At 46.3% G+C, this 115,343-nt stretch carries 100 protein-coding genes, 7 tRNA genes and 1 riboswitch (1 of these 108 running past the window's edge); of the genes, 47 read left to right on the top strand and 60 right to left on the bottom strand.

The window, feature by feature from the left end:
- A protein-coding gene (locus tag ABWW54_RS11995; protein WP_353412521.1) for a cell surface protein crosses the window boundary here: on the bottom strand, nucleotides 1-302 show its 5' portion. The gene continues 868 nt to the left of window position 1, outside the view; only the first 302 of its 1,170 coding nucleotides appear in the window; its start codon is at nucleotides 300-302; the stop codon falls past the left edge of the window.
- Nucleotides 303-815: 513 nt separating this feature from the next.
- Here ABWW54_RS11995 and ABWW54_RS11990 point away from each other — a divergent pair.
- A complete protein-coding gene (locus tag ABWW54_RS11990; protein ID WP_353412520.1) occupies nucleotides 816-1,313 on the top strand; it encodes an RDD family protein in 498 nt (165 codons plus the stop codon).
- Between the two features lie 73 nt (nucleotides 1,314-1,386).
- On the opposite strand, the gene lptG is transcribed toward ABWW54_RS11990, so the two are convergent.
- Complete coding sequence (lptG, locus tag ABWW54_RS11985; protein WP_353412519.1) at nucleotides 1,387-2,457, bottom strand: LPS export ABC transporter permease LptG; 1,071 nt, start codon at nucleotides 2,455-2,457, stop codon at nucleotides 1,387-1,389.
- Nucleotide 2,458: 1 nt separating this feature from the next.
- Complete coding sequence (gene lptF / locus ABWW54_RS11980) at nucleotides 2,459-3,571, bottom strand: LPS export ABC transporter permease LptF (protein WP_353412518.1); 1,113 nt, start codon at nucleotides 3,569-3,571, stop codon at nucleotides 2,459-2,461.
- Nucleotides 3,572-3,736: 165 nt separating this feature from the next.
- On the opposite strand from lptF, the gene ABWW54_RS11975 reads away from it, so the two are divergent.
- The 6 genes from ABWW54_RS11975 (at nucleotide 3,737) to ABWW54_RS11950 (ending at nucleotide 10,692) form a co-directional block, all read left to right on the top strand.
- Nucleotides 3,737-5,224 carry a leucyl aminopeptidase gene (locus tag ABWW54_RS11975; protein ID WP_353412517.1) on the top strand — a complete coding sequence of 496 codons (1,488 nt, stop codon included), beginning with the start codon at nucleotides 3,737-3,739 and terminating at the stop codon, nucleotides 5,222-5,224.
- Between the two features lie 18 nt (nucleotides 5,225-5,242).
- Complete coding sequence (locus ABWW54_RS11970) at nucleotides 5,243-5,686, top strand: DNA polymerase III subunit chi (RefSeq protein ID WP_353412516.1); 444 nt, start codon at nucleotides 5,243-5,245, stop codon at nucleotides 5,684-5,686.
- Nucleotides 5,687-5,905: 219 nt separating this feature from the next.
- Nucleotides 5,906-8,689, top strand: coding sequence for a valine--tRNA ligase (locus ABWW54_RS11965; protein WP_353412514.1), 2,784 nt, complete (start codon nucleotides 5,906-5,908; stop codon nucleotides 8,687-8,689).
- A 270-nt stretch (nucleotides 8,690-8,959) separates the two neighbouring features.
- Nucleotides 8,960-9,856 carry a DMT family transporter gene (locus tag ABWW54_RS11960; RefSeq protein WP_353412512.1) on the top strand — a complete coding sequence of 299 codons (897 nt, stop codon included), beginning with the start codon at nucleotides 8,960-8,962 and terminating at the stop codon, nucleotides 9,854-9,856.
- Nucleotides 9,857-9,883: 27 nt separating this feature from the next.
- Nucleotides 9,884-10,357: a flavodoxin family protein gene (locus ABWW54_RS11955; RefSeq protein WP_353412510.1), complete on the top strand. Its 474-nt coding sequence runs from the start codon at nucleotides 9,884-9,886 to the stop codon at nucleotides 10,355-10,357.
- A gap of 38 nt (nucleotides 10,358-10,395) precedes the next feature.
- Nucleotides 10,396-10,692 (top strand): DUF1244 domain-containing protein, encoded by a 297-nt coding sequence (locus ABWW54_RS11950; protein WP_353412509.1) that lies wholly within the window; start codon nucleotides 10,396-10,398, stop codon nucleotides 10,690-10,692.
- 22 nt (nucleotides 10,693-10,714) lie between these two features.
- Here the strand turns inward: ABWW54_RS11950 and ABWW54_RS11945 are convergent, their stop codons facing one another.
- From ABWW54_RS11945 to ABWW54_RS11905, 9 genes are all read right to left on the bottom strand, one after another.
- On the bottom strand, nucleotides 10,715-11,164 hold the full coding sequence (locus ABWW54_RS11945; protein ID WP_353412508.1) for a YHS domain-containing (seleno)protein: 450 nt from the start codon (nucleotides 11,162-11,164) through the stop codon (nucleotides 10,715-10,717).
- Nucleotides 11,165-11,230: 66 nt separating this feature from the next.
- Nucleotides 11,231-12,013, bottom strand: coding sequence for a lysophospholipid acyltransferase family protein (locus ABWW54_RS11940; RefSeq protein WP_353412507.1), 783 nt, complete (start codon nucleotides 12,011-12,013; stop codon nucleotides 11,231-11,233).
- Nucleotides 12,014-12,179: 166 nt separating this feature from the next.
- The gene (locus tag ABWW54_RS11935) at nucleotides 12,180-12,995 is read right to left on the bottom strand and encodes a GNAT family N-acetyltransferase (protein WP_353412506.1); all 816 of its coding nucleotides are present in this window, start codon (nucleotides 12,993-12,995) and stop codon (nucleotides 12,180-12,182) included.
- Between the two features lie 100 nt (nucleotides 12,996-13,095).
- Entirely contained in the window at nucleotides 13,096-13,866 is a 771-nt protein-coding gene (locus ABWW54_RS11930; protein WP_353412505.1) for an NRDE family protein, read from the bottom strand.
- Nucleotides 13,854-14,417 carry a DinB family protein gene (locus tag ABWW54_RS11925; RefSeq protein WP_353412504.1) on the bottom strand — a complete coding sequence of 188 codons (564 nt, stop codon included), beginning with the start codon at nucleotides 14,415-14,417 and terminating at the stop codon, nucleotides 13,854-13,856. The genes ABWW54_RS11930 and ABWW54_RS11925 overlap by 13 nt, the downstream gene beginning before the upstream one ends.
- Nucleotides 14,418-14,598: 181 nt before the next feature.
- Entirely contained in the window at nucleotides 14,599-15,300 is a 702-nt protein-coding gene (locus tag ABWW54_RS11920; protein ID WP_353412502.1) for an RsmE family RNA methyltransferase, read from the bottom strand.
- 9 nt (nucleotides 15,301-15,309) lie between these two features.
- Nucleotides 15,310-16,116 carry a class I SAM-dependent methyltransferase gene (locus ABWW54_RS11915; protein ID WP_353412500.1) on the bottom strand — a complete coding sequence of 269 codons (807 nt, stop codon included), beginning with the start codon at nucleotides 16,114-16,116 and terminating at the stop codon, nucleotides 15,310-15,312.
- Between the two features lie 21 nt (nucleotides 16,117-16,137).
- Nucleotides 16,138-17,331 (bottom strand): enoyl-ACP reductase FabV, encoded by a 1,194-nt coding sequence (gene fabV, locus ABWW54_RS11910; protein ID WP_353412499.1) that lies wholly within the window; start codon nucleotides 17,329-17,331, stop codon nucleotides 16,138-16,140.
- Nucleotides 17,332-17,428: 97 nt separating this feature from the next.
- Nucleotides 17,429-19,327 (bottom strand): peptidylprolyl isomerase, encoded by a 1,899-nt coding sequence (locus tag ABWW54_RS11905; protein ID WP_353412498.1) that lies wholly within the window; start codon nucleotides 19,325-19,327, stop codon nucleotides 17,429-17,431.
- A 411-nt stretch (nucleotides 19,328-19,738) separates the two neighbouring features.
- Here ABWW54_RS11905 and ABWW54_RS11900 point away from each other — a divergent pair, with 411 nt between their 5' ends.
- A complete protein-coding gene (locus ABWW54_RS11900) occupies nucleotides 19,739-22,462 on the top strand; it encodes a M16 family metallopeptidase (RefSeq protein WP_353412497.1) in 2,724 nt (907 codons plus the stop codon).
- Between the two features lie 166 nt (nucleotides 22,463-22,628).
- On the opposite strand, the gene ABWW54_RS11895 is transcribed toward ABWW54_RS11900, so the two are convergent.
- The 12 genes from ABWW54_RS11895 to ABWW54_RS11840 form a co-directional block, all read right to left on the bottom strand.
- Nucleotides 22,629-22,705: transfer RNA gene (locus ABWW54_RS11895), tRNA-Asp, on the bottom strand.
- 168 nt (nucleotides 22,706-22,873) lie between these two features.
- Nucleotides 22,874-22,950: transfer RNA gene (locus ABWW54_RS11890), tRNA-Asp, on the bottom strand.
- A gap of 101 nt (nucleotides 22,951-23,051) precedes the next feature.
- Nucleotides 23,052-23,127 (bottom strand) — tRNA-Val (locus tag ABWW54_RS11885).
- A 131-nt stretch (nucleotides 23,128-23,258) separates the two neighbouring features.
- On the bottom strand, nucleotides 23,259-23,531 hold the full coding sequence (locus ABWW54_RS11880; protein WP_353412496.1) for an HU family DNA-binding protein: 273 nt from the start codon (nucleotides 23,529-23,531) through the stop codon (nucleotides 23,259-23,261).
- Between the two features lie 513 nt (nucleotides 23,532-24,044).
- Entirely contained in the window at nucleotides 24,045-26,462 is a 2,418-nt protein-coding gene (gene lon / locus ABWW54_RS11875; protein WP_353412495.1) for an endopeptidase La, read from the bottom strand.
- Nucleotides 26,463-26,879: 417 nt separating this feature from the next.
- The gene (clpX, locus tag ABWW54_RS11870; protein ID WP_353412493.1) at nucleotides 26,880-28,151 is read right to left on the bottom strand and encodes an ATP-dependent Clp protease ATP-binding subunit ClpX; all 1,272 of its coding nucleotides are present in this window, start codon (nucleotides 28,149-28,151) and stop codon (nucleotides 26,880-26,882) included.
- 326 nt (nucleotides 28,152-28,477) lie between these two features.
- The gene (clpP, locus tag ABWW54_RS11865; RefSeq protein ID WP_353412492.1) at nucleotides 28,478-29,140 is read right to left on the bottom strand and encodes an ATP-dependent Clp endopeptidase proteolytic subunit ClpP; all 663 of its coding nucleotides are present in this window, start codon (nucleotides 29,138-29,140) and stop codon (nucleotides 28,478-28,480) included.
- Nucleotides 29,141-29,332: 192 nt separating this feature from the next.
- Nucleotides 29,333-30,643, bottom strand: a complete 1,311-nt coding sequence (gene tig, locus ABWW54_RS11860) for a trigger factor (protein WP_353412491.1) — start codon at nucleotides 30,641-30,643, stop codon at nucleotides 29,333-29,335.
- Between the two features lie 314 nt (nucleotides 30,644-30,957).
- A tRNA-Leu gene (locus ABWW54_RS11855) sits at nucleotides 30,958-31,042 on the bottom strand.
- A gap of 62 nt (nucleotides 31,043-31,104) precedes the next feature.
- Nucleotides 31,105-31,180: transfer RNA gene (locus ABWW54_RS11850), tRNA-His, on the bottom strand.
- Between the two features lie 130 nt (nucleotides 31,181-31,310).
- Nucleotides 31,311-31,387: transfer RNA gene (locus tag ABWW54_RS11845), tRNA-Arg, on the bottom strand.
- A gap of 129 nt (nucleotides 31,388-31,516) precedes the next feature.
- Nucleotides 31,517-31,593, bottom strand: a tRNA-Pro gene (locus tag ABWW54_RS11840).
- Between the two features lie 272 nt (nucleotides 31,594-31,865).
- On the opposite strand from ABWW54_RS11840, the gene htpG reads away from it, so the two are divergent.
- Nucleotides 31,866-33,737: a molecular chaperone HtpG gene (gene htpG / locus ABWW54_RS11835; RefSeq protein ID WP_353412490.1), complete on the top strand. Its 1,872-nt coding sequence runs from the start codon at nucleotides 31,866-31,868 to the stop codon at nucleotides 33,735-33,737.
- 91 nt (nucleotides 33,738-33,828) lie between these two features.
- Here htpG and ABWW54_RS11830 read toward each other — a convergent pair whose 3' ends face one another.
- A complete protein-coding gene (locus ABWW54_RS11830) occupies nucleotides 33,829-34,314 on the bottom strand; it encodes an asparaginase domain-containing protein (RefSeq protein ID WP_353412488.1) in 486 nt (161 codons plus the stop codon).
- A 132-nt stretch (nucleotides 34,315-34,446) separates the two neighbouring features.
- Here ABWW54_RS11830 and ABWW54_RS11825 point away from each other — a divergent pair, with 132 nt between their 5' ends.
- Nucleotides 34,447-35,028, top strand: coding sequence for a hypothetical protein (locus tag ABWW54_RS11825; protein ID WP_353412487.1), 582 nt, complete (start codon nucleotides 34,447-34,449; stop codon nucleotides 35,026-35,028).
- Between the two features lie 76 nt (nucleotides 35,029-35,104).
- On the opposite strand, the gene htpX is transcribed toward ABWW54_RS11825, so the two are convergent.
- Nucleotides 35,105-35,932, bottom strand: coding sequence for a protease HtpX (htpX, locus tag ABWW54_RS11820; protein WP_353412486.1), 828 nt, complete (start codon nucleotides 35,930-35,932; stop codon nucleotides 35,105-35,107).
- Nucleotides 35,933-36,099: 167 nt separating this feature from the next.
- On the opposite strand from htpX, the gene ABWW54_RS11815 reads away from it, so the two are divergent.
- The 11 genes from ABWW54_RS11815 (at nucleotide 36,100) to ABWW54_RS11765 (ending at nucleotide 47,754) form a co-directional block, all read left to right on the top strand.
- Nucleotides 36,100-36,555: a tellurite resistance TerB family protein gene (locus ABWW54_RS11815; protein WP_353412484.1), complete on the top strand. Its 456-nt coding sequence runs from the start codon at nucleotides 36,100-36,102 to the stop codon at nucleotides 36,553-36,555.
- Nucleotides 36,556-36,676: 121 nt separating this feature from the next.
- Complete coding sequence (locus tag ABWW54_RS11810) at nucleotides 36,677-37,822, top strand: TRAP transporter substrate-binding protein (protein WP_353412483.1); 1,146 nt, start codon at nucleotides 36,677-36,679, stop codon at nucleotides 37,820-37,822.
- A gap of 25 nt (nucleotides 37,823-37,847) precedes the next feature.
- Nucleotides 37,848-38,417 carry a TRAP transporter small permease subunit gene (locus ABWW54_RS11805; RefSeq protein ID WP_353412482.1) on the top strand — a complete coding sequence of 190 codons (570 nt, stop codon included), beginning with the start codon at nucleotides 37,848-37,850 and terminating at the stop codon, nucleotides 38,415-38,417.
- A complete protein-coding gene (locus tag ABWW54_RS11800) occupies nucleotides 38,414-39,736 on the top strand; it encodes a TRAP transporter large permease (RefSeq protein WP_353412481.1) in 1,323 nt (440 codons plus the stop codon). Before ABWW54_RS11805 ends, ABWW54_RS11800 begins: the two co-directional genes overlap by 4 nt.
- 113 nt (nucleotides 39,737-39,849) lie before the next feature.
- The gene (mfd, locus tag ABWW54_RS11795; RefSeq protein WP_353412479.1) at nucleotides 39,850-43,320 is read left to right on the top strand and encodes a transcription-repair coupling factor; all 3,471 of its coding nucleotides are present in this window, start codon (nucleotides 39,850-39,852) and stop codon (nucleotides 43,318-43,320) included.
- 39 nt (nucleotides 43,321-43,359) lie between these two features.
- Complete coding sequence (locus tag ABWW54_RS11790) at nucleotides 43,360-44,076, top strand: M48 family metallopeptidase (RefSeq protein WP_353412478.1); 717 nt, start codon at nucleotides 43,360-43,362, stop codon at nucleotides 44,074-44,076.
- A gap of 139 nt (nucleotides 44,077-44,215) precedes the next feature.
- Entirely contained in the window at nucleotides 44,216-44,692 is a 477-nt protein-coding gene (locus ABWW54_RS11785) for a TlpA family protein disulfide reductase (protein WP_353412476.1), read from the top strand.
- A 68-nt stretch (nucleotides 44,693-44,760) separates the two neighbouring features.
- Nucleotides 44,761-45,834: an aromatic ring-hydroxylating oxygenase subunit alpha gene (locus tag ABWW54_RS11780; protein ID WP_353412475.1), complete on the top strand. Its 1,074-nt coding sequence runs from the start codon at nucleotides 44,761-44,763 to the stop codon at nucleotides 45,832-45,834.
- Nucleotides 45,835-45,960: 126 nt separating this feature from the next.
- Nucleotides 45,961-46,191 carry a ParD-like family protein gene (locus tag ABWW54_RS11775; RefSeq protein ID WP_353412474.1) on the top strand — a complete coding sequence of 77 codons (231 nt, stop codon included), beginning with the start codon at nucleotides 45,961-45,963 and terminating at the stop codon, nucleotides 46,189-46,191.
- Nucleotides 46,192-46,198: 7 nt separating this feature from the next.
- The gene (gene map / locus ABWW54_RS11770) at nucleotides 46,199-46,981 is read left to right on the top strand and encodes a type I methionyl aminopeptidase (protein ID WP_353412473.1); all 783 of its coding nucleotides are present in this window, start codon (nucleotides 46,199-46,201) and stop codon (nucleotides 46,979-46,981) included.
- Between the two features lie 92 nt (nucleotides 46,982-47,073).
- Entirely contained in the window at nucleotides 47,074-47,754 is a 681-nt protein-coding gene (locus tag ABWW54_RS11765; protein ID WP_353412471.1) for a glutathione S-transferase family protein, read from the top strand.
- A 1-nt stretch (nucleotide 47,755) separates the two neighbouring features.
- Here ABWW54_RS11765 and ABWW54_RS11760 read toward each other — a convergent pair whose 3' ends face one another.
- Nucleotides 47,756-48,229, bottom strand: a complete 474-nt coding sequence (locus ABWW54_RS11760) for an Lrp/AsnC family transcriptional regulator (RefSeq protein ID WP_353412470.1) — start codon at nucleotides 48,227-48,229, stop codon at nucleotides 47,756-47,758.
- Nucleotides 48,230-48,302: 73 nt separating this feature from the next.
- Between ABWW54_RS11760 and ABWW54_RS11755 the strand changes: the two genes are divergently transcribed.
- The 6 genes from ABWW54_RS11755 to ABWW54_RS11730 all read left to right on the top strand — a co-directional run bounded on the left by ABWW54_RS11755 (nucleotide 48,303) and on the right by ABWW54_RS11730 (nucleotide 51,887).
- Nucleotides 48,303-48,923: a LysE family translocator gene (locus ABWW54_RS11755; protein WP_353412468.1), complete on the top strand. Its 621-nt coding sequence runs from the start codon at nucleotides 48,303-48,305 to the stop codon at nucleotides 48,921-48,923.
- Between the two features lie 231 nt (nucleotides 48,924-49,154).
- Nucleotides 49,155-49,607, top strand: a complete 453-nt coding sequence (locus ABWW54_RS11750; RefSeq protein WP_353412467.1) for a GNAT family N-acetyltransferase — start codon at nucleotides 49,155-49,157, stop codon at nucleotides 49,605-49,607.
- An 85-nt stretch (nucleotides 49,608-49,692) separates the two neighbouring features.
- Nucleotides 49,693-49,983, top strand: coding sequence for a TfoX/Sxy family DNA transformation protein (locus ABWW54_RS11745; RefSeq protein ID WP_353412466.1), 291 nt, complete (start codon nucleotides 49,693-49,695; stop codon nucleotides 49,981-49,983).
- Between the two features lie 91 nt (nucleotides 49,984-50,074).
- Nucleotides 50,075-50,416 carry a hypothetical protein gene (locus tag ABWW54_RS11740; protein WP_353412465.1) on the top strand — a complete coding sequence of 114 codons (342 nt, stop codon included), beginning with the start codon at nucleotides 50,075-50,077 and terminating at the stop codon, nucleotides 50,414-50,416.
- A 94-nt stretch (nucleotides 50,417-50,510) separates the two neighbouring features.
- Nucleotides 50,511-50,969, top strand: coding sequence for an MAPEG family protein (locus tag ABWW54_RS11735; protein WP_353412464.1), 459 nt, complete (start codon nucleotides 50,511-50,513; stop codon nucleotides 50,967-50,969).
- A 72-nt stretch (nucleotides 50,970-51,041) separates the two neighbouring features.
- Entirely contained in the window at nucleotides 51,042-51,887 is an 846-nt protein-coding gene (locus ABWW54_RS11730; RefSeq protein ID WP_353412463.1) for a TylF/MycF family methyltransferase, read from the top strand.
- A gap of 16 nt (nucleotides 51,888-51,903) precedes the next feature.
- On the opposite strand, the gene ABWW54_RS11725 is transcribed toward ABWW54_RS11730, so the two are convergent.
- The 9 genes from ABWW54_RS11725 to ABWW54_RS11685 all read right to left on the bottom strand — a co-directional run bounded on the left by ABWW54_RS11725 (nucleotide 51,904) and on the right by ABWW54_RS11685 (nucleotide 61,077).
- Nucleotides 51,904-52,770 (bottom strand): hypothetical protein, encoded by an 867-nt coding sequence (locus ABWW54_RS11725; protein WP_353412462.1) that lies wholly within the window; start codon nucleotides 52,768-52,770, stop codon nucleotides 51,904-51,906.
- 258 nt (nucleotides 52,771-53,028) lie between these two features.
- On the bottom strand, nucleotides 53,029-53,832 hold the full coding sequence (gene thiD / locus ABWW54_RS11720; RefSeq protein ID WP_353412460.1) for a bifunctional hydroxymethylpyrimidine kinase/phosphomethylpyrimidine kinase: 804 nt from the start codon (nucleotides 53,830-53,832) through the stop codon (nucleotides 53,029-53,031).
- Entirely contained in the window at nucleotides 53,829-54,806 is a 978-nt protein-coding gene (locus ABWW54_RS11715) for a ThiF family adenylyltransferase (RefSeq protein WP_353412459.1), read from the bottom strand. The genes thiD and ABWW54_RS11715 overlap by 4 nt, the downstream gene beginning before the upstream one ends.
- Before the next feature lie 101 nt (nucleotides 54,807-54,907).
- The gene (locus tag ABWW54_RS11710) at nucleotides 54,908-55,531 is read right to left on the bottom strand and encodes a thiamine phosphate synthase (RefSeq protein WP_353412458.1); all 624 of its coding nucleotides are present in this window, start codon (nucleotides 55,529-55,531) and stop codon (nucleotides 54,908-54,910) included.
- A gap of 68 nt (nucleotides 55,532-55,599) precedes the next feature.
- Complete coding sequence (locus ABWW54_RS11705; protein WP_353412457.1) at nucleotides 55,600-56,421, bottom strand: thiazole synthase; 822 nt, start codon at nucleotides 56,419-56,421, stop codon at nucleotides 55,600-55,602.
- Between the two features lie 7 nt (nucleotides 56,422-56,428).
- Entirely contained in the window at nucleotides 56,429-56,626 is a 198-nt protein-coding gene (gene thiS, locus ABWW54_RS11700; RefSeq protein WP_353412456.1) for a sulfur carrier protein ThiS, read from the bottom strand.
- A gap of 21 nt (nucleotides 56,627-56,647) precedes the next feature.
- Nucleotides 56,648-57,679, bottom strand: coding sequence for an FAD-dependent oxidoreductase (locus ABWW54_RS11695; protein ID WP_353412455.1), 1,032 nt, complete (start codon nucleotides 57,677-57,679; stop codon nucleotides 56,648-56,650).
- 45 nt (nucleotides 57,680-57,724) lie between these two features.
- Entirely contained in the window at nucleotides 57,725-59,731 is a 2,007-nt protein-coding gene (gene thiC, locus ABWW54_RS11690; RefSeq protein ID WP_353412454.1) for a phosphomethylpyrimidine synthase ThiC, read from the bottom strand.
- A gap of 165 nt (nucleotides 59,732-59,896) precedes the next feature.
- A riboswitch (TPP riboswitch) is annotated at nucleotides 59,897-59,994 on the bottom strand.
- A 57-nt stretch (nucleotides 59,995-60,051) separates the two neighbouring features.
- Nucleotides 60,052-61,077: a YheT family hydrolase gene (locus ABWW54_RS11685; RefSeq protein ID WP_353412452.1), complete on the bottom strand. Its 1,026-nt coding sequence runs from the start codon at nucleotides 61,075-61,077 to the stop codon at nucleotides 60,052-60,054.
- Between the two features lie 56 nt (nucleotides 61,078-61,133).
- On the opposite strand from ABWW54_RS11685, the gene ABWW54_RS11680 reads away from it, so the two are divergent.
- On the top strand, nucleotides 61,134-61,718 hold the full coding sequence (locus ABWW54_RS11680) for a CsiV family protein (RefSeq protein ID WP_353412451.1): 585 nt from the start codon (nucleotides 61,134-61,136) through the stop codon (nucleotides 61,716-61,718).
- 80 nt (nucleotides 61,719-61,798) lie between these two features.
- On the opposite strand, the gene ABWW54_RS11675 is transcribed toward ABWW54_RS11680, so the two are convergent.
- Nucleotides 61,799-62,131 (bottom strand): YciI family protein, encoded by a 333-nt coding sequence (locus ABWW54_RS11675; protein ID WP_353412450.1) that lies wholly within the window; start codon nucleotides 62,129-62,131, stop codon nucleotides 61,799-61,801.
- A gap of 23 nt (nucleotides 62,132-62,154) precedes the next feature.
- Entirely contained in the window at nucleotides 62,155-62,394 is a 240-nt protein-coding gene (locus tag ABWW54_RS11670; RefSeq protein ID WP_353412449.1) for a hypothetical protein, read from the bottom strand.
- A gap of 102 nt (nucleotides 62,395-62,496) precedes the next feature.
- On the opposite strand from ABWW54_RS11670, the gene ABWW54_RS11665 reads away from it, so the two are divergent.
- From ABWW54_RS11665 to ABWW54_RS11655, 3 genes are read left to right on the top strand one after another with little or no spacing between them, the layout of a single operon-like run.
- Nucleotides 62,497-63,405 carry an MBL fold metallo-hydrolase gene (locus ABWW54_RS11665; protein ID WP_353412448.1) on the top strand — a complete coding sequence of 303 codons (909 nt, stop codon included), beginning with the start codon at nucleotides 62,497-62,499 and terminating at the stop codon, nucleotides 63,403-63,405.
- A gap of 51 nt (nucleotides 63,406-63,456) precedes the next feature.
- Nucleotides 63,457-64,188, top strand: coding sequence for an HAD family hydrolase (locus tag ABWW54_RS11660; RefSeq protein ID WP_353412447.1), 732 nt, complete (start codon nucleotides 63,457-63,459; stop codon nucleotides 64,186-64,188).
- 29 nt (nucleotides 64,189-64,217) lie between these two features.
- Nucleotides 64,218-64,670: a MarR family winged helix-turn-helix transcriptional regulator gene (locus tag ABWW54_RS11655; RefSeq protein ID WP_353412445.1), complete on the top strand. Its 453-nt coding sequence runs from the start codon at nucleotides 64,218-64,220 to the stop codon at nucleotides 64,668-64,670.
- Nucleotides 64,671-64,673: 3 nt separating this feature from the next.
- Here ABWW54_RS11655 and ABWW54_RS11650 read toward each other — a convergent pair whose 3' ends face one another.
- A complete protein-coding gene (locus ABWW54_RS11650; protein ID WP_353412443.1) occupies nucleotides 64,674-65,138 on the bottom strand; it encodes a YkvA family protein in 465 nt (154 codons plus the stop codon).
- Nucleotides 65,139-65,183: 45 nt separating this feature from the next.
- Entirely contained in the window at nucleotides 65,184-66,044 is an 861-nt protein-coding gene (gene argB, locus ABWW54_RS11645) for an acetylglutamate kinase (RefSeq protein WP_353412442.1), read from the bottom strand.
- Nucleotides 66,045-66,407: 363 nt separating this feature from the next.
- Here argB (ABWW54_RS11645) and ABWW54_RS11640 point away from each other — a divergent pair, with 363 nt between their 5' ends.
- Genes ABWW54_RS11640 through ABWW54_RS11625 form a run of 4 tightly spaced genes read left to right on the top strand, consistent with a single transcriptional unit; the run spans nucleotide 66,408 to nucleotide 75,949 of the window.
- Entirely contained in the window at nucleotides 66,408-67,967 is a 1,560-nt protein-coding gene (locus tag ABWW54_RS11640; RefSeq protein WP_353412441.1) for an efflux transporter outer membrane subunit, read from the top strand.
- A 51-nt stretch (nucleotides 67,968-68,018) separates the two neighbouring features.
- Complete coding sequence (locus ABWW54_RS11635; protein WP_353412440.1) at nucleotides 68,019-69,587, top strand: efflux RND transporter periplasmic adaptor subunit; 1,569 nt, start codon at nucleotides 68,019-68,021, stop codon at nucleotides 69,585-69,587.
- 36 nt (nucleotides 69,588-69,623) lie between these two features.
- Nucleotides 69,624-72,794 (top strand): efflux RND transporter permease subunit, encoded by a 3,171-nt coding sequence (locus ABWW54_RS11630; protein ID WP_353412438.1) that lies wholly within the window; start codon nucleotides 69,624-69,626, stop codon nucleotides 72,792-72,794.
- On the top strand, nucleotides 72,791-75,949 hold the full coding sequence (locus ABWW54_RS11625) for an efflux RND transporter permease subunit (protein ID WP_353412437.1): 3,159 nt from the start codon (nucleotides 72,791-72,793) through the stop codon (nucleotides 75,947-75,949). The genes ABWW54_RS11630 and ABWW54_RS11625 overlap by 4 nt, the downstream gene beginning before the upstream one ends.
- A 40-nt stretch (nucleotides 75,950-75,989) precedes the next feature.
- Here the strand turns inward: ABWW54_RS11625 and ABWW54_RS11620 are convergent, their stop codons facing one another.
- Complete coding sequence (locus ABWW54_RS11620) at nucleotides 75,990-76,766, bottom strand: class I SAM-dependent methyltransferase (RefSeq protein WP_353412436.1); 777 nt, start codon at nucleotides 76,764-76,766, stop codon at nucleotides 75,990-75,992.
- A 93-nt stretch (nucleotides 76,767-76,859) separates the two neighbouring features.
- Here ABWW54_RS11620 and ABWW54_RS11615 point away from each other — a divergent pair, with 93 nt between their 5' ends.
- The gene (locus ABWW54_RS11615; RefSeq protein ID WP_353412435.1) at nucleotides 76,860-77,990 is read left to right on the top strand and encodes a citrate/2-methylcitrate synthase; all 1,131 of its coding nucleotides are present in this window, start codon (nucleotides 76,860-76,862) and stop codon (nucleotides 77,988-77,990) included.
- 267 nt (nucleotides 77,991-78,257) lie between these two features.
- On the opposite strand, the gene katG is transcribed toward ABWW54_RS11615, so the two are convergent.
- The 4 genes from katG to ABWW54_RS11595 form a co-directional block, all read right to left on the bottom strand.
- Entirely contained in the window at nucleotides 78,258-80,519 is a 2,262-nt protein-coding gene (gene katG, locus ABWW54_RS11610; protein WP_353412434.1) for a catalase/peroxidase HPI, read from the bottom strand.
- Nucleotides 80,520-80,859: 340 nt separating this feature from the next.
- Nucleotides 80,860-81,858, bottom strand: a complete 999-nt coding sequence (locus tag ABWW54_RS11605; protein ID WP_353412432.1) for an NAD(P)H-dependent glycerol-3-phosphate dehydrogenase — start codon at nucleotides 81,856-81,858, stop codon at nucleotides 80,860-80,862.
- A gap of 26 nt (nucleotides 81,859-81,884) precedes the next feature.
- Entirely contained in the window at nucleotides 81,885-84,191 is a 2,307-nt protein-coding gene (locus ABWW54_RS11600; RefSeq protein WP_353412431.1) for a glycerol-3-phosphate 1-O-acyltransferase, read from the bottom strand.
- A gap of 62 nt (nucleotides 84,192-84,253) precedes the next feature.
- On the bottom strand, nucleotides 84,254-86,113 hold the full coding sequence (locus tag ABWW54_RS11595) for an HAD-IB family hydrolase (protein WP_353412429.1): 1,860 nt from the start codon (nucleotides 86,111-86,113) through the stop codon (nucleotides 84,254-84,256).
- A 371-nt stretch (nucleotides 86,114-86,484) separates the two neighbouring features.
- Between ABWW54_RS11595 and ABWW54_RS11590 the strand changes: the two genes are divergently transcribed.
- The 8 genes from ABWW54_RS11590 to ABWW54_RS11555 all read left to right on the top strand — a co-directional run bounded on the left by ABWW54_RS11590 (nucleotide 86,485) and on the right by ABWW54_RS11555 (nucleotide 96,012).
- Nucleotides 86,485-88,065, top strand: a complete 1,581-nt coding sequence (locus ABWW54_RS11590) for a WS/DGAT/MGAT family O-acyltransferase (RefSeq protein ID WP_353412428.1) — start codon at nucleotides 86,485-86,487, stop codon at nucleotides 88,063-88,065.
- Between the two features lie 23 nt (nucleotides 88,066-88,088).
- Nucleotides 88,089-89,810, top strand: coding sequence for a M28 family metallopeptidase (locus ABWW54_RS11585; RefSeq protein WP_353412427.1), 1,722 nt, complete (start codon nucleotides 88,089-88,091; stop codon nucleotides 89,808-89,810).
- Nucleotides 89,811-90,051: 241 nt separating this feature from the next.
- The gene (locus ABWW54_RS11580; RefSeq protein ID WP_353412426.1) at nucleotides 90,052-90,471 is read left to right on the top strand and encodes a MerC domain-containing protein; all 420 of its coding nucleotides are present in this window, start codon (nucleotides 90,052-90,054) and stop codon (nucleotides 90,469-90,471) included.
- Nucleotides 90,472-90,516: 45 nt separating this feature from the next.
- Nucleotides 90,517-91,656, top strand: coding sequence for a serine hydrolase domain-containing protein (locus tag ABWW54_RS11575; RefSeq protein ID WP_353412425.1), 1,140 nt, complete (start codon nucleotides 90,517-90,519; stop codon nucleotides 91,654-91,656).
- Nucleotides 91,657-91,789: 133 nt separating this feature from the next.
- On the top strand, nucleotides 91,790-93,562 hold the full coding sequence (locus ABWW54_RS11570) for an amidohydrolase (protein WP_353412424.1): 1,773 nt from the start codon (nucleotides 91,790-91,792) through the stop codon (nucleotides 93,560-93,562).
- Nucleotides 93,563-93,688: 126 nt separating this feature from the next.
- Nucleotides 93,689-94,336, top strand: coding sequence for a LexA family protein (locus ABWW54_RS11565; protein WP_353412423.1), 648 nt, complete (start codon nucleotides 93,689-93,691; stop codon nucleotides 94,334-94,336).
- A gap of 72 nt (nucleotides 94,337-94,408) precedes the next feature.
- Nucleotides 94,409-94,654 carry a type II toxin-antitoxin system Phd/YefM family antitoxin gene (locus ABWW54_RS11560; RefSeq protein ID WP_353412422.1) on the top strand — a complete coding sequence of 82 codons (246 nt, stop codon included), beginning with the start codon at nucleotides 94,409-94,411 and terminating at the stop codon, nucleotides 94,652-94,654.
- A gap of 308 nt (nucleotides 94,655-94,962) precedes the next feature.
- The gene (locus ABWW54_RS11555) at nucleotides 94,963-96,012 is read left to right on the top strand and encodes a hypothetical protein (RefSeq protein WP_353412421.1); all 1,050 of its coding nucleotides are present in this window, start codon (nucleotides 94,963-94,965) and stop codon (nucleotides 96,010-96,012) included.
- An 80-nt stretch (nucleotides 96,013-96,092) separates the two neighbouring features.
- On the opposite strand, the gene argB (ABWW54_RS11550) is transcribed toward ABWW54_RS11555, so the two are convergent.
- From argB (ABWW54_RS11550) to ABWW54_RS11505, 10 genes are all read right to left on the bottom strand, one after another.
- Nucleotides 96,093-96,923, bottom strand: a complete 831-nt coding sequence (argB, locus tag ABWW54_RS11550; RefSeq protein ID WP_353412419.1) for an acetylglutamate kinase — start codon at nucleotides 96,921-96,923, stop codon at nucleotides 96,093-96,095.
- A 2-nt stretch (nucleotides 96,924-96,925) separates the two neighbouring features.
- Entirely contained in the window at nucleotides 96,926-97,984 is a 1,059-nt protein-coding gene (argC, locus tag ABWW54_RS11545; RefSeq protein ID WP_353412418.1) for an N-acetyl-gamma-glutamyl-phosphate reductase, read from the bottom strand.
- Nucleotides 97,985-97,993: 9 nt separating this feature from the next.
- On the bottom strand, nucleotides 97,994-98,971 hold the full coding sequence (gene astE, locus ABWW54_RS11540; RefSeq protein ID WP_353412417.1) for a succinylglutamate desuccinylase: 978 nt from the start codon (nucleotides 98,969-98,971) through the stop codon (nucleotides 97,994-97,996).
- A gap of 87 nt (nucleotides 98,972-99,058) precedes the next feature.
- The gene (gene astB / locus ABWW54_RS11535) at nucleotides 99,059-100,393 is read right to left on the bottom strand and encodes an N-succinylarginine dihydrolase (RefSeq protein ID WP_353412415.1); all 1,335 of its coding nucleotides are present in this window, start codon (nucleotides 100,391-100,393) and stop codon (nucleotides 99,059-99,061) included.
- A gap of 4 nt (nucleotides 100,394-100,397) precedes the next feature.
- The gene (locus ABWW54_RS11530; RefSeq protein ID WP_353412414.1) at nucleotides 100,398-101,423 is read right to left on the bottom strand and encodes an arginine N-succinyltransferase; all 1,026 of its coding nucleotides are present in this window, start codon (nucleotides 101,421-101,423) and stop codon (nucleotides 100,398-100,400) included.
- A 120-nt stretch (nucleotides 101,424-101,543) separates the two neighbouring features.
- Nucleotides 101,544-102,254, bottom strand: coding sequence for a LytR/AlgR family response regulator transcription factor (locus ABWW54_RS11525; RefSeq protein WP_353412413.1), 711 nt, complete (start codon nucleotides 102,252-102,254; stop codon nucleotides 101,544-101,546).
- A 13-nt stretch (nucleotides 102,255-102,267) separates the two neighbouring features.
- Nucleotides 102,268-103,365, bottom strand: a complete 1,098-nt coding sequence (locus ABWW54_RS11520) for a sensor histidine kinase (protein WP_353412411.1) — start codon at nucleotides 103,363-103,365, stop codon at nucleotides 102,268-102,270.
- A 40-nt stretch (nucleotides 103,366-103,405) separates the two neighbouring features.
- Nucleotides 103,406-103,723 carry a hypothetical protein gene (locus ABWW54_RS11515; protein WP_353412410.1) on the bottom strand — a complete coding sequence of 106 codons (318 nt, stop codon included), beginning with the start codon at nucleotides 103,721-103,723 and terminating at the stop codon, nucleotides 103,406-103,408.
- A gap of 230 nt (nucleotides 103,724-103,953) precedes the next feature.
- Nucleotides 103,954-104,814, bottom strand: coding sequence for a helix-turn-helix domain-containing protein (locus ABWW54_RS11510; RefSeq protein WP_353412409.1), 861 nt, complete (start codon nucleotides 104,812-104,814; stop codon nucleotides 103,954-103,956).
- A gap of 359 nt (nucleotides 104,815-105,173) precedes the next feature.
- The gene (locus tag ABWW54_RS11505; RefSeq protein WP_353412407.1) at nucleotides 105,174-105,662 is read right to left on the bottom strand and encodes an Lrp/AsnC family transcriptional regulator; all 489 of its coding nucleotides are present in this window, start codon (nucleotides 105,660-105,662) and stop codon (nucleotides 105,174-105,176) included.
- Between the two features lie 215 nt (nucleotides 105,663-105,877).
- On the opposite strand from ABWW54_RS11505, the gene ABWW54_RS11500 reads away from it, so the two are divergent.
- On the top strand, nucleotides 105,878-107,251 hold the full coding sequence (locus tag ABWW54_RS11500; protein WP_353412406.1) for an aminotransferase: 1,374 nt from the start codon (nucleotides 105,878-105,880) through the stop codon (nucleotides 107,249-107,251).
- A gap of 63 nt (nucleotides 107,252-107,314) precedes the next feature.
- Here ABWW54_RS11500 and ABWW54_RS11495 read toward each other — a convergent pair whose 3' ends face one another.
- The 5 genes from ABWW54_RS11495 to ABWW54_RS11475 all read right to left on the bottom strand — a co-directional run bounded on the left by ABWW54_RS11495 (nucleotide 107,315) and on the right by ABWW54_RS11475 (nucleotide 114,109).
- On the bottom strand, nucleotides 107,315-107,890 hold the full coding sequence (locus ABWW54_RS11495) for a nitroreductase family protein (RefSeq protein WP_353412405.1): 576 nt from the start codon (nucleotides 107,888-107,890) through the stop codon (nucleotides 107,315-107,317).
- 289 nt (nucleotides 107,891-108,179) lie between these two features.
- Nucleotides 108,180-111,311 carry an efflux RND transporter permease subunit gene (locus tag ABWW54_RS11490; RefSeq protein ID WP_353412404.1) on the bottom strand — a complete coding sequence of 1,044 codons (3,132 nt, stop codon included), beginning with the start codon at nucleotides 111,309-111,311 and terminating at the stop codon, nucleotides 108,180-108,182.
- Nucleotides 111,312-111,346: 35 nt separating this feature from the next.
- On the bottom strand, nucleotides 111,347-112,831 hold the full coding sequence (locus ABWW54_RS11485; RefSeq protein ID WP_353412403.1) for an efflux RND transporter periplasmic adaptor subunit: 1,485 nt from the start codon (nucleotides 112,829-112,831) through the stop codon (nucleotides 111,347-111,349).
- 270 nt (nucleotides 112,832-113,101) lie between these two features.
- The gene (locus ABWW54_RS11480; RefSeq protein WP_353412730.1) at nucleotides 113,102-113,818 is read right to left on the bottom strand and encodes a tyrosine-type recombinase/integrase; all 717 of its coding nucleotides are present in this window, start codon (nucleotides 113,816-113,818) and stop codon (nucleotides 113,102-113,104) included.
- Between the two features lie 15 nt (nucleotides 113,819-113,833).
- Nucleotides 113,834-114,109, bottom strand: coding sequence for a site-specific integrase (locus tag ABWW54_RS11475; protein ID WP_353412402.1), 276 nt, complete (start codon nucleotides 114,107-114,109; stop codon nucleotides 113,834-113,836).
- 296 nt (nucleotides 114,110-114,405) lie between these two features.
- Between ABWW54_RS11475 and ABWW54_RS11470 the strand changes: the two genes are divergently transcribed.
- Together ABWW54_RS11470 and ABWW54_RS11465 are read left to right on the top strand one after the other, a co-directional pair.
- On the top strand, nucleotides 114,406-114,744 hold the full coding sequence (locus ABWW54_RS11470) for a hypothetical protein (protein WP_353412401.1): 339 nt from the start codon (nucleotides 114,406-114,408) through the stop codon (nucleotides 114,742-114,744).
- Nucleotides 114,704-115,258 (top strand): hypothetical protein, encoded by a 555-nt coding sequence (locus tag ABWW54_RS11465; protein ID WP_353412400.1) that lies wholly within the window; start codon nucleotides 114,704-114,706, stop codon nucleotides 115,256-115,258. Before ABWW54_RS11470 ends, ABWW54_RS11465 begins: the two co-directional genes overlap by 41 nt.
- Nucleotides 115,259-115,343 lie beyond the last annotated feature (85 nt).

Genomic DNA, 115,343 nt, shown 5'->3' with positions numbered 1-115,343 from the left:
ACTTTTCCATCTTCAACCTGATCCACCATGCGCTTAGCGTCATCACGTATCGAGTTAAATGACTCAGTAATCACTTCGTAACGCTCACCCACTCGCATTTCCGACACCTGCTCGCGAACAATATCGTTAAATACCGATGCTTGAGTTAGAGTTCTAGCAATCGCAACGACTTTTGGTTCATCTAAGTCAGTCAATTTCTGCAAAAGCGACACGACGGGAGCTTCATCCACTTTATCAGGCATCAAACCTAAATCTCGTATCTGTGAAAGCGCCTTATCTAGGTAATGAAAAGTGGTGGCCATGTATTCCCCGTTCTTGAATGTTGATTTGAATGAAGCTAGGTTAAATCTAAATTTGAGAACTATGCAGTCGTAAGCATTGTGCTCAACTTCAACGTGTGAACAACTGTAACCAAGCCAGCGAGTTTTATCAACCAAGCGTCGCCAGTCCCTTTTTGATTTAGCTCTTGTTAACAATCGGGTATAGTCACCGCCAAGTCGCAGGTTCTATTGAGAATCGCCCAAATAATATGTTTATCCACACAAGCTGTGGATAACTTTGTGTACAACTATCCTGAGGCATTGTAAATTCAACTCCGGAGGCAAATTGCTTATTTTTTAGGCGCTTTTTATTTCAAAGCAATATCAAACACTTAGCGTTTAATACCTTAACCAAGGGCGTAAACACTGGTTTGTTTTACTCGATACAGGACAACTGTGTACAACTCTGAATTACGTACCAGAAAAACGACTCATTTTATTGAAGACCAGCGATCCAAAACCTACATTGAAAAACCTTCCAGATAGGATACTTGCATGAAACGTATCGGATTAATTAAACGCCTGCTCGTGATAATTTACGATGGCCTATTATTGTTCAGCATTTTGTTTTTCACATCAGCTCTCTGGATGTTACTTTTCAACTTAGTTGCCCCAGATAGCTTTTATGTTGATGTCAGTCAACTTCAGGCTCATAAGCTCGCCTCATTTACCAATCAAGCAAAGGCAATCTCATTTAGTCTTGTTGCAATTAATGTTGTCGTTGTCAGTTTTTTCTTCTACGGGTGGTTTTGGACTCACGGCGGCCAAACACTAGGAATGAGGGCATGGAAATTGTATCTGACAAAGCCTGATGGAAAGTTCATCGATTGGCCTCTCGCGGCAAAACGCTACCTTTTAGCCTTAGTGTCTTGGGGATGCGGTGGCTTAGGGTTCATCTGGGTGCTAGTGCACCCACAAAAAAAGGCATGGCATGACTCGCTCACCAACACTCAAATCATTTTCCACCAAGGCGAATCTAACAATAAGCCCTAACTCAGCTCCCGATGCATAGAGCGAATGCCAGCCATTTAAACTAGCTGTGCTGCAAACTTTCGTTGCAATACAGCTAGATAATTCGCCGAATTAGGATTATCGACAACAAACTCACAATGAGCGTTGGCAGAGCGGCTCCAAGCATAGGTGGAATACTAAACAGAGCTACGAAATACCCAAATGCTTTATTCATAATGAAGAAACTCAAGCCGATCATGATTCCGAAAAACAAGCTGCGTCCTAAATTACCCGAACGTGACTCTTTGAACACAAATGGAACGGCGAGTATTAACATCACGATGGTAGCGAAAGGCGTAATTACCTTAGACCAAAACACCAATTCGTAGCTTCGAGTGTCCTGCTTGTTTGAGCCAAGATGGTCGATATACTTGTCGAGCTGCCACAGAGACAACTGTTCTGGATCAATTTGAAAAACACGCAAAATGTTTGGGTCTACGCCAGTGGTCCAATACGCCGCACTGACTTCATCAGCGGCTGAGCTATTGTCATCAATCATGGTGCGACTCAAGCCTTTTAATAACCAACGTCGTTTATCCAGCTGATACTCACCCTCTTCGGCGGTAGACAAAAATCGTAAAAAGTTTCTTTCGTCAAATTCGAATATTTTGATATTCAACAGCGTAAGGTTAGGTAACACTTCACCAATATTGACGTATGTATTTTCATCACGCATCCACACGCCAAAGTCATCTTTCTGCCGGATGTTAGATTGAATCGCCCCCAACTTAACCTGCTCGGCTTTAGTTTGTGTGTACGGAGAGACCACTTCCCCCAAAATCATCGCGACAAAAGCCATGATAATTCCTACCTTAACGACTGACAGCACAATCCGCAGTATAGAGACACCCGCGGCTCGCATAACGATCAACTCTGAATCGCGCGCAAGCGTCGACAACCCCAGAATAGATCCAATAAGCGCAGCCATCGGAAATACTTCGTACAAGGTTTTGGGGATTAACAATAAAACATATTGAAAGACTTCAAGAATCCCATACGATCCTTTATCCAAATTGCTAAGCTCGTCAATAAAGCTTACAAACGTAAAAAGCCCAAGCAATACCATAATCGTCACAACGATGTGGCGAACTAATATTTTTCCTATGTAAAAGTCTAGAATCCGCACGCTAAGCCACCGCTCCGACATTCTTCTTAGGCAACTTTATACTCGGCAACATAGGGAGATTGTAATTTCGTCGGTACAAGCAGTAGCAGGCCAATAGAAAATACACTCCATGCACTATCCAAATAGGCATGCCATCATCTGACAGTCCCTTCCTAATGAGAGCAACGGTGTACCCGATCAATTGAAAATAAGTAAGAAAAACAGCAAAGGCCATCACCATGCCCGATGATTTTCCTTTGCGCGAATCAACATGGCAAAGAGCTAAGGCAAACAAGGCAAGAACAGGCAATGTGAATACTTTTGCGATGCGCCAGTACCATTCGCTGCGGAGTCTAGGGTCTGACGATTCTCGAACATCAGTGTTACTCAATGCTCGGATTGGATAACTTAGTTTTTTTCTTGTTTTCGGCTCAATTCTCAGCGCATAAGTTTCAAAATCAACAACGCGGTAATCAGGCGACCCTGGATTCCCTTCATAACGCGAGCCATTTTTTAACACCAAAAATTGATCCTGTGTTTTCTCATCTTCGGTTCGGTATGCGGTTTTCGAGACCACCACTCCTTCTCGCTCGAATGAGGCGCGGTAAACAAATACATTTTCATAATTACCGCTTTCTCGGTTATATCCTTGAACAAAGTAGACGCCATTACCGTCTTTACCTTCCACAAACCGGCCCGTAATCACGCCTGAAACTTCGCTACTTTGGCGGTATTCCTGCTCTAGGGCATAGCCCGTAGCATGGGACATCGGGGTAATGTAAAAAGAGAAAAAGACCACCACGCCAGTCAACACTAGAGACAGCAACCCTAATGGCTTAAGGAAGTGCATTATCCCGACGCCAGCACTGGCTAAGACAGCCATCTCTCGATCGGAATACCAACGATTAATGACCATAATCAATGATATAAAAAACATCAGTGGCATCATGACATCAAGGTAACCGACCATCTTCAAGCCAACCAGACTTAATACTGCCTCTACAGGGATCTCACCTTGCGCAGCTTGGCGCAGAAACTGCATGACTCGCGTGACCAAAAATATGCTGATGATCACAAAAGTGACCGCAGCAGTCGTTCTCAAGACTTCGCTAATAAAGGATCTGTTTATTATCACAGGACGAAAATTACGATTGAGTTATAAATGATTACAGTGATTAAAACCGCATGTGTTCGTAGACCGCGCAAAGCGCTATAATCTACCCAAGCCGCGCATTGTAGCAAGCATTAGCATCGATGGGCGAAAGACTAAACAAATATATAGGAGCATTTGTAGATCACCATGAAAATTCTGATCAAAAGCAGCCTAAACCTGACACTAAAAACAGATTGTCTTGTTGTAGCCATAAAACCTGCAAAAAAATTAGGCACTCAACAAGGCGAACTAAATAGCGCTACCGGCGGCCTGATAAACCGACTACAAGACGGCGATCAGTTTAGCGCTGATAAAAGCGAGATTATTGCCGCTCCAGCTCCGGAAGGCATCGGAGCGAAGCGTTTGTTGCTTCTTGGTGTTGGCGCCGACAAAAAGCTTGACGCCGAATCAATTAAAGACGTTACATCCAAACTGGCGAAACACCTTTCTGGCACGGGGATCAGGGATGTTACATTTGAACTAAACGCGTTAATAGCAAAGAGCGACGTTGAGACGGTAGTGCGCCACCTTGTCGAATCCATTGGTGACACGGAGTACAAGTACATCATGCAGCCCAAATCTGCTCGAGGTGCCAAAGCAAGCAAGGAAATTAAGCTTACGATCAGCTGCGCAGACCGTGCTCAAGCTAACGCGGCAAAAAAAGCGGCGTCTGTTGGACAAGCCATCAGCAACGGAAAAACTCTGGCTAAGGACCTAGGCAATATGCCTGGCAATGTTTGTACGCCCACCTACCTAGCAAATCAAGCCAAGAAAATGGCTAAATCTCATGGCTTGAAAGTAAAGATACTGAACGAAAAAGAAATGGGGGAGCTCGGAATGGGTTCTCTACTTTCGGTCAGTAAAGGCAGTCGAGAACCAGCCAAGCTGATTGTTATGGAGTACAAAGGAGCAAAGAATAAGAAAGAAGCTCCTCACGCCTTGGTTGGAAAAGGGCTGACGTTTGATGCTGGAGGAATATCTCTCAAACCATCGCCCAAGATGGACGAAATGAAGTACGACATGTGCGGTGCGGCAAGCGTCTTCGGAGCGATATTGGCGGCGGCTGAACTGGAACTCCCCATTAACGTTGTCGCCGTGGTTCCTAGTTCAGAAAACCTACCCGATGGCATCGCTAACAAACCTGGCGATGTGGTCACAAGCATGTCAGGGCAAACCATTGAAATACTTAACACGGATGCAGAAGGCCGTTTAATTCTATGTGATGCTCTGACTTACACTGAACGCTTTAAGCCGCAATCGGTTATTGATATAGCCACGTTAACTGGCGCAGTTATTGTTGCACTCGGCCATCAGACCGCTGGTGTTATGGGCAATGATCAAGAATTGGTAGACGATATCTTATCAGCCGGTGAAACCAGCTTAGATCATGCCTGGCAGCTGCCGATAAAAGAAACGTATAAGAAACAACTTAAAAGTGATTTTGCAGACTTAGCTAACATTGGCGGGCCCAGTGCCGGCACCATTACGGCGGCGTGTTTTCTTTCCTACTTCACTGAAAAGTTTCGATGGGCACACTTAGACATTGCTGGGACGGCATGGGGAGGCAGCGCCGGAAAACTAGCAAGTGGCCGCGCGGTGCCCATTTTAACTCAATACTTGATGGATCGCTGTTAATCATCTCAAGGAACAAGCATGAAACAAGTAGACTTTTACTTGATAAACAATCAAGTAAATAACGCGAAGTACAAGTTAGCCAGTCGTCTGGCTAACAAACTCCAGCGCTCGGATTTGAGAGCGCTGGTGGTGACTGATTCGTCCGAGCAAACGAACACCCTTGACCAAACAATGTGGTCATTTAACGACACCAGCTTCTTAGCGCACGACGACTTGAGCGACCAAAACCCCGCTTCAAATGTTCATATCGGCGCACACAACACGGTCAGCCAAGCCGTGCTTTCCCGTGACTACGATGTACTTATTAACCTAGCTTCAGACATTCCGATGTTTAATCATCACTTTGAAAGGGTTGCCGAAATAGTTGAAGCAGATGAAAGCTCAAAATCCGCTGGCCGCGCACGCTATAAGAGCTACAAAACCGAGGGCTTCGAGATCAAAATGCATAAAATTGAGCTCTAGCCCCAAAGATCCTCTTTCGTTTTCTTTCACCAAAGATTGCTCCCAAATGGTTTCCCTCGGAGTCTTTTCATATTACCAAGGGATACTCACCCTTCGAGAGTGAGCTCGTAGTCAAATAAACACTCTTTACTGCTGCTTCACACCTCTAAACCACTTATAATCGAGGGTCGAATGTGTGCCTACCAGCATATAGAACCATAAATAACCGTAGCCGTTAGCATGTCAAACGCATTAGATAATCAATATCAACCGTCTATAATAGAACAGGCAATCTATCAATCATGGGAAGCCAATAATGCGTTTGCCGCGCGTGAAGCGGAATCCGCGTATTGCATTGTGATTCCACCACCTAACGTCACCGGCAGCCTGCATATGGGACATGCTTTTCAAGATACCGTCATGGATCTATTGACGCGTTATCATCGAATGAAAGGAGACCAAACTCTTTGGCAGGTAGGAACTGACCATGCGGGAATAGCGACTCAAATGGTGGTAGAGCGCAGGCTCGCGGCCGACAACATTTCCAGACATGATCTGGGCAGAGAAAAGTTCATAGAAAAAATTTGGGAATGGAAAGCAGAATCGGGTGGCACAATTACTCGACAGCTTCGCCGCATGGGAGCTGCCATTGATTGGAACCGAGAAAGGTTCACGATGGATGATGGTCTATCAGAAGCGGTTGAAGAAGTCTTTGTTCGCCTCTATGAAGATGGACTCATCTATCGAGGTAAGCGACTGGTAAATTGGGATCCAGTTCTTCACACAGCCGTTTCTGATTTAGAAGTCGAATCACTGGAGGAAAATGGGTCGCTCTGGCATTTGAGATACCCTCTTAGCGATGATCCGTCCTCCCATCTCATTGTCGCAACCACTCGACCAGAAACTCTTTTAGGCGATGCCGCCGTTGCGGTAAATCCAGACGATGAGCGCTACAGGCATTTGATAGGAAAAACCGTAGACCTTCCTCTCACAGGTCGAAAGATCCCGATCGTTGGGGACGAGCACGCTGACCCCGAGTTTGGCTCTGGGTGCGTTAAGATCACACCCGCTCATGATTTCAATGACTATGAGGTTGGCAAACGCCAAGGGCTTGATTTAATAAATGTGTTGGATATAAACGCCTGCATCGATCTAGATGGCTCGCCCTACCATGGAATGGATCGATTTGCTGCACGCAAAAAAATAGTTTCCGACTTAGATCAAGCCGGACTACTTGACTCAATTAAAGATCATAAGTTAATGGTTCCACGGGGTGATCGCACCGGCTCAGTGATCGAACCGTATTTAACTGATCAGTGGTATGTGAAGGTAGAGCCCTTAGCTAAAGAAGCAATCAAAGTTGTGGAAGACGGCGACATTAAATTTGTGCCCGAGAACTGGAGTAATACCTATTTCAATTGGATGAACGACATTCAAGACTGGTGCATATCACGCCAGATATGGTGGGGGCATCGAATACCAGCATGGTATGACCAACATGGGAATGTGTTCGTCGCTCGGACTGCCGAAGAAGCACAATCCAAGGCTGGACCCGACGCCATACTCGAACAAGATGAGGACGTATTAGATACTTGGTTTTCATCTGCCTTGTGGCCTTTTTCAACTCTCGGCTGGCCAGAAAAGACTCCTGAGTTCGATAAGTACTACCCAACCAATGTACTAGTAACTGGATTCGACATCATCTTTTTCTGGGTAGCACGAATGATCATGTTCGGATTAAAGTTTACCGGGCAGGTACCGTTTAAAGAGGTATACATACACGGATTAGTGAGAGACTTGGAAGGCGACAAAATGTCGAAATCCAAAGGCAACGTACTGGACCCCATTGACCTTATTGACGGCATAGAATTAGAAGCTTTGGTAGAAAAAAGAACCAAAGGCCTAATGCAACCCAAAATGGCGGCGAAGATTGAAAAACAAACTCGCAAGCAATTTCCAAACGGAATAGAGGCTTATGGAACCGACGCTTTACGGTTCACGTTTGCCAGTCAAGCAACCTTAGGCCGTGACATAAGATTCGACCTAACACGTGTCGAAAGCTACCGTAATTTTTGCAACAAACTTTGGAATGCTTCACGCTATGTTCTTATGAACACAGAAGGCAAAGATTGCGGTCAAGTCGAAGCAACAGTCAAACTGAGTTTAGCCGACAAATGGATCATCTCTCGATTACAACAGGTTGAAAAAGAGGCCGTAGAACAAATTGAAAATTATCGTTTTGATCAGCTAGCGCAATCACTTTATAGCTTTGTCTGGGATGAATATTGCAGTTGGTATGTTGAGCTTACTAAAATCGTGCTGAATGATGAAAATGCTACTGATGCGCAACTTCGCGGCACACGACGTACGCTGGTTCGGGTTCTAGAAAGTACGTTGCGTTTACTGCACCCGATCATGCCATTCATCACTGAAGCTCTGTGGCAGGAGGTTAAGCCTTTAGCCGCTGTTGAAGGGGATACGATAATGAACTGCGTTTACCCTTTATATGATGAAAGCAAAATTGACCAACAAGCAATCGAGGACATGACGTGGGTTCAGTCCGTGATCACCAGCGTAAGAAACATTCGTGGAGAAATGAACATCAGTCCGGGTAAGGCTCTGCCGATACTTGTTCAGGGTGCCAGCCCAAAAGAGGCTTCAAATATAGAACTCCACAGCGATTATCTAACCAAGTTTGGCCGCTTTGAGTCTATGTCTATGTTAACAGATTCTGATCAAGCCCCCGAGTCAGCCACGGCGCTGGTTGGGGATATGCGACTGCTTATCCCTCTCGGCTCATTCATCGACGCAAATGCAGAGATATCTCGATTATCAAAAGAGCTGGAGAAGGCTGAGCGTGACATAGCGGGTGTTTCCGGCCGCTTAAGTAACAAAGCGTTTGTCGATAAAGCGCCTGAAGCAGTTATTGCTAAGGCCCAACAACAACTTGATGACGCTGAGTCGGCTAAGTTCACATTGCTAGAGCAAATAGAGCGAATGCAAGCCTTTTTAGAAAACGACTGAATGATGATTGACAAGAACCACTCATTTAACCGACACTCGAATGATGCTTAAATTAATCACACAATCATCAGCTCTAAACAGCCGAATTGGCGTTGAGATCAAACCCACTTGGGTTAGCAAGCTCTGCGTGCGCACGATGGTTATTTGCCGCCCGCCTCCTTGCGCGTTTTGATTTTAAGCTACAACTTTTTTGAAAAACCGCAAACCAAATTGGAATGCGGTTTTTTTTTGTTCTCAGTACACTCATCACATCAATTAGGAACTCACAGAATGAACTTTGAAAAGCTTAGCATCCCTCTCGCCTTCCTAACGGTGCTGCTTGTGTGGACAACGACGCCACTCGCCATACAGTGGAGTTCAGAAGGGGCCCCCATGACCAGCGCGTTCTACCGAATGACAATTGGCATGGTTTTCTGCGTGACCGTCATGTTAATTACGCAAGGGAGGCTTCCTTTATCAAGAGAAAGCCGCCGCATCTATTTGGTCGGCGGAATATCCATCTTTTTAGGAACGGCGCTGTTCTATTCTTCGGCGCAGCTCATACCCAGCGGTTGGGTGGCGGTTGTTTTCGGACTATCTCCACTGATTACAGGTGTCTTCTCTGCCATCGTTGAACCCGAGGCAAAATTAACTCCATCTAGAGTGTTTGGTCTATTGTTGGGCTTATCTGGGCTAGCTTTGGTGTTTTCAGCGGGCTTACGTTTTGAGGATGCATCGATACTTGGTCTGGCCTATTCCGCCGTGGCGGTAACCATAACCTCTGCCGCGTCGGTGTATTCACGTCAGTTAGTAAAAGATCAATCCATTACTGGTCTGCAGATTACAGCCGGCAGCCTAATTGTCGCCCTGCCGCTTTTTATGGTCACGGCATACCTCGTAAAGCCAGGGCTGTCTGCCACATTCTCTAGTTCTGCTGCCTATGGGGTACTCTACCTAGGTCTAATGGGGAGCGGTGTAGGTTTTACGCTCTACTATTTTTTACTTAAGCGAGTAAGCGCCAGTAAAATATCGCTGGTAGGCTTAGTGACACCAATTACGGCGCTGACGTTAGGTGCCGTCCTAAACAATGAGCCCGTTATTGCAAATGTTTATTATGGGGCTATATTGGTTTGCACTGGGCTTATATTCTATGAATTCAAGCCAAGATTAGGACTTCGCAGAATGTAAGTCACTTGGAACTATACATTTATCCTCATGCCAAATAAATTACTGATCATTGCTCACTGCCCGTCGCCAAATACCCAGTTGATGGCGAACGGCATACTGGAGGGCGCCAGGTCCATCGCCGAAAGCGAGCGTTCCGCTGTACTTAAGTCACCCTTTGCGTGTCACGCTGAAGATGTACTCCAAGCAAGCGCAGTAATATTATTTACAACCGAGAATTTTGGCTACATGAATGGCGCCCTGAAAGATTTGTTTGAGAGAATCTACTATCCTTGCCTTGAGGATCAAAACCGAAACCAAGCTAAGCCATATTCCTTAATCATTAAAGCAGGAATGGACGGCACCGGTGCGGATACCTCAGTTAACAAAATAGTCACGGGACTAAAGTGGCGAAAGATTCAGGAGACATTACTTTGCAAAGGCGATTTTAACGATGCCTTCGTGAGCGATTGCCGCACCATGGGAAAAACGATGCAAGCCATGGTCGACTCTCAATTGATTTAAAATCGTTACCCACCAATACACAAAAATACCGTTACACCATGTCAAAACACATCACAGATAAAAAAACACAGATTGAAGCAGACGTTTTTAGAAAACTCCTTGCTCATTTGGACAACCACAAAGAAGTACAAAATATTGACTTGATGATTTTGGCCGACTTTTGTCGAAATTGTCTCGCCAAATGGTACTCCGCCAGTGCGCAAGATCATGGAGAATCCGTAGATCTTGAACAAGCACGAGAAATAGTTTACGGAATGCCCTATTCAGAATGGAAAGAAAACCACCAAACCAAAGCGACTGACGAACAACTCGCTGCCCTAGAGGCAAGAAAGTGAACGCGCCGCATCAGTCAACCATCTAATTTGCCAGGAGCGAAGGCCAGTTCTCATCAGCCGTTTTGATATACTCAGTTTTATCTTTAAGCCATTTAGAGTTAATAGATTTACTGTAGTTGAGGTACAACTTACCGCCTTCTATGGTAAACAGCTCTGGTTTGATCGAGGCCGTTTGGTTTTGTGAAACCGCATACGCGCAGTAGCCGCCATATTGAGGTTCATACTTTTCAGGTGCCGCTTTGAATAGGTCTAAATTTTCTTGTGAAGAAAAAAGCCAGTTGGCCCCCTTATACTTGTGGGAATATTCAGCGCTTCCTTCGACTGGTTTTCCTTCCGTAAAATACGCAACCGTGTCATAGCCCTTGATAGCGTCATTAGAGAAAAAAGAGGTATAAATCGGCTCTATCGCAAAAGAGGCAAAGCTAACGGTGAAGCTGAGTACAGCAAGTAGACTACCGACTATTTTTTTCATGATGTATCTCCGGTTTATGCGCTGGCGGATCTAATGTAGAAACCCCAACTATTTATCTAGGCAGCTTCATTCCCCTCGCACCAATGCATCAAGGCGATCAGCAACCAGTTTTTGACAGTGCTGGGCACACTCTTTACGAGTTTCAAACTCGTCTAAATAACAGACCGGATGAAAATGAATTTTCGCGCTAACCTTTTTTCTTGGCATCAGGCCTAAAAAGTGCGGCAGAAACGGCATTCTCGCATACCACGCATAATGGTCTCGTGTTTGTTGGTCTACAATCAGCTCTCCATCATAGTGAGTATATGCCACCGTCACAGGCTGAATGGCGACACGAGGACCATCAGGTAAATTTGCCGATTCCAATAATGTAGACTTGAAAGGTTCTACATGCGTACCATTAGTACTTGTTCCTTCGGGAAAGAGAGTCAAACTATTCGATTGCTCTAAGTGGTTTTGTAATACTTTGAGCTGTTGTTTTGCGCGTCCGGCTTTACGTTCGATAAACAAGGTATTCTGGAACTGCGCTAGTGTTCCCAAGACTGGCCAAGAAGCTACTTCAGCCTTAGCGATAAAGTAGGCCGGAAGTTGTCCGAGAACAAATATATCAACATAGGACACATGATTACTCAGATAAAGAGTTGGGCGGCGTTCACTCATACTGCCAGAACAGCTCACTTGTATACCCAGGATCTTACATACGCCCGCATGAAATACATGCGGCAACTGAGTGTATTTAGGAACTCGTACTAGACGAGCCACCATATAAATGAGCGGCATCGTAACTATCCACAAGACTATGAGGACAATGCGAATAAATCCGATAAAGTAATTATTTTTATTAGGCATGTTCAACTTCAGAATCAAATGCTCTGACCAAAACAGAAAGAGAAGATCGCGCTGCTGTAGAATACATGACTGTCGCAGAACCGTGAATTAACTTCTCGACTTTAACTGTACGCGCCCTGTTGTTACACGAATTACAAATCACACATTGCTGCCGTAAACAGTCGAGTTAATGGTCAATCGATTTGTTTACTAACGCATGGTTAGTACCAAACATTTCCTGAGCATCAACGTAAATGGCGACAAAGGTGGTATTAAAAATAGGATCAATAATGGCATGCTCACTAATTTTGGCACCAATTTTTAAGTAACCTCGTAACATGGTTGGTACCTTACCGCGTTCTTTACCTTTGCCGGGCTGCTTGCGAAAATCGGCTATATTGACACTATCAACCTGGATCTTAGGTTTTGGCATAAGCGCCTCAGAAGCTAGGTGCTTATCGTACAAATACGACAATATTTCTGTATGCTGTTGATAATCAACACCTTTAAAGCTCGCACACCCGAACAAGACTTCGTACTGATTATGCTCAATGAATTGCATCGTAAACTTCCAAATAAGCATCAGGATTGCGCCACCTCGTCCTTCTGGAGAAACACAGGCACGGCTTAGCTCCAATACCTTACCGTAGTTGTTTCGCAGCCCAGTCAAGTCAAACGCGTGTTCAGTGTAAAACTCTTGTCCACCGACTAGCGCTCGATTACTCACCAACCTTACGGTGCCAACGACTTTGTCTTCAGCCTTTTTATCGATAACGACGACGTGATAGGCCACATCATCCCACTCATCTTCCTCACGCTCGTTATTAAGCATTTCCGGCGTGATCTTTCCACCACTTTCTCTAAACAATACTTCGTAGCGAAGTTTCTGTGCCGCGCGAATTTCCTTCTCAGTCTGGGCCAATCTAACGTCATACCGTCCAGCAGACATACTGCCAGCGATAAGCTTCGTCATTTGTTTAAATACTTTTGGATTTATAGCCATAATAAGAACCGCGCATCAATACGTAGATCAAAATAATTGAGGGATTAAAACAAACCTAGGTTACAAACGTGAGACACATTAGACATCACGTTTTAGGCACCTATGAGGAGCAACTGACGGCTGCCAGCGACAAGGAATCCCGCGAGCGTAATGCTAACGTCATCGGTTTAGACAGAGCCACCTCACACGGCGAGCCATCGGCATAACAGAAATTCACTGAATGCCGGTCTACTTTCACATAACTGAGACTCACAGTTTGCGCGTCCTCGCGATGCATACACACGGAATCCTTTGAACGACTGGGTTCATGACTTGAGTGAAAGCGTATGTAGTCTTGCGCTGATCTTGAGTTTTCTAACCCCATTTCAGCAAACAGCTGTCTGCGCAGAGCTTTAACATTTTGAGCGTCCACCGAGGACGAAGACTTAGGTTTGGTAACATCCGACTCAATTCGCGCAGCATGCCCATCCCAGACCATCAACCGGTTCGCGCCATTCGGCTCAATAATAAACATTCGAAACGCGCGATAATCTTCTAAATTCATCCCATCAAACAATTGATCCGCTTCATGAAGCTGCAAAATACTCGAAAAACGTCTGACTATTTCCCCTCGGCTTATCCATTTCTTATACGTTTCAATTTGCTCAAATTGATAGTGATTTAGTAGGCAAACCGTCACACCATATTCATTGGTTGCAATCCAAGTTCCGCCCGCATCAGCGTCGGTAGGAGATATGTAAAGAGTCCGATCGTCTTGAAGGTCGTGTTTTTGAATGGCCGGCAAAGATGCTCGCCGTCGAGTTAGTCTCTCATCTCGATTGAAAAAGAGTTCGTAGCCGTCCTCATTAACAAACCATGTCATTGTGCACATGATGCACCTTTAACAATAGTGGGGGTCGTTTCCACACTTTTCTCATTGTGAACTCTGGTCGCTATAGCTACCCCAAAATCTTCATCAGGTTGATTTCCAAAGGCTCGGGTCATTGCACCAATAATGGCATAATGATGCACCGTATGCGATTGCAGAAACAACAACTCTCGATTCACATTCGTTTCAATGAGGCCATTGGTCTGCTCATCTTCTATAAAAAATTTCACGGGCTGACAAGGCAAAGAGTCCAGACGAAGTCCGATTAAGATATCGTCGATGGTCTTTAGCGCGTAACTTGAATCACACTCTAGAAGCTGATCTCTCTCCCGTTTATCATAACAAAATACTCCGTCAGGAAGTTGCGCTAGGAAACAGCGGTAATGCTCTAAAATATGGCGGAAGTGTGCGCCAATGGTGCTTTGAAATGCAGGCTTGAAACCTTGCGTATATTGATCAACGTTTAGAAGGCCGATAAGTTCTGCACCTTCCTCCAAGGTTTTAATGTTGCTCTTTAGCAATTGTTGATCCAATTCTGATGCGTCTATCGACAAAACAATTTCTCTATCTAAACCGCCATACTACTGGCATTTCTCTTGGGTCACTCTAACGACCTAACTGTCATTTGGGTTTATGCACTTACTGCTAAGCTTATAGACCCAGAGTAGGCACAAGCGCTTGCACGTTGCCTTAAATTAATAGAACGAAAAGCCTTTCTCAAACAAGCATTATAAATCAACCATCATCATTCGACATAAAAACAGAGGCTAATGCAATTGCCGCCGTCTCAGTCCTTAGTATATGCTGACCCACCGAGATTGAGGCGATCTCATTTTTTTCAAATTCATCGACCTCCGACTCTGAAAACCCTCCCTCCGGCCCAATCAATACCGTGACAGGCCCCTCGATATTCTTATATTCAGAAATGGAATCCCCACCTTGGTTTGCGTAATAGGCCGCAGCGGCTTGATCAAGCACTGCGGCAATTGAACTAGGGTGCGCTATTTCCGTGAACCATGGATTTTGTGATTGTTTACAAGCCTCGATCACCAACCGCTGCAATTTTTTAATCTGAGCTTCCTTAACGTTTGTTACCGAATACCGAGAAACAAGAGGAATGATTGTCGTAACCCCCAGTTGCGTAAGCATGTCCACCATCACCTTCTGTCGATCACCCTTGGGCATGGCCACTGCAATCGTGAGCCCTGGCTCAGATCTCACGTGTGAGGTTACCGATTCAACCTGAACCGTCACCAAACGCTTAGTTGTTTTGATGATTTCTGCCTGTCCTGTCAAGCCACGTCCATTAATCAAGTTGATACGCGCGCCGCTCTTTAACCGCCTAGACTGAAGCGCATGCGCACTTTCAGTCTCTGGCAGATCGACACGGACTCCATCACACTCTAGTTCGGGAAGATAAAAGCAAGGAATAGCCAAAACAGAGACCTATTTATTCAAATACACATCATAGTGCACTAGTTTGCTTGAAAATTGTTGTTCAGGTTTCTTCAATAGAGGAACCGCATAACTTGGCCTTTTTACCGCTACGCGAGTAATCCCTGCGTCTATTACTGAAGCCAGCAAGTCACTCGCATCTGAGTCCTCGCCAATCAGCCATTGCAACAATTGCATTTTCTTATTTACCGCGGCAGACTTTTTCCGTTTTGGCGGAAACATCGGGTCGACATAGGCGCAATCTATATCTTCAGTGTAGCTGGAAACGGCCGAAATAGAGTCAGCCAAAATCACAGTCGGAATCTTCAATTGAATTCCAGACCTCAATACAAACGCGTGTGCTCGAGCAAAGGCTTCATGCATCATCAGAGCCATAAGAGGATTGCGTTCAATGACGGTTACCCGATACCCTTGGGTAGCCATCAACATCGCATCTCCGCCCCAGCCTCCAGTCACATCAAGAATTACTTTAGATTTTCTTCCAAGAGCCTGATTAAACGCACCTTGCTTTGGAGCGGGGAAAGACTGAATCGAGCTAATTGTCTGAGAGTAATCCACTGCAAAACTCACCGGTTTTTTCTGGCCATCCTTAAACCACGCTAACTCAATTAGCCGATCATGATAGCCCACTCCTTGTAAACCTTCATGGACTGTCAACACCAACGAAGGCTGCCGACACTCGACAGCCTTTAAAGACGCCAGCAAAGGTTGCGCTGGAGGATAATGCTCGTAGACTTCGTTAGAAACGAATAGCTCGACTTCATTAAGCAAGTACGACTGACCTTCCTCCAACACCATTTACCTCAGAGTAAAATCAGTCTACAGAAAGTCAACGTCAACCTTAGGGCTAACGTCTGCTGAATAATCAACCCCAGCGATACCAAAGCCAAACAGTCTCATGAATTCTGATTTATACGCGCCAAAATCGGTTAACTCGTTTAAATTTTCGGACGTTACTTCAGGCCAAATCGCTTCAACTCTCGCTTGCATCTCAGGCAATAGCTCAAGCTCGTCTACCCGATACCGATTTGTATCATCCAATCTTGGGTCATCACTGTAAATACACTCTTTGTAAAGACGCCCAAGCTGTTCGATGCAGCCTTCATGAGTACCCTCAGCATTCATTTCTTTAAACAATATTGAAAGATACAAAGGCATCACAGGAATGGCCGAACTCGCTTGTGTTACAACCGCTTTAAGTACAGAGACGTGTGCGTCCACATCCAAGTCAGTGTTCAATTGAGCCGCAGTCACATCTAAGTGCTCCTTCGCCTTCCCAATACTGGCGTGACCGTATATCGGTTTTGTGAGCTTGTCTCCAATGTAGGTATAGGCCACAGTCTTGCACCCGGGCGCCAACACTCCCGCTTCACTGAGTGCGTTGATCCATAACGCCCAATCTTCACCACCCATAACTTTAACCGTATCAGCGATCTCTTGATCTGAAGCTGGATCTATCGTGACTTCACCAATTTGCTGAGTATCAGTATTAAGGTTTTTCGCTGTATAAGATTCACCGATAGGCTTTAAAACAGAAGAGTAAGTAACTCCATCCGTCGGATCAGTTCGCCTGGGCGAGGCGAGACTGTACACGACCAAATCGACCTTACCCATATCTTCTTTAATAAGCTCAATCGCCTGAGACTTAACTTCGTTAGAAAAAGCATCACCATTTATACTCTTAGAGTATAGTCCGTCTGCTTTCGCTTGAGCTTCAAATGCCGCAGAGTTGTAGAAACCTGCGGAAGCCGTACGCTTTTCGGTGGGCGGCTTTTCGAAAAACAACCCTAATGTCTTAGCACCATAGCCGTAGGCCGCTGTTATTCTGGAAGCCAAGCCGTAACCTGTTGATGCGCCGATAACCAGTACATTCTTCGGCGTTCCGGTTACGCCAGAATTTAATGTTTCTCTTTGACTCTTTATGTACTCAATCTGCTCATCAACGTTCGTTGCGCATCCTACCGGGTGGGCGTTTGTACATATGAATCCACGAACCTTCGGGTTAATAACCATTTGTCAGTATTCCTATCGTAAAAAGATGATTAAAAAAAACCGCAGGGGAGCATCTGCGGTTTTTTTCGATAATCAGTAAAAATCAGGCAGCCCTATTTTAGAGCAGCTCTTCATTAATCACTGGTTTTACAGTTTCTTGTAGGCCCTTTAAATAAGCCCCAAATAAACTTTGGCCGTTGCGTTGCTCAAGCATTCGTCGCGTTGCGTCTTTTACCTGCTGGCTGATTTGCGTCAGATCACCGGGGGCGATCTGGCTCAAACGCACAATATTAAAGTCCCCACTGATTCCGGTAAACGAATGTAACTCGGTAGCGGTGTCTCTTAGTTGCATTTTCATGACCTCACGAATCACCTCCGGAGAAGCCTTGCGCTCAGTATCAATCAGCGACACCGTGAACGATTGCGTTTCTACTGATTCGTCCTTCGCAAGTTCGTTCCAATTTTGCTCAGCACGCTGGAGTAGATTAGCACCTGCTTCCTCAGCCGCCTTGCTTGCTTTATCAGCAACCAATTTGGTTTTGATTTGATCTGAAACAGTGTCTAATGGTTTCGGAGAGGAAGGTTTAAATTCTTTCAGCCTTACAGCAACATATAAGCCATTCCCCAACTCAATCAAGTCGGAATTCAGATTTTGACTCGCCACTTGATCACTGAAAGCAGCCGCTCGTATTGCTTCATTAGATGCTATTCCAGTACCCAAAGACCGAGTAAATAGCGATGTGGTTTTAATTTCGGTTTGCAAAGAGGCCGCAGCTCCTTCAAGAGTGTCTGGTTGTTCAAACAATAAATTTCGCAACTCTTCTGCTTTTTCTATCGCTTGGTCTTCAGCCTTTGTCAGTTTGATATCTTCAGTTAAATCAAACTTCATTTGCGCCAGGTCTTTTGCTTGCGTAGCATTCACGCTTTCAACTTGAATAATATGATAGCCAAACTGCGTTTTAACAGGATCGGTGATCGCGCCGATTTCAGCAGCAAAAGTGGCCTTTTCAAACTCAGGCACCATGGCGCCTTTTTCAACTTCTCCGAGGGACCCTCCATCAGCCGCAGAGCCTGGATCATCGGAATGTTCTTGCGCTAGTGCAGCGAAGTCACCGCCATTCCTCAATTGTTCAACTAAACTATTAGCTTTTTCCAATTGCTCATCATCACCCTTGTCTCCAGAAGTGCTAAGCAGTATATGGCGGGTATTTCTAGTTTCGTCTTCGGCAAAGCTTGCAACGTAATCTTCATAAGCAGACTGAACTTCTTCATCAGTCGCTTGTTGGTCTTCTGCGAGTGAGGACGTATCAAGCTCTACATATTCAATGGAACGCCGATCCTCGTCCATGTAGTCCGCGGTATTGTCAGCGTAGTATGTTTGAATTTCGCTATCGTTGACCTCAACCTTATCATTGAAGTCAGCTTTATTGACCGTAATCAGATCAAACGTACGTTTCTCTGATTGAATCTCAAGCATGGCTCTTATTTCATCAGGCAAAACCAAGCTCGATTCTTGATAACCAGCGGCCACCTGAGAAATTCGCGAATTTTCTCGAATACTATTTTCAAATTGAGTCTTGGAAAACAATCCCGAACTGTTCAAATAGTTTTGATACAACTCAGGATCAAACTTCCCTTCAGTTTGAAATACTGGGTCTTCCTTAATCAGTGTGGCTAATTGCTCATCCCCAATCTGATAATTTTGCTCGGCTGCGACGTGATTCACCAGCGCGCGATCAATCAAGTTCTGCAGGACTCGACGTTTATAAGAGTCGCTCGAGAAAAAATCAGAGTTTGCTAAAGCAGGATTAGCCTGCGTAGCTTGCTGCTGACGATTGACTAACTGTTGTTGAAACTCTTGTTGATAAATCTTTTGCTCACCAACTTCGGCTAAAACGGGGCGTGCTTCTGTACTGGCATACTCTTGAACTCCCCAGAAAGCCATTGGGATAATAATGAGAGCGGCAATAATCCACGCAAACCAACCTGATGAGCGGTCACGAATTTCAGTTAACATAGTGATTCCTTATAGGAGTTCTTATTAAATTTCAGCGCGCCATTATAGTCGACTGTTGTAGTACAAAAAAGGAAATTAAATGCACAGACAGGGGTAATAAATTGGTTTTATCTAAAAGCACACACCATTTAGCTTGCTGAAGAGGCTAATTTCTTGAAAAAAGCGCCTGAGACGAGCAATCCTGAATTTTTTGTAATGGTGATAATCACAAAAACCAGCTCTTATTAAGAGGCAAGTTGTATTGACAATTGCCAATTAGCTAATTAGACGTATATTGCACATACAGACTTTACAATAACATCGAAGCTTACGCACATTATTGGCAACCAGTCTAAATAATATTACGCTCAACATAATGCACGATTAACGGTGACAAAGCTCACGCAACAAAACATGGAATTTAAACACATTATGAACAAAATTCTCATCGGTTTCCTACTAACCTTATCAGCCATGTTTGCGGTAAACGCACAGACATCTGAAATAGACATACCGTATACGAAGTCAACACTCAAAAATGGATTGACTCTCGTTGTTCACGAAGATAAAAAAGCCCCTGTGGTGGCCGTTAATGTCTGGTATCACGTCGGCTCCAAGGATGAGAAAGAAGGCAGAACCGGTTTTGCTCATCTGTTCGAGCATTTAATGTTTAATGGCTCGGAAAATTATAACGACGACTGGTTCAAGCCGTTCGATCGCGTTGGCGCTACCGGCATGAACGGTACGACCAATCAAGACCGTACAAACTACTATCAGGTGGTGCCGAAGAATGCATTAGAAATGGCTTTGTGGATGGAATCAGATCGAATGGGCCACTTACTGGGCGCTATCGATCAAGCCAAACTCGATGAGCAGCGAGGCGTGGTTAAAAACGAAAAACGACAAGGAGAAAACCAACCTTATGGTCGAGTTTTTAGCACGATCTTGGAAAATGTCTACCCCAAAGGTCATCCATATTCCTGGAGTGTTATCGGCTCGATGGAAGACCTAAATGCCGCTACAGTAGAAGACGTGCATGAATGGTTCAAAACCAAATATGGAGCGGCTAACGCGACACTCGTCATCGCTGGTGACGTAGACACCACCGAAGTGCAGGCGCTGGTTGAAAAGTACTTTGGGCATATTGAAGCCGGCCCTCCATTGACCAAGCAAGGCAGCTGGATAGCCAAACGACAAGGCAAACATGAACAAGTTATGTACGACCGCGTACCTCAAGCACGGCTTTATAAGATATGGAATGTGCCTGAGCGCGGTACAGAGCAAGCGGAATGGCTGAACCTTGCATCTGGAGTGCTCTCTAGCGATAAAAAATCAAGACTCTACAACCGGCTCGTATACAAAGATAAAAAAGCGACCGACATTTCAGCCTTCTCGTTTAACTCCGAAATTTCCGGCCTGTTTGGCGTCATCGCCACTGCAGCGAATGTCGATGACCTGGATTATATAAATAATGCGATCGATGAAGAACTTGCGATTTTCATGTCCAAAGGACCAACTAAGGACGAGTTAAATCGGGTTAAAACATCCAGTCGGGCTGGATTTATCAGGGGACTTGAGAGAATTGGCAGCAAAGCAGACCTTTTGGCCCAAAATCAAGTATTTAATGGCAGTCCTGACTTCTTCAAAACGTCGATTGAACGCTTCCAAAGCGCTTCTGCGAAAGACGTGATGACAGCGACAAGAGACTGGCTGAGCGATGGAGAATATACCTTGCGCGTGCTGCCATACGCCCAACATAGCTCATCCTCTAGCACAGTGGACCGAAGCAAAGGAATTCCCTCTATTGGCGATGCACCCGAAGTAAGTTTCGATCGTTTGGAGCGCGCCACACTCGATAACGGGTTAAAAATACTTTTAGCCAAAAGAGATGCCGTGCCGGTAGTACGAATGCAGCTATTGGTCGATGCTGGATTTGCAGCAGACCAAAACGTCAAACCAGGAACCGCCAACATAACGATGTCGATGCTGGACGAAGGCACGAAATCGATGGATGCGTTAGAAATCAGCTCACGACTGGCTGAAATGGGAACCAACATGAGTAGCGGCGCTAGCCTTGACTCATCCAGCGTTTCTATCAATACGATGAAAGAACATTTAGCCGATTCAGTCAAAATATTCTCTGATGTTATTTTGAATCCCAGCTTTCCTGATGAGGAGCTAGAACGTTTACGCCAACAACAACTGGCCGCCATTAAGCAAGAAAAATCAACCCCATTTGGCGCTGGTTTACGATTGTTGCCAAAAATACTCTATGGCGAAGGACATGCTTATTCCGCCCCATTTTCAGGCTCAGGCACTGAAGAAAGCGTCAAAAGCATCAGCGTTGCTGATCTTAAAGACTACCATCAAACTTGGTTCAAGGCCGAAAATGCCACTTTAATCGTGACCGGCGATATCAGTATGAAGGAAGTAATGGAGTTAACTGAAAAAGGGTTAGCCAAATTACCCAGCGGGGACTCGCCCGAAAAAAACATCAGCGACATAGAACCGCTTGAGAAATCGACCGTCTACTTGATAGACCGCCCTGGGTCTGAACAATCCGTCATTTTAGGCACGAAGATGCTGCCTAAGTTTGGTTTTGAAGGCGAACAATCATTGCAGTTGATGAACGAAGTACTTGGTGCGAGCTTTAACTCTCGAATCAACATGAACTTGCGGGAAGACAAAGGCTGGTCCTATGGTGCTAGAAGCGTTATTAGCGGCACTCAATCTCAACGACCGTTCATCACTTACGCGCCAGTGCAAACAGACAAAACTGCAGAGTCACTTGCTGAACTCTACAATGAAGTGCGAGCAATACAAGATGACAAACCAGCAACACAGGAAGAACTGGCGAGATCACTCGATAAGAAAATACTGACGCTGCCAGGCCGCTGGGAAACTGCCGGCGCAGTCCACAGCGATATTTCAACCCTTGTCCGCTACGGACTGGACGAAAGTTATTGGGATGGATACGTTAAAGATCTTCGAGAGATAAACCTGGAGCAAGTTAATGCTGCGGCGAAGGAACACATGACGCCAGATAACATGATCTGGATTGTGGTTGGAGATCGTGTTCGGATCGAAGAAAGCGTACGAGCCACAGGAGTCGGAAATGTGCTTATAGTCGATAGCGAGGGCGCCGCTGTTGAGTAGCGTTAATACCTAGCTAGAACACCAACCGAAGCCGCAGATAACACTGCGGCTTTTTTACGACTTGGGCACAGACAATTGACGGACATCGATTAAGCGTCGACCAGCCCTAGAAAAAGGACATCGAGTCCTTGAATGAAAAGAGAATTGATTCTTTGAATCAAAAAGTTGGCGGAGCGGACGGGACTCGAACCCGCGACCCCCGGCGTGACAGGCCGGTATTCTAACCAACTGAACTACCGCTCCAGCTGCATGACATCCATATCATCTAAAAAACATCAAATCATGTGCAACGTATCATACTCCTGAGATACAACACGATAATAATGCGAACATAAACATAACGAAATTCATGCTTTAAAAGAAAAAGCCTTCAACATCGTTGAAGGCTTCTCTATTCGAAAACTTGAAAAATGGCGGAGCGGACGGGACTCGAACCCGCGACCCCCGGCGTGACAGGCCGGTATTCTAACCAACTGAACTACCGCTCCGCATTTCCAAATTTTAAACTCTTTACAAAATCTTCTAGAACCTAATCTATTGACTCTGAACCTTTGACTGAAACTTAACTATTTCAATCAAGCTTTAAGAGTGGTGGGCGTTAGTGGACTTGAACCACTGACCCTCGCCTTGTAAGGGCGATGCTCTACCAACTGAGCTAAACGCCCGAATCTCGTCGAATCGGAGGCGCATAATAGCAGAACTTTCGTCGCTTGCAAGTAAGTTTTGAAGTTTTTTTAAACTCTTTCAAAACCTTCTTCAAACTCAATTGTTCTTTGCTCTGACCTCCGAAGCGGCGCTAGTTTAATGCATCTTTTAATGCTTTACCAGCTTTAAATTTAGCTTGGTTAGAAGCAGCGATTTTGATCGTTTCACCTGTACGTGGGTTACGGCCATCACGAGCTTCACGACGACTTACAGAGAATGTACCAAAACCAACAAAAGTAACGCTATCGCCTTCTTTCAAAGCGCCAGTGATTCCTTCAAGCACTGCGTCAAGCGCATCGCCAGCAGCTGATTTTGAGATATCTGCTTTAGCAGCTACTAGGTCGATTAATTCAGATTTGTTCACGATTATTTCCTCATTAGGTAAATATGGTTTTATTAGCTTTCAAGTGGGTATTAACCACTAGGCAAGCTCTCATCTAAACAGGCATTAAGTCAAAGCCGCTCGTTAAATGTTGAGAACTTGATTTATTGCCAGAAAATCCTCCAATAATGCGGACATCAATCTAATCTATCCAAATAATACTCATGGGCTATAACTGACCCTTTTAACAGGCAAACCTGTTGAGCCTACTCTGAGTACATTCTGGAGATTGATGCCAGCCCCCTATTTGATTTAACTGGCATTTGGATCAGCGAAAAGAATTTTAGTCTTGTTCTTGGGTGCGCTTCACCAATGCCGCAATAATGACGGCATTGGTGAGAAAAAACAATATTGACTTACACTTTTTTTTAGTCTTAAGCCTAGGTTTTATGCGGGTTTCAAGGATTTTTTCAGCAGAGCAGTCTAAACTGACCACTCAATAATGGTACAGATCATATTGATTTATAAGGGTAGTTTAGAAAATATGTCCAAGCCTTAATGTCTTGCCTCACTTTCCTTAGCCTTTTTTGACTTAGATGAAGAAACTGTAGTTTTTTCATCTGACTTGTTTTTTTTGCCCACTGGCACCTCAACTAGCGCTATTTCTAACACTTCATCGATCCATTTAACGGGAGTAATTGTTAAATCTTGTTTCACTTCGTCTGAAATTTCGACCAGATCCTTCTCATTTTCGTGAGGAATTATGACGTGTTTAATTCCACCTCGGTGTGCGGCCAATAGTTTTTCCTTCAAACCACCAATCGGCAGCACTTCTCCGCGCAAAGTAATCTCTCCGGTCATCGCGACATCCGCACGTACTGGGATGTCAGTTATTGCTGAAATTAGTGCGGTACACATTCCAATGCCCGCGCTCGGACCATCTTTGGGCGTAGCACCTTCAGGCACATGAATATGGAAGTCTCGCTCACTAAACAAACTCTTTTTAATGCCGAAGCCTTCGGCTCGAGAACGAATAACTGTAATCGCGGCTTGAATAGACTCTTGCATCACGTCGCCGAGCTTACCTGTCGATGTCTGCTTACCCTTGCCAGGGACGACCGCTGACTCAATCGTGAGCAACTCCCCGCCCACAGAGGTCCATGCTAAGCCTGTCACTTGGCCAACGCGGTTTTCATCCTCCGCTAAACCAAAACTGAATTTTCTCACGCCTAAGAATTCACTTAGATTATCAGCATTCACAATTACCTTGCTAAGCTTTCCGTCGAGCAACAACTTTTTGGTTACTTTACGGCAAATCTTAGCCATCTCTCGCTCCAACCCACGAACGCCGGCCTCTCGAGTATAGTATCGAATAGTGTCGGTGATCGCCGACTCCGCTATTTCGATTTCAGATTCTCGCAAGCCATTGTTAGTTTTCTGCTTCTTAACAAGATAACGCTGCGCAATATTGAGCTTTTCCGCTTCGGTATAGCCTTCCAATCGAATTACTTCCATTCGATCCAAAAGTGGCCCAGGAATATTCAAACTATTCGACGTTGCAACAAACATCACCTCAGAAAGATCATAGTCGACCTCTAAATAATGATCGGCAAATGTGCTGTTTTGCTCCGGATCTAACACTTCCAACATGGCAGAGGCTGGGTCACCGCGAAAATCGGCCGCCATTTTATCTATTTCATCCAGCAAAAACAGAGGGTTTTTGGTCTTGATCTTAGACATGTTTTGCACGATTTTACCCGGCATGGAGCCAATGTAAGTTCGCCTATGCCCACGTATTTCAGCTTCATCACGAACACCACCTAATGACATTCGGATGAATTTACGGTTGGTGGCTTTTGCTATTGATTTACCCAAAGACGTCTTACCAACGCCAGGAGGGCCAACCAGACACAATATCGGGCCTTTCATCTTTTTCAGGCGCTGCTGAACGGCCAAATACTCGAGTATGCGTTCCTTGACCTTTTCAAGGCCATAGTGATCCTCATCAAGAATCTCCTGAGCAGCGTGAATGTCACTTCGGACTCGCGAACGCTTTTTCCAAGGAACTTGAACTATCCAATCAATGTAGTTTCGAACAACCGCCGCTTCTGCTGACATGGGCGACATCATTCTCAACTTCTTCACTTCCGCATCAACTTTTTCGCGAGCTTCCTTGCTCATTCCAGACTGTTCTATCTTCTCCTGGATTTCGTCTAACTCACTTTGACCATCTTCGGATTCACCTAACTCATTCTGAATCGCCTTCATTTGCTCATTCAGGTAGTATTCTCGCTGGCTCTTCTCCATCTGTTTCTTAACTCGGCCGCGGATCTTTTTCTCGACCCGATGCATATCGAGCTCAGACTCCATGAACGACAAAACATGATCCAAGCGTTCATTTAAATCATGGGCTTCTAACAAATGCTGCTTATCATCTAATTTGAGGTCTAAAAACCCACCAATGGTGTCCACTAGCCGATCCAAATCATCAATTGACTTTAATTGGCCCAACGCCTCTGGGGCAACCTTAGAATTAATTTTGGCATAGCTTTCAAATTCAGAAACCAAGGTTCTGATAGCCACCTTCTCCTCTGCTGGGTCAGCCTCGACTGTCTCCATGGGCTCAGCTATAACTCGAAAACAATCGTCCTCTGTTACTTCAGACAAGCGAATTCTTTGCATGCCTTCGACCAATACTTTGACGGTACCATCGGGAAGCTTTAACATTTGTAGAATATTAGCCAGCACACCAACTTCATAGACATCTTCTGTTGAAGGCTCTTCTTTAGCGGCATCTAACTGCGCAACAAGCGCAATTAGTTTGCCATTATCCATTGCGTGCTCTAAAGCCAGTATCGATTTTTCGCGACCGACAAACAACGGGATCACCATGTGAGGAAACACCACCACATCACGCAAAGGTAAGAGTGGAAAAGGAGCTTGATAATCAATAACCGGAGGTTGCTCTGACATAATATACTTATCTCTTTTTTGCGCTTTCAGCTGATATTACGTAGCCGCGCTTTAAATTTATTTAACGGATTAAGAGTGGGGCTAAATTCCGCTTTTAAAAGGCATTTATTACAAAAGACCAAGAAAAACTTTAGCCACAGTCAGCCCTTACCAATAAAGTAAGCTCGCGGCTATAACTCACTCTGATCGAGAAACTGAATAGCTAACGCCCAATATAAAGCCCAATAAATGAGCACATCAGGCGTGCCGATAAAGGCTCAATAAAACACGCCGAATTTAGCCGCCATCGAACGAACCACTGATAAGCTGCCAATTCAACGTAATTCTAAAGGAACAGCGACTATGAGTACTCTACCGTCGTGACCGCAAAGCTTCGCCACACCAATGCGTCGAGCCGTTAAAAATAAACGTGCTCGTTCAAGCGCTCTTCTCACTATCTTGCTCTTCGTAAATAAACAACGGTCGAGCTCCCTCGCTTATGGTGCTTGCATCAACCGATACCTTTTGAACGCCTTCTTTCGATGGTAGCTCGTACATCGTTTCAAGAAGCGCATTCTCAAGAATGGACCTCAATCCGCGAGCACCAGTCTTTCGATCCATTGCTTTTTTAGCGACCGCCAGCAATGCATCTTCTCTGATTTCAAGTTCGACTCCGTCGAGCTTAAATAAACGTTGGTATTGCTTCACTAGGGCATTCTTAGGCTGAGTCAAAATGGTCATCAACGCATCTTCATCCAACTCTTCCAAGGTAGCAAGAATTGGTAGCCTTCCAATAAATTCAGGAATCAAACCGTATCGAACCAAATCTTCCGGCTCAAGCTTTTTCAGGTGTTCTGTGATGAAAGGGTTCTCTGACTTTGAATGAATTTGGGCGCCGAAACCTATACCACTTTTCTCCGAACGCTCTCTGATAATATGATCCAAGCCAGCGAATGCACCACCACAGATAAATAATATGTTGCGGGTGTCAACTTGAAGAAACTCTTGTTGAGGGTGCTTACGACCACCTTGTGGAGGCACTGAGGCTGTTGTCCCCTCGATCAACTTAAGTAATGCTTGCTGAACGCCCTCTCCCGATACATCTCGAGTGATTGACGGATTGTCAGACTTCCGAGAAATCTTATCTATTTCATCGATATAGACAATACCTATCTGAGCTTTTTCTACGTCGTATTCGCATTTTTGTAGCAATTTTTGAATGATGTTTTCGACATCTTCACCAACGTAACCTGCCTCAGTCAATGTCGTGGCGTCCGCGATAGTAAAAGGCACATTCAATTGTTTTGCCAAGGTTTCGGCCAACAAGGTCTTACCAGAGCCCGTTGGGCCGATAAGTAGAATATTACTCTTTGCTATATCAACTTCTGGATCGGCCTCTTGACTACGAATACGCTTATAATGATTGTATACGGCAACCGAAAGTACTTTTTTCGCAGCTTCCTGTGAAATGACGTAGTCATTCAAGCCGTCGTGAATTTCCTGAGGCGTAGGGAAAACCTCAGCTTCTTCACTGTTTGCGATATCATCGATTGCTTCTTCGCGAATAATGTCTTCACATAAATCCACACATTCATCGCAAATAAACACTGACGGGCCCGCAATCAGTTTGCGAACTTCGTGCTGGCTTTTGCCACAAAAAGAACAATAAAGTAGCTTGTTGTCTTCGTTACTTTTATTGTCGTCGGTCATAAATTCCCCTACTAAAATTCTCATATGGACTGCGATTAGGTGGCATAAACAACCTGCCTTGACACAGCTCTAAGAGTGATAAACCGATGGACTCACCCATCATTTACACACAATTATTTAAAGTGTAACTCATTAATAGACCACAATAAAATGCAAATTTGCTCAGACAGAACACTCAAACATGCAATTAATGGGTCCAATGTGCAGCGGCCAATAGAGTATTGGGTCGTTAAATACTCGCGCAAATCGCTAGCAGCGCAACGCGACCACTAACGAAGAATGTATTTCAAGCGCCCATTAAACGTTAAGCCACAACGTAGATATCTCTATACCGGTCGCTGCTCTAAAACCTCGTCGATTAACCCGTATTCCTTCGCTTCTTCTGCGCTCAAAAAGTTATCGCGCTCAGTATCTTTAGCAATTTTGTCGAACTCTTGCCCTGTATGCTTCGCCATAATTTGGTTCATCTCTTCACGAATTCGCAATATCTCTTGAGCGTGGATATCGATGTCCGTTGCCTGCCCTTGATATCCGCCTAGAGGCTGATGGATCATTACACGAGCATGCGGTAGCGCAAATCGATTACCCGCAGCTCCGGCCGTAAGCAATAGCGCCCCCATGCTTGCGGCCTGCCCAATGCAAACGGTATTCACGTTAGGTTTAATAAATTGCATGGTGTCGTAGATGGCCATCCCAGCGGTCACTGATCCACCCGGACTATTGATGTAGAGATTGATATCCTTATCTGGGTTTTCAGACTCAAGAAACAACAGTTGAGCCACAATAAGGTTTGCCATGTAATCCTCAACCTGACCCACCAAGAAAACAACTCGTTCCTTCAGCAAGCGGGAGTAAATGTCGTAGGCGCGCTCTCCGCGCCCCGAACTCTCGACAACCATAGGAACCAAACCACCAGCCGCCTGTGGGGACTCTGGAGCTTGATTGGTTGGAAATGGCGACTGAATAACAGAATTTGGATAGTTGTTCATATTGCTTTAATTATTAGGTTGGTTGCGCCCGATTCGGTAATGGGCCCGTCATATGATCACAGTATAGCGCGACTTGTTTAGTTTTTATGTAGAGACGTTTTTCATTCGCTCAAGGGGCAAAGCATAAACAAACAAAAAAAAACCGACTACGAAAAACATCGCAGCCGGCCTTCTTTATTAAATACTTTCAGTTTATTGCATATTCAGCAACTCGGATGCCACAACTTCTTCCTTTTCGACATCGGCTTTTGCCAATAAAAGGTCCACTACCTGCTCTTCAAGAACCAACGATTGCACTTGAGCCAAGGCCTGTTGATTCGACTTATAATAGTTTACAAATTCTGATGGGTCTTCATAAGATGACGCCATTTTTTCGATACGAGCATTCACCCGATCTTCATCTGGCTTCAAGCCTTCCTTATTGATGACTTCCATCATCAATAAGCCTAACGCTACGCGCTTTTCAGCTTGTGGCTTCAGTGTTTCAAATTCTGGCGCAGGAAAATTTTCCAACAACTTAGCATCAATCCCTTGCTGGAGCATTTGATTCTTTTGCTCTTCAACCATTCGCCCAGCCTCTTCACGAACCATTTTCTCAGGGATCTCAGCGCTATTTTGCTCAAGCAATGCGTCGAAGGTTCTTTGACGAATAGTGGAACTTAGCTGACCTTCCAAGTTCGTCTCTAAGTTTGACTTAACCTCTGCCCGAAGGTCGGCTACGTCGCCGCTGTCAATGCCGAAACCCTTAACAAAGTCCTCATCAATTTCTGGCAACTTACCTTCAGACACTGACTTAACGTCGATTTTAAATACCGCTGTCTTGCCGCCCAATTCTTCGTTGTAATCTTCAGGAAACACCACATCGATGTCCTTAGATTCTCCGCCTTTCATTCCCTTAACGCCTTTTTCAAAGTCTGGGAGCATTTGGCCTTCGCCCAACACAATGGCGTAATCGTCAGCCTTACCACCAGCAAACTCCTCACCATCAACGGTACCGACGAAATCCAGCATGACCCGATCGCCGTTTTTACACTTACGCTTGCGCTCTACCCAAGTGAGCTGCTGCTTAGCCATATTCTCTATGACTTTATCGATGTCCGTTTCAGCCACTTCGCTTTCAGGCTTAACAATTTTAACGCCTTCCAAGTTAAGTTTTTCAAATTCAGGATACACGTCGAAAGTGGCTGTGTACTTAAAATCTGCTCCTTTCTCAAGCTGCTCAGGAAGGATGTCAGGTTGCACGGCTGGAACAATTTTTTGTTCTTCCAACGCCTCAGCCAAACTATTTTGGATGATGTCACCCAAAACTTCATTGGTCGCAGTCCCACGATACTGCTGATCAACAATTTTCATAGGCACTTTACCGGGACGAAAGCCCTGGATTTTCACGCGCTTAGAAAGTTGCTTTAGGCGATTTTGTACGGCTGTTTCAATTTTTTCAGCAGGTACAACAACGCTCACTTTACGGCCAATGGCACTGGTTTTTTCAACTGACGCTTGCATTTATAACTCGTTATCGTTACTTAAATTAAACTTCTATTCTTAATCTTTTCTTGTGCTGCTCAATGCTGAACAAACCAGCAGGCGCACAAACAGGGGCCGGATTCTACCACTAAGGCATTGAAAGAGAAAATGGCTAATGACGTAAAAAATCGACGAATATGAAGATTCTCAGCAGATTTTGCATGAGCCACACTCAGCGGAAACTTTTTATACCTAAAAGAGTACGCTGGACCACAAAATCAACCTTGATGTAAACATGTTCCAAAGCTCGCAGAGCGCAAGCTCGAAAGGGCACTATAAAACGACTTCTTAAATGGTGCGAGAGGAGAGACTCGAACTCTCACGCCGCAAGACACTGGAACCTAAATCCAGCGCGTCTACCAATTCCGCCACTCTCGCACAACACGATTTAAGACGTCGTTAAACACTACCTGCCAATTTTCACTGCACACAGCTTAAACTGGGGTGACTGATGGGGCTCGAACCCACGACCACCGGAATCACAATCCGGGGCTCTACCAACTGAGCTACAATCACCAGATAGTTCAAAATGGTTGCTTGATTCTAAACAGTTTAAAACCAAACACAACAACATGCAAAGAGCCTTACTGAGTTGCATACCAAAAGTCATCATACAACTTTTAGCCTAACAACCAATTAAGGTTAATGGCGCGCCCGACAGGACTCGAACCTGTAACCTACGGCTTAGAAGGCCGTTGCTCTATCCGGTTGAGCTACGGGCGCTCAACCATAAACTTCATCGCGCTTGTGGCGCTTCCTCTTTAGTGGGCCATGAACTCGATGTCGATAACGTAAGTTAACAATATCCGCACTCATAACACCTAAAACTACAACGCTACTAAAACGACGAAATGGTCGGGGTGGAGGGATTCGAACCCCCGACCCTCTGGTCCCAAACCAGATGCGCTACCAGGCTGCGCTACACCCCGACGGTGTGGTAATTTTTGACCTCTTCCCAATATTTCCGCTCATTTTCTAAGTAATAATCCTCAAAAAACTTCGTTTCGATACTGTGGGAGTGAAAGAGAAATCACCCTGCAAATCGTTGAGGCGCGACTATACTCACATGATGGTAGGTCGTCAACGAAAAAGTAAAAAAAAAGATAAAAATTGTATGCTTGATTTTTTTCCTGCCTATCCCCATTAAGTCGAGATCAGTAATAACCAGAAATAGCCGCTTACAGGGCAAATATTTTAGATTATGAGCAACACACAAACTCACGTATTTCAGACTGAAATATCTCAGCTGTTAGATTTAATGATCAACTCGTTATATAGCCAGAAAGAGATTTTTCTCCGAGAGCTAATTTCTAACAGTTCGGACGCAATAGATAAGCGTCGATTCGAAGCGCTAACCGACGCCACACTGTTAAGTGATGATGAAGAGCTTGCAGTGACCATCACCACCGACAAAGAAGCCAACACAATCACTATCAGTGATAATGGCATCGGCATGGGCCACGATGAAATAATCGAAAATATCGGAACCATCGCACGCTCGGGCACAAAGAAGTTCATGCAAGCGCTTAAATCTGAAAGCGATAGCAACGGCGACGTGAGCTTGATAGGTCAATTTGGCGTTGGCTTCTACTCCGTCTTTATGGTCGCTGATAAAGTAACGCTTATCACCCGAAGAGCCGGAGCTGAGCAAGCTTACCAGTGGGAATCAGATGGAAAGGGGGAATTCACCATAGCCGATACTCAACGCGAAGACGCTGGCACGTCAATTACTTTGCATTTGCGCGATGAGGAAAGCGAGTATCTCGAAGATTTCCGCTTAAAACACATCATCAACAAATACTCTGAACACATTTCACTACCAATAAAAATGTTGGGATCTGCTCCGCTCGATGATGAGGGGAATCCGAAAGAGGGAGAAGAGGCTGAATTTGAAACCGTTAATAAGGGCACGGCGCTTTGGGCACGACCCAAGAGCGAGGTCTCTGATGAGGAGTATCAAAGCTTTTACCAGTCACTGAGCTATGACATGGAGCCCCCCTTATCCACCCTTCACCATAAGGTTGAAGGCAATCTAGAATACACCTCCCTGCTTTTCATCCCTAAGAAGGCTCCTTACGATCTGTGGAACAGAGAAGACAAAAAAGGAATTAAGTTATACGTGCGTCGCATATTCATTACTGACGACGCTGAAAACCTGATGCCAAACTATCTAAGGTTCATCAAGGGGGTGATAGATTCATCTGACCTCCCATTAAACGTATCCCGGGAGATACTTCAAAGTGACCGAGATATTAAGAAAATTAAGGGTCGTGCTGTCAAACGCGTCTTAGATGAGCTCAAACGAATAGCAAAAGACGAGCCAAACACCTACCAAGAATTTTGGAAAGAGTTCGGCCAGGTAATCAAAGAAGGCGTCGTAGAAGACATGGCCAACAAGGACAACATCACACCTCTTCTGCGCTTTGCCAGCACCGAGAGTGATGAGCAAACGGTGTCTCTAGAAGAGTATGCAGGGCGAATGAAAGAAGACCAAGACGCCATTTACTACATTACCGCCGAAAGTCACAAAGCGGCCAAAGGGTCTCCGCACCTTGAGATGTTTGCGAAAAAAGGCATCGAAGTTTTGTTGATGAGCGACCCAGTTGATGAGTGGCTTGCAAACAGCTTACCCGAGTTCAATGAAAAGCCACTGAAGTCGGTAACCAAGGGCGATTTAGAGCTCAGTGACGATGAAAAGAAGGAACAGGAAGAGCAAAAAGAAGCTCTCTCAAGCATCACAGAAAAGCTTAAAGAAGCTCTCAAGGACTCAGTCAAAGACGTAAGGTTAACCAACCGCCTAACGGAATCTCCGGCGTGTTTGGTCGCTGACGAAAACGATCCTGGTGCAAATCTGGAACGAATCATGAAGGCGATGGGGCAAGATGCTCCGAGCAGCATGCCAATCCTCGAAATCAATCCGGACCATGCTTTAATAAAACAACTCGATCAAAACAACGAGCACTTTAACGACTGGGCTCTGGTACTTTTCGATCAAGCCGCATTAAGCGAAGGCGCTCAACTCAAAGACCCAGCAAGTTACGTGAAACTTGTGAATAAATTACTGGTTAACTAGCCGTCAACACAAAAAACGCCAGCTTAACCGCTGGCGTTTTTTTTTGCGATCGATGTTATCGGCCAAGGCTCTTAACTTTCAGTCGGGCAGACTAATCCAATGATAAAAATCGATTGAGCGCCCTGTCCTTTCTAACGTTTAACGCATCAAATACCTGCCCGTTCATTACAATATAGACGCCACTTTCTTTTGATTGCAGTACCGCCAAGGCTCCACCTACGTTAAATTGCGCATCACTATCTTTAAAAATAGCGGGAGCCAAAGCCCCTGTGAGCACCACCGTTTTACCTTCAACGGCCGCCAAAGCTCTAGCCGTTTCAGGCATGGTGTCCGTCCCATGAGTCACCAAAATCTTATCTGAGGACGATGACTCAACAGCTCGAACAATGTCAGCCCTATCAGCATCCGTCATCTCTAGGCTGTCTTTAGCCATCAACGGGGTTATTTCAACGTCCAAATGTATGGGCAGGTCGACCAGCATCTTTCTGACGGCTGGCTCGCCGACTTCATATTTGCTTTTAGCATCAAAATAGATTTTATCTATCGTGCCACCCACGGCAATTGCATTAATTTTCATATTCGTTGCACAAAAAGTTCTTGATGAAAGGTCTAGATTGGAATGTAGCACGATATCAAAAACGATTGATCTCGCTATTCGCCCCTTCAACGAAAGAAAATTCGATGAACACAGATTTAGGAGCCATCAAAAATGAACTTTATTCGCAGACAACCTTACTACACAGCTCTGTTTTTGGCGCTCGCCAGCCCAACGATTTTTGCGTGGCAGCCACAGTTATTGACACACAATGAGAACCGCAGACAAACAGAGCAGCCATCAAAAACAGATGAAGACAGCCAAGATGTTAAGGCCAACACTGGTATGACGCTAGAAAAATTCAAAGCCGTCATTGCTAAAGTAGGGAGCGATGTCATGACCAGCAAAAACGGAACAATCACATTCACGTTCGATCAGGCCCAATTGATCGCCGTTGTCGCCACTCAAGCCAATCGCATGCGACTCCTCTCTCCGATAATGGCGGCCAGAGACCTTAACGACACTCAGCTTGCTGCTACATTAGTGTCGAATTATCACCTAGCGTTAGACGCCCGATACGCCGTGGGAGAAGGTGTTCTCTACTCAGCTTACATTCACCCTTTAAAAGAACTCTCAGAGCAGCAGCTGCTATCAGCCATTCGCCAAGTGGCGACTCTACGCAATACATTTGGCACCACGTATACAAGTGGGGAATTGAGCTTTGGAGTACAGCAAGAAAGTCGAATGGACATTTAGCGTCGGCAGACAACGAAACGCCTCCGATGAACCAGTCATCGAAGGCGTCATTTAAGAATCACACTAGAATTTTCTATTAACTGTTTTTCAGCGCTTCGATACGCACATCTAAAGGCGGATGAGTGGAGAACAAATTCTTCACGCTACTGTTAATACCAAACGCCGCCAATTGGTCCGGAAGCTGCCCTGCCTGCCCCTGCTTGAGTCGCTCTAAGGCCGAAATCATATTTTGCTTGCTTGAGAATTGCGCACCACCTTGATCAGCTCTAAATTCACGCTGGCGGCTAAAAGCAGCGACGATTATGCTGGCCAAAAAACCGAACACCATTTGACCACCAAAATAGCCGATCATATAACCGAATCCCCGCCCATCACGATCGATCGCCAACGCTAGCGCTCGGGCAAGAATGATCACAAACGTATTCACAACACCCTGAATCAAAGTCAACGTAATCATATCGCCATTAGCGACGTGCGCTATTTCGTGCCCCATGACCGCTTCGGCCTCTTCCCGAGTCATTGACTTTAATAAGCCTGAACTCACTGCCACAAGCGCATTATTTTTATTCGCTCCGGTTGCGAATGCGTTCACTTGATCCGTATAAAATATGCCCACCTCAGGCATGCCAATTCCCGCTTGTTCAGCCTGCCTAGCCACAGTACTAAGCAACCATTGCTCTGTGTCATTGCGGGGCTCGGTAATCAATTCCACCCCTGCACTGCGCTTGGCCATCGACTTCGACATCAACAACGACACAATTGAGCCACCAAAGCCAAACACCAAAGCCATAACTAAAAAGCTGGTGTTTTGATTCCGCCACTCGGCCGGCAAAAACATCATAACCACACTTACCACAACCATAATCGCGGCATTTGTGGCCAGAAAATATAAAATTCGTCTCACTGCATTACTCCGTCTTATAAAACTAGCGTAAAAACTGTCTATAATATGCTAACTGATTGTCAATGATTCAAGACGCTCAACATGAGAATTAATTCATATTTACAATCAAATCGTGATTTTGCGCATAAAAATCACGGCAAACCGACTCAAACAGTGAAATGTTAGCCATGTTACAGAGATTAAAACAGCTCCTCAGCCAAGAACAACAGCCTAGCGCGTCAAATGAAAACGACCTCAAGCTCGCGGCTGCTACCTTGATGTTCGAATTGGTAAGGTCAGATGGCGACGTAGACGATGCTGAAATTCAACAGATGCAAGCGATACTTCACTCGCAATTCAATCTCACTTCAGATGAAGTCACCATTTTAATTGACGAAGCTAAGAGTAGCGCTGAGGACGCCATCAGTTTACAGGGCTTTACGCGCCAGATATGCGATAACTGGAGTAACGATCAGCGTATGAAGCTACTTGAATATCTCTGGATGTTGGCTTTTGCGGATGATTACATAGACAGTAACGAACGACATTTGGTTCGAAAAGTTGCGGGCCTTTTGTATTTAACCGACCGGCAAATTAATGTTGCTCGCGAGAACGCCAAACGTGAGCTTGCTCGTAACCATTAACTTTATCAATTCAACAACACTAAGCGCGCTCACAGCGCTGGCATTCCAACGGCTCACGCCCTAAAATGGGCCAACCAAGACTTGCCTTCGTTACTGGGCGTTTGCCTACAATAAAAACAACATGACAACTACCAACCAACCGTCTCTGACCGCCAATAAGTTTGCCCGTTTATACTGCGCTGCGTTACTCGTCGCCGCGTTTACTTTGGTTGCTGGCTGCGCGCCATCACCTGAGTCTCCGGCAACCAGTTCTGCCGCAGCAAGCCCTCACAAGAAGATAACTCTCAAGCTGGCGCACGGCTGGCCAAAAGGGTTTCCAGTATTTGGGGAGTCGGTTGAAGATTACGCTGAATTGGTTAAACAAATGTCCGACGGCAAGATTGAAATCAAAGTCGACAGTGCCAGTAAGCACAAATCGGCATTTGGTATTTTCGATTTCGTTAAAAGCGGGCAATACGACATAGGTCAATCCGCGTCTTATTATTACGGCGGGAAAGACCCTGACGCTCTGTTTTTCTCTTCCATGCCATTTAGCATGACCCAGCAAGAACAAACCGCTTGGTTCTATGAGGGTGGCGGCCTTGAATTGGCCAACGAAGTCTACGCCAAACACAATATTGAACTTATGCTAGGCGGCAATACGGGTATGCAAATGGGTGGGTGGTTTCGAAAGGAAATCAACAGCATTGACGATTTGAACGGCTTGAAAATGCGCGTTCCAGGGTTTGCTGGTAAAGTCATGGCAAAGGTTGGAGCCGTGCCCACAAACATTCCGGCTGGCGAGCTTTATCAATCATTAGAGCGTGGCACTATTGACGCACTGGAATGGGTGGGTCCAGGGCTTGATTTAAGGATGGGTTTTCATAAAGTCGCGCCTTATTATTACAATGGTTGGCATGAACCTGGTACTGAGCTACTGTACTTTTTCAATAAAGACAGCATGGCCAAGCTTCCCATTTGGGCTCAATCGATTCTCAGAAATGCAGCGCGTTTAACGGCGTACAATATGAGCACTGCGTCATTTTCCGCGAACACTGACAACTGGCAGACAATTTCTCAGCAGTACCCTAACGTGCAAGTTAAGCGCTTTCCTAAAGAAGTAATTTCCGCACTAAAAGCAGCTAACGACGAACTCGTGAAACAAGAGAAGGCTCGTAGCGAGGTCGCTAAGAAAATTTTGGAATCCAGAGAAGCATACCTAGACAAGGCGAGGGATTGGACCAATATTGGCGAAAAGCTCTACTTAGACACGATCGCTGATCAATAGTACCCACCTCGACGAACATTCACCAATGAATCGAGCAATCATAGCCATCAATAAGGTGATGGACTGGATAGGAAACCTTGCCAGCCTGCTACTGATACTCGTCGTCGTCATTATGACGTTCAACGTGGCCGCCAGATACATCTACAGCTCATCGTCCATTGGACTGGAAGAGCTATCTTGGCACTTCTATGCCGCTATATTTTTACTCGGCATACCCTATGCGCTAAAATCGGGGGCCCATGTACGAGTCGACCTTTTTTATGAGCGATACACACCAAGAACAAAAGCCTTAGTGGACCTAGTAGGCACCCTGGCGTTTTTAATACCAACTTGCCTGATCGTGTGTTGGGCGGGCTGGAATTTCACCCTAGCGGCCTATCACCTCGGAGATCAACCCACTAATGTTTCCGACTTTTTCGCAAAACTGGTGAGCAGCGGTATCGGCGAAAAGTCACAAGACCCAGGTGGCTTACTCAACCGCTGGATTATCAAAGGTGTCATTCCGCTTTCTTTCGCACTCCTACTTCTCGCGGCGATAGCAGTTTTACTAGAAAAAATACAAACGTTGCTGGCGATTGCCGAGGAACATAAATGATCGGGCTATCAATATTTTTGGTTGCGCTGCTTCTATTGATGTTGGGGTATCCGGTTGCGTTTACTTTCGCCGGAATTGGTATTGCGTTTGTAGTGTTATTCGCAGAGCCTTCACAGTTGGCTCAAATTCCCTATCGAATTTACTCCAATATGGGTGATAACGGCGAGGGTCAAGTGCTCATGGCTGTCCCGTTATTTGTGTTTATGGGGATTATTTTACAACGTACAAAGCTGGCAGAGCAGTTACTAGAATCGATGGGGCAGCTATTCGGTTCAGTCCGCGGCGGTTTGGCAATATCCACCATCCTAGTGGGCGCACTACTGGCCGCTTCGACTGGTGTGGTGGGTGCAAGCGTAGTCGCCATGGGGTTGATTTCTCTGCCTGTGATGCTTAGACACGGGTATAATAAAGAATTAGCCACCGGCACTATTTCTGCCGCAGGCACGTTGGGACAACTTATTCCCCCGTCAATCGTGTTAATCATTCTTGGCGACGTACTAAGCGTGCCGGTTGGGGATTTATTCAGAGCGGCTCTCAAGCCCGGGCTTGTTCTCATTGGTTGTTACGTTGTCTACGTCTTGGCGTACGCTTGGCTCAACCCCAATGCGGCGCCCGCCATCCCCAAACGCGACGAACAAGAAAGTCGCACGCAAATCATCATCACCGCCCTGATTGCCGTCGTACCACCGTTAATGCTGATTTTGGTTGTCCTCGGCTCTATATTCAATGCTATCGCAACGCCAACCGAATCATCGGCATTGGGCTGCGTTGGTGCTGTCGTCTTAGCCCTAGTCTACCGAAAATTTTCTTTTTCAATGCTCTGGGAAAGTGCGCATGAAACGGTAAAAATAACGGCCATGGTTTTCGCGGTTTTACTCGGCGCCTCTATTTTTTCAATGGGGTTTTCTTACACCGGCGGAGAAGAACAAGTAGAACACTTGTTGCTTAATTTGCCTGGCGGTAAATGGGGCTTTCTAATCACCATTATGTTGCTGATCACGGTATTAGGCTTTTTCTTGGATTACATAGAAATCTCTTACATTGTTCTGCCGCTGGTATACGCTGTTGTGGTGGAGCTCGGCATCAACCAAGTATGGTTCGCCATTTTGGTCGCGATGAACTTACAAACCTCGTTTTTGACTCCCCCATTTGGTTTTGCGCTGTTTTACCTTAAAGGAGTCGCCCCTAGCGATGTCCATACCGAGCATATATACCGCGGCGCTATTCCGTTTATCGCGATTCAACTTACCGTCTTAATGAGCATGTTGTTCTTCCCTGAATGGTATGGCATGAGTGCAGAACAACCGTCACTTTGGTAAAGCGCGAACACTGATAGAATTCGCCACCAGCGTTGTTCACTCACACCGCCATTTAATTTAATAGCAACCGTCCTACTATTTTAGTCAGTCCATCAAATTCATAATCAGTCATAATGAGCACAGCCCAATCAGTCACGGACCCTCAACTGCCCGCCAAAGACGGCGAGATACTTCATTGGAGAAAACTTCACGGCTGCAGCACGAGCTTAGCTTCAGTTGAGCTTGCTAAACGTGAAGGTCTCGTCGTGTATGTATGCTCTGAAGCTCAACATATCTCATACGTTGAACGTGAATTGTCTTTCTTTGCGGACGGTGCTTTGCCGGTTTTGTCATTCCCCGACTGGGAATGCTTACCCTACGATCGCGTATCCCCTCACCCAGATATAATTTCTCAACGACTGCTCGCGCTACACAAACTCCCCTCGTTAACTCAAGGCATTATCGTGATACCAATCACAGCGTTAATGCAGAGACTCTCTCCAACCGACTACGTTGATGCTCACACGTTTGATTTAAACGTTAATCAAGACTTTGATACCGAAGAATTTAGAAGGCGATTAACAGATGCTGGTTACTACAGTGTTGATCAAGTCATGTCCCCTGGAGAGTTTGCTATACGCGGAGGTGTCGTGGATGTTTACCCATCAGGAATGAAGTCTCCTTTCCGGTTAGATTTGTGGGATACCACGATAGAATCCATCAAGTTATTTGATACCGAATCACAACGCACTACGGATTCGTTAGATAAGATCCAGCTTCTACCCGCCAGAGAATTTCCTCTGGATAAAGCCAGCACTGACTTTTTCCGGCAATCGTTTCGCGCCACCGTAGAGGGGGATGCTAAACAGTCGATTGTCTACCGCGAAGTAAGCAAAGGGCTCGCGCCAACTGGGACCGAGTTCTATCTACCCCTGTTTTTTCAAAACACCAGCACACTCTTTGACTTTTTGCCCAACGACTGCCATTTCATTTTGGAAGAAAGTGTCATGGAGAACGCTGAATCACTGCATCAAGAAGTCATTGAACGATACGAGAATGCAAGTCTAAATCCTGAGTGGCCACCACTGTCCCCAGAGCTACTGTTTCTGCCTCCAGACGAAATTTTCGCAGGGCTTAAACGACATAAACGCGCACAAATACTGAATTTAAACTTGCGGTCTGTAAAACACATTATTGACTACCAAACTCTGGCGCCAAAAACGTTCAACGTAAACCCGAGGGCAGAAGCCCCCTACGCGGACTTTATCCAACATTTAGATAACAGCTCTAATCGCGTATTAATGGTGGCTGAGTCAGCCGGTCGCCGAGAAAGCTTAATCGGATTGCTAAAGGAACATAATAAAGCCCCGAGTCCCGTCGACAGCTGGGGTGAATTCCTGAGCTCCAAAGAACCGCTTTGCCTGTGCGTTGCTCCGCTCGACCGCGGACTGCTTACATCAGACTCTGGGCTCGAGATAATTGCTGAATCGCAATTATACGGCGAACGGACATTTCAACGCCGCAAGCGCTCTGAGAAAAATCGCGATCCTGACGCAATCATTAAGTCTTTAGCCGAGCTGAACATCGGCGACCCCGTGGTTCACGAGGATCACGGGGTCGGTAGGTACCTCGGCTTAGAAAATCTCACGGTTGACGGGCACGATAACGAATTTGCTACCATAGAATACAAAGGCGGCGATAAAGTCTATATTCCTGTACTGTCGTTAGATAAAGTTTCTCGTTATGTTGGCGGCGGTCCAGAAACAGCCCCTCTCCACAAGATGGGTAACGACTCTTGGTCGAAACTGACAAAAAAGGCCAAAGAAAAAGCTTACGATGTGGCCGCAGAGTTACTGGAAATTCAAGCCTTAAGACAAGCTCGTGTTGGCCATTCATTCCCATCGGCTGACCATAGTTACGATGCTTTCTCTGCAGGGTTTGGTTTTGAAGAAACCCCTGATCAACAACAAGTAATCAATGACGTGATCAGCGACATGACCTCCGCTAGGCCAATGGATCGCCTAGTCTGCGGCGACGTTGGCTTCGGTAAAACCGAAATCGCTTTGCGAGCTGCCTACATGGCCATTGCCGGTAACAAACAAGTTGTCATGTTGGTACCGACCACGCTCCTCGCTCAACAACACTACAATAATTTCGCAGACCGTTTTGCAGATTGGCCCATCAACGTAGAGCTATTTTCGCGCTTTCGCACACCCAAGCAGACCGCAGAAGGCATCAAAGGAATCAAAAATGGCACCATTGACATCGCTGTTGGGACCCACAAACTCATTCAAAAAGACGTTGAGTTCAAAGACCTGGGGCTCATGATCATTGATGAGGAGCATCGTTTTGGTGTGCGTCAGAAAGAACAGCTAAAGAAGTTGCGTAGCCAGGTCGACATTCTAACCCTGACAGCCACCCCGATTCCAAGGACACTCAATTTTGCACTGAGTGGCTTGCGTGATATTTCTGTGATTGCAACTCCGCCTCGTGCACGTTTATCTGTAAAAACGTTTGTCAGAGAGTGGGATGATGCATTGCTTAAAGAAGCCATCGTGCGTGAAATAAGGCGTGGAGGGCAAGTCTACTTTTTGCATAACGAAGTCCAAACCATAGAAAAGATGGAAGCTCGAATCCAAGATCTTGTTCCCGAAGCTCGAATCAAGATTGGGCATGGGCAAATGCGTGAACGAGAATTGGAAAGTGTGATGAGAGACTTTTATCACCAACGGTTTAACGTTCTACTTTGTACAACCATTGTTGAAAGCGGCATAGACGTACCGACGGCGAACACGATCATTATCAACAAATCCGATCGTTTTGGCCTAGCTCAGCTCCACCAACTTCGTGGGCGCGTTGGTCGGTCGCATCATCAGGCCTACGCTTATATGATTTCGCCCCCGCTTAACACGATGACCGAAGATGCGCGCAAGCGTCTAACAGCAATCGAATCACTCGATACTTTGGGAGCGGGTTTTGCCCTTGCCTCCCAAGACTTGGAGATTCGAGGCGCCGGTGAGTTACTTGGCGAATCTCAAAGTGGCATGATTGATCAAATTGGTTACAGCATGTACTCAGCCTTTTTGGAGCAAGCCATCGCCAGTATTCAGCGTAAACGTAAAATCAAGAACGGTGAACATGTAGAGGACGGCGACAAATCCTTCACTGATCAACGGGTTGAGATCAATCTTAATATTCCAGCCCGTTTTCCAGATGCGTACTTACCGGATGTTCATCTTCGTTTAACCATGTATAAGCGTATAGCAAGTGCCAATTCAATGGGGCTGCTGGAAGAACTTCAAGTGGAAACAATAGACCGGTTTGGGCTGCTCCCGGATGCGGCCAAGAATCTATTCAGCATTGCTGAATTGAAACTAAAAGCTGCACAGCGTGATATAAAATCGATTGAGGTAGGACCGAGCGGCGGAGTCGTAAAGTTTGTAGAGAACCCTCAGATTAATATCGACAACATGATGCGCACGATAGCCTCGCGCCCTAATGAGTATCGATTCACTGGAACTGAGAGCATTCAAATATCGCGCGACATGCCCGAGTCCCAAGACCGCTTCAACCTAGTCGACGATGTGATTACGCTAGTGACTTAGCCAAATCAACGTGACACTATTTATCGATACCCATAAAGCATGCCCAACAAACATCTCAAAGTCGACGGCCTGGAGGTTGAGTTAGTCCGCAGTAGACGTCGAACTTTAGGGCTTGAGTTAGGCCCTCACGGCGTAAAAGCACGGGCCCCGCTTAGGATGTCTGAAGCCGCCATCGTTGATTTTGTGAAGATAAAACGAAAGTGGATCGACAAGCACATGGTAGGTATGCCACCGCCCGGAGATACCTCAAAAGTTAAACTTGTCGACGGGGCTCAACTTAAACTCAGAGGACAAACTCTGAACCTACAGATAGAGCAAGGAACACGTGGTCGAATAAAAATCAGCCATGACTGCCTTGTGGTACCCGTCGCACACTCCCACTTACCATTGGAGCAACGAGTTAAAAACAAACTTGTTCGTTGGTATAAAGATGTGTCTCAACAAGAATTACAACGGCGAGCTAACTATTACGCAGCTCTGATGAACGTTCCGAAAAGACGCACTGACCAGATTTACGTTCGTGATTATAAACGTCGATGGGGTTCGTGCGACAGCAAAGGCAAACTGTCTTTTAACTGGCGTATTCTTCAAGCACCGACTGTCGTCTCCGATTACGTGGTTGTTCATGAACTGGCCCATTGTCACGAGTTCAATCATTCTAAGCGGTTCTGGACAATAGTAGCCCGTCAAATGCCAGATTATTCAGACCAAGAAAACTGGCTACGAACAAACGGGCACCAACTTTATCAATTTTAAGCGCAACTCATGAGCGCATAAGCAGCCATCGATCACGGCACAAGACTCGATGGTGAGCCCAATTGATATTTGCACAGGTCAGGTACGTAATTTAGGCTTAGTGTATCATCCACAGCAATAGACTGAGTATGAGCACCAAATGAAAAATGTACTGATTATTTGCGCGGCATTGTCGGTGATAGGGTTTTGGCTAAATTCACCAAGCAGCTTGCCTGTTGCCCACCTAAACGTCATCGAGGATGGCCAACTCACTGAAAGTGGATTTACCGTTGGCGGTAAGTGCACCGGCGATAAATGCCTGACTGTGTACGTGGCTCCCTGGTGTTCAGCTTGCAAAGCCCTGACCCCAACAATCATCGAACTGACAAATGAACTTGAGCAAGAAGGCATATCAGCACAAGTTGTGATTGGTCACGACTCACTGGATAACGTCAAGACGCACTCTAAACGATACGCTTTTCCAGTCTTCGAGGACGCGAGCGGGCTTTTTTACAAATCGTCAAATATAAGAGGGGTGCCCTACTTTGCCGTCACTGACTCCGACGGGCGTATTGTTGATCATATGTCGGGTGGATATAAGAATGTTGAAACCATGCGCAACATGCTTAACATCTAAGAACCATTGTTAAGCGCGTAATCAGGAAATAAGCAAGAATAAACGTTAAGTAAGAAAATCAGTCCATAATGAGCCACTCAGTCGACCCAATAAAGAAGCTAGAGCACGCTGATGCTCTATCACCTACGCCGTATGTGGACCCACGTTTTTACCAGCACGATTTGAATCATATCATCGCTGCAAACTGGCAATGCATCGCGCCTGCATCAAGTGCGTCAGACGTAGGTGATGTTATCAGTCGCGATATTGCCGGCGTCCCTATTATGGTTGTGCGCGGTCGCGATCAATCATTAAATGGCTTTTACAATATTTGCCTCCACCGAGCAGGCCCCGTAGCAGACTGTGATAAAAAGGGGTTATCCAGACTTCGTTGTGCCTACCACGGATGGTCTTATGATCTAGACGGGCAACTAATTTTCGCCCCAGAGATGAAAGAGGCTGAGAGTTTTAACACCAACGACAAGCGCTTGAAACGCATTGAAGTGGTGGAGTGGGGCAACATGATCTTCGCTCGGCTTGACGGTCACAATGGCCCCACATTTGATGAGCTTTACGGAACAATTGAAACAAAGCTCCCCCTGGGCTCACTGAACAATTTACGCCACCATTCATCCCAGCTGTATAGCGTTAACTGCAACTGGAAGGTCTATATAGACAATTTTCTAGAGGGCTATCATCTCCCTTTCGTTCACCCTGGATTATCGCAAGCGGTCAGTTATAGCGACTATCATACTGAGCTAGCTCAATGGTGGTCGCTGCAACAAACACCCATAGAAGAAGAAACCCAAGCCTATGGAACAGGCCACGGGTATTACTTTTACGTTTACCCAAATGTCATGCTGAATATCATGCCCGGACGAATGCAATCAAACAGGGTGGTTCCGACTGGAATTGACAGCTGTGAAATAGAATTCGAGTTTTACTATACTCCTGAAGCGCAAGAGCGCGCGGTTGAAGATCAGGTATTTTCAGAGCAAATTCAAGAAGAGGATCGCATAATTTGCGAACACGTACAAAAAGGCCTTACCTCTGGAGTCTACAGCCCTGGCCGATTGTCACCTAAACGAGAATCTGGCGTGTGGCATTTTCAAAACTTATTACGTCGGGAATATCGTTTAGCAGGCTTTACGGAGTATCGCTAAGCCTCCTCCCAGAGATAAGCAAAAATAGCAGATCGCATTCTATTGTCATGCGAGGTCACTACTTGAAAGGGGCCGCGCCACCACGTATTATATGTTTCATATACAAAACATATATAAAACGCACTCATGGGCATTTTGAAAATATCAGATTTACTGCACGACGAAATTCGCCATTCGAGCAAGGCCATGTCTCGATCAATCAATGCACAAGCCGAATTCTGGATAAAAGTAGGCCGATTAAGCGAGTTGAACCCAACGCTCACCTATCAAGACATTGTTCACCAATACTTCCTCACTGCCGAACACGCAGATGCCACGTTGAATAATCAACCTTTACCAAGTCTTAGACAGGGCTAAGTGAAACATGCCTGGACCCACCATAAAATCGCAAGCCGAAATTGAACTCATGCGTGAGTCCGGGCGGCTACTCGCTAAGGTATTTCATGATCTCGACCGTGTGGTTAAACCAGGTGTGAGCACAATGCAAATCAACGATCACGTTGAAAACTACATTGTCAACACGCTCGAGGCAAGAGCCGCCAGCAAAGGCCAGTACGATTACGAGTACGTTTTAAATTGCTCTCCAAATGACGTCATTTGCCACGGCATGCCCAGTAACGACCGCCTGCTTTTGGCCAAGGACATTATCAACATTGATATTACTTTGGAGAAAAATGGATTCATCGCGGACTCCAGCAAAATGTACATGATGGACAAGGCCAGTGAACAAGCTCGACGGCTAGTCAACATTACCTATTTAGCGATGATGGCTGGGATCAAACAGGTTAGACCAGGGGCAACGTTAGGCGATGTTGGATACGCGGTTCAGTCACTGGCCGAATCAGCGGGCTTCAGCGTGGTTCGAGAATACTGTGGCCATGGCATTGGCCGCGAAATGCACGAAGCACCTCAAGTATTGCACTACGGCAGACGCGGAAGAGGGCTCGCTCTTAAACCGGGCATGACGTTCACGATAGAGCCCATGATTAATCAGGGTGGCCCAAAGACAAGAACAAAAAAAGACGGTTGGACCGTTGTCACGAAAGACAAAAAGCTGTCCGCTCAGTGGGAGCACACCGTTCTGGTAACGACCACAGGCGTGGAAATTTTGACCCTGAGGGACGAAGAAAAAGCGCCGTTATCTTAACCAAAATTACCACCATAACTAAATTACTTTCTGCCGAGACTCAAAGAGATCAATTTAGTCATAAAGCAGAAAGGAAACGAGTAAATAGTTAAATGGTTTCTGGATATAGTTTTGCCTTCCTAAACAACTCTACCCCAAACAAGGCAATGGAACTTTATTATCAAACCCACTCTCCCTACGCGCGCAAGGTGCTGGTGCTCATACATGAACTTGGCCTAACATCGCAGACCAAAGTAACTCATTACGAGACCAGCCCTACCCTCAAAAATAAAACGGTGTTCAACAAAAACCCACTGGGCAAGGTGCCAATATTGCTGGATAAAGGACTGACCATGTTTGATTCTTCCGTTATCTGTCGATACTTATTAGATAGCTACAATAACAACAGCAAGGTAACCGCAACGACCATCAGTTATCAAATGGAAGCTCTGGCTACGGGCATTGCCGATGCTGGAATACTGGCTCGCTGGGAAATCCACCGCCGGCCTGAGGCGAAACGCCATCAACCATTCCTTGATGGACAGCTGCTCAAACTGAGCGAAGCGTATGACTACCTAGAACGTCAAGCAGTGGCACTCGGTGGAAAAAAACTCGACTTTGGCGAAATAGCCCTCGCCTGCTCCCTAGCCTGGGTAAACTATGTTCAACTGCCTTGTTTTGCGACGTCACGACCTAAGCTAAAACGTTGGTATGAAGAACACAAGCAACGGCAAAGCATGGCGCTCACGGCGTACAGCGGGACGACAACCGATTTAGTAAAACACAACAATTAAATCAATCGAGCGGCACAAAACAATTCGACTTATCTTCGCCCATCACCACAGAAGTGGTGAATGCTTTTACGTCTTTATTCTCCAAAAATAGCTCATCAGACATTAGCTCAAAGTGTCGCATATCTTTAGCAATAACAAGAAGAATGAAATCGTACTGGCCTGTAACGTAGAAAACCTGTTGAACACAACTCGTTGTGAACGCGGCTTCTCTGAACCGGCCTAGAGAGTCCCTTGATTCTCGTTCTAATTCAACATGCACTATCAATTGCAAGGGGTAGCCAACTGTATTTCGATCAACGATGGCCACGTCGGCTTTAATAACTTTAGCGTCTCGGAGCCTTCTTAAACGACGCTGGACGGCGGCTGTAGACAACCCAACTTCCACGCCCAAAGCCTCAGCACTGGATCGATTATTCATTTGTACTAACGACAATAGCGCTTTGTCCAACTTATCTAACTCAAGGTTACTTGGCATGTTTATCCTGGCTCAGCCTTAAGCAATTAACACGTTCAGTCTAAGCACTGGATATTACTATACGAGGTATATAATGATCAGTTTTTTCTTAACATGGTTTGGCGTCATGTTCGCCATGGTTTTCAGTCCAGGTCCAGCAAACATAATACTTGCCGCAGCCGGAGCCAAACAAGGGATTAAACGGTCGATTCCGCTGATCGTCGGCATCGATAGCATTTTTATAATTAAATCATGCCTAATAGGTTTCGGCCTAGCCGAAATATTTCAAAGATACCCTCTGATACTAGTCATAGTTCAATGGGCAGGAATCATTTACCTGATTTGGCTTGCGCTCAAATTTTTAAGAATAGAGGATTCCGAAAACAGCGACGTTAATGCAACGCTTGGGTTTGTTGAAGGCGCCGTACTACAAACGCTTAACGCCAAAGGGTGGCTCCTAGTCGCGCTAATGTTCTCGTTATTCTCTGAACCCGCATTCGAATTGTGGGGCACCAATTCAACGGCTATTCTCATTGCAATGTTAGCCGGCCTGAACATCACCATACACACAACTTGGGTGACCATTGGCGCATCGTTAGGATACCTCAGCAAAAATCGCCAATTTGAAAATAGAATGAATCGAGGGTTTGCATTGGCCTTACTGCTTACCGCCGTTTGGCTCGGATGGCAAGGTATAGAAATGACAACGAATTAGGATAATTTAAACGAATGAAAGTGACGCCCCATAGTAAATAGGCAACAGAAAAGGAAAGTAGACATTTAATGAGTTCGCTACGCAACTAGCTCTATAACGAAGACGAACTGGTTTTAGAGGCGTTAGAATTTGCACGACTAAGTGATGCAAAACCATCAATTTTTTAAAAGTATAATGCCTATTAAACTTCGATACCTTATCGGGAATAGAACAACCAAGCTTTACCAGACTATGACTATTAAAATTAAAACGGCCCTAATTGATGACTTGGAGGCCGTTTCCAAACTGTTTAACCATTATCGGGTCTTTTACCAGCAGCCAAGCGACTTAGCACTGGCTCGAAGCTTTATTGCCGAACGGCTTACAAATCAAGACTCAACTATATTTTTTGCACATAATGGGGCGAGTGAGCCATTGGGTTTTACACAACTGTATCCGAGTTTTTCATCCGTTTCTGCTCAACGCACATGGATACTAAACGATTTGTATGTAGACAAAAAAGCCAGACAGAAAGGAGTAGCGAGGCAGCTAATGGAAGCCGCTAAGCGTTTTGCAATTGAGACGAACTCAAACGGCATTAGTTTAGAGACCGCGTTTGATAACACCACGGCACAGCGTCTATACGAGTCGCTCGGATACAGAAAAAATGATGGTTTCTTTAGTTACTTCCTGAGTATGAAATAATCATTGATTAACGCGCCTCTCATTTATGAACACACAGTCCTTTGCGGCAATCGCCAAACCAGATATAAGCCAGTGATATCACTCGATGAATGAACTTAACGCCTACCCTAATCCTCCACAACGTCTGCGAGACTTAAATGGCTTCGGCCCTCGAAGTGAGGAAATTTTAGCTGAAGTGGGTATTGATTCTGTAGAAGCGTTCATGAATATTGACCCTTATGAGTTGTATAGAAAAATTAAACCGATGAAAGGAATGGGGCTAAACTCGATCTATGCAATCATCGGAGCCAGAGAAAACCGTTCCTGGCTGGAAGTGGCGAAAACTAGGAAAATGGAAATTTTGATACACCTAGATGACCTAGGTTTGGCTCCTTAGCTCGAGGGTAATTCAACAGGGCGATTGCTAAATATTCCAAGGAGAACGAACTGCTACAACTTATGTGCCATAACTTATGCTTACAGTAACGATGAAACAACTCACTTTTATTTTAATCGCTTGCGTCTGCTTCGCCATTGGATATTTCCTAGGCCGCAGCTCATCGTCTAAGCCCCAAGCGCCTGACATGCAAGAACTCAATTTCGTCATACATCATCAACAAGCCAATTATAAACTGGCTGCTCTAATGAATATTAAAGCAGGCGATCACGACCGAGCATCGGGCATACTCGAAGCATCTTTGATTGTGGACGAAGGCGAAATGGCAAGCTGTGGAAAACGTAACAGCCGTTGCGCGTCGCAGGTCAAATCAGCGTACCAAGACTACCTAACGAAAAAAGAAGCGTATGAGAATAATGTTATTACGCCATAGGCGGAACAATGCCAGTTAAAAAGGACTATTGATAAATAGACTATCATTAGTGAAAATCGCGTTGTGCGTATCGATAAAATAGCGCGTACATCAAGTGCAAATTAATACAGGAGAATCTAACGCGATGAGTCCAAGCTACCTTTTTTTACCCATGCTTGTTCAGGTTATGCTAACGATGTCAGTATTCATTCGGCTGGGCGCGGCTAAATCTAAAGCTGCCAGTGAAGGCGAAGTCAATGAAGAACGACGGGCCCTGCATGATGACGCTTGGCCGGAACCCGTAATCAAACTCAACAACAACATTCGCAATCAATTTGAGTTGCCTGTTTTGTTTTACGCTGTTTGCTTTATCCTTTGGGCATTAAACACAACGAACGTATTCGTACACGCTGTGGCATGGTTGTTCGTGATCAGCCGCATCGCCCACACTATAATACATACCGGCTCTAATTTTGTGCCCTTACGTAGAAAAGTGTTCACGCTGGGGTTCTTGTTACTTGCCGGACTCGTGGTGATAGCATTCATATCAGTGGTAACGCACGGCGCTGCCTAAAATCAACAGTCCTGTCATCAACCGACAATCACTATCCGATAACTATTTTTTGCAATGTCATTAGGGGAAAAATTGAACAACGAAGCCACCATCAGGGATCTGTACATAAACCTAATGAAAAAAACGCTGTCTGCATCAGTTTATGACGAGAGTGCGTGGAAGATTCTGGACCCTGGCAAAAGATATCAATCGGCAGGCCTATTCAAACGCCTGAGCGGTCTTCTGAAGAATCTCGTTATTGAGAAACTCGGTGGAAGATCAATTATATTGGTTAAACAGAACCCATTTAACCTTTCGGATCGAGTTAACGGCAAGGACTGGCCTATGTTTGGATATACAATGGTCGGGCATAAAAGGTTAGACAACGTACAAGAATGTGTTGAAAGCGTGCTGAAAAACAACGTACCTGGAGACTTTGTTGAAACAGGTTCTTGGCGCGGTGGTACCACAATTTTTATGCGAGCTTTATTGAAGGCGTATAACGTGGTCGATCGAAACGTATGGGTGGCCGATTCTTTTGAGGGGTTACCTACCCCGAAAGACGAACAAGACGGGCCTGACTTAAGCTCAGTTGACTACCTAAAAGTGTCACTAGAACAGGTTAAGGCAAACTTTAAACGGTTCGACCTATTAGATCCGCAAGTGCAGTTTCTAAAGGGTTGGTTTTGCGACACATTACCGAATGCGCCGATTGATCAAATCGCCATTTTGAGACTCGATGGTGACATGTACAGCTCAACCATGGATTCCTTGCAAAACCTGTATCATAGGGTAAGCAAAAACGGCTACGTAATTATTGACGACTATCATTCCTGGCCTTCGTGTCATCAGGCTGTCACCGATTTTCGCACCGAGAACAATATCACGTCGGAAATCGTGACCATAGATTGGACCGGTGCGTATTGGAGAGTTGAGTAAACCTACCGCATGAAACCTATTCAAGGACAACTGGCTGACAACCTTCAGCAGGTTCATTTTCAGGCCTAGTTTTACAGTATAAGCGTACCGGTTCTTGGCCGTTTAGAAACGCTTTGTAGGCGTACGTTAAATCAAGTGTTTGAGCGTGCTCTTGCGACGTACCAAAGTAAACCTGATGATCCAATATTATGTCGTTTAGAATTTCGACGGTACACCCTTCTAAAGGGAGCTTAGTATCGAGGTTAAGAGGAATAAAAAGCTGACCTTTATCAGCCAACCCTCCGTCGTCGGACTTTCGCGCCAATTGCGCTATACCCTTACCCAGCCCGGCCGCTTTGCCATCTGTGTATTCAAAAGATGGGCACCGAATGTTAATAGGAACAAAGTTAACACCTTGATCAACGCAATTGGCCAAATCATTGTCATTGTCATTGTCAACGCCAGCGTAATCCACCGACAGAAACCCTAATTCAATGGGTTTGAGCAGTGTGTAATTCATAAAAACATCAACGTTTTGCTCAGGTTTGGCCATCACAAAGTGATCTTCTGACAATACTCCAAGAATAAGAGGTTCATCGGCCGCAAACGAGTTCGGCAAAGGGGGCGAAGCCACATAATATTTACTAATAAAAAAGCGCTTCCCATCTTCGATTCGTTGACCGTAAGGAACGCTGACGCGATTTTTCCCGTTCCAGCTAATCTTATGATGAACCGTGGTGTCATTGCAGGCGTATATCGTCACGGGTTGTGTCTGAGACTCATATTTTACCGGTGCGGCGCCGGTAACTGTGAGCAATGCAGATTCGCCCGCCCAGGCTAAACCATTCACAATGGCCAGTAATACAGGCACTAAACTTAAAAAAGCTCTCGAAAGAGACACCATGATATTCTCCTTAGCTTGGTGTGCTGGATCTCTATTTAGAGGCCCTCCACTTGCCCCAATTTAACTGAGTTTAAACTGAACCAATAGGGATGTAGCCCGACAGATACAGGCCTCAGGATAGGTGAGTTGTTGGTGGCATTACCATTACCGATCATTACACGTTCAATGACGTTGCCTACGGCCTAACGTGAGTCAATCATCCCGTGCTGGTGCCGGAAATTCCACTTCTATTTCTTTCTGCCAAAACCGGATCTTTAACTAATGAGCCAAAGGCCCCACTCCTTGACCTAAGTCCAAACCGCGCTTAATTGCTCCATGTAAATATTTTTTTGCATTTTCTACCGCCGACAACAGCGATGAGCCACTGGCTAAATTGGCCGCGATAGCCGCCGACAATGTGCAGCCAGTGCCGTGGATATTCGGATTGACAATGCGTTCGGACCTTAACCAATGGCCTTGCTGGTCAATTAAGAGAAGATCAGCCGCGTCCCCCTGAAGGTGCCCGCCTTTACATAGTAACACTGGAGAACGTCCAAATTCCAACTTGAGCTGCCGTTGTAAGGCCGCTCCTGCCTGCCGCAGCTCAGCTTCTGTTTTGATCGATGGACAAATCAAATTCAAGGCTTGACATAACACTTGCACCTCATTCAGATTGGGCGTAATCAAAGAGGCCAATGGAAACAAGCATTTAATGAGCTCGCCAATGCCTCTGGACGAAAGTAAAACACGGCCACTTGAGCTGACGAATACCGGATCTATCACAATGGGCAAACTGGTATGCTGCTTGAGCAGCTCGGCAACGATCAACACTGTGTTGGCGTTATCTAACATACCCAGTTTGATTGCCGCAGGCGGAATGTCATCGAGTATGACTTCGAGTTGCTTAGAGACCACATCGGCCGGAATTGAATGAACGTGTTTTACCCCTAGAGTGTTTTGGGCGGTAACGGCGGTAATCACGCTCATGCCATACACGCCATGAGCGGAAAAAGTTTTAAGGTCGGCCTGCACTCCAGCTCCGCCAGAGCAATCGGAGCCCGCGATGGTTAAACAGGCTCTCAATTGGCCACAACGACGTTGCGATAACCAAGGTCAATCAATTGGTGTGCGGCATTTAACGCTCGCTGACCACTTTTACACACACAGACTAAGCGTTTGCTTGAATCAAGCTCATTATGCTGCTCTGCAATACTACTGACAGGAATATTGATGAACCCACCGCGTCGTGGCTGTTCTCGCACTTCCTCAACACTACGAACATCAATAACTTGATCTGCCCAAAGAATGTCAGTTTCCGCAATCAGCTCTGCCGCTAATTCCGGTTCTGGCGCACCCGTAAAATCAACAATATTTTGTCGGTAATCCCATAAATCCAAATACAAAAGCTTACCGAGTAACAAGCTGGGGTCACCAACAATAGCTTTAATAACTTCTTGCGCCTGAATGCTGCCAAGAACCCCGACACTAGGGCCAGTCACGCCCACTGTATTGCAGCTCTGTGCACCCTGTGGAGGACTCGGAAAAATGGCCCGCATACTCGGTGCCTTATTGTTTTGACTACCGCAAAAAACACCAACGTAACCGTTAGTTTGTAATACGGAGGCGGACACTAATGGGATTCGATTTACCATGCATAGATCGCTCAGCAAATAGCTGACAAAAAAACTATCGGCTGCGTCCACGACAACCGTATGTTCGCGCACCAAAGAGTCTGCATTGTGAACGGTGAGCGCTTGGTAAATAGCGTCCACCTGAACATCGCTATTGCAGGCCTGCAAACGCCGTTGCGCGGCAAACACCTTAGGCTGGCCCACATCAGCTTCGGTGAAGAGCGTTTGCCGATGTAAGTTGCTTAGACTCGCAATGTCATGGTCAATCAACGAAATCTGCCCTACACCAGCTCCAGTCAACAAGGTGCTAACCGGCGCACCGAGCCCGCCTGCGCCGACAATCAGCACCTTGGCATTTTGCAGCAGCGGTTGCGACCTGACACCTAACTTAGGCACTTGTTGTTGTCTGTGATAGCGTGTATTCATGGTACCTAATTTGGAGGATATGCCGACTTCTTAACTTGATGCACGATTACTTAACAGCGTCTAATTTATTAGAAAAACGTTTTCTGCCGACCATAGTCTACTCATTGACTTAGTTGCAACCACTGTGACAATCTGTCCTTAGGATTATCATTCAAAAGCACGTCCGTTACCACGCAAATAGAATCGGCACCCGCATCGTACACAACAGGCGCTCTCTCAACCGTAAGCCCACCAATGGCGACCAAGGGTGTATCGCCAACAAGCTGACGCCAAATTGCAACACGGTCCACGCCTTGGGGCTCCCATTTCATCGCTTTTAGTATCGTGTGATAAATAGGCCCTAGTGCGATGTACTCAGGATTTAGCTCAAGTGCTGTGGTCAACTCCAGTCTGTCGTGTGTGCTGATGCCTAACTTAATCCGATTAGTTTTCATCACCTCTAAGTCGGCATCAACCAAGTCCTCCTGACCTAGATGAACAAAATCACACCCAGCGTCGATGGCTTCCTGCCAATGGTCATTAACCACCAGCTGGCAGCCGAACTCGTCACACAGAGCCTTACTTTCTGCAATTTGTTCTTTCACGAAAGACTCGGGCTTATCCTTGATTCTCAGCTGAACCAGCTGCAAGCCCAACGGAAGAAAACGTTCTAGCCAGCTTGCGTGATCCACTATTTGATAAAATCGGGGCAGTTCACTTGAGTTTACGCTTCTTAGATCATTCATTTGCATTGCTATTTTTATATATTTACAAGCTGTGTCGCTGTCATTTTCCTAACGTTGCGCCACGTAACTTACTCAATCCAAAAAGGCGTACCGGCTAATGGAGTTGACGGTTGAGCCATATCACGAGGCTCAATGGGGCTGGCCAAGTACGCAGTCCGCCCAGCGTGAACAGCCATTGAAAAAGCATGTGCCATTTGCTCTGGATTTCCCGACCCAGCAACAGCGGTATTAAGTAATACCGCATCGTAGCCCATCTCCATTGCTTGTGATGCATGAGATGGCAACCCTATGCCGGCATCTATTACCAAGGGCACATCAGCGAAATAACGACGGTAAGATTCCAGCGCCTTGGGGTTTTGCAATCCGCGTCCGGAGCCTATCGGAGCGCCCCACGGCATCAGTACCTGACAGCCTGCGGCAATCAATTTCTCTCCCACTATCAGGTCGTCCGTGGTGTACGGAAAAACATCAAAGCCTTGTGAACAAAGCTCTTTGGCGGCGTCAATTAAACCAAACACATCGGGTTGCAGAGTATCGTCGTTACCAATGACCTCAAGCTTTATCCACGTAGTATCAAACAATTCTCGCGCCATTTGAGCCGTGGTAATAGCCTCTTTAACACTGCGACACCCTGCCGTGTTAGGTAATAGCCTACAGCCAGTTTGTGTGAGTAGCTCCCAAAAATGCTGCCCAGTCTGTTTTCCACCAGACTCACGACGTACTGAAACGGTAACGATGCCAGTGCCCGCGGATTTAATCGAGTTCAGTAAGCTCTTTGGAGAGGGGTATTGAGCTGTCCCTAAAAGCAATCGCGATGAAATAGGTTTGCCATATAGCGTCAGCATACAGTCATCATTATCGCTATGGTCAGAACGAGTATCGGTATTCATTTGCTCTCTACCCTCCCTGCATAGGGGCAACAACGTCAATGTGACAACCTTCATAAAGGCGGGTGCTAACGCGTTGATCTTTACTAACAAACGATTGCTCGACTGCCGTCGCGATCATTAAGTCCTTGTACCCTTGTTCTTCAAGCAAGCCCGCCAACGTTACTTGATTGGTGTCTAATGACATCCCGTTTAAAACTATCTTCATTTGTGGATTCTCGTCATGTGCCTAGGCCGCTTCGGTGGGCCGATCTTCAAATACATCCGGACATTGTCGGCCATCTCGAATAAAGTCAACCACCCGTCGCGCAATGGCAGGAGCCGCCAAAAATCCGTGCCGGTATAACCCATTCACAAAGATCACATTTTTATCACGCCGAATCTTAGGTAGGTTGTCATCGTAAGCTGGTCGAGCGTCAACCCCGATTTCAATAATTTCGGCTTCGGCAAACGCTGGGTTAATCACATACGCAGCAGATAACAGTTCTAATACAGAACGTACGCTTGCACGCTTACTGCTATTTACCTCGAGCATAGTTGCCCCCAACATGAACGTATTATCGGATCTCGGCACCAAATATATTGGATGCCGCGGATGCAAGAAACGGACTGGTCGACGTAACGACACATCGAGGCAATGCAAATGAAGCATCTCTCCTTTGACACCGCGCAAGTCAGAAACCACATCGTTTGCCGAGGTTCCTCGACAGTCGATCAACCATCGAACTTGGTCCTTTAGCCGTGACAGGTCGCCTAGGGACAATCGCGTATTAACCTCGACGTTTGCACCAAGCGCGATGCACTCCTGCCATAAAGCTCTGATGCTCAATCGAGGCTCTAGATGTGCTTCGTTATCAAACATTAGAGCGTGTTCAAAGTGTGCCAAATCGGGTTCCAGCAAGGTGACCTCATGTTGCATTACCTTGCGTGCACCCTGCGTTTTACGTGCGAACAGCCTAAGTAATGACTGATCGCGCGGCGCAGCGACTACGAGGCTACCGTTCTCAACAAAAGGGACGTTTTGACGCTTTGACGCTCGACGCCAAAAGGCCATGCTTTCCGCACCCAGCACACCGATCAATGGCTCAGCTGACTCCTGCTCACAGTCAGGAGCAAGCATGCCCCCTGCCCACCAAGAGCAGCAACCTTCGTCTGGTCCATTACTGGCCGTGATCACTCTTACCTCATACCCTGCGCTAAGTAAGTAGTGGGCACTACACAACCCGGCGACGCCGCTTCCGACAATAACTATTTGAGACATATCTTTACTACAACCCAATCCTTATTGCTCTTAAACGACGTAAAGCTAAGACGTAACCGTCTGGTAAATTTCACTGCCTTTAGCACGAAACTCGTCAGCCTTTTCAGCCATACCTTTAGACAGTGCTGTTTGTTCCTCTAGGCCCTTCTTGGCGGCGTATTCTCGCACGTCTTGGGTGATCTTCATCGAACAAAAATTTGGCCCGCACATAGAACAAAAATGAGCAACTTTGGCCGAATCCTTGGGCAGGGTTTCATCATGAAATTCTCGCGCTTTGTCTGGGTCTAAGCCTAAATTAAATTGATCTTCCCAACGAAATTCGAACCGTGCTTTAGATAAAGCATTGTCTCTTAGCTGTGCCCCTGGATGTCCTTTGGCGAGATCCGCCGCGTGCGCCGAAATTTTGTAAGTAATAATGCCATCGCGGACGTCTTGTTTATTTGGCAACCCTAGGTGCTCCTTAGGAGTCACATAACACAGCATTGCCGTTCCATACCAACCAATCTGGGCTGCGCCAATACCGGAAGTAATGTGATCATAGCCTGGTGCGATATCGGTGGTTAGTGGGCCTAAAGTATAAAATGGCGCTTCATCACAACTGTCTAATTGCTTGTCCATGTTTTCTTTGATCATTTGCATGGGGACGTGGCCAGGCCCTTCTATCATTACCTGAATATCATGCTTCCAGGCTATTTGAGTGAGCTCACCAAGCGTCTCTAACTCGCCAAACTGGGCTGCGTCATTCGCGTCAGCCAAAGACCCTGGCCTCAGTCCGTCGCCTAAGGAAAACGAAACATCGTAAGCCTTCATGATGTCGCATATTTCTTCGAATTTCGTATACAGGAAATTTTCACGGTGGTGGGCTAAACACCACTTAGCCATAATAGACCCGCCTCTCGACACAATTCCGGTAACTCGTTGAGCGGTCAACGGCACGTATTTCAACCTGACTCCAGCATGAATAGTGAAATAGTCCACACCTTGTTCGGCTTGCTCGATCAAGGTATCTCTAAAAGTCTCCCAAGTGAGGTCTTCCGCCTTGCCATTCACTTTCTCCAGCGCTTGGTATATCGGTACGGTGCCAATAGGCACAGGCGAATTTCGAATCACCCATTCTCTCGTTTCATGAATATTCTTCCCTGTAGACAGATCCATAAGAGTGTCACCTCCCCAGCGTGCAGACCATACCAACTTCTCGACTTCCTCTGAAATAGATGACGTAACAGCCGAGTTACCAATATTGGTATTCACTTTAACTAAGAAATTTCGGCCAATGATCATCGGCTCTAACTCTAGATGATTAATGTTTGCTGGAATAATAGCTCGCCCACGTGCTATTTCATCTCGGACAAATTCTGGTGTAATTTGCTCAGGTATGGCCGCACCGAAGCTGTGTCCAGGATGCTGCTTTAATAACGTCCTATAACGCGGATCTGTCCTAAGTTCCCGCAATTTAAGGTCTTCTCGAATAGCAACGTATTCCATTTCCGGAGTAATGATACCTTTACGTGCGTAATGCATTTGACTGACGTTTTTACCCGCGAGAGCACGCCTAGGCTGCCTTAAGTGTTGAAACCTAAGGTGATCCAAATCATCGTCATTCAATCGTTGTTGAGCGTAATGTGAACTGGGCGCCTTAAGCACCTGAGTGTCGCCCCTCTCAAGAATCCAACTTTCCCTATGTGGCGCTAACCCCTTCAGTAAATCGATTTGGACATCAGGGTCGGTGTACGGACCCGATGTGTCATAGACAGTGACCGGAGGATTTTCTTCGGCTTCGGCTTCGCCCTGCGTCTTAGCGTTGCTGACCTGCCCCTCTAATTGCGTTGAACGTTGCGCAATTTCCCGCATTGGAACACGTATATCAGGCCTAGAGCCTTCTACATAGATTTTTTTAGATCCAGAAATTGGCTGGGTCACTTCAGCGGACAACTTGCTCGTTCGTTCAATAAACTGGTGTCGTGGACTGGCAAGGTCTGCTGAACTGCTCGCTTGGGCTTTACTGGTCTGTAGGGCGGTGGTGACGTCTGTGGTTAGGGCTTCTTTACTCATTATTGTCTCGTCTCTTACGATCCAAACTTTAATGAATTAGCGAAGAAAGCCATTCGAAACGTTATAGTTGAGCCAATACAAGCACCCAAATGCGTCACGACACTCAGCTTTACTCATGAATGAGCAAAACAAGCGTATTAGGACCAATGAGATAGTGTCACCCCCTATCGGCCTTAGCAGCTTCCCTACGCCGCCACTAAGCGGATCAGGTTATAAGGGTGTTTCTCAGCCGAGTAATCACTCTGGCACCCCTAGCTTGCGGCGAGAATATCATCAAAGCATTCAAGACTACAATCAAAAAAGCAAACTAGACACTCGCGTTAACTCGACGAGTGTTGAATGATTTCCAAGGCTCTGACGTCCTGCCATGAATCTCCTTGCCAATTCATGATAAAGCCGCAATGCCCTCCATGATCGGTGATGGTGACGTGCAGATCAGTATTGTCGGCCATCATTGAGGCTCCCTCAACGGGTATGATCATGTCGTCCCTGGCGAAATGTAAGTAACAAGGACAGATTGTCTTTGCTAGCTTGTCGCCATCAATGGCATAAGCGTCAAAATAGCTGCTCAATTCGGTAAATCCAGTGTATTTGGGAATAAGAGCGTTGTTCATTTCATCCAGTGTTTTAAAACGCTCCAGCTCATCTCCAAACTCAAATTCAGGCCAATGTTCCAACTTTTTACGTAACGAGGTGCGCCATTTTTTCACAAAATACTTGCCATATAGGCTATTGCGTTTTTCATTTAAGACTACGTTGCTTTGGGCAGCATGAACAACTGGACAGAAAGCGATAACTTGCTCTAACTCGATGTTTTTATCATGTGCATTAGCGGCAACACGTAGGCTGAAGTTACCCCCCAATGAAAACCCAATTAGACTTGTCGACCTATAGTCGAACCGCGCCTGCAAGTCTTCGATGGCACACATTACTTCCTCAATCATGGTTGAATTAAAGACTTCTCTGTTCAAGTGATGAGTCTCTCCATGATCACGCATGTTTAACCTAAATACGTCATAGCCATTTTGCAACATCGTTGCGGCCATTGACTTCATGTACGTTGATTCATGGCTGCCTTCCCAGCCATGAATCAAGATAACCAATCGGTCGGCGATGCTTTCCTTTACCCGATTATAGTACCCTTCAAGACGCACACCGCTGCCACCATTGAGCATCAACGATCGCTGCTTGCTTTGAAAACGACTAAACCGCTTATCTCGGTTCCTCTTTCGCGGCCCTTGACTAGACAGTATGGTTTGAAAATGAGCGTTCTTTAACCCAAAAGGTGGTACAAATGGCGTCAGTGGGACATTACGCTTTTTACTAATTTCAGCTGATTGGGACATTTTTCGATGGCTCGGTGATAAACTTAGCTTTGACTGAGGGCTAAGGCTGTAAAAACATGAATCAATTTGTTCGACCTATTTTGCGACGCGCTAGAGTAAAGCCGTTTTCACTGATAATGCAAGTACGTGCTGTGTTATTGATCGGCGTATTTTTGTTAACAGGGGTTTCTCAAACGACAATCGCTAAAGATTATGTCGTTGAGGTTATATTATTTGAAAATTCGACTCAATCGAGTGTCACCGAACCTCACGCTTACGAGCCCCCCAAAAAGCCTAAAACAAACGCTCAAGCTTGGTTACTTGAGACTCAGCTACTCAACGATGTCGCTGAAAAAATCCACTCATCGGAAGATTACGAACTCAAACACCATTTTGCATGGGGACAAGAAGCCTTGCCTTTTAGTCGATCTGCAACCTACACCGTAATCGAACAGGACACTCAAGGCTACATTAAAATCTACGCAGACCAACTACTCTTTGCGAACATCGACCTAGATTTCAATGGCTTTCGTATGATTGAAAAGCGACGACTTAAACTAAATGAACGGCACTTTTTTGATCACCCCAAATTTGGAATTCTGATGCAGGTAAGTCGATTACCCAAAACGCCCGAGACGCCGAGCTTAGCAGAAAGCCAGTAGTTCTCTGAGCAAGCCTGATGACATCACGGCTTGCTTTTCATTAAGAGAACTAGGAATGAACGGTCGCCTAAACGTTAGGGCTATGGCAGCACTTTCATAAACGGCTTTACCGTCACCTTAGAGAAGACCCCACCCGTTAGATACGGGTCACCGTTCGCCCAACGCGTGGCTTCTTCTAAACTGTCAAAATCAACAATCATGATGCTGCCTGAAAAGCCAGCTTCCGTTGGCTGATTTAAACGCTGATTGGATCCGCCTTCTGCTAGCGGAAAATCTTCGACGGGGTTCGGACCGGCGGCCAAAACACGCCCCACTTTACTAAGTTCTTCGATTCGCTCTAAATGCGCAGGTCGAAGCTCTTTCCGCAAAGGCAAGCTGTCGGGCACATCCTCACCGATAATGGAATACCACATTTAATTCTCTCTACTGTCGATGATTAATGAAGCATGCCTTGCGCGGCTTGCACATCTTCAACACGCTCAACCTGGATATCTCGGTATCGTTCAATACCGGCTTCAACCATGGAGTGAGCTATGTCTATTTTATCTTGAGGCATTAAGTCTTGCACCTCGTCTGAAATACTGATTGTTACCAGTGGTTTTTCAGGCTCGTCAGAACGACGCAATGCGATGTCGCCGTTTTCTAGTTGGACTAGCTCTATTCTTGATTCTGTCATCTTTATTCTCCGCGCAGACCTCACCCGTACTGATGCGTCGCTGCAAGGTTTGGTTTATAGTGATGTTAGAAACGAAACACAAGAGATATTAGGATATTATTCGTGAAATTATGGAAAAAAGGTCTTTTAGGCGCCCTGATAATAGTTTCGGCTTACGTTGTGTTTGTGTTTATACAAGTAAGCTCGATCAGCGTCGAACGGCTTGAAGAAGATCTATTTGTGATTCGAGGCATTGGAGGCAATGTGACCGTTCTTTCAACGGACAAGGGAACCGTGGTTGTCGACAGCATGACGTTTCCGATGCAGGGGCGACTCATAAAGCAAAAAGCAGAAGAACTGACGGGCGCCAAAGTTTCGCTGCTCATCAATACGCATTACCACCTAGATCACACTCATGGCAACCCAGGTTTTGACCCCGGCACTCAAGTCGTCGCAACCGAAAGAACGCTTTCGCACCTTAAAGCCCTGGACGCAAAGTTTTGGGAAGGGGATGCGGCACTGCTACTTCCGAATACCACCTTTAGCGACCACCGCACATTTGATTTAGGCGATAAGACCATCAGTGTTCAACATGTTGGACGAGGCCACACGGATGGCGACCTAATCGTATTTATCGAAAAATATCAAACAGTTGTCATGGGAGATCTGTTTTTTAATAGACATTATCCTAATATCGACCTTGAAGCAGGCGGTTCAGTTGCGGATTGGCCATCAACCTTAGACAAAACCATGGAATTAGGTTTTAATCGAGTCATTCCAGGCCACGGAGCAACCACAAACAGGGAAGGCTTACGACAGTTTAGATCGTTTATGCAAGAACTGGCTGATGTAGGCGCGCAAGCGAAGCGATCAAACGCGAAGCTTGCAGCCACGTTAGAAGCGACAAAGCTGACGACAAATACCGGTTACGAGGAAATATCCTTTGCAGGCATTCCTCTTGGATTAACTCGGGACTTTGTCGTCACGAGAGCCTGGGAAGAAGCAACGGGTAATTTTGAACGGCGCAATTGAATTTACTGCGCCTACGTTGCCACTGTTAATACACATTTAGACACTACTCGCGTGCCATACATTAAAGCCATATTTTTCGATTTAGACGAAACCTTGATAGAAAACCGCATGTCCGTTACGGAGGTTTTTGGTCGCATGTTTTATGACTTTAGTCAGCAGCTGGGCGCATCAAATAAGTCTTTATTTTTTGGAGAGCTGCGTACGCGTGCGCAATCTCTTTGGTCGGAAATGTTTCTGTCAGATGAGAGTCCAGAACAACAATTAGTGCGCTGCTTCACCCAGTGCATTCTTGCTACTAACGCCGTTGCTCCTGCCGCGTCCAACCGGATGGCTAAAGACATGCTGGACCATTTCTTATCCCTCAGTGCAGGCAACGTCCACTTTCAGGATAACGCTGAAGCCGTTCTTAGCCAATTACAAGACCAAGGCTACATCACGGGCATTATCACAAATGGCATTGAGCAAATACAGTTAGGCAAAGTCCGAAAGCTCGGCCTGAATGAAAAAGTACACCACGTAACGGTCAGCGCGCAGGCCAGGGCACACAAACCTTTGCGCCCAGTGTTTGACCTTGCCTTAACGCGGGCCGGGGTTAATCCAGAGGAATGCTGGATGATCGGCGATCACCCCACTAACGACGTCGCAGGAGGCATGAGAGCAGGAATGGAGGGGGTTTACTACAATCCTAAATTTCATTCTTTAGAGACAGCCTTCGCCGACCTAATTGAGCGCCCTAACTACACAATCAATGGCCTGTCTGAACTGATAGACCTATTGAGCTAATCCGACATTACCGTTCGACGTCCTAATTCATGATTTTTAATGAGCAAATCTCCACAGGATTTTTAATTCACGATGTGGCTCGCGTTAGACGCAACATCGTCAACAACGCTCTGGCTCACATAGGTTTGACTCGCAGTCAGCGTTGGGCCTTAGCGTACATCGTAAGAGCGGGCAGTAAAGGGGTTATTCAAGCTGACCTAGCTCGCACCATGAACGTCGGTAAAGTGAGTGTAGGAGCCACAATAAAACATCTTGAATCGGCGGCCTTGATTGAGCGCACTCAAGACCCTGATGATTTGAGGGTAAAGCGCGTAATCGTAACGGATAAAGGCTTGGATGCCACGATTCAAATGACCGTCATTGTAGAAAAGTTAAACAAAGCATTTTGGAAAGGCATCAACCCCGAGAAAATCGCCGAATTTGCTGAAACCTTAGAGGTGATGATGGGTAATATGCTGGAAATCGATGGCGACCAAAGTTAGCCACTACTCTCTGAACTCTGCTTCAGTGAGTTGAGAGTCCTCTGTCTTTCTCGCCGAGTCAGCTTCAAGCTCCCAGGCTAAGAAACGTTCTACCTCCTGCTTTACCGCGCCAAAGGTCCAGGCTAAAAGTGCCGCGTCATCGGTCAAACCAAATACAGCAATAAAATCTGGGAGCGCGTCCAACGGCATAACAAAATACACTAACGCCGCAGTGATTTTAACGAGATTTTCAATCGCAACGTCCTTATATTCCCCTTTGGCATAAGCGGTCACCAATCTAACCATGATTTTGATGCTTTCGACCGACTTGCTGATCGGGCCAGAGCTTGCTCGGTCACTCTTTCGAGCTACACGCTCAACCAACCCGAGTAGTCGTTTGGGACTCTCCAATAAAACTGTGACGGTCTTCTTAGCCCTTAAATAGGCTCTGCTTTTAAGCCACCTATTCGGTTTTGAATCACCACTCATTAATTCACCCGTGCAAAAACGCAATCAAAGACATCGAATGGTTCCTTATCGTATTAACGTACCGACGCCTTTATCCGTCAGCACTTCCAATAACAAAGCGTGGTTAACTCTCCCGTCTATAATATGAGATGTTTTTACGCCGTTCAATACGGCCTCTAAAGCGCAATCAACTTTCGGCATCATCCCACCCTTTATTGTTCCGTCGGCTTTCAATGACGCCACTTGATCAGCGTCGAGCCCAGTTAAGAGTTCGCCACTTTTATTCAATACGCCAGGCGTATTTGTCATCAGAACCAGCTTTTCTGCCTGTAATGTGCTCGCCAGAGCACCCGCAACAGAATCAGCATTAATATTGTAGGTTTGCCCGTCTCGACCGGAACCAATAGGCGCAATGACCGGAATGAAATTCTTTTGCTCGAGCGTCCTCACCAAGCTGGCGTCTATGCTTTGTACCTCACCGACGTGACCATAATCAACATCAGGCTTACCAGAACTGAGCTTTCGGGCACAAATCATATCACCATCTTTGCCACTCAAACCAACCGCATTTCCTTGGTGTGAATTAATAAGCTTTACAATTTCTTTATTGACTAAACCTCCAAGCACCATCTCAACCACATCCATTGTTTCCGCGTCAGTAACTCTTAAACCGTCGATGAATTCCGTTTGCTTGCCCACGCGTTCCAGGGTGCCGGAAATTTGCGGACCACCGCCATGCACCACCACAGGATTCATTCCCACGACTTTAAGTAACACCACGTCACGTGCGAAGCTCTCCTTAAGGGCGTCGTCGATCATCGCGTTGCCACCATACTTTATGACGATGGTCTTACCATGAAACTGTTGGATGTAAGGTAAGGCTTCGATCAAGATCTGCGCAACTTGTTGAGTATGATCTAATTCCATTATGTTCATTCGAGAGTGTTTTTTATAGACTAAGGCTGACAGAGCACAGAGTATATCATCGCCATCGCCCCTAATTTAGATAGCCAGACACACCCTCAGTGATTTATTTTTAAAAAAGCTACTTGATTATTAAAAATTCAGAAGGAAATTGTATATTTACACGTAATATAGCTACTCGCTCTCCTATAATGTCAGTAATAATTGGTGTGACGACCAATCTTCAACGCTATTATTCAAAGCCGTTAGGACTGAAAACAATAAAAATCCAAAATAGAGGCACTTACGTGAATCCATATTGCCTGTTTTAGCATCTAAAGACAGAAGCGCCAATGAAACGAATTCACCAAGGATATCTCAGCTACAATGACTATGACTAACCACCAAACAAGAAAATCTGTCGCCACTACTTTAAAGTTATCAACGATTAGCTTAGCAATCGTGTTAGCGGGTTGTGCGTCACGCATTCAAGATTTGCCAGAATCGCCCGAGATAGCGATACCGCAATCATTTGATCAGGCAAACGTTGCAGTGGCTTTACCGTCAGAGACATCGTCAACACAAAAAGAAGAAGAGCAGCCGGTCAAAGCAGGTTGGGTCAGTAATTTTGGTGATGCCGATTTAAACAAACACGTACAAAAGGCACTTCAAAATAACCCAGACCTATGGAACTCAGCCTCTCAACTGCGTAATGCCATCGAGCAAGTAACGGTCACTGGTTCAGCCCTTTGGCCTAGCCTCAGTCTTTCCGGGACGGCGAGCAATACTGACAGCACGGAAGAAACCGATGCTGACGGTAAATCAAACAGTGAAATTCGCAGTATCGGTGGAACGCTTGATATCAGTTGGGAGATAGATGTTTGGCGCAAACTAAGCGAACGTAAAAAAGCCGCTGCTCTAGGCGCGAAAGCTCAAACCGAACTGTTCAAAGCCGCTGAACTGAGTTTGGTCGCTAACGTGAGTCGAGCTTGGTTCAACGTAATAACCAATAAACTGCAATTGGATTTGGCTCAGCGTCGTCTAGACAGTTTTGAGCGCACCGCCAATTTAATCGAAGAAAATTACGAACGCGGCCTGCGTTCAGCACTCGACGTATATCGAAGCCGCACGGACGTACAAGTCCAACGATCCTCTCTTGCGGACTCAAAATTTAATTACCTGCGTTCTCTAAGAGCGTTTAAAACTCTATTGGGAGAATACCCAGATACCTCATTGGCCTTCAACGCCAAGCTTCCTGAGATTACTGATTCCGTTGGCACAGGACTGCCTGCCGAATTACTGTCGAGGCGACCTGATCTAAAAGCCAGCCAATTGAACTACGAAGCCAGCATTGCGAATGCTAAAGCGGCACATCGAGACCGTTTTCCTGCACTCAATTTTACTGGAACAATCGGTGAAAGCCGTGACACGATCAACAGTCTCTTTGACCGAGACAATATGATTGAGCGCTTTATATTAAATCTGACGCAGCCTGTCTTCGCCGCGGGTTCGCTACGATCACGAGAAGAACAAGCCTATAACGATGCCGAAGCCGCTTACGCCAATTTAGTTAAGACATCACTGACCGCGTTTGAAGAAGTTGAGAACACGCTTTCTCAAGAAACCTTACTCAAACAGCAATACGCTGCAACTAAGGAAGCCGTTAAACTGGCGCAAGGCGGACTAAACCTGGCTCTCGACCGTTACCAGTCAGGCATTGAAAACTACAACACGGTTTTGGATTCCCAACGTAGCTTGTTCAACTCAATGAGCAACGAAATCAACATCCAGAATGCGTTGTTGCAAAACAGAATTGGCATCCATTTGGCTTTAGGTGGCAATTTCAGCAACGAAGTTAACCGAGACTCTCTCGCCCAACTTCCTAGCCCAATGAATAGCAGTGCCGCGGACGAAAATGTTCCTGTCATCAGCAAACCCGACAATTAACTTAAACCGACTTGGGCCGCTGAGCGGCCTGGGGACACTTGATAAATTCCAATGAGTGACGACTTCGAATTAAACTATCCTCAAAATGAAGAGGAAAAAGACAGCTTTATCAGCAAATTTGGCAAGGTAATAGGACTTATTTTTGCCCCTATTATGATGGCACTCGGTTTTATGCCACGCAAAGCTCGAATTATTGTCACTATTGTGGGTATCACCGCACTTCTGATCTTTATCCTAGGGGCGCTTCAGCCAAAGGCTCAAAAGCGCAAGACACCCGACACCATTGTAAAAGTAGAGGTAGTTGAAGCCACCCGCAGTGAATACCCGATTGTGGTTAACACTAATGGAACAATTCAAGCCGACACCCGTGGAGGGTTAGTCTCGCAAATACGCGGTGAAATCGTTAAAGTTTCCGACAACTTCAAAAATGGAGGTGCTTTTGAGGCCGGTGACGTGCTCATCGAAGTCGACCAAAGAGACTATCTGGCCGAAGTCAGTCAAGCCCTGTCTGCCGTTTCGCAAGCAAAAGCCTCTCTAGAACAAGAACAAGCACTGGCAAAGCAAGCTAAAACCGACTGGGAAAGATTGGGCAATACAGGACCTGCACCCGCTTTGGTGGCGCGCAAACCTCAATCCGCGGCTGCTCGCGCGCAGCTTGAATCGGCTAATGCTCGCTACCAAACAGCAAAACTAAATTTAGAGCGTACGAAAATCAAAGCCCCCTACACAGGGCGTGTAATTAATCGTAACGCGGTTCTCGGCCAATACGTCGGTGTTGGAACACAACTGGCCGAAGTATTTGCAACCCAAGGCGTTGAAGTGCGACTGCCGGTAAGCCAGATCGAATACACACAATTAGGGCTCGACCAACTTGGCACCGATCAGGCTCAGCAATTCAAAGTTACGATCACCAGTAAATTAGGGTCCAACAGTTATGCTTGGGACGCTTTTGTAACACGAGCCGACAGCACATTTGACTTAACAACTCGGCAGATAGACGTTATAGCCGAGGTGGTCGACCCATTTAGCAAGGATGGTTCACAACCGCCGCTAAAGATTGGCCAATTTGTCAATGCCAGCATTCAAGGCAAGACACTTAACAATGTGATTACGGTTCCCAATAAGTCACTGCGTGAAGGGAGCTATGTGTTTACTTCTCAAGACGGGATTTTGGTACGAAGCCCGGTAGCTCTGTTATGGCAGGACGACAAAAACGCCGTGATTGAACAAGGGCTCGAGGATGGCGATATTGTAGTGACCACCTCTCTTAACAGCACGCTGGCTGGGGCAAAAGTTAAGTTTGATCAAAGCCAGATTGCATCTACTCCGGCAGAAGAGTTGATACTCGAAGAGAATACTGACGTAACAGACGTTGCACCAGTTGACCCTATAGAAAGTGCCACTTCGGCTGAGGGTGAAAGCGCCAATGATGGCTCAGGCGAAGTCGTTACCGCGGCTGCAGCTGTCGAGACGTCCGACGCAGCGCTGGAAGAAAACACAGAACAAGTGATTGTCGAAACGGTTTCAGAAGCGGATGTTAAGAATGAAACCGACCAAAGCAATGTAAATACGCCAGCTCCATCGTCAGAGACAAACGCGACCTCGCCCATCGGCCAATAATCACTCCCTCGCGGAGTCCAGTAAGGTGAAAGTAAGATGATTGAATGGTTTGCCCGCAATCCTGTTGCCGCTAATCTATTGATGATTACGATTGTGATCGCTGGCTTTGTGTCGGCGTCACAGTCAATTCCTCTTGAAACATTTCCATCTTTTGAATCAGATAGAATCACCGTAAGCACGCAATTTCGTGGCGCAACGCCAAAAGCCGTCGAGGATGGCATCACAACACGAATTGAGGAAGCAATTTACGATCTAGAAGGCATCGATAAAATTGAGTCCAGGAGTGCGGAAGGCGTATCCTCCGTGGTGGCTGAAGTTGTTTCTGGATATGACCGCCGTCAAATTTTAAGTGACGTAAAGCTACGAGTAGATGCGCTGAGCACGCTTCCTCAGACGGCTGAAAACCCCGTCGTTTCAATAAATCAGCGAAACTTTGGCGTGATTTTTCTGGGTGTTATGGCCGACCCTTCGACCACTATTTCCAAGAAAGCATTGCGTCAAGCCGCTGATAAAGTTCGCCAAGACTTACTCTTGGACCCCAATATTTCAGTCATCGAATACGACGGCGCGACAAACTACGAGATCAGCATCGAAGTCCCGTCTAATGTTCTCGATGCGTATAACCTAAGCCTCGCTGACATTGGTCGCAAAATCAGAGAAGGCTCGGCTGACATATCCGCCGGGAACATTCAGTCAAGAGCTGGAGACATCCTAGTTAGAACCGATGGACAAGCCTATAGCGAATCCGATTTTGCTCGAATTCCAATTGTCAGTGACGGCGCAGGCAACCCCATTCGACTTGGTCAAATCGCAACCATACGCGACGGCTTTGAGGAACAGCCCCTAGTTACGTTGTTTAATGGCAAGCAGGCCGTAATGTTAGAAGTATTACGAGTTGGCGACCAAAGCGCCATTAAGGTGGCTGACGCTGTCCATGCTTACATAGCCAATAGTAAAGATACCCTGCCCTCTGGAATATCTCTTGAGTTTTGGGATGACGATTCAGTTGTTGTTCGAGACCGTCTTTCCACTCTTGTCAGCAGCGGCATCCAGGGTGGTATTCTGGTACTTCTCTTGTTGTCGTTGTTCTTACGCCCCGCGATAGCCTTTTGGGTCTTCTTAGGCATTCCAGTGAGCTTCATGGGAGCGCTGATTTTCATGCCTTTCGTTGATGGAACGTTCAACGTCATCAGTCTGTTTGCCTTTATCACGGTGTTGGGGATCGTCGTAGACGATGCCATTGTCACGGGGGAGAATATCTATCGGCGCATGCGAGAAGGCGAAGACTCGTTAACAGCAGCCATCACAGGCACTAAGCAAATTGCACTCCCGGTCACTTTTGGCATATTGACAACCGTGGTCGCGTTTTCACCATTAAGCAATATGGGAAATACACGTCAGGCGTTCTTGGCAGCACAGATCCCCATGGTGGTGATTCCCGTGCTATTGATGTCACTGGTGGAATCAAAGTTCGTATTACCAGCCCATTTAAGCCATATCAAGCCTCGTAATGAGGCCGCGAAAGAAAATTGGCTAGCGCGCGTTCAATTGAAAATTTCACGCGGCTTCGAAGAGGCCATTATTCGCTATTACCAGCCATTTTTGGAACGCTGCCTAGACAATAAAGCCATAACGCTTGCGCTCATTTTAGGGGTATCAGCGGTGGTTACCTCTTACGCTCAATTTGGCCATATTAAATTTACCTTTTTCCCGCGAGTACAGTCTGAAGAAATCAGGTTCTCTTTAACCATGCCCGATACCACTGGGTTTGAGACGACGCACAAGCACGTGCAAACCATCACGCGAACGGTTCAAGAGATGCAGGAGAAATACCGTGACCCTGAAACTGGGGTGTCGGTGATTCGCCATGTATTTTCAACCAGTGGCAGCTCGGGGCGCACCAATAAAGCCTCTGTCGGACGAGTCAGTGTCGAGTTGATCCCTCCTCCTGAGCGTCATATTGAAATCAAGGCTTCGGAGCTGGCCAGTGAAATCCGTAAAACCATTACGCCTCTCATTCCAGGGTTTGAAAAATTAAGTGTCAGAGCAGAATCAGGTGGAGGGCGAAGCCCCATTAACTTAGAGCTGTCTGGCGCCGATTACGATCGTATGGGTGAAGTTGTGAGCTTAATTCGTGAACAATTGGCCGGCTACCCGTTTGTCTATGACATTCAGGACAACTTCACGGGTGGAAAAGAAGAACTGAATATTGAATTGAAACCAGCGGCCTATGCTCTTGGCTTAAGTCTATCTGATGTAGCATCTCAAGTGCGCAATGCTGTTTTCGGATTCCAAGCTCAACGAATTCAACGCGGCCGTGACGAGCTAAGAGTTATGGTGCGCTACCCGCTAGAAGAACGGTCAGCCATCGAAGACCTCACTCAGCTTTCAATTAAAGTACAAGGCAGCTCGACAGAGCTCCCCTTGTCCGACATTGCCGAACTCTCAGCAAGCACCAGCCCGACAACGCTCTATCGATTAGACCGCAAAGGAATTCTTAATGTCACGGCTGACATTAACAAAGAACGCACGGATTTGCCCGCGATCATGCGCGATCTTCGCGCATTCATGAATGAGGTCAAATCCAGCTATCCGGATGTGAACGTCACCTATCGCGGGGAAGCCGAAGAACAGCAGAAATCGAGTTCGAGCCTATTGAGCGGGCTATTTATCGTTTTAATCCTGATCTACGCGCTACTGGCCATTCCGTTTAAGTCTTACGGCCAGCCGTTTATTGTGATGTCCGTGATTCCGTTTGGCGTTGTTGGCGCAATCTTAGGGCACATCATCGTGATGAGAGACTTATCATTTTTAAGCATTGTAGGCATGCTAGCCTTGACCGGCGTCGTCGTTAACGACAGCCTTGTTCTGGTGGATACTATCAACCAAAAGCGGAAACAAGGTGCCTCTGTGATGGAAGCAATATCACAATCAGGCGCCATTCGTTTTCGTCCAGTATTGTTGACGTCGTTGACTACTTTCGCGGGCCTAACCCCGCTTCTTCTAGACTTCAGTACGCAAGCTGAGTTTTTAAAGCAAATGGCAATATCGTTGGGTTTCGGTATTCTGTTCGCCACCATCATCACGTTAATATTAGTGCCAATTAATTACTTATTGGCCTACCAAGCTAAACACGCCGTGCTGCGATTCTGGAATAAGCCTGATTCTCCAGACTCAAAATCACGTTATTCATGGAGTAAGTCATGATTGAATGGTTCGCTAAAAACCACGTAGCCGCCAACCTGTTGATGATTGGTATCATTATTTCCGGGGTACTGGCGCTCAAGCGAGATATTCCCCTAGAGCTTCTGCCGGATTTCGACCTCGACACAATTACCATTACAACGGTTTTGCCCGGTGGTAACCCCACATCAATCGAGCAAACGGTAACGTCTCGTATTGAAGAGTCAATTGCCGACATCGAAGGCCTAGAGAAAATAGGATCTCGAAGTGCTGAAAATATCTCCACCGTTTTCGCTGAAGTCGATCCGGACTACAACAAACAGGAAGTATTAAGTGACGTAAAGATTCGAGTGGATGCTTTAACGACATTGCCGCTTGATGCCGAGCGTCCAATCATTCAAATCGCCGAAGTGCCTATTCAGGTAATTGGCATAGCGGTTTACAGCAAAAATCTGAATTACGACCAGCTATTTGATCTAACGTCTGAAATTCGTGAAGACCTGCAACAGCAAGATGGAATCACTCGGGTTGGCCCTCTCCAGGCACCGCCACGCGAAATTCATATCGAGATCGCACCGAATACGCTCAAACAGTTCAACTTAACATTGGCCGACGTGGGCAATGCAATACAGCGAAATTCCGTTGATATTTCGGCCGGAAACTTAAAGACCCGTGACGGTGATATTCTTATACGCACCAACGGACAAGCCTATCAAGCTGAAGAGTTTCGGCGTATTCCCGTCACTAATTCAGGTGACAGAGTGGTCTATTTAAGCGACATCGCTCGCGTCATCGATGGCTATCAACTCACTCAGGTTGAAACCGAATACAACGGCGAACCCGCCCTCACGTTCGAAGCCTTCCGTGTCGGCAAACAAAGCACGATTGATATAGCCGAAATTGTGAAGGGCTTTATCGCTGGATATCAAGACAGGCTCCCACCAGGTGCGAAGTTAGGCACCTATGGCGATACCTCGACGGTAGTTGAAGGAAGATTGTCTACGCTAATCACAAGCGCATGGCAAGGCGGACTTTTGGTCATGATATTGCTGGCTCTATTTTTACGGCCAGCCGTTGCATTCTGGGTTGGGATAGGAATTCCAGTATGTTTTCTTGGCGCCTTCTCACTGATGCCACACTTTGGGGTATCGCTGAATATGCTGAGTATGTTCGCGTTCTTAATTGTCTTAGGAATTGTGGTCGACGACGCTATTGTGACGGGCGAAAATATTTACCGACATATGCGTAACGGCATGCCGCCCCAAAAGGCCGCTATTTTTGGTACCCAAGAGGTCGCCACTCCAGTGACGTTTGGCGTGGTCACTACGATGGTAGCTTTTGCACCATTGCTCGCGATAGATGGTCCTCTGGGCAGCTTTGCGAAGCAAATACCTTTGGTAGTCATTCCCGTTTTAGCGTTTTCACTGATTGAATCCAAACTGATTTTACCTGCCCACATGAGCACCATTAAAGCTCGGGATGAGGGAGACATTAATATGCTGGGGCGTGCGCAGCAAAAGTTTTCTCGAGGATTCGAAAACGCCATCATAAAAGTTTACAAACCGTTTTTGGGAAAGTGCGTCAATAATAAAACCATTACCGTGGTCTCGGCCATGTGTGTCTTTGCAATCACGGTATCAATCACGCAATCAGGCTGGCTTAGGTCTTCCTTCGCACCGGAATTTGAAGATAACGCGGTTTTCGTAAGACTTTCAATGCCATCGACTACTGGCTACGACACCACCAAAAAATACATACATCGTATCGTTGAGTCCGCGGAGAAAATTCAAGATGAATTCATCAGCCCTGTTACCGGCGAGACACTGTTTAGGTACAACGTATCGGTTACTGGCTTAACCTTTGATGGCGCAGGGCCACCCTCATTTGGCACCAACAAAGGCATTGTGATTATTGAAGTTGAATCTGACAAAGAGATCACTGGAAACTTCTCGATCAAAGACGTACAAAAACGGCTGAGAGAAGAAATTGGCGACATTCCTGGAGCGCAAAAGCTCAGTTTGTCGTCAAACTTTAATGATGCCGGCCGACCTGTCGAAATCGCCATTTATGGAAACGACGTTGAATTACTAAATTCAGCGGTGGAAGACATACGGACTCACTTATCCGCATATGATGGTGTGTTTGATATCCAAGATAACCTGTCCTCTGGCAAAGAAGAAATACAACTCGAAATTCTTCCTTTGGCAGACTCATTGGGGTTGTCATTAGCTAACATTTCCAATCAAGTTCGCCAGGCTCTTTTTGGCTTTGAAGCGCAACGAATTCAGCGTGGACACGATGAAATTAAAGTCATGGTCCGCTACCCATTACAAGACCGATCTTCGATGAACGACATCGAAAATTTACCGGTTAGCGTGACAAATAGCTCAAACACCGTTCCGTTATCGCAATTAGCCTCTTTCAGTTCAACAACCAGCCCATCTTCAATCTATCGAGAGGACCAAAGACGAAACGTGGCAGTCAGTGCCGACATTGATCGACAGGTCGTGAACGAAGGAGAGCTTAATAAGGCACTGGTCGAATTTTTGGAAGGGTATTTTGCGGCTCAACCAGAACTAAGCTACAGCTTGGAAGGACAGGCAGAAAGTGAACGCGAAGCAAACGCCAGTTTTCTTCTCGGGTTTATTCTGGTGATACTCGCAATTTACGCCTTGCTGGCAATACCATTTAAGTCGTTCTCGCAGCCTTTTATTGTCATGTCGATAATTCCTCTAGCTATCGTGGGAGCGATAATCGGACACATCTTACTTGATCTGTCGTTCTCTATGTTGAGTGTGATGGGCATACTGGCTCTCACCGGCATTGTTGTAAACGACAGCTTGGTACTGGTGGATTACATTAATAAGCAAAGAAAACGAGGCGAGCCAATTATGACCGCGGTACTCACCGCTGGCGAAGTAAGGTTTAGGCCCGTAATGCTGACTTCGTTGACCACGTTCGTGGGTTTACTGCCTTTAATGACGACAACTGATACTCAGTCGCAGGCCTTGGTTCCTATGGCCGTGTCACTTGGGTTTGGTATCTTGTTCGCCACACTTATTACCCTAGTAATCGTGCCTGTGAATTACCTTATATTCCACCACATTGGGATTTGGTGGAATAAAGAAGACAAACCAAAACAAAATGACACAGACACTGGTAGCCTGATTACCAGCTAATGTTCGATTGGCTAAGTCGATATCAATTGGACTTAGCCAATCAACGATCTTTGGCTCCCACCCTCAAGACCAAATCCAGCGTCACGGTTCTCTTTTGCTCGGAATCACCCCACCACTCGCCAGCGTTGACATAAGCTTCGCGAATTGGCGAATCGCCATGCTCATCAATGAAGCGTCGTACGGCTGAAAACGTACCGATGAAATCAAATAGCTCATGCAAAGACCAGTCCATGTTTATCGTGAACCTTGGCGCCTCCAATAAGTCAAACGGAAAGTCGACGTGGCTGTAGTTATCCCAAAGAAGTTGATTTTGCGGTGCCCAGAATGAGTCCACGACATCCAGCACTTCGCGTTGAATCAACGAATCGACCTCATCGCTGGTCCTTGGAAGGTTGTACCCAAAGGCTGCGAAAATTCCTCCTGGCTTCAATATTCGCATTACTTCCGGCCAAAATTCTGTAAAGTCAAACCAATGCAAGGCTTGCGCTACACAGATCAAATCCATCGAATGACTGAGTAGTCCGCTGCGCTCTGATTGACAAACTCGGTATTCAATATTTGGATGCGTTTTCGCATTTTCAATTTGCTGACGACTGACGTCGGTCGCAATGACTTGGTCAAAGATCTCCGCCAGTCCGATCGCTGCTTGACCACTTCCGCAAGCACAATCCCATGCGGTGCGCTGTTCAGTCCCTTTTGTGGGTGACCCAGACTTTACACAAAGCCCGGATAAATAGTCATAGAGCGCTACTGGATAAGTTGGCCTGGCTCGTGAATACAAACTCGATTTATCACTGAATAATTCGTGGTGCGACATACTGCCTCAAGAGGTTTGGTTATTAAGTGACTTGCAGTTTAAGAAAACAAAATTTAAAGTAAATATTGATCAATACAATCAATGTATATTCTTATGACAGCGCCACGCTTTGAAACGTCCGAAAGGGCATGCGAGAGACTCAACATCAACCCTCAAACATTGTACGCCTACGTAAGCCGCGGGCTAATTTCTACCAACCCACATCCACGCGATTCTCGCAAAAGACTCTACTCATCAGCGGACATAGACTTGCTACACACGCAACAAGAAAAGGGCCGGTCGAGACACGCCATCGCCGCTTCGACTCTTGATTTTGGTGAGCCAATACTGCATTCGAAGCTCTCAAGCATACGTGGAGGCCGTTATTACTATCGAGGAGTGAGTGCGATCACACTTTCTGAGTCATCAACTCTCGAGGATATCTTTGAGATGTTATGCAACACCAAAATAACTTCTCAACCGCGCGTCGTCTCCTCTGAACTGATCATGCCCGAATCAACGGTCTTTGCGCGGATAGTCGGCGTTTTAGCTCATCAAATGAAGACTTCTGGCACCCATGGAAACAAACAAAACGCCTATTATCTCCTACGATTACTGTCATCAAACGCGGCCAAAACGGCTGAACTCTCAGCGCAAGAACCCGTGCACGAGATGTTAGGACGATCGTGGTCAACGCACCCTCAGGCGCCTGATTTAATACGCCGGGCACTCGTTCTCTGTGCTGATCATGAGTTGAACGCCTCTACCTACGCTACGCGCGTGACCGCCTCAACAGGGGCTTCTCTTGCGGCTTGCTTAATGACGGGTGTTTCCACTCTGTCTGGCAGCTTACACGGAGGGCTCACAGATCGATGCCTAAGATGGATGAAAGCGCAGTGTAAGCAGTCCCCCCCAGAATTGACGCCTTCCTCCAAATTCGATCCACCAGGTTTTGGGCATCGGCTTTACCCAGAAGGAGACCCTAGACCACTGGAGATTCTAAAACATTGCAAAGAGCCGGAATCATGGAAAACTACTCGAAGCCAAATTCTTGATCTTTACAATACGCATCCAACGCTCGATTACGGCCTGGCGTTATTAGAACATGAGCTGAATCTACCCAAAGGAGCTGGCTTCGCTATATTTGCAATCGGTCGAAGCGTAGGTTGGCTGGCTCATAGCTTTGAGCAGCGCAAAACGGGCGCTCTGATCAGACCACGTGCATATCAAAACAAGCCATCTTGAGTCTTGCTTAGGTTCGCCGTTCAAGACCGGAGACCTTGCACGCAAGCAAAATGCCATTCTTATGGCGGTTTAACCGGCAATACAGAGGGACATTCGCTTGATCGAAACAGCAACATAAAAAAGCCCTGTAAAACCAATTACAGGGCTTTATCTTCCGCAGCTCAACTCGATTACAAAGGCCATACTGTGTGGCAGCTAAGACCGTTTTAAGGCATAGTCCAGCCCATTCAGTGAATCACCATGCTTCAGAGACAGCAGATTAGAGGCTTATTTTGCAAGATCAAAACGATCCAACATCATCACTTTAGCCCAAGCGGCAACAAAGTCTTCAGCGAACTTTTGTTGCGCGTTATCGTAAGAATACACCTCGGCAATGGCTCTGAGCTCGGAATTGGAGCCAAAGACCAAATCAACGGGCGTCGCCGTAAACCGAGCTTTACCCGTGTCTCGATCACGTCCTTGATATACGCCATCTTCATCGGTTTTACTCCACTGAATCGCCATATCAAGTAAGTTCACGAAAAAATCGTTGTTCAACGTTCCGGGCTTATCTGTCAATACGCCATGAGTCAGGCCCTGGGCGTTCGCGCCCAATGACCGCAGCCCACCAATCAGCACCGTCATTTCTGGAATCGTTAAGTCAAGCTGATCAGCTCTGTCTACCATCATTTCAGTCGGTGAACGATAACTTTGCCCTGCATTGTAGTAATTGCGAAATGCGTCGGCACTTGGTTTTAACAGCGCAAAAGAACTTAAATCAGTTTGTTCCTGAGTAGCATCACCTCGCCCTGGTGTGAATGGCACATCTATATCAGTACCCGCCTTCTTTGCCGCCTCTTCCACGCCAACAGCACCGGCTAATACGATAAGATCGGCCAGAGACACCGCGGCTCGTTTCGATTTTTCATTAAAATGCGTTTTGATCGATTCAAGTTCCGCAATAACCCGCTTGAGTTCATCCGGATTGTTTACCTCCCAGGAATTCTGTGGCAAGAGAGCCACACGAGCCCCATTTGCACCACCGCGCATATCACTGGCGCGATAACTCGATGCCGATGCCCAAGCCGTACGAATGAGCTCCGCTGGCGATAGTCCAGATTCCAACACCTTCTCTTTTAATGCCTGAACCTCGCGTTTTCCCAAGTTTTTCGAAGCAAGTCCAGAAATAGGATCTTGCCAAATCAGCTCCTCTTTGGGAGCAGAGTTCTTAAGGTAACGATCTCTAGGCCCCATATCCCGGTGCGTCAATTTGTACCAAGCTTTCGCAAAAGCCAGACGGTACTCTTCAGGGTCATTTAAAAAACGTTGTGCTATTTTTTTGTATTCCGGATCGAATTTCAATGCTAGGTCTGCGGTTGTCATCACTGGAGGATTACGTTTTTCCTTTACGTGCGCGTCCGGTACCGAGCGGTGTAACGACTCATCGGATGGTATCCATTGAATCGCACCGCCGGGGCTCCGCGACTCTACCCAGTCGAAGTTAAGTAAATTGGACAAGTACAGTGTCGTCCATTTAGTCGGAGCCTGAGTCCATGCGCCTTCAAGACCGCTGGTTACCGTATCTTCCGAGTGGCCCTTACCACACTTATTTTTCCAACCTAGACCTTGATTCTCCAAAGACGCCGCGGCAGGATCCGCTCCTACGCAATCTCCAGGCTTATGCGCGCCATGCATTTTTCCGAACGTGTGTCCTCCAGCAACTAATGCCACGGTTTCCTCATCATTCATCGCCATGCGACCAAACGCCACTCGAATATTTTTGGCTGAGCCAACAGGATCAGGCTTTCCCATCGGCCCCTCTGGGTTCACATAAATCAATCCCATGTGTGTTGCTCCAAGTGGGCGTTTCAGCTTGCCATTTTTATCTTTACGATCACTAGCAAGCATTTCCACTTCTGGCCCCCAATAAACTAAGTCTGGCTCCCAGTCATCTGCACGACCACCTGCAAAGCCATAGGTTTTGAACCCCATGTTTTCCAAAGCAACATTTCCGGCAAGGATCATTAAATCTCCCCAAGAAATAGACCGTCCATACTTTTGCTTAATCGGCCAAAGTAGGCGCCGAGCTTTATCCAAGTTGCCGTTATCGGGCCAACTATTTAGAGGATTAAACCGCATTTGTCCGCCATCACCGCCACCGCGACCATCCAAGGTTCGATAGGTACCCGCTGCGTGCCAAGACATTCTGATAAAGAACGGCCCGTAATTACCAAAATCCGCTGGCCACCAATCTTGTGATGTGGTTAACAATTCATCCACGTCACTTTTTACGGCTTTCAAGTCCAGCTTATTGAACGCTTGAGCGTAGTTGAAATCTTGACCCAACGGGTTTGATCTTGCGTCTTGATCTCGCAGTGACGTCAAGTCCAACTGATCTGGCCACCAAAATTGATTACTTTTAGCGACGTTAGACGAGCTACTGTGCGCAGAGACAGACTGCTTATCAGCGCCATGAGCGGCGTTAACTTGTGGAATGGAAATAGCGGCGATTGCGATGGTGGTCAATACAGGAAACGTCTTTTTAAACATTTGGAGCACCTTATGATAGTTGATGGGTTGCGGCTTATCGTTTTACGAGTTCAACCTTGCAGGATCATCAAATACGGCTTGAGACAAAGATAGGTCACCAAACCCCAATATCCTGCGCGATAACGTAAAACACGGGCCTTATTAAACGTCGCTGGCCAACGATCAATTCACCGTAGTGGTATTTCTATTCAACAAATAGCCAGTAACTTGGCGTTTAGAATAGTAAATTTGAACGGCAAAAATAATTCGTTTATCCCTATCGAATTAATAGGCTCCGACTATATATTTTACATATGTGAGATAAAATAAGCTTTCTCTCAGCCGTTCCCTTACTTAATAATCACTCGTATTCAGCACCGACTTTGCGCCCCAATAGTCCTCGAAAGGCCTCCTGTGGTGTCATACGCCCCTCAATAACTTCAAAGACATCAGTCGCTATGGGCATCTCTACTTGATACTTACGCGCCAACTTCATGACCGTAGGCGCACTCTTAACTCCTTCCGCCACCATGACCATATCCGCTATAATTTCGTCAATCTGACGTCCATTTCCCAATTGCACACCCACTTGATGGTTACGGCTTTGAGGGCTTATACACGTTGCCAGCAAATCACCCATTCCTGCCAAGCCAGCGAACGTTTCCGCCTTTCCGCCAAGAGCAACACCAAGCCGAGTAATTTCAGCCAGACCACGAGTGATTAATGCTGATCGAGTATTATCGCCAGCACCCAAACCGATCCCCATGCCCACGGCAATCGCAATAATGTTTTTAAGCACCCCACCTAGTTCGCAACCCACGACGTCATCACTGCTGTAGACCCGAAAAAGTCCACTGTTAAACACCTTTTGAAGTTCGGTTGCAATGTTATCGTCATCGGTGGCCACGACACTCGCCGCTGCCTGCCCAGCCATTATTTCTCTGGCCAAATTAGGTCCAGTTAAAATGCCGACAGGGTGCCTGGGAAGCTCATGCTCTATCACTTCCGTCATCCTTAAGTCAGACCCTTTCTCAAGCCCCTTCGTCAGACTGATCACAGGCACCCAAGGGCGTAAGTGCGGCCTAACGTGCTGCAGAACGTCACGAAATGAGTTTGACGGCACTCCCATGACTAAAACATCGGCTTCCTTTACCACGGTCGCGACATCTGCGTGAGCAGTCACATTGCTGGGAAGAACCGCGCCTGGTAAATATTTCTCATTGGTGTGCTGTCGGTTAATTTCATCCACGGTTTCCGAAGACCTAGCCCACAGAGACACATCAGTATTCTGCGCCACTAAAGAGGCGACTGTGGTCCCCCAAGAACCACCACCGATCACACTTACTTTCAATTTATTCATCGACTAATTTTTATTGTTTTGCGTTCTTATTCTATGTCATTAGGCATCGCTAAAGCACGTATCTGCTCTAAGCGGTGAGCCAACACTCTAAATCGTTTACTGACATTCTTACGCTCAGTTACTAATTCGGAGTCACCAGGCTCGACCACGTCATACCCGGACAACACCTTATATGCATTTTTAAATAGAATTTGTCCAATAGAAGCTTTGCTAGACACTCGCCGTTGCAAGTAAGCTTGCCTACCATACTTGAACGCCGCCGACATCGCTGCCTTTTCATCCAATGACTCGTTATGGGGAAGGCGCGCAAATACATCAGCCATAATGCGGTAGGCTTCAATATAGGGTTTCAAGCATGCATGCGCAATGAGTGGTTTCATCTCCCTAAGGAGACCTTGAACTGAGTCTCGATCTCCCAAATTTGCTTCCCAATTCGCGTCAAAGATGGACAACTCCTTGCGAATTTCTCGGTGAAATTCATCCGTGGGCACGTAAAAGAATTCAAACTTAAACATGTCTCGTAAACGGTCGGCTTCATTCCAAAATAAGGTTTGAGGGTCGCCATCAGCGGCGGCGGCTTCGACCAAGGACAATTCTGCAATCGCCTTGGGGATAAAATGGTGAACGATGGTATTGCGATAGTAATTCGCCATCGTGTGCTGATCCGCTGCAACGGCGTAGACCGTTTCAGGTCCTTCATCGTAGCGATTGATCAGTTCAGAGTTAACCATATTATCAATCAACTTCAGCATGCCATCTCGAGCATCATCATCAAAATCACTGGTGAACTTCACATCTCTGTGCAAAGCCCACCGGCGCAGCGCATTCATATTCTCCTCCAATTCATCAATGGTTTGAGCCCTAGGCGCGGCCCCGAGAAGTGACAATGACATTAACGACGTCAATGTGATTGGCGTTACGCGATTTGCTTCTACACCCACTTTAAATGCCGTTCGCTGAAGAGCTAAGTGGTCATCCTTGAAAGCCGACTTGCTCACGACCACTGGGTCACCAAAGTCGACGTATATGCGACCTAGAGGTTGACGCATTCTGCGCAAGTAAGAAATAAACCAACTCAGCGATTCGGGCCGTTTGATCGACCCACTTTGCTCCGCAGCGTAGTCCTTAACATCATTGTTCATATCATAGTTAATGGCCACAGGAATGATGTGTAGGTCATCCGCGCTTGATTCTTGCATCGCGTCCATCACGTACTTAAGCATGCCATAGCGAGGAGGCATCAGCTTTCCAACACGGGAACGAGTCCCCTCAAACGACCAGGTCAATGGGAAACGTTTCTCTAACAAATACGCCAAATACTCCCTTAGTACCAATTTGTATAATGGATTATCTTGAAAAGAACGGCGAATAAAAATGGCGCCAGATCGTCGTGCAAGAAACCCTACACCGGCAAAAGCCATGTTGATGCCACCCATGGTATGAGGCGGCGGAAAATCATGTTCAAATAAAATGGATTGCATCGTAATGCCATCCATGTGGGTCTTATGAGTCCACAATAAAGCCGTGGGATGTTCGCGAACAATGGCTCGATACTTTTCGAGTTTTTCTAGATCAACAACCAGATTATTTTCATAGCCAAGCGAAATTACCCAGCGATTAAACGCACCAGCCACATCCTGCCAAAAATTATGTGGCAGAGCCACCAGTTCCTTAAAGTACGGAAGAGCCTTGGCACGTAAATCCTCTTCACTGGCACCAGTTTCTTCGCGGATTTTATCTAGCCCTTTTTTATACCTATCGCTTGCGCGAACCTGCTTTGATACTTGCCGAGGAACTTTATAGCGGCTGCCTCTGAGCCGACGCTCGGCCACTTCAAGGGCCAAAGAGGCTTGCTCTGCAACGTAATCCGCTAAGTTGGCATCAATATCAGCGATTTCCTTTCGTTTTTCGTAGCGCTGCCGCAAATCCTTAACGGTCGCCGGCTCACCTAGAATGCAGCGAGCTCGGGTCACATCCTCATCCAACCACAGTTGAGCCTTTCTCTGATTCGGCCTTCTGGGATTTCCTCGAAGTAAATCCCTCCAACGAGGTTTGCGCTTCAAATCATCAAAGGAAGTTTTCCATACTACCCGTACGGGCGCCACCAGAGTCTCTTCAGGCACGTCCAAAGCGCGATGCAGCTCTTCAGTTGGTATATTTTCTGGATCATGAGCAATGGGCACAACACAATGCCCTACTTGACCGCCATACTCCATTAAAGCCTTCGTATCTTCCAGCCAGTCTAGCAATACCTTTTCTTCGACCTTATGTTCAGCATCGATAATGAAAAGAACTCTCTCCGCGTTAATAGCTTGCCAGGGGTTATTGGACATATAATTTTTTTCTGCGTTTACTATTTATTGTTATTGTTTTGTTTCGCATACCCACCCTTATTTTAGGACTCTTGACTTAGACTACGAGCCGAGACCTTTGGCGCCGGTTTTTTTGGTTTACGCCGCGTCACCCGGGTTCTCAAAGGCGTTTCGCCCTCTTCAGGTTGGGGTTTGCTTCTAATCTTTTTTTGAGCAGGTTTACTCGACTTCTTTGTCGACCGTTTCTTCTTTAGCGCCAAGTCTGGTTTTGCATTTGCTGAAACCTTTACCGACGCGTTCTTACGTTTAGCGATGCGTTTTTCCTTTCTGCTCTCATCCGAACTCACCACTTTAGACGTAAATGCGACGGCTGTATTACTTACTTTTTTCAGCAGCGGTTCATCAACAGGCTTAGCCTCTTGAACTTTCTTGGCACGACGTTTAGCTCGCTTCTGAGCCTCGGCACGCTGTAGAGCTCGCTCAGATTTCATTCGCTCTTCACGACTAGGCTGAAATCTCATTTGGTCAAGTTCTTCTAAAAACATGTCACGAACATCGTGCACCTGCTCGTCCATATTTCGGGCAGTCCAAGACGTAGTATCCACTGGCGGTAACACGGTAATTTTAACCGTCGCGGGTTTAAACACATATTGGCCACGTGGAGCAACATCGATCGCGTTATGAATGACGATTGGCACGATGGGCACCCCCGCCTGCATCGCCAAGTGAAAGGCACCCTTTTTAAATCTTCCGAGGTTAGTTGACGTAGAACGTGTCCCTTCTGGTGCAATACAAACTGATCGACCTTCTTTTAACATCACGTCAACCAAGGGCTTCATCGCTTCTCTTGCTGACGCTGTATTATTCCGATCGATGAGGACCGTCCCTCCAAACTGCATCAACTTCCCAAGAATAGGGACATTGCCTATTTCTTTCTTGCCAACTCCAGCTAAGTCTCGTCTTAACAATGTTGGTAGTATCAGCACGTCGGCTTGACTTTGGTGATTAAAAACAAAGACACACGGCCTTGCTTTCCAAGCATTTTCCTCACCAACAATGTCCAGCTCTAAGCCGGTTAACGCGCACGCGGTGTCGGCAAACAACGACATGGAAAAATTACGAGTTTTGTTCAGCGAGCCCGTTAACGCGTAAATTGGTAAACCAGCCGCGAATGACGTCACCATGCTGACTTGCGTCGCGAACGTCCTAAGGTAGTCACTCGGTTTGGTGTGGCCACGACTATTAAAATCTTGCACAGGCCAACCTCGGCCTTTGGCAATGTGCCTGAGTCGCTTGTTTGGGTTTAATGGCCTTGGCTTCCCTACGTACTCGAGCAACTGAAGGTCTTCGTCACTGTCAGAATAGAAGAAACTTTGCTCTAAATTCAGGCCCAAATCGTCGACTAACTGTTCGGCTGCATCCACTTTACCCATTCCATAACAGGTTGGTCTAACAACGCCTCCGGTGAACGTGCCATTTTCAATTTCGAGCTTTGAACACTTTACGTGCTCAATACCAAGCTCTCTAGCGGCGGGCATAATTTGATAAGGAGTGGCCGCGGAAATTAACGCAACGGTGTGCCCTTTTTTTAAATGTGCTTCAATCAGGGCTCGAGACTCAGGGTAAATAAGTTTGGCGATATGCTTGGTATACAATGACTCGGAAAATTCTAAATATTCCGATTCTTTGATCCCTTTCATAAACTGAGACGCCATGGTCAGCATCATGGAAAAATCCATATTACCCAATCCAAACTGGGTCATCACCTTGCCTAACTCTACCAATTGTTTAGGCTTAATATCTCCACGTTTCACCTGTTCGCGAAGATAGGTGATTGCTGAATATCCATAAATCACCGTGCCATCAAAATCGAAAAAAGCGCCCACCTGCGCTCCTTCGGGCATTGCTTCAACTTCTCTGATAACTTTACTGTATAAATCCATACAAGTATTCGGCCAACGACCTATATTGGCTAGGTTGCGCGATTGCATAAGGGTTGGTAGTGCAGTCAATACTACCGAATCATGTGAGTTTTACAAGAACGACGAGCAGCCTATTGAATACTATTTTTTGCATCCTCACTCTACTTACTACCAAGGCGTTCTCACCTCGCTTGTTATAAAATTAGAATATGCGCCTGATTTTGAACTCAAGCACGCACATTAATGACGCGCTGATGGCGACTCTATTCTTGGAAAACCGTTCAACACTTCAAGAAAATCAGTTATTCGGGCAAGCATTTTTTTACCTTCACTAATTTTAGAGTAACATTGGACCACTACCTTCTCACAAACAAAGTTAAGCGGTAATCTTCATGAAACAACTTTCGGCACAAGATGCACAGTTTTTATACATGGAGACAAACAAAAGTTTGTCACACGTAACTTCGGTTGCCATCTTTGACCCATCGACGGCGCCAGGAGGCAAAGTTAGGTTTAAGCAAATCATCGAACATGTCCAAGGGCGTCTGCACACATCCCCAATTTACAAGCGACGCATTTACCATGTTCCACTTGAGCTTGATTACCCCTATTGGATAGAAGACGAACACTTTGATATCGAATACCACATCCGTCATAGCCGCTTGCCGCACCCAGCTGATTGGCGCCAACTTTGCATTCACCTTGCGCGATTCCACACTCGCCCACTGGACATGCAAAGAGCTCCGTGGGAAATGTATGTGATAGAAGGCTTAGATCATATTGAAGGCATACCTGAGGGCTGTTATGCCGTTGCCACAAAAATACATCATGCTGCCGCTGACGGCATGGCCATTGTGAACTTTTTCGGTGGGCTCATGGACCTAGATCAGAAAGGCACTCCGGTTGTTCCTACGCCTAAAAAAGTAACCTCTCAGCGATTTGAAAAACCCAGTCCAACCCAAATGTACACACGCGGTCTCATTAATGGCGTGCGCTCGCCGGTAAACGTAGCCAAAGCGTTCATGAGATACGCTCCGAACATTGTTCAGAATGCGCAAAAGCGAATACTCGAACGTAATCAAGAAAACAAACAAGTAAAACAAAGCGTTCCGATCACACGATTTAATTTGGAAACCTCACCGCATCGCGTATTTGATTCAACAAGGTTTGATCTTGATGCATTTAAACCTCTGAGGGGAATTGTTAAAGGTGCCACCATAAATGACATGGTGCTTGCCATCTGTTCTGGTGCACTGCGCAAATACCTTGGGCACCATAAAGAACTTCCTGCAGAATCCTTGAGAGCGTTTGTGCCCGTGAATGTTAGAGCACCGAAGGGCAGCCTGAAAGAAACCGAGCAGCCAGGCAATAATATAAGCACAATGGCGCCTCAACTTTACACCAACGTCGCCGACACTCTCGAACGACTGAAAGCAATATACGCAGAAACACGCGAACAGAAAGCCGCAAGAAAAGGAATTTCCGCTCGTCTAATGACGGACGTAACGCGCCATATTCCTGCGAGCACACAACTGTTGGCAGCTAGGCTAGCCATGCGATCTGAAATGGCGGGCCGCATGACCAACGTGTGCATATCAAATGTGCCTGGACCTCAAGTGCCTGTGTTTATGAACGGGGCTCGTTTGGTAAACCAGATGGGCTTAGGCCCACTTGCTGATCGCATGGGGCTCTTTATTGCCGTCACGAGTTATGATGGTCAAATTAGCTTTAGCGCAACGTCTTGCCGCCGAACAATGCCTGATGTTGATTTATTCATAGAATACATGAGGCAAAGTTTTACCGAACTTCAAGAGTTGGCGCGCTCTACTATAAAAGACACGCGGCAAGAAAAAAACCTAAAGAGCGTCAGCAAAAAGCACGGAAAGAAAGCGGCAAAAAAGGCATCTAAGAAAGTTGCCAAGAAAACGACAAAGAAAGTCACTAAGAAGGCTGTAAAAAAGCAGCCCAAATAAAAATAGTTATGAGGAACCCAATAATGAAAAGTGTGTACCTAATGTGTTTCATGGCGTCAGCTATCAGTCTGGCGGACGCCAATGAGTCACTCGCAGAGAAGCAAAAAGCAGACCCGACTGCCATCGAAAATAACGCCGGTGCGATTGCCACCGCCGCGAAGATGATCGACGAAACTGAGTTCATGAAACACGTGAACATATTGGCATCTGATGAGTTTGAAGGCCGTGCACCTTCCACGCCAGGAGGCGCAAAAACGGTTGCCTACTTAGAACAAAGCTTTAAGGAATTAGGATTAGAGCCAGCCTTTGTTGACGATAATGGAGATAAATCGTTCCGTCAGCCAGTGAAACTAATGGAGCTGACCGTCACCAACAAGCCAGCACTAACACTTAAACACAAAGACGGCTCTTCGCAGGAGTTACCTTATAAGGAGAGTTCTATCGTATTTACCTCTCGTTCGGGTGATAAAACGGCCATCGAAGACTCCCCGTTAGTATTCGTTGGGTATGGCGTCGTTGCTCCGGAGTTTCAATGGGATGATTACGCAGGCATAGACATGAAAGGTAAAACGGCGGTTATTTTAGTCAATGACCCAGGTTACAGAAAGCCCCAAAGCGAACTCTTCAAAGGCAAGGCTATGACTTACTACGGGCGCTGGACCTATAAGTTCGAAGAAGCCGCTCGTCAGGGCGCAGCTGGTGCTATCGTGGTGCACGAAGACGGAGCTGCAGGCTACCCCTGGGAAGTGGTCAGCGGCAGTTGGTCAGGTCCTCAGTACAAACTATTTAACTCCCAAGGAAACGCAAGCAATTCCGCAGTTGAGGCTTGGATTACACAAGACGCGGCCATCAACCTGTTTTCCCAAAGCGGCCTTAGTTACTCGGAGATGGTTAAACAGGCCACGCAACCGAATTTCAAACCAGTTCCCCTGTCATCTACGGCAAGCAGTCGCCTAGAGCTCACCAGTAGAGAATCAAAATCCTATAATGTCGCTGCGGTAATTCCTGGCAGCGAAAACCCTGATGAGGCGTTTATCTATACCGCTCACTGGGACCATTTGGGTGTAAAACCTGATACCGAAGGTGACGATAAAATCTTCAACGGAGCTCAAGACAATGCCACGGGAACGGCAGCGCTTCTGGAAATGGCCCAAGCGTTCAAAGCCCTCCCTATCGCCACCAAAAGATCAGTGATATTTGTTGCCGTCACCGCTGAGGAATCGGGTTTACTAGGGTCAAAACAGTACGCCGAAAATCCAGCGTTTCCGATGGCCAAAACCGTGGCAGGAATTAACATCGACGCCATGTCGACACTTGGCGAGACAGATGACATTGTGGTGGTAGGGTACGGCAACTCGGAAATGGACGACTACTTAGCTGATGCCGCCAAACCACAAGGAAGAAAGATTGTACCTGAGCCGACACCCGAAAAAGGCTTCTTCTATCGTTCAGACCATTTTAATCTCGCTAAAAAGGGCGTGCCCATGCTTTATGCCGAGGCTGGCATGATGGTACGTAACCAATCGGCTGAATACGCAGAAGCGGAAACTGCGCGGTACTTGGCTGAGCGCTATCATAAAGCAGGCGATGAGGTGCATCCTGAATGGGATAATGGCGGCATATTGCAAGACCTTAACGCTCATTTTCAAATAGGAGTAAAAATCAGCGACGGAACCATGTGGCCTCAATGGCGAGACGGCAATGAGTTTAAAGCCATCCGAGAAGCCAGTCTGAACGGCAAATAGAACCCGTCGAAGCTCTTGAGCTTCACAATGACCCAGCTAAACCCCACTTTAAGGAGCGCGCAGTGCGCCGCCTGCCGTTTTAAAGTGGGGTCTAATTTACCGTTCATTTTTATCCCTTACTTTTCAATGGCCTAAGGGCCTGAATAACTCAATACGTTTTTTTACAACTAATTCAGGTAATCATTGACGGTAATTGTTATACTATTACATAAAGCCACATCCGTTGTATTCAAAACCTCTAATGAACCGTTCTTTGCAGTTAGACCGATTTGCCATATTTTTGTCGGGAGTATGCCTTGTGCATTGCCTTGTGGCTCCAATCGCACTTACGCTATTACCGATATTCTCTCTTGGCGCTTTGGTCGAAGATATTGTGTTTCATCAATTAATGTTATGGATCGTGGTTCCTACCAGCCTAGTCGCGTTGTTTTTAGGCTGTAAGAAGCATCGACGTTGGCCCATAGCCCTTTGCGGTGCAGTTGGAATAGTCACTCTATTCTTAGTGGCGTTTCTAGGCCACGACTATTTAACCATCGGCGCGGAAAAAGCGATGACCACACTGGGCGGTCTGGTGTTGGCTTTTTCGCATTACTTAAATTATCGTGCTTGCCAAAGCATCAAGTGCAACAGCTCTAAATGTACCCAAGAGCACCATCACTGATCGTATTTAAGTTCAACATCATTTGTGAAGCATAGAGTGATCATCATGTCTGTGAACGCTCGTCTATGCTTCTCACTCCTACTGCTGACGTTAACGCCTTTTTCAACTTACGCGCAATCCTGTACATTTGGCGCACCATTCGTTGGCCCTGCAATTACTGAATCTTTAAATGCACGTAGCATTTACGCCAGTAAACCTGATTTTAGTAACCCCGTTAGCACACCATTAGCCCACGCACTGGAAAAGCGTTTTGAGGAAACATTACAACGTACTCAAGCGAGCGAAGCGTCGATCAGTCTCTACTCTCCTGAGCACGGATTTTGGAGTAACTCCAGAGGCAATACAGCTCAGTCAAAGCCTTTTTGGCTAGCCAGCATTGGGAAACTGGCAACAGCGATTGTAATCACACAGCTAATTGAAGAAAAACAACTACTACCCGATGACACAATCGACCGTTGGTTTCCAGAAATTCCTCAGTCTGACCTGATCACGATTGACCAACTACTTCGGCATACAAGCGGTCTGCATAACTTCAACCACATTGATTCAGTTCGCAATCAAAGGGAATACAAAAGCCCGGCTTATTTGCTTGAGAAATCAGTGGATCAAGGATTGGATTTTTGTCCGGGGACTGACTGGAACTACAGCAACACAGGCTACTTGGTGTTGGCTCGCATTGCTGAAAAACTGGATGAAAAAACTTACGCAAACATCGTTCAAGACAGAATTGCATCTCCGCTCAATCTTTCCAGCTTTAAAGTCATAAGCCAAGACAGCGATTCGAACACAATCGTAACGCCTGTAACCACCAGCGCGCCTGAATTCCGAAACGACATCGCGGGAATTCATGGTGCGGGGTCAATTGTGTCCACGACAAATGACGCCATTACGTTTCTCTCCGCTTACCTGCGAGGGCAACTCATAAGTGACAGTAATATCGCCGACTCATTGCAACGGCTCTACCCTGTTTTTAATTCAAGTGCTCATTACGGACGCGGCGTCATGGTCATTCACGTACCAGACCCAGACCACCCTACGGTATGGGTTGGTCATTCAGGCGGAGCACCCGACGGTAAAGCCTTACTGATGTTTGATTTGACCCGTAAAACCTATTTAGCTTTGGCACTCAATGTACAGGCGCCTGCCGAAGCAATCGCCAACGCAATCCTAAAGGAACTGGACTAAAAAGACGTATTAAATCAAGGCAGATACGGCATAAATCTTGGATACAGCAAGTCGGATTCATGCACGCCTAAAATTGCTCTAAGGCGTCTCAAGCAGTATAGTTTGGGCTGATGTATTTCAATCGAGAAATTTTATGAAGGCCCAATTCCTATTTTTTACACTACTCACGTTTGCCGTACTTACTGGGTGTGGAGATTCACAAGACTCTGCTGATAGCAATGTTGCCGAGCTACGCAGTGATGAGTTAAAGGCTCAGCAAGAGCCAACTCAAACCTCACCCGCGGTAAAACGTGACTTTAAGGAAGCCAGCGAGCCTATAAGACTCTACACGAATGCCCAAATTTATACGGTCAGTGCTCAATCACCTACCGTAGAGGCATTCGCCACTCAAAACGGTAAATTTCTCGCAACTGGCACCTTGAAACAACTAAAAAGTGCGTACCCCCTAGCGTCCGAAATAAACTTGAATGGATCCACGGTAATACCCGGTTTTATAGACGCTCATGGGCACTTACTTGGTCTAGGTCAAAGCCTTCTCAACGCCGATTTGATGGGCACTAAAAATAAAGCAGAGATAATCGAACGACTTAAAGCCAAGGAAAAGGAACTCGCCGATGGCCAGTGGCTGTTAGGGCGAGGTTGGGACCAAAATGACTGGCCAAACAAAGCCCTACCAAGTAAATCAGATTTAGATGAGGCATTTCCAACCCGCCCGGTATGGCTTGAACGAGTCGATGGTCACGCAGGTTGGGCCAACAGTGCAGCGCTCGCCTACGTTAAAAAGAATCTTGACGGTGACTGGCAAATCGACGGCGGCGAGATCTTACGAGATGACGACGAAAAAGCAACAGGAGTGTTTATCGATAATGCGGCGTCACTTGTGGAGTCAAAGGTACCTAGTTCGACCGACGTTGAACTCACGGCGGCCTTAGAAAAAGCGATGACGAAAACCGCACAAGTTGGTTTGACCAGCATGCACGATGCCGGTACGTCGCTTAAGACATGGCAACTGTTAGAAAGCCTGAACGATCAGGAAAAGCTCAAGATTCGAGTGTATTCCATGGCCAATGGAGCCAATGATATGCTTGATCATTTATGTGAAAGCGGCGTTCAAGTGGACCCACGTGCCATGCTCACTGCACGTTCAATTAAGCTGTACAGCGATGGTGCTCTTGGGTCTAGAGGGGCTGCGCTCATCGAAGACTATAGTGATGCAGCTGGCAATAGAGGTCTTCTAATAGAAAGCGAAGAGACGCTCACCCAGCATGCAAATAGAGCGGCTGGCTGCGGCTTGCAAATAAATATTCATGCAATTGGCGATCGAGGTAATCGCGTTACTCTAAACGTTTTAGAAGCCGCAACTCAAAATGAATCAGCACCTGGCAGACACCGGATTGAACATTCTCAAGTCATTGCACCTGAAGATTTTGACCGATTTAAAAAACTGCAGCTCGTTGCCTCAGTTCAACCAACGCACGCCACCAGCGACATGTATTGGGCTGAAGAACGCGTTGGATCTGAACGTATTAAAGGCGCCTACGCTTGGCAAAAGTTCATAGAGCTGGGAATCCCACTTGCGCTGGGGTCGGACTTTCCAGTGGAAAAACCGGACCCCTTGCATGGCTTTTATGCCGCCGTCTCACGCAAGGATCACGCCGGCTGGCCTGAAAAAGGCTGGTACTCGACACAAACGCTGAGCCGCGAACAAGCGCTGTATGGCTTTACACTAGGTGCCGCCTACGCGGCATTTCAAGAAAAGCAACTGGGTTCTATCGAAACCGGAAAGTATGCGGACTTCACCGTTCTTTCTCAAGACATAATGAAAGTAGCGGAAGCCGATATATTAAGCACAAAGATAATGGCCACCTACATTAATGGAAAGAATGTATTCAGTACACCAAACTGATTAGTCCTAGCCTAAGGGCCTAAAGTTAAGCCCCTCCTCATTGCAATAGGAACAAATTGCAATGAGGAGGACAGCCATTGAGAGATTACATTGACATCGCAATTTGAATATCTGTACAATATTCAAATGAACAAAAAAGAATCCAATCCCGACACCAACCATGGCGGAGCCCGAACAGGCGCTGGTCGCCCAAAGGGAAGCGGCAAATATAAAGAGCCAACCAAGGCTATACGAGTACCTGAAGGGAGTATCACCTATATTAAGCACTTCTTAGAGACCTACCCTGATGTAACCGAGTTTGGCAGTGCCGCTTCTGACTCTACGGTGGATTTTAATCATCATAAGGTGAGTCATGGTATCGAGCACGATGACCATAACAAACTTGCCATCCCTCTTTTTGGATCTTCAGTTGCCGCTGGTTACCCCACGCCCGCAGACGAACACATTGACGACACCATTGATTTGAATGACTACATGGTTAGAAAACCAGACAGTACATTCATGCTCAGAGTGGAAGGAGAGTCCATGAAAAATGCGGGCATTCTTCCTAACGATATTCTCATTGTCGATCGTTCCATCAAGGCTCAACACAACAAAATTGTCATTGCAGCCATCGATGGAGAACTGACGGTCAAGAGGCTATATCAACGGGGCGGACTGATAAAGTTATTACCTGAAAACCCCAACTACCCTGAGATCGAAATTGAATCAGAAGCTGAACTGGTCATTTGGGGCGTGGTTATTGGCAGCTTCCGACGATTTCAAACTTTCTAAGATCACCCCTGATCGGGTTTCCAACCCCTCTATTTTTATCTCCTTAGTGCTACGAAATTAGGAACAACTTTTATGCGAACCTTGGATTTTCTAAAAGCGCAGGCCCAGCTCGCCAAGGCGATGCGAGACGTTTGTGAAAGCAACAAGCCGCTAACCATTAACGGCATGGGCAAAGACGAAGTGGTTATGATGCCGCTGTCGCTTTACAAACAACTCGATACGAGCAGCAAGTCCGGCAATAAAGCAAGCACGACTCCAGGCCTTACGCCCAGTCCTACGCCGAGCGTTACTCCAAGCCCTGCCATCAAATCGAAGTAATACACTCTTGATGACTTAGGTGTCAAATTCACGGCCAGCAACCGAATTAGTTCTACGTCAGGCCTAACTTCGATGTATATCTCTCCACTTAACCTACCCAGAGCCGCACTTTAATTGACTTTTTGTCTCTTATCTCATTGCAGAGCACTCCGTTCAACGCGTAAACTTTTGTTCATAAAAAAAATAATATTCCCGCAATGTAGGACAACCCGACTAACGGCATCGGTTTTTTGTAGGCAATAAAAACACAACACCTGCGCAAAGCCTCTACATTGTTTTGACCAACCATAGAGCAAAGGAGGGTTTTGATGACCATCAAAACTTTATTAATCACCCTAACACTGGTCTCGCTGACGACCATCTCATTTCAATCAAACGCTAAATTCGCAGGTAAAAATCTGATTCTGGTACACGGCCTGAAAGTGGATGACTTCAAAAACCGCCCTACCGACGCTCAACTTCCAGGTCTGGCAGAATCCTATTGGTCAGAATACTGGGGGAATAGAGCCGAAGCCAAGCTTTACTGGCCTGCGACTGCCCGCATTACAGGCAGAGTGAAAGACCTCATCAGAGCGCAAATCAAAGATCTAGAAGCTCGTGGCACCTGTGCTGCTGGCTGCGTATTTTTGACTCATTCAGCTGGCGACTTAGTAACTCGAGACGCTCTAACAAGATTGCGGCAATGGGGCGTAGACCCAAATCGATTCAAGGTACTGGCCACGCTTGATCTTGCCGGTGCCGGGGGCGGATCTGAACTGGCGAACCTAGCTATCAATGTTTCAGACGGCGGCGGAATCATCAGTTCAATTCAGCGTAGAATAGTCAAACTGTTTACAGGAATTAACCCTTCGCGCGGCACACTGGGTACGGTTTACGACTTGCGGCCTTCAAATGCTAGAAGCATCGGCCGAACCAACACAGGCACACCAAGGTTACGCTTTGTAGGCACCGGTGCTGCGTATCTTGGAGTCAGCCGCCCTTTTGTTAAAGGAAACGATGATGGCGTAGTGGGTGTGCACAGCACGTGTGGTGCAAGCAGTGCACGAAGTTACGATTCATGCAGCAGGTCCGTTCGTGACAACGGTGTCTTACGTTCAACTAGCGGCCCAAGCAGCTTCATGTCTAATCATTACCCTATTTTAATGGGTAGCAGTACAGACCATTTCGAGATAATCACAAACAAGAGAACTGGGAACTACACAACCGTTACCAATGGCCGCACATTGGGTGGGATAAGATTAGATTTTTCCACGAAAACCAAACGAAAATGGTGGGCATTGTGGCGCAAAGTGCGACAGGTGAAAAATGGAGATCGCAAGAGCATGTCAGCGAATATATACGACACGCTTAATCGCTAATTAAACGTTAAGGGGCCAATTATGGCGCGACTTGGCCCCTCACACAAAAATGTGTTTACGAACAAAATTTGTATCGAAACCTAATCTTTTAATAACCTGGTACCGATGCTTGCCTTGCCTTGCGCTAAGTTAATGAAACTTCCCTCTTGACTGGCATTGCAAATGGCGATGCTCGACACACCTTCATCAAGCAACGCTAGAGCTTCGTTTACTTTTGGTATCATTCCGTCAGTAATTACTCCGTCCTCTATAAGGCGCCTTGCTGAGCGAGGAGTAACCTGCGGCAACCGACTGTCAACGTCATTGATGTCAGTGAATATGCCCCCAACTTTAGTCGACAGTATCAACAAGTCAGCATTCAGCGACGCCGCAATGGCCGCAACCGTTGTATCGGCATTTATATTAAAAACGCGCCCTGATTTATCCACGCCCAATGAGGCTATTACTGGAGTCAAATCAGCATGAAGAAGATGATTTATCAATACGGAATTAACCTGGGTGACATCGCCGACCTCTCCGAGGTCGATCATGCCTTTCTCGCCAAAATCCATTGGCGGGCGTTTTTCAGCCTGAATGAGTTGTGCGGACGCTCCATGACACCCAAATGCGTTGATGCCCTGAGCTATCAATGCAGAAACCAAATCCACATTCACTTCACCACATAGGGCCTGCTTGACGACAAGAAGGTCTTTACTGCCGGTCACTCTACGTCCATCAACCTTCGTGGGAACCAACCCATGCTTCTCTTGTAAAGCGTTAAGCTGCGGCCCGCCTCCGTGCAAAATCACACAATGCCAATCTTGCTCAAGCAGGTCTCGTATATTTCTCGCCAAGCCTTCGCGGTCAGCTTGTTCAAGCAGCATATCGCCGCCGACTTTAATGACCGCCACAGGCTTTTTACTAGAGTTCACCACTATGGCCACATTCCCGGTTGCTGTAACTGGTAGGCATTTTCATGACCCGTCATCAAATTGAAATTTTGAATAGCCTGTCCTGCACCGCCTTTGATCAAATTGTCCAATGCAGCAATTGCACACAAGGTGCGCTTACCAGAAACTTCATCCGTCTTAATGTCTAAGCCAATCTCAATCCGCAAAGTATTTTTAACCGAGACAACTTCCGGCGTCATGCCTTTAGGCAACACCGATATCAATGGAAAATCTGAAAAATAGGCTTCGTATTGAGCCCTGAGTTCGTCTTCACTCACTCCCTCAGGTGCATCCACTTGAGCTATCGACATCATCCCCCTAGTTAAGGGAGCTGACACTGGAACAAAATCCAGCGACACATTCTCACCACCAGCCGCTCCCAGAGTCTGCAATATCTCAGGTGTATGTTGATGGTTGAATACTTTATAGGCCTTGATATTGTTGCTTCTTACCGTATGGTGGTTTCCGGCCTGGGGGTGGACACCAGAACCACTGGAGCCCGTCAAGGCAACTAATCTGACGGTGCTGTTGCTTAATTGACCACTTTTCGCGAGTGGCAACAAAGAAGCCGCTATGCAAGTGGCAAAACAGCCTGGGTTAGCAACGTATTTAGCGTCTCGAATCTCGTCGGCGTACAACTCTGGCATCCCGTATACAAACGTGCCCAACCTTTCTGGGCATGGATGTTCAGGCGCGTACACCTTGGTATAGTCGTCCAGGTTCTTTAATCGAAAATCGCCAGAGAGATCAATGATACGAACGTCCGTCTCAAATAATTCCATGGCTACCTTCGCCGTTATAATGTGAGGCATGGCCAGAAACACTATGTCGGCTCCCTTGACGCACTCTACTGGCGGAATGTCCTCCAGCACTAGATCACTCAGCCCATAAAATGTGCGATGCACTTGTCCAATGTTCTGGCCTATATGGTCTTTGCTTGACACTCTCAAGATTTCTACGTCATCTCTAACCAACAGATTTCGCATTAGTTCAGCTGACAAAAATCCGGAGCCACCAATGATCGATACTTTTGTTTTATTCATGTTCATTCTTTAAATTTCGGTTGGTGCGATAACCAGCATCGCTCGCTGGCCACAAGGCACATTACTGATCGGAAATACAAAGCGTTCTCCGTCTTTCTGAGTGCGATATTCATAACCTTTATCGCTCGCTAAAATAGCGCCCGCTTTAAATTCCGTGAAGTTCTTAGCATCCGCTTCCACGTGCAATTTGAAGGCATCTGTCCTTTTTATAACTTCTTCTACTACTGAAAAGAGTTTGATTCTTTGATGAGAATCTTCAAAGGATTCTTGTCCTGTGATCACACGTTTGAGCCCCTCGATCATCTTTATAAAGCTCGACATCTGATTTTCTCCAAACTTACGAACTTTCCCGAGCTCGATCGTAAAAGAGTCTGAGTCGAAACCATGACTTGTAAAGTAAGAGAATGTGCCACTGGGCTGGCTAGAAAATAGTGCGGCTTCAATTCCACATGCTTCAAGAAAACCCAGTTGTTCTGAGGACCAATTTCTACTGTGCAGAAAGGGATACACAGCAAATTTCTCGATTTGCGAGCCTCGTATTGCTGTATGGAGGTCGTAATGTAAGCGAGGCTCATCCCCTTCGTGGTAAAAGTCAGTAACCACCTCCTCAAGAAGGCGAGCTCGACTGGCTTCCAACGCCGCAGAATTAGCGTGCTTTCCCGAAAACAGACGATTAAGGTTTTCCTCTACAAAACGAGATTCGGCGTTTACCGCGGGCGGATTACCAATAATAAAAAGCAACTCATTGCGAACAATCAGCTGGCCTTGTTCTATTTCATTGAGCAACAGATCGACAATTTCCATTGGGGCTGTTTCATTGCCATGTACCCCACAAGAAATAATCACTCGTCTGTCCCCGCGTTGGGCTGGCCTAACTCGTAAGATACCTGTGCCGATCACCTCCAACCTCACTCCACCGGGTAGAGTGTGGTTTTGAGCTGGCAAATACTCTGGGTTCGCCAACGTTTTATCAAGAAAATTCAACATAACTCAATCCGACACAGCATCAGGTTTGCTATGCCTGCCTTAATGGGACGCCAGTTGCTATTAATCATCTGTGGTGCCGCATCAAGATTAACGTTGAAATTCATAAAAAGACCCTAGGTCAAAAATTTGAGTTAGCTCATCCAAAGCGGCGAAATTTTCTTCCGCCAAACTGGGGTCGCTCAAATCGGCAGGTTGAATTTCATCACGATAGTGTTTCGACACCCACACATTTAACGTATCTAAGAGCGCGTCATCGAGAAGAAACCGAGGGTTAACCGCGTTAACTTCATCTTGGGTAAGCGCTACCCTAAGCCGTAAACACGCTGGGCCGCCGCCGTTTTGCATACTTTGACGAACATCCACGAACTTAACTTGCTTGATCGGCGAACTCTGGTTTTCTAAGCCTTGTAAGTAGTTATATACCTGCGAATTCTCTCGACTTTCTTCCGGCAAAATCAAGGCCATACCCTCTTCATTAGGCAACTTTATTAGCTGAGAATTGAAGAGGTATGATTTAACAGCCGACTCCAATGAAACCTGCTCGGTCGGTACCACGACAAAGGCCAACTCACCTTCAAATTTCTCAGAGAGTTCGTGCCGCAACGCTTCGCTGTCGACAAACGCTTCTTCGTGCATGAAAAAGGCATTCAAGTTAGAGACACTCACAACGTCATTGTGAAACGCCCCAGCGTCTACAATTTTAGGATTCTGCTGTGCGTACACCACACGATCATCGTTTAATTGATGCAACCGAGCTATCGCTTGCGAAGCTTCAAACGTCTGCCGAGTAGGAAATTTTGCGGTTGTATGACGGTTTTCTCTAAAAGCATAACGCCCAAAGACAAACAACTGAACGCCCGCGCTGTCGTACTCAGTCGCAAACCTGTTGTGATTGGCCGCGCCCTCGTCGCCGAAGTGATTTCCCGCTGGCAACGCATCATGATGAACAAAATGGGCGTCGTTGGAAAAAATAGACCTCAGTAGCGCCGACGTATTGCCGTGCTCTATTGAACGATGAAACATGCTCGAAAGATTCGCGGACGTAAAATGAACTCTTCCATCTCTGGAATCAGCACTTGGACTTACGGTGCAAGCGTTCGCCGTCCACATACTCGAAGCCGAATAACATTGAGCCAGAACTTCAGGCGCTTGGTTTGACGCCTTCTCAATAATTTCTCTGTCGCTACCCATAAAACCCAATGCTCGCAAGGTAGGCAAGTGCGGACGCTGTTGCGGCAACAAAACACCTTGCTCTAAGCCGAGGCTTCTGAGGTAGTTCATCTTTTGCAAACCTTGTAAGGCGGCCTTTTTCGGTTGAGAGATTCTCAACGCATTATTCTTTGAAGCAACATTACCGTGCGACAAACCACCGTAATTGTGGCTTGGGCCGATAAGCCCATCGAAATTTATTTCAGTACTCATACTCTTACTTTGAATTTCCTATTACGAGGTAACGAATCGTGTCACCGAGTTCCAGTCCAAGCGTCTTCATGATGCTCCTCGGCAATCTGACGCCTCCTTTTTCAATGGAAATTGAGGTCTCACAACACTTAAAACTGTCGATTTCACCGGTTGCTATAAAGGCACATTCGTCCTCCTCATGCTCCGAAATTCCAATCACCTCGGCCGTCCGACTGTTCTTAATCGAGACGATGTCGTCGATCTTTGTATCCACACTGGGTGCCGCATCAAATATATCAACGTGACCATTCCATCGAAAACCTTCGTTCTCCAACATTCTCATAGCAGGCTTACCGACGACGTTACACTTGCCAATCACTTCTTGAGCGGCCTCGGGCAACATGTTCACGTAAATCGGCTGTTTGGGCATCAAGTCTGCAATAAATTGATTGCCGTGAATTGCCCCATAAAGGTCAGCCTGGGCAAAATCCATTTCAAAGAATCGGCTACCGACGGCATCCCAAAACGGGGAGTTACCGTCCTCATCAAAATAGCCCCGTAAATCGGCCATAACACCTTCAGGGAAGCGATTTCGAAACTGCGCCATAAACAAGTAGCGCGTGCGCGCTAAGAGTTTTCCGTTACCATTCTTTCGGTATTCTTTATCCAGATACAGTGTCGCGACTTCTGAATAACCCTCGAAATGATTAGACAGGTTCAAGGTTTCAACAGACACTCGTTTATCTAATTCTTTACAGGATTGAGTGACTTTGTTCAATTTGTACGAATAAAATTCGTCTTTGCCGCCTAAGCACGCTATTACCGCAGCGGTCCCCACAACCTTTTCGACAGAAGTGTCTTCCATCACTAAAAAATACGATTCAAGACTGGGGCTTTCGACAGATTTCTGAACACTGCGCTCAGAATTTTTTAATTTGGCCAACAACACTTCCCGATCGGGCGGCAGCGTTGTCATACCAGGGAAAGCCTGCTTTGCCAGCTCTAAAACGCCATCGATATCCGATTCGCGAGCAGCTCTAACTATTATCATTTATGTGTCCTCATTGATGAACACATTCTGTCATGCGCCTTGCGAAATTAGGCGTTGAAAGCCATCCTTGCTTAACCAGATTCTGCGGCTAAGTAATCACTTAGCCGTAAGATATGCAGCTCAAAAACTCAGTAAATTTTTGAGCTCAGTCGCATTTCTTCTTGAAACATCAATGACTTTGCCGTCGCTCATGGTCAATGAATACCCGTCACCGACACCCTCATCGATGTTTTGAATTTCAAACAGGTTTACCACATACTGTCGACTCACACGAAAAAAACGTTGCGCGGGCAGACGCCGCTCTATTGAGTTAAGGGCTTTCTTCACAAATGCATTTTTATCATCAAAGTAGACTCGCACATAGTTCTTACAGCTTTCGAAATAGCGTATGGAGCTTAGCGTAACCAAATGGCAGTCATCGCCGTCTTTAATGAACATTTTGCTTTCGATCTCCAACAGTTGAGTTGGCTCTTGAGCGGAACCCTGTTCGACACTTAATTTTAGAACCGCTTCATTTAAACGCTCCAAACTGATTGGCTTAAGCAAGTAGTCAATCGCATTGTATTCGAATGACTTATATGCGTATTCGGAATAAGCGGTGGTGAAGATAACCTTAGGTTTGTAATCAAGCTTGTCAAGCAGATCAAAACCGCTCTCGCCCGGCATATGAATGTCTAAAAACAATACATCGGGTTTGTGACTTTCGATTAAATCCATGGCGGGCTGAGGGTGATCTGCGGCGCCTACGATATCTAAATCAGGAAACCCACGTAACATCTTAAGCAGCCCTTCCCTTGCTAAACGTGAGTCTTCTACTACTATCGTTTTCATCGTTAAACTGCCTTCAATTTTTTATAGGAATACGAGCTTTGACACAAAATTGATCGTCTTCCATCATCGTTTCAAGCCTTGAGGCTGGACCAAATATGAGCGCCAATCTCTTACGAATATTTTCTAGCCCAATACCGGTACTCGCGCCTGTTTTTTGCAATTCTATTGGGACATCGTTACACATGGTTATCGTTATGTCACTGGCGTTTTCATCAACATGCAACCTTATACGGCCGCCGTCTGCTCTTTTTTCAATGCCATGCTTCACGGCATTTTCCAATAGCATTTGCAACATCATTGGCGGGATTGGGTAAGTCATCACGTTATCTGGAACCTGCATCTGAAAATCTATTTTATCTTCAAACTGCACCTCAATCAGATCCGAATATTTCTTCAGTATTTCTATTTCATCCTCAATACTAACAACGTCCCGTGAACTGCTTTGCAAGCCATAGCGCAATACCTCAGACAACGACATCAACATGCGTTCAGCGTCTGTAGCGTTCTCACTGATCATGAACCGTATGTTGTTCAGCGCATTAAATAAAAAGTGTGGGTTTAACTGGTTTGACAAGTTTGTCAGCTGCGCTTCCTTGAGCGTTGTTTGAAGCGTCAGATTAGATATCTCTGCGGCCATTGCGCGCCTAGAAGTGGTGATCGCTAAGTAGGCACCGAACCACGCGCAAATATGAAACGAACTATTGAACCAGTTCCTCAACACGAACTTGATCGCAAAACTCGTTTTACTCAATTCAGGTTCTTCTTCAGCTAGATAGGAGATTACCTCGTCGATATAAAATGGAAACGAAAGGCTCGCCATAAATACAGTCGTGAACAACCCCAAAACCAGAATCGGTAGAATCGAAACCTTTAACAACGACGGAAATCTAAGAGCAGACCATTGATTGCGAATGTATTGCCCTCTCAATAACAATACGGAAATGGTGAATCCAAAACACCAAATAAATGAAGCGAAGATATTGAATACCAACACCTCCGGCGCACCGCTAAAGTAAAACAAGGTACACAGTAAAGTGAACAGAAAACCCACTCCCGCGCAATGGTAGAACCAAAATTGCCGAGATGGCGTTGGGGATACGAGTTTTAGCATTTAAGGCCCATATTTTGTGTCCTGATCATTGTGTGTGGGCCTAGATTCCATCCAACGACTGTATGAGCACAAACACACCGTAATCCAATAGCGTGTTTAAACCGTGCTTAAGTTCTAATAAGCCCAATAGCAACGAATGAGCAATGTGCGTCTTCACTTTAGCCACAGACTCTTCAAGTGTTTCAATGAAACCCACTTCTGACTCCGTAGACTGAGGTTCTACTTGATGCTGACCGGCATTAACTTGAGATCGTGTTTCATGTTCACGTTGAGTCTGGGAATGCACTAAACTCGCCGATAAACCCAGTGCAAACAGGCTCAAAAGCAGCACGACCATTATACGTTGCAGATGACTCATTTCATGTCTCCTCGTGTTTTCTTTGAGCGTGAAGTGTGACGCAAAATATCAACCATGTGTAAAATTGGTGCCGAGCGGCAAATAACTAGGATGAGCGGTTTCTATGCTGCACTAACTAAAATTTGCGTCGGCTCTCCTTTGAGTACTCTGCAATCAAGGCCGACCGTGTTTGTAGACTAATTCGCCGCCAATAACTGTACTTCAGCCAAAACGCCAAGCTACACCCTCAACTACCCCTTAGCAATAATCGGCACCCACCAGCGAATATTCATGTCGCTAAAATGGCGATAGGGCATCGGGAAATACGCAACCACGTCGGGCTTATCATGATCTCGTTCATAGCCCGTTGCGGAAAACCACTCACCATAAATAGCCCGATTTGTTTTCATCGAGTTCCTATAAGAACAGTTAAACTCCGCATACGTCGCTGCAGGCACTTGGTGAGACTCAAATGATGGTGATGCCGCATCAGAACTACACTCGACGCCGAATACGTCAATAAAATTATCATTTTTACTTTTGTCTTCGGGAAAGTACGCCGTCAGCAAAGGCGCACCCGAGACCGAACCAGGCCGCCCCCTATTCAATTGGCTCAGTTCCTTATACTCGCTGGAGCCAACGTATTCTTTCCAAAATTTAGGCCCACTCTTGACAAACTCATCAAAATTGAACTTTTTACTTTTTCCTACGATGTTGAAGGAAGGTCTTTCTAAGATTGTATAATCCACGATGTCATTACCACTCTTTTCTATGGGGAAAGAGACTCTTCGATGAGTCGCCATTTTCGCCTGCGATGATCGAACCACACTCGGATTGTCACCGTGCACACGGCGAAATGCTCGCGTAAACGCGTTGGGCGAGTCATAGCCATATTTCGATGCGATTTCCATGACACTCATTTGAGTGCTCACAAGATCCACCGCCGCTAAAGTAAATTTACGTTTTCTTATGTAATCTGAAACCGTAATGTCGAAACAGGATAAAAACACCCTTTGAAAATGAAATTTTGAACAACTCGCCACCTTAGCAAGGTCGTCAATAGAAATACGACCATCGAGATTCTCCTCAATATACGCAATCGACAAATTCATTCTCTTCTCTAAACTCATTTCATTAAGCCTCCACACGAGACTGAACAGTAAATGGCGAGTCGAAGCGCGTCTCACCTTTTTGTGCTATTTCATGAGCCGCGTACATAAATCCTTAATATATGGCCTGGTTGCGCTTTTTTGGAACCAGTTTGATTAGACAACGGGAGGGGCTTTCAGTATCACGGCATAAATAAAGCTCAAAGGCGAGCTGACAAAAGAGCCTCCATCACAGCGCTCACGCCGTTAAACTGGCACTTTGTTTTGACAAAAGATAAAGTGTTGCTAAGCGCGATCTAGCACTAGTTTAGGGCCGAAAGTCTACGTGGACCCCCACTACAAAAACGCTCTACTCTAAGACACTACAGCTCAATCAAAGAAGCTAAAGGATAACCTGAAAAATCTTTCGTTCGCTCTAGTATAATTAATGTGTTCATTTTACCTATACCAATGCCGCTTTTAATAAGCTCGTCACTGGCACGGTTGTAACGTCGAACATCTGTACACACGAACTTTAACAAGTAATCGTAGGCACCACTAATTTTATAACTGTCTGTTACTTCAGCGACCTTGCTGATTGCCGCATCAAACTTTTCAAAATCTTCGGGCGCATGATTCTCCAAGGTAACCTCGGCAAACGCTTCCACGTGAGGAGCGAGTTTCTCCAGGTCTATTTCCGTTATATACCGCTTAAGAATCCCCTCAGACTCAAGGCGCTTTACTCTACTTAAACAAGCACTGGCTGACAGATGAACTTCTTCGGCTAATTGCTGATTTGTGATACGTGCATTTTTTTGCAAGATAGAGAGTATCTTTAAATCAGTTTTATTGATTTTACTTAACTCGTTCATAGTTTATTCCTGCATGGATTAAATCGCTAAGGACTGTTTTTTAACCAGAATTTCAATTCAAATTTATCACGGCAAAGTTTAACGCGTTCCGCATAAATTCTTGTAGTGATTTTGATTAAAGAATCATATATCAAATTCGGTCTCTGCGCTCGTTTTGCTCTAAAGCTGTGCTAACGTAAAAATATAACAGCCCAATAAAACGAGGACACCTTGGCATGGTAAACCACCACAAAGACTTAAAACAACTGGATGCCAACAGCATTTTACACCCTTCTACTAACGCAAACGAGTTCGCAAAGACTGGCTCTCGAATCATGCAGTCTGGAGAAGGGATTTATTTACACGATACGGATGGTAACAAATTAATCGATGCGGTCGCGGGCCTGTGGTGCGTGAACGTTGGATATGGTCGCAATGAGCTGGCTGATGCCATGCACAGTGCTGCCACAAACATGGGCTACTACCATACGTTTACGGGCATGTCGAACGTACCGCAAATAGAGCTAGCCGAGCGCCTTTTAGAGTTAGCGCCGGATAATATGTCCAAGGTGTTTTTCGCCAGTGGCGGCTCAGACGGCAACGACACTCTCATGAAGATTGTTTGGTACTACCACAATTTGATCGGCAAACCAGAAAAACGCAAAATCATTTCGCGCTGGCAGGCTTACCATGGCACATCCATTGCTACGGCCAGCTTGACAGGCCTACCCTCGTTTCATAAGGACTTTAATTTACCCATTGACGGCGTCCTTCACACCGAATCACCGGACTATTTCCGGCACGCATTAGAAAATGAAACAGAACGAGAGTTTTCTGTGCGTAGAGCAAAAGAACTCGAAGAGCTTATATTGCAACACGGCCCCGAGACTGTCGGTGCATTCATCGCCGAACCGGTATTGGGCGCGGGTGGCGTCATTACTCCACCAGAAGGGTATTTCGAAGAAATTCAAAAGGTAACCCAAAAATACGACCTTCTTTTTATCGCCGACGAAGTCGTGTGTGGATATGGTCGTCTTGGTAAATGGTGGGGTAGCGAAGTCTATGGCATCGAGCCAGACATGATTACCACGGCAAAAGCATTGACCAGCGGGTACTTTCCATTTTCAGCGTCTTTTATCACCGAAGAAATATGGGATGTGATCAAGCAAGGGTCTGCCAAATACGGCAGTTTTGCGCACGGCTACACCTACGCAGGCCATCCCATTGGCGCGGCTGTGGCGATGGCTAATCTAGACATTATAGAAAGCGAAAACCTAGTGACACAGTCAAGTGTTCATGGCGCTTATTTTCACCAGAAGCTTGAAGAATCTGTCGGTAAGGAAAATCACGTTGGGCAAATCAGAGGACAGGGATTGTTAGCCGCGGTTCAAATCATGAAAGACGCCAACAGCAAGACCTTCTTTGATCCGGCGACCAAAATCGCACCGCAGGTGACGGTAGAGTGCTACAAAAATGGCCTCATCGCTAGGCCGCTTCCTTCCGTGGACTCGGTGGCATTTTCCCCACCACTGATTACCACTAAGGAAGAGATTGACCAAATAGTGGACATATTCTCTCACTCACTGAACAAAGTTATAGCGGCTCAGTAATCTGTGATCACCCTTCGGCATTAGGCCGAAGGGTGTTTCTGTTATTCAGCGTTGAAATAGACTTTACGACTCGCGCTCAAACCAGATCTGGTCTAGCGCTTTACGCTCATTCGGCACTTCGACCTGAGCCTGCTCTTGCGTAAGCTGCGCCAACTTGCCTATGGTAAACCCCATAATCACTTCTTGGGTGTCGGTATCTATACCAAGATAGTCGGCGGCTTTATCAGCGTGAATGCCACCCATACCGTGTGTGTACAAGCCTTCCATTCTCGCCTGTAACGTCATGCCCATCCAAGCCGCTCCTGAGTCAAACTGAGCAAACGCATTGGGCTTTCCATTATGCTCAAAATTCTTCTCGGCGACCAAAAAACCGATCACACTGGTGTCTTTTGCCCACCCTTGGTTTCCTTCAACTAACAGATCCAAAAATTCGGCAAATGAATTCTCGGTAGAGGTATAGAAACGCCAAGGTTGCGCATTAAAACAAGAAGGGGACCAGCGCGCTGCGTCAAAAATTCGTTTCAATACATCGCCTTCAATGGCTACTTTTTCAAACGCTCTTGGCGACCAGCGTTCTACAAAAAGTGGCGCTACTCCGGTTTGAGAGTCTCGGGCGGAAAAATCAAGTTTGTTTGTCATAACAAATTCTTTCGAATAAATGGTTTCATCAAAATTAGAGGTCATTGCGGAACAATCATCGTTGCAAACGTCATTGAATTGGCCCCTAACTACGTACCAGACAATGATACCAGCTCACGCGGTTTTAACGCACTCAATACACGTAGAAGGCGTCAAGTTTGCAGGCCTGACACAAACTCACTGACTTGGGGCCGAGTATTCAGATAAGTAATCGTTGTTGAATCAGCACGAGGCAAAAAAAAGCCGCCCGTTTTACGGGGCGGCAAACCTGTGAAAAACAAAGGTAAATCTATACTGCCGAATCGAACTTAGCTTTTTGATATCGTGCTTTCAAACCCAGTACTTTGGTATTACGCTTGAACCAAGATGCGATTGAATCGCCCATCACCAACAACGACGGGACCAACACCAGGGTGACAAAGAAGGCCACTAAGAGAGCGAACGCCAGTGATATGACGGTCGGTTTCAAAAATGCCGATTGGCTGGATTGCTCTAACATCAACGGAATCAAACCGATGAACGTAGTAACAGACGTAATCAGAATGGCCCTAAATCGAGACTTGCCAGCCTCAACGATGGCATCACGAACTGAAAGCCCTCGATCCAAAAAGGACTTGTACGCGTCGACTAAGACCAAGTTGTCATTAATAACCACCCCAAAAGCCGCAATCACACCAAAAAAGCTGAACAGTGAAAAAGACTCATCCATCACAAAGTGTCCCAATACCGCGCCGGCGTAAGCAAACGGCAAAGCGATTAAAATAACCACTGGCTGAAAATAGCTTTTGAATGCAATGGCTAACAGAAACAACACCGCAACAAACGCTATTAAACCCAGCCTGCCCATTTCGGCTCCAAACTCCGCTTCAGCGACTTGCTCACCCACGGCGGCTCTGGTCAAGCCTGGATATTTCTGTTCCAGTTCAGGGAAAAACTCATCGTTAAGCTCTTTCATGATTTCATCACGAACGGGCTCTTTTAAGTACGCTTGCACACGGCCAGCTCTGAGTCCATCCCAGTGTCTGATTTCCTTCAAACCAGGACCGTAGGAAACGTCCACCACGGAGGTCAATGGTACCTCACGGCCGTCGGTTGTTCTTATTCTGAAGTGTTTAAGACTTTCTAATGAGTTACGACTCTCTCGCGGATAGCGAACCATAACGCGAACGTCTTGTGACGCTCTAGGTAGACGCTGTACTTCCTCACCGAAGTAAGCCTGACGCACCTGACGCATTACTTGACTTAACGTTAAACCGAGCTGTTCAGCACCGGGTTTAAGGTCAAAACGCAACTCTTCGCTAGCGCTATCAAGATTATTCGACACGTCGTAAAGCGCACCAAAGCCTCGCAACTTATCGGTAATTTCATCAACCGCTAACTGTAATTGCTCCAAGTCTGGATGACGCACGGAAATGTCCATATCAGGGCCACTGCTGTCGATCGAATAGCCCACTCGGACATTTTTCGCCTCCGGCACATCGCCTATACGTTCGCGTAGGTCCAACGCGACTTCTTTCGCTGACATTGCTCGAACTTCGTTAGGCGCTAGCTTCATGATGGCAATCACACTGTCTCTGCGAGCACGGGTGTACCAGTTTTCAATCACTTCATTGCTCTCGCCTTCTTTGGCATTGGCTTTAACATCCGCCACCATCGCCTTTTGAGCCGTCTGTAACTGAGCTAGGATTTCCAGCGCCCGGTCATACGTAGTGCCCTCTCGAAGGTCAATCCAGATATCCACCTGCTCCCTCTCAACTTCTGGGTTGAACGAGGACCGGACATAGCCGTTAGCCATCAAGCCGAATACCACCACAATAAAGAAAGCTAAGAACGCCATGGTGGTAATGACGGGCTTACGCAAAACTTTTTCTATAAAAGCACCGTACTTAACTTGGCCAAACCACACAATGCCTTCTGCGATGCGATTTTGAAACTTAGCCAGACGGTTGTTCGGTTCAACGGGCTTCATCTTCGATAAGTGAGCCGGCAATATAAACAGCGATTCAATTAGAGAAAACGCCAATGCCAAAATAACCACCCACGTAATCTGCCGAGTAAACTCCGACGTTGCGCCGCTGACAAACAACCATGGTAAAAAAGCAATAATGGTGGTTAACACACCGAAGATCACGGGCTTAGACACCCTGAAAGCGCCATCACTCGCTCCAGCAAGCCCTAAGTTACCTCGTTCAACTTCGGTGTGAATTCGTTCACCAATAATAATCGCGTCATCCACCACGATTCCAAGAACCAGTAAAAATGCAAACGTAGACAGCATGTTCAAAGAGACGCCCAACATTGGCATGAAAACAAACGTACCAGCGTAGGCCGTAGCTACGCCCATGGCGACCCAAAAGGCAACCTTGGGACGTAGGGTAAGAAACAGCACCATAAACACAAGAATCAATCCCGAAAACGCCGCTGAGCCGATGCTCGACATTCGAGAATTAAAATCCACAGCCGCGTCTTGCCAAAGGGTTAGGCTCACGCCTTCGGGAAGATTCTTCTTTCGCTTTTCCATCCATTCGTGAATGGATTCGGACATGGTGACCACGTCCATCACTTCGCTGGACATCACCTGAACTAAGGCCGCCGGTTCGCCGTTAAGGGACGCGAGAATTTCGTTCTCCTCAAAGCCATCGATTACCTGAGCGACATCACCAACGGTAATCACACCACCTTCAGGAAGTTGCTTAACCACAATGCTAGAAAAATCCAACTCACTGTCCGCCAAGTTATTGGTGCGTAAGGTGTATTCCCCGCCTTCCGTTCTAACGTTACCGGCCGATAGATTTATCGACGAAGCCCGAATCGCTTGGGCTACCTCTGCGAAGGAAATTCGGTATCTGCGCAACGCACTTTCACTCACCTCAATGGATATTTCTTCTGAACGCGTGCCAAATATTTCCACAATTGACACACCGTCAAGCTGCGCTACTTCGCGCCTCATCTCGTCGGCTAGGCGCTTTAACGTCGCCTCACCCACGTTACCATGCACGGCAACGCGCATCATTTCTTCGCGATTAACCCATTGACTGATTCTGGGTTGCTCAATGTCTGGCGGCAAACTGCTGATGCTTCTCACACGGCTGGTCACATCGTCCATCACCGACGCAAAGTCCGATGAGTTTTCGGCCATAATGAATACGCCGCCCCAGCCTTCACCAGACTCGGACCTAACCCAATCGAGGCTCTCGAGGTCTTTGAGTGACTCTTCGATTCGAGAAACCACCTGTTGCTCTACGTCGCGCGGGCTGGCTCCAGGCCAACTGACAATCACCTGCATTCCAGGAAATGGAATGGTAGGGAAAATCTCGCGTTCCAATCGGTTGAAGCCGAATATGCCGGCGAGAATAATCGCAACCATTAACAGATTGGCAGCTACATGATTATCTGCCCACCAACTTATTAAACCCTTCATCGTTTATTCCTCAATTTGGTTCGACTGATCGTCAATTAGCTGTGGCTGGCGGTAAGTACTTCCGTCGAGTTATCGTCAGAAGCCCCTGTTTCACCATCAGTAAGTTGCTCAACCTCTGCATTCTCTTCAACCTCAGGTGACGCTTCTGATACCTGCTCGGTTTCAACAGCCTCGTCCGTGGATTCGCCGACGCTGTCAGCCACAGTCTCTGCAACAGAGTCTGCGTCCAATGGCTCATCATTTTGTTCTTCTTTCACAGCCTGTTCAGTCGCTTCGGTTTCAGATGACGACTGGGTATCAGCTTCCGTTTCGCTTGCGTCGGCGATTACTTCCTCTTCGCCGCTGGCGACCAATTTAATTGGCATGCCTTCATATGCACCAGGGACCGATGACGTAATAATCATTTCACCGATGTTAATTGTTGACGCATCTTGCGCAACAATGACCTTGTCCATAGACGTGTAAACCACCTTCACTCGCTTTAACTTAAGCTCATCATTATCGTAGGCAAACACCTGATTACCATTGCGCAACGCGGTTCTTGGTAATTCTATGCCAACCAACTTTTTGGGCGACGCTAACTCAACATCAACAAATAAGCCGGGCACCAAAGGAATTGAATCAGCACCGTCTTTTTGAAAAGGTTGATCCACTACGACAGTGGCAAACAGAAGCCTGGTTTGACTATCGACACTGGCGTCTACGCTTTTCACAAAACCCTGCCACATTTGCTGTTGGTCACCGAACAGCGTTGAAACCGTAGCCGGAATACCCTGAGTACCGGTGCCTTGAGAAGAATAGCCAAGCCTTAGGCCAAGCTCACTAATTTGTACGTCGGTCATGGGAATGCGCACTTCCATGGCATCGGTGGCGAACACTCGCCCTATGCTAGAACCCCTTGACATAAACTTACCTAACTCGGCCGACTTGCTCATAATGCGGCCTTTAAATGGCGCGCTAATTCTGGTTCGATCGTAGTTTAATTTGGCGGCGGCCAATTCCGCCTGAGCGGCGTCAAAACGAGCTTTGGCTCGATCTATTTGAGGCTTATTCAACAGCAACGGGTTAGCCTGCTCAATGGGCTTGCCTTGTAAGTCGCTCCACTCTTTAGCTTTATTGACCGACGTTGCAATTTCCACGTCCAAATCCACTTGTGCTGACGCCACACTGGCTTCCGCCGACTTGAGTGCCACTAAGTAATCGGAATCATCGATTTGAAGCAGCGTTTCCCCCGCCTCGAACTCCCCGCCTTCAATGAAGCGATCAGAAACCGACATCACCTTGCCTGTCACTTGCGTCACAAGTTCGATGTTGGTTTTGGCTCGCACTTCACCCTGAAACGTTGAATAAACCGTTTGCTCTTTTAGTTGAGCCTCCGCCGTTCTAACAACCAAGGGCGGCTTTTTGGTTTCTTCTTTTTCCGTTTCCGGCTTTAACGCGCCCAACCCAACAACAATGGCTACTGCGCCTACAACCAATCCTGTACCGAGCAAAAAGGGCTTAAATTTACCGAGTGTCATAATCCGTTCCTATATACCTTGTGGAATCTAAAGGTCTGTCCGATGAAAAACATCAAAAGGACAGTTGTCTACTAAATAACGACGAAACCATTATTTTAAAGGCTTAAAGTCGTTGTTCTTGTTTGTTAGATGCAAGGAATACGCATATGGATTCAAAAAAGAGAAAAAAAGTTTCACTTTTTTGAGATGCGGTAAATAACGAAAACTCCCTCAATTAACATGACCGAATGCAATCACGCCCTAGGCTCAGTTTTAATGGCCATCGAATAATCAAGGTCCGTCGATTAAGTCATCAAATGGGCTGGCCGCCGTCAACTTTTGTGCATGAAGAACGTGCGTATAAATCTGTGTGGTACTCACACTTGCGTGTCCGAGTAACCGTTGGAGCTCACGAATAGTAGCGCCTTGCTCTAACAGATGGGTGGCAAAGGAGTGCCTAAAGCTATGGCATGCGCCGTCTATTGTAATTCGGCATTGGTGCAGGGCATACTTAATGTGTCTGTTAACTGATCGGCTGCTTAAATGATCGCGAACCGGCAACCCAATTGTGTCATCAAACTTCAGAGCCTTAGACGGAAACAAATATTGCCAAGCAAAACTCTTACTTTTATGACTACGCTTTAGAACAACGGCCGTTGGCACAAAGACGTGTCCCCTACCAGCCTGCAAATCCGCTTTGTGCATCTGCGCAACCCAGTGCAATTGGAGTCTGATTGATTCATGAAGGTGTTTAGGCAAAACGGTCGTTCGCTCGCGCCCTCCTTTAGCGTTACGGACGTAAATTTGGCTCCTATCGAAGTCAATGTCTCTTACTCTTAACGACACCGCCTCCCCCACCCTCAAACCACTGCCATACATGATGGATGTAATCAGCTGCCAAGGCGCCACTAACGAGGCCAATATAAGTTTTACCTCATTCCTCGAAAACACAACAGGCACTTTTTTGCTGTTCTTAGCGCGCGTTACCTGAAGCTCGCCCAACGGCATGTGCAAGAATTGGTTCTACAAAAAGGACAGTGCGTTTAGCGCCACTTTTTGCGTACTGACCGTCACGCCATTTACGATTGCCAAGTGATGCAGAAACTGTTCAACGTCTGCGGGTGATAAGTCTTTTGGGTGAGTCAAACCGTGGAATTTTATAAACCGTTTTACCCAGCTCACGTAAACCGACTCTGTACTCACGGAGAGACCGCGCTGACGAATGAATGCTCTTAAACGATGTATGAATTTTTGAGGGTGCCGAGGAATAGGCACACGCCCGTCTGCCACTTTTGCCATGTGATTCGCTCCTTGAATCAGTTGATACGCTCAATAACTATCGCATACAATGAAAAAAAGGCAAATACTAGGACTGTCCGTATAATGGAAAAAGGGAAATTATTTAAAAATCATGTACTTAGAGCTAACAGTGGACTTTTCAATCATTTTTTCCGCCGTACCTGTAAAAAGTTGGGCCAGAAATAAATGAATGAATTCAAAAACTTAAACAGTTCGAGTGTATTACTCGGACAAAAAATACTAGGACACCGTGTCCCAAAAGAAAACTGTTATCTTTATTCGAGAGGTGAGGTAAATTGAAACTAATCGTATTTATTTTTATGTTGGTGTTTCTTATTGGTTGCGTTTCTGGAAGTAAGCATCCTTATTCATGGCAAAGTGTTAGTGGAAGTTCTCAAGATGTAGAGAAAGATCTAACTCTATGTGTAGAACAAAGTATCGTCGCTGTTGGAAACAAACCTCGACCAGAGCCTGATATTGGTTTTAGCCTGCACACAGGTCGAGATTTAGGAATGTTAGCTGCACGCCGTCGAAATATAATTGCACTCGAAAAATGGGAAGAAAGAAAAGAACTAAGCACTAGAAAGTGCATGAATGATAAAGGATATACAAAGCTTGAAAGTCCAAAAAGATAACAAGAACCAAAACGCTGCCTTCGGCAGTTCGGACGCGTTTCAACGCGCCCGTTTGCTTGGCGTTAGTTTTACTATGAAGTCATTTTTAAAAATAGGAATAGGATTTTTCTTTGGCTGTGTATTTATCACACTTGTATTCGCTTATTGCTTCTATGACGTAATCGTCTATGATGAATGGAAAGATAATGAATATGTTCAGAGTCAAGTTGAATCTGATGCATGGCAAAGGATTTCAGATCAAGATTATTTAGGAGCAATAGCCCTATATAAAAACCTAATAGATCAACAATCTACTGATGACTCTTATCTTTTCCTTAGCAACCCTAGTTATGAAAGATTTATTTTCGAAGGGCAGTTAGCTATTTTGTACAAAAAAATAGGTGATACTAAATCTTTCAATACCTCTGTAAAAACCTGTTTATCTTTGTCGGAAGAAGCGTTGGGTAAAGCTGTTGTAAATGAAAGTGAATTATTTTTTTTACTATTAAGAACACCAAGAATAGTAAAACTGTGAAAATGAAAACTAACAAGTTGCCTAAATTTACTCCGCCAGCAAGCTGGCTCCGCGGGACGCGTTTATCAACGCGCCCCTTGGCAAG

The sequence above is a fragment of the Arenicella sp. 4NH20-0111 genome (genome assembly GCF_040366405.1).
Classification (GTDB): domain Bacteria; phylum Pseudomonadota; class Gammaproteobacteria; order Arenicellales; family Arenicellaceae; genus Arenicella.
The sequence above is the reverse complement of the archived record's forward strand: the minus strand, read 5'-3'. Positions and strand labels throughout refer to the sequence as shown.

Coding starts and splice junctions, on each gene's coding strand:
- ABWW54_RS11635 (WP_353412440.1), top strand. CDS start 68,019: ATGAGTGACGACTTCGAATTAAACTATCCTCAAAATGAAGAGGAAAAA.
- ABWW54_RS11570 (WP_353412424.1), top strand. CDS start 91,790: ATGAAGGCCCAATTCCTATTTTTTACACTACTCACGTTTGCCGTACTT.
- ABWW54_RS11760 (WP_353412470.1), bottom strand. CDS start 48,229: ATGCCAAGTAACCTTGAGTTAGATAAGTTGGACAAAGCGCTATTGTCG.
- ABWW54_RS11815 (WP_353412484.1), top strand. CDS start 36,100: ATGTTACAGAGATTAAAACAGCTCCTCAGCCAAGAACAACAGCCTAGC.
- ABWW54_RS11900 (WP_353412497.1), top strand. CDS start 19,739: ATGAACAAAATTCTCATCGGTTTCCTACTAACCTTATCAGCCATGTTT.
- ABWW54_RS11935 (WP_353412506.1), bottom strand. CDS start 12,995: ATGGCTATAAATCCAAAAGTATTTAAACAAATGACGAAGCTTATCGCT.
- ABWW54_RS11585 (WP_353412427.1), top strand. CDS start 88,089: ATGAAAAGTGTGTACCTAATGTGTTTCATGGCGTCAGCTATCAGTCTG.
- ABWW54_RS11750 (WP_353412467.1), top strand. CDS start 49,155: ATGACTATTAAAATTAAAACGGCCCTAATTGATGACTTGGAGGCCGTT.
- ABWW54_RS11495 (WP_353412405.1), bottom strand. CDS start 107,890: ATGACAAACAAACTTGATTTTTCCGCCCGAGACTCTCAAACCGGAGTA.
- ABWW54_RS11555 (WP_353412421.1), top strand. CDS start 94,963: ATGACCATCAAAACTTTATTAATCACCCTAACACTGGTCTCGCTGACG.
- clpX (WP_353412493.1), bottom strand. CDS start 28,151: ATGACCGACGACAATAAAAGTAACGAAGACAACAAGCTACTTTATTGT.
- ABWW54_RS11560 (WP_353412422.1), top strand. CDS start 94,409: ATGCGAACCTTGGATTTTCTAAAAGCGCAGGCCCAGCTCGCCAAGGCG.
- ABWW54_RS11685 (WP_353412452.1), bottom strand. CDS start 61,077: ATGTCCCAATCAGCTGAAATTAGTAAAAAGCGTAATGTCCCACTGACG.
- argB (WP_353412442.1), bottom strand. CDS start 66,044: ATGGAATTAGATCATACTCAACAAGTTGCGCAGATCTTGATCGAAGCC.
- thiS (WP_353412456.1), bottom strand. CDS start 56,626: ATGAAGATAGTTTTAAACGGGATGTCATTAGACACCAATCAAGTAACG.
- ABWW54_RS11640 (WP_353412441.1), top strand. CDS start 66,408: ATGACTATGACTAACCACCAAACAAGAAAATCTGTCGCCACTACTTTA.
- ABWW54_RS11705 (WP_353412457.1), bottom strand. CDS start 56,421: ATGAATACCGATACTCGTTCTGACCATAGCGATAATGATGACTGTATG.
- ABWW54_RS11805 (WP_353412482.1), top strand. CDS start 37,848: ATGAATCGAGCAATCATAGCCATCAATAAGGTGATGGACTGGATAGGA.
- ABWW54_RS11785 (WP_353412476.1), top strand. CDS start 44,216: ATGAAAAATGTACTGATTATTTGCGCGGCATTGTCGGTGATAGGGTTT.
- map (WP_353412473.1), top strand. CDS start 46,199: ATGCCTGGACCCACCATAAAATCGCAAGCCGAAATTGAACTCATGCGT.
- ABWW54_RS11680 (WP_353412451.1), top strand. CDS start 61,134: ATGAATCAATTTGTTCGACCTATTTTGCGACGCGCTAGAGTAAAGCCG.
- ABWW54_RS11475 (WP_353412402.1), bottom strand. CDS start 114,109: ATGGCAAAAGTGGCAGACGGGCGTGTGCCTATTCCTCGGCACCCTCAA.
- ABWW54_RS11490 (WP_353412404.1), bottom strand. CDS start 111,311: ATGAAGGGTTTAATAAGTTGGTGGGCAGATAATCATGTAGCTGCCAAT.
- ABWW54_RS11500 (WP_353412406.1), top strand. CDS start 105,878: ATGGTAAACCACCACAAAGACTTAAAACAACTGGATGCCAACAGCATT.
- ABWW54_RS11990 (WP_353412520.1), top strand. CDS start 816: ATGAAACGTATCGGATTAATTAAACGCCTGCTCGTGATAATTTACGAT.
- ABWW54_RS11790 (WP_353412478.1), top strand. CDS start 43,360: ATGCCCAACAAACATCTCAAAGTCGACGGCCTGGAGGTTGAGTTAGTC.
- ABWW54_RS11620 (WP_353412436.1), bottom strand. CDS start 76,766: ATGTCGCACCACGAATTATTCAGTGATAAATCGAGTTTGTATTCACGA.
- katG (WP_353412434.1), bottom strand. CDS start 80,519: ATGTTTAAAAAGACGTTTCCTGTATTGACCACCATCGCAATCGCCGCT.
- ABWW54_RS11775 (WP_353412474.1), top strand. CDS start 45,961: ATGGGCATTTTGAAAATATCAGATTTACTGCACGACGAAATTCGCCAT.
- ABWW54_RS11520 (WP_353412411.1), bottom strand. CDS start 103,365: ATGCTAAAACTCGTATCCCCAACGCCATCTCGGCAATTTTGGTTCTAC.
- ABWW54_RS11960 (WP_353412512.1), top strand. CDS start 8,960: ATGAACTTTGAAAAGCTTAGCATCCCTCTCGCCTTCCTAACGGTGCTG.
- ABWW54_RS11710 (WP_353412458.1), bottom strand. CDS start 55,531: ATGAATGATCTAAGAAGCGTAAACTCAAGTGAACTGCCCCGATTTTAT.
- ABWW54_RS11575 (WP_353412425.1), top strand. CDS start 90,517: ATGTCTGTGAACGCTCGTCTATGCTTCTCACTCCTACTGCTGACGTTA.
- ABWW54_RS11955 (WP_353412510.1), top strand. CDS start 9,884: ATGCCAAATAAATTACTGATCATTGCTCACTGCCCGTCGCCAAATACC.
- ABWW54_RS11780 (WP_353412475.1), top strand. CDS start 44,761: ATGAGCCACTCAGTCGACCCAATAAAGAAGCTAGAGCACGCTGATGCT.
- ABWW54_RS11930 (WP_353412505.1), bottom strand. CDS start 13,866: ATGTGCACAATGACATGGTTTGTTAATGAGGACGGCTACGAACTCTTT.
- ABWW54_RS11940 (WP_353412507.1), bottom strand. CDS start 12,013: ATGCCTAATAAAAATAATTACTTTATCGGATTTATTCGCATTGTCCTC.
- astB (WP_353412415.1), bottom strand. CDS start 100,393: ATGAGTACTGAAATAAATTTCGATGGGCTTATCGGCCCAAGCCACAAT.
- ABWW54_RS11800 (WP_353412481.1), top strand. CDS start 38,414: ATGATCGGGCTATCAATATTTTTGGTTGCGCTGCTTCTATTGATGTTG.
- ABWW54_RS11950 (WP_353412509.1), top strand. CDS start 10,396: ATGTCAAAACACATCACAGATAAAAAAACACAGATTGAAGCAGACGTT.
- ABWW54_RS11590 (WP_353412428.1), top strand. CDS start 86,485: ATGAAACAACTTTCGGCACAAGATGCACAGTTTTTATACATGGAGACA.
- ABWW54_RS11830 (WP_353412488.1), bottom strand. CDS start 34,314: ATGAAAATTAATGCAATTGCCGTGGGTGGCACGATAGATAAAATCTAT.
- ABWW54_RS11515 (WP_353412410.1), bottom strand. CDS start 103,723: ATGAGTCATCTGCAACGTATAATGGTCGTGCTGCTTTTGAGCCTGTTT.
- ABWW54_RS11580 (WP_353412426.1), top strand. CDS start 90,052: ATGAACCGTTCTTTGCAGTTAGACCGATTTGCCATATTTTTGTCGGGA.
- ABWW54_RS11510 (WP_353412409.1), bottom strand. CDS start 104,814: ATGAATTTGTCGATTGCGTATATTGAGGAGAATCTCGATGGTCGTATT.
- ABWW54_RS11630 (WP_353412438.1), top strand. CDS start 69,624: ATGATTGAATGGTTTGCCCGCAATCCTGTTGCCGCTAATCTATTGATG.
- ABWW54_RS11650 (WP_353412443.1), bottom strand. CDS start 65,138: ATGAGTGGTGATTCAAAACCGAATAGGTGGCTTAAAAGCAGAGCCTAT.
- ABWW54_RS11755 (WP_353412468.1), top strand. CDS start 48,303: ATGATCAGTTTTTTCTTAACATGGTTTGGCGTCATGTTCGCCATGGTT.
- ABWW54_RS11905 (WP_353412498.1), bottom strand. CDS start 19,327: ATGTTAACTGAAATTCGTGACCGCTCATCAGGTTGGTTTGCGTGGATT.
- ABWW54_RS11965 (WP_353412514.1), top strand. CDS start 5,906: ATGTCAAACGCATTAGATAATCAATATCAACCGTCTATAATAGAACAG.
- mfd (WP_353412479.1), top strand. CDS start 39,850: ATGAGCACAGCCCAATCAGTCACGGACCCTCAACTGCCCGCCAAAGAC.
- ABWW54_RS11725 (WP_353412462.1), bottom strand. CDS start 52,770: ATGGTGTCTCTTTCGAGAGCTTTTTTAAGTTTAGTGCCTGTATTACTG.
- ABWW54_RS11745 (WP_353412466.1), top strand. CDS start 49,693: ATGAATGAACTTAACGCCTACCCTAATCCTCCACAACGTCTGCGAGAC.
- htpG (WP_353412490.1), top strand. CDS start 31,866: ATGAGCAACACACAAACTCACGTATTTCAGACTGAAATATCTCAGCTG.
- ABWW54_RS11975 (WP_353412517.1), top strand. CDS start 3,737: ATGAAAATTCTGATCAAAAGCAGCCTAAACCTGACACTAAAAACAGAT.
- ABWW54_RS11595 (WP_353412429.1), bottom strand. CDS start 86,113: ATGGATTTATACAGTAAAGTTATCAGAGAAGTTGAAGCAATGCCCGAA.
- argC (WP_353412418.1), bottom strand. CDS start 97,984: ATGAATAAAACAAAAGTATCGATCATTGGTGGCTCCGGATTTTTGTCA.
- ABWW54_RS11485 (WP_353412403.1), bottom strand. CDS start 112,831: ATGACACTCGGTAAATTTAAGCCCTTTTTGCTCGGTACAGGATTGGTT.
- ABWW54_RS11565 (WP_353412423.1), top strand. CDS start 93,689: ATGAACAAAAAAGAATCCAATCCCGACACCAACCATGGCGGAGCCCGA.
- ABWW54_RS11970 (WP_353412516.1), top strand. CDS start 5,243: ATGAAACAAGTAGACTTTTACTTGATAAACAATCAAGTAAATAACGCG.
- ABWW54_RS11655 (WP_353412445.1), top strand. CDS start 64,218: ATGATTTTTAATGAGCAAATCTCCACAGGATTTTTAATTCACGATGTG.
- ABWW54_RS11480 (WP_353412730.1), bottom strand. CDS start 113,818: ATGCCGTTGGGCGAGCTTCAGGTAACGCGCGCTAAGAACAGCAAAAAA.
- ABWW54_RS11465 (WP_353412400.1), top strand. CDS start 114,704: ATGATAAAGGATATACAAAGCTTGAAAGTCCAAAAAGATAACAAGAAC.
- ABWW54_RS11625 (WP_353412437.1), top strand. CDS start 72,791: ATGATTGAATGGTTCGCTAAAAACCACGTAGCCGCCAACCTGTTGATG.
- clpP (WP_353412492.1), bottom strand. CDS start 29,140: ATGAACAACTATCCAAATTCTGTTATTCAGTCGCCATTTCCAACCAAT.
- ABWW54_RS11740 (WP_353412465.1), top strand. CDS start 50,075: ATGAAACAACTCACTTTTATTTTAATCGCTTGCGTCTGCTTCGCCATT.
- ABWW54_RS11810 (WP_353412483.1), top strand. CDS start 36,677: ATGACAACTACCAACCAACCGTCTCTGACCGCCAATAAGTTTGCCCGT.
- ABWW54_RS11615 (WP_353412435.1), top strand. CDS start 76,860: ATGACAGCGCCACGCTTTGAAACGTCCGAAAGGGCATGCGAGAGACTC.
- ABWW54_RS11945 (WP_353412508.1), bottom strand. CDS start 11,164: ATGAAAAAAATAGTCGGTAGTCTACTTGCTGTACTCAGCTTCACCGTT.
- tig (WP_353412491.1), bottom strand. CDS start 30,643: ATGCAAGCGTCAGTTGAAAAAACCAGTGCCATTGGCCGTAAAGTGAGC.
- ABWW54_RS11605 (WP_353412432.1), bottom strand. CDS start 81,858: ATGAATAAATTGAAAGTAAGTGTGATCGGTGGTGGTTCTTGGGGGACC.
- ABWW54_RS11600 (WP_353412431.1), bottom strand. CDS start 84,191: ATGTCCAATAACCCCTGGCAAGCTATTAACGCGGAGAGAGTTCTTTTC.
- ABWW54_RS11670 (WP_353412449.1), bottom strand. CDS start 62,394: ATGACAGAATCAAGAATAGAGCTAGTCCAACTAGAAAACGGCGACATC.
- ABWW54_RS11675 (WP_353412450.1), bottom strand. CDS start 62,131: ATGTGGTATTCCATTATCGGTGAGGATGTGCCCGACAGCTTGCCTTTG.
- ABWW54_RS11505 (WP_353412407.1), bottom strand. CDS start 105,662: ATGAACGAGTTAAGTAAAATCAATAAAACTGATTTAAAGATACTCTCT.
- ABWW54_RS11765 (WP_353412471.1), top strand. CDS start 47,074: ATGGTTTCTGGATATAGTTTTGCCTTCCTAAACAACTCTACCCCAAAC.
- ABWW54_RS11525 (WP_353412413.1), bottom strand. CDS start 102,254: ATGAAAACGATAGTAGTAGAAGACTCACGTTTAGCAAGGGAAGGGCTG.
- lon (WP_353412495.1), bottom strand. CDS start 26,462: ATGTCAGAGCAACCTCCGGTTATTGATTATCAAGCTCCTTTTCCACTC.
- thiC (WP_353412454.1), bottom strand. CDS start 59,731: ATGAGTAAAGAAGCCCTAACCACAGACGTCACCACCGCCCTACAGACC.
- fabV (WP_353412499.1), bottom strand. CDS start 17,331: ATGGTTATTAACCCGAAGGTTCGTGGATTCATATGTACAAACGCCCAC.
- ABWW54_RS11530 (WP_353412414.1), bottom strand. CDS start 101,423: ATGATAATAGTTAGAGCTGCTCGCGAATCGGATATCGATGGCGTTTTA.
- ABWW54_RS11915 (WP_353412500.1), bottom strand. CDS start 16,116: ATGGTGTTGGAGGAAGGTCAGTCGTACTTGCTTAATGAAGTCGAGCTA.
- ABWW54_RS11825 (WP_353412487.1), top strand. CDS start 34,447: ATGAACTTTATTCGCAGACAACCTTACTACACAGCTCTGTTTTTGGCG.
- ABWW54_RS11715 (WP_353412459.1), bottom strand. CDS start 54,806: ATGAATACACGCTATCACAGACAACAACAAGTGCCTAAGTTAGGTGTC.
- ABWW54_RS11695 (WP_353412455.1), bottom strand. CDS start 57,679: ATGTCTCAAATAGTTATTGTCGGAAGCGGCGTCGCCGGGTTGTGTAGT.
- astE (WP_353412417.1), bottom strand. CDS start 98,971: ATGTTGAATTTTCTTGATAAAACGTTGGCGAACCCAGAGTATTTGCCA.